90 protein-coding genes, 4 tRNA genes and 1 other RNA gene (2 of these 95 running past the window's edge) are annotated in these 115343 nt (G+C 44.0%); 62 read left to right on the top strand and 33 right to left on the bottom strand.

The window, feature by feature from the left end:
• Window positions 1–44 carry the 5' portion of a sulfate adenylyltransferase subunit CysD gene (gene cysD / locus OE749_RS12945; RefSeq protein ID WP_263712884.1) on the bottom strand. The gene continues 871 nt to the left of window position 1, outside the view, so only the first 44 of its 915 coding nucleotides appear in the window; its start codon is at window positions 42–44; its stop codon lies off the left edge, out of view.
• Between the two features lie 295 nt (window positions 45–339).
• Between cysD and fadI the strand changes: the two genes are divergently transcribed.
• Window positions 340–1650 (top strand): acetyl-CoA C-acyltransferase FadI, encoded by a 1311-nt coding sequence (gene fadI, locus OE749_RS12940; protein ID WP_263712883.1) that lies wholly within the window; start codon window positions 340–342, stop codon window positions 1648–1650.
• 8 nt (window positions 1651–1658) lie between these two features.
• Window positions 1659–3812, top strand: coding sequence for a fatty acid oxidation complex subunit alpha FadJ (fadJ, locus tag OE749_RS12935; RefSeq protein ID WP_263712882.1), 2154 nt, complete (start codon window positions 1659–1661; stop codon window positions 3810–3812).
• Window positions 3813–4384: 572 nt separating this feature from the next.
• Here the strand turns inward: fadJ and OE749_RS12930 are convergent.
• The 3 genes from OE749_RS12930 to OE749_RS12920 all read right to left on the bottom strand — a co-directional run bounded on the left by OE749_RS12930 (window position 4385) and on the right by OE749_RS12920 (window position 12170).
• Entirely contained in the window at window positions 4385–4531 is a 147-nt protein-coding gene (locus OE749_RS12930) for a hypothetical protein (protein WP_263712881.1), read from the bottom strand.
• Between the two features lie 98 nt (window positions 4532–4629).
• The gene (locus OE749_RS12925) at window positions 4630–9123 is read right to left on the bottom strand and encodes an EAL domain-containing protein (protein WP_263712880.1); all 4494 of its coding nucleotides are present in this window, start codon (window positions 9121–9123) and stop codon (window positions 4630–4632) included.
• 278 nt (window positions 9124–9401) lie between these two features.
• Window positions 9402–12170, bottom strand: a complete 2769-nt coding sequence (locus OE749_RS12920; protein ID WP_263712879.1) for an insulinase family protein — start codon at window positions 12168–12170, stop codon at window positions 9402–9404.
• 333 nt (window positions 12171–12503) lie between these two features.
• Between OE749_RS12920 and sixA the strand changes: the two genes are divergently transcribed.
• Window positions 12504–12980: a phosphohistidine phosphatase SixA gene (gene sixA, locus OE749_RS12915; protein WP_263712878.1), complete on the top strand. Its 477-nt coding sequence runs from the start codon at window positions 12504–12506 to the stop codon at window positions 12978–12980.
• Window positions 12981–13167: 187 nt separating this feature from the next.
• The gene (locus OE749_RS12910) at window positions 13168–13377 is read left to right on the top strand and encodes a hypothetical protein (RefSeq protein WP_263712877.1); all 210 of its coding nucleotides are present in this window, start codon (window positions 13168–13170) and stop codon (window positions 13375–13377) included.
• A 5-nt stretch (window positions 13378–13382) separates the two neighbouring features.
• On the opposite strand, the gene OE749_RS12905 is transcribed toward OE749_RS12910, so the two are convergent.
• Window positions 13383–14678 (bottom strand): HlyC/CorC family transporter, encoded by a 1296-nt coding sequence (locus OE749_RS12905; protein ID WP_263712876.1) that lies wholly within the window; start codon window positions 14676–14678, stop codon window positions 13383–13385.
• 79 nt (window positions 14679–14757) lie between these two features.
• A complete protein-coding gene (locus OE749_RS12900) occupies window positions 14758–15546 on the bottom strand; it encodes a cytochrome C assembly family protein (protein WP_263712875.1) in 789 nt (262 codons plus the stop codon).
• 227 nt (window positions 15547–15773) lie between these two features.
• Here OE749_RS12900 and ffh point away from each other — a divergent pair, with 227 nt between their 5' ends.
• From ffh to OE749_RS12840, 12 genes are all read left to right on the top strand, one after another.
• Window positions 15774–17162 (top strand): signal recognition particle protein, encoded by a 1389-nt coding sequence (gene ffh / locus OE749_RS12895; RefSeq protein WP_263712874.1) that lies wholly within the window; start codon window positions 15774–15776, stop codon window positions 17160–17162.
• Between the two features lie 265 nt (window positions 17163–17427).
• Window positions 17428–18645, top strand: a complete 1218-nt coding sequence (locus OE749_RS12890) for a hypothetical protein (protein WP_263712873.1) — start codon at window positions 17428–17430, stop codon at window positions 18643–18645.
• A 10-nt stretch (window positions 18646–18655) separates the two neighbouring features.
• Window positions 18656–19063 carry a phosphate ABC transporter substrate-binding protein gene (locus OE749_RS12885; RefSeq protein ID WP_263712872.1) on the top strand — a complete coding sequence of 136 codons (408 nt, stop codon included), beginning with the start codon at window positions 18656–18658 and terminating at the stop codon, window positions 19061–19063.
• A 180-nt stretch (window positions 19064–19243) separates the two neighbouring features.
• Complete coding sequence (gene rpsP, locus OE749_RS12880; RefSeq protein ID WP_263712871.1) at window positions 19244–19495, top strand: 30S ribosomal protein S16; 252 nt, start codon at window positions 19244–19246, stop codon at window positions 19493–19495.
• 28 nt (window positions 19496–19523) lie between these two features.
• Window positions 19524–20048, top strand: coding sequence for a ribosome maturation factor RimM (rimM, locus tag OE749_RS12875; protein ID WP_263712870.1), 525 nt, complete (start codon window positions 19524–19526; stop codon window positions 20046–20048).
• A gap of 1 nt (window position 20049) precedes the next feature.
• Window positions 20050–20832, top strand: a complete 783-nt coding sequence (gene trmD / locus OE749_RS12870) for a tRNA (guanosine(37)-N1)-methyltransferase TrmD (RefSeq protein ID WP_263712869.1) — start codon at window positions 20050–20052, stop codon at window positions 20830–20832.
• 19 nt (window positions 20833–20851) lie between these two features.
• Entirely contained in the window at window positions 20852–21211 is a 360-nt protein-coding gene (rplS, locus tag OE749_RS12865; protein WP_263712933.1) for a 50S ribosomal protein L19, read from the top strand.
• A gap of 337 nt (window positions 21212–21548) precedes the next feature.
• A complete protein-coding gene (locus OE749_RS12860) occupies window positions 21549–22175 on the top strand; it encodes an OmpA family protein (protein ID WP_263712868.1) in 627 nt (208 codons plus the stop codon).
• Window positions 22176–22291: 116 nt separating this feature from the next.
• Window positions 22292–23101, top strand: coding sequence for a class I SAM-dependent methyltransferase (locus OE749_RS12855; protein ID WP_263712867.1), 810 nt, complete (start codon window positions 22292–22294; stop codon window positions 23099–23101).
• Between the two features lie 25 nt (window positions 23102–23126).
• Window positions 23127–23687, top strand: a complete 561-nt coding sequence (locus OE749_RS12850; RefSeq protein ID WP_263712932.1) for a sugar O-acetyltransferase — start codon at window positions 23127–23129, stop codon at window positions 23685–23687.
• A gap of 214 nt (window positions 23688–23901) precedes the next feature.
• Window positions 23902–25506 carry an AbgT family transporter gene (locus OE749_RS12845; protein ID WP_263712866.1) on the top strand — a complete coding sequence of 535 codons (1605 nt, stop codon included), beginning with the start codon at window positions 23902–23904 and terminating at the stop codon, window positions 25504–25506.
• 76 nt (window positions 25507–25582) lie between these two features.
• Entirely contained in the window at window positions 25583–26194 is a 612-nt protein-coding gene (locus OE749_RS12840; RefSeq protein ID WP_263712865.1) for a DNA-J related domain-containing protein, read from the top strand.
• 194 nt (window positions 26195–26388) lie between these two features.
• Here OE749_RS12840 and OE749_RS12835 read toward each other — a convergent pair whose 3' ends face one another.
• The 4 genes from OE749_RS12835 to OE749_RS12820 form a co-directional block, all read right to left on the bottom strand.
• On the bottom strand, window positions 26389–27825 hold the full coding sequence (locus OE749_RS12835; protein WP_263712864.1) for a hypothetical protein: 1437 nt from the start codon (window positions 27823–27825) through the stop codon (window positions 26389–26391).
• Between the two features lie 490 nt (window positions 27826–28315).
• Window positions 28316–28948: a hypothetical protein gene (locus OE749_RS12830; RefSeq protein WP_263712863.1), complete on the bottom strand. Its 633-nt coding sequence runs from the start codon at window positions 28946–28948 to the stop codon at window positions 28316–28318.
• 79 nt (window positions 28949–29027) lie between these two features.
• Window positions 29028–31205, bottom strand: coding sequence for a KAP family P-loop NTPase fold protein (locus tag OE749_RS12825; RefSeq protein WP_263712862.1), 2178 nt, complete (start codon window positions 31203–31205; stop codon window positions 29028–29030).
• Between the two features lie 209 nt (window positions 31206–31414).
• The gene (locus tag OE749_RS12820; RefSeq protein ID WP_263712861.1) at window positions 31415–33673 is read right to left on the bottom strand and encodes a putative bifunctional diguanylate cyclase/phosphodiesterase; all 2259 of its coding nucleotides are present in this window, start codon (window positions 33671–33673) and stop codon (window positions 31415–31417) included.
• A gap of 261 nt (window positions 33674–33934) precedes the next feature.
• Here OE749_RS12820 and OE749_RS12815 point away from each other — a divergent pair, with 261 nt between their 5' ends.
• A complete protein-coding gene (locus tag OE749_RS12815; RefSeq protein ID WP_263712860.1) occupies window positions 33935–35026 on the top strand; it encodes a 3-deoxy-7-phosphoheptulonate synthase in 1092 nt (363 codons plus the stop codon).
• 13 nt (window positions 35027–35039) lie between these two features.
• Window positions 35040–36170, top strand: coding sequence for a bifunctional chorismate mutase/prephenate dehydrogenase (gene tyrA / locus OE749_RS12810; protein WP_263712859.1), 1131 nt, complete (start codon window positions 35040–35042; stop codon window positions 36168–36170).
• Between the two features lie 133 nt (window positions 36171–36303).
• Here the strand turns inward: tyrA and pheA are convergent, their stop codons facing one another.
• The 3 genes from pheA to yciH form a co-directional block, all read right to left on the bottom strand.
• Entirely contained in the window at window positions 36304–37485 is a 1182-nt protein-coding gene (gene pheA, locus OE749_RS12805) for a prephenate dehydratase (RefSeq protein WP_263712858.1), read from the bottom strand.
• A 251-nt stretch (window positions 37486–37736) separates the two neighbouring features.
• The gene (locus OE749_RS12800) at window positions 37737–38537 is read right to left on the bottom strand and encodes a response regulator (protein WP_263712857.1); all 801 of its coding nucleotides are present in this window, start codon (window positions 38535–38537) and stop codon (window positions 37737–37739) included.
• Between the two features lie 24 nt (window positions 38538–38561).
• Window positions 38562–38882 carry a stress response translation initiation inhibitor YciH gene (yciH, locus tag OE749_RS12795; protein WP_263712856.1) on the bottom strand — a complete coding sequence of 107 codons (321 nt, stop codon included), beginning with the start codon at window positions 38880–38882 and terminating at the stop codon, window positions 38562–38564.
• 301 nt (window positions 38883–39183) lie between these two features.
• On the opposite strand from yciH, the gene OE749_RS12790 reads away from it, so the two are divergent.
• From OE749_RS12790 to OE749_RS12765, 6 genes are all read left to right on the top strand, one after another.
• Complete coding sequence (locus OE749_RS12790; RefSeq protein WP_263712855.1) at window positions 39184–39489, top strand: STAS domain-containing protein; 306 nt, start codon at window positions 39184–39186, stop codon at window positions 39487–39489.
• Window positions 39490–39500: 11 nt separating this feature from the next.
• The gene (locus OE749_RS12785) at window positions 39501–41144 is read left to right on the top strand and encodes an ATP-binding SpoIIE family protein phosphatase (protein ID WP_263712854.1); all 1644 of its coding nucleotides are present in this window, start codon (window positions 39501–39503) and stop codon (window positions 41142–41144) included.
• A 12-nt stretch (window positions 41145–41156) separates the two neighbouring features.
• Window positions 41157–41603, top strand: coding sequence for a GNAT family N-acetyltransferase (locus OE749_RS12780; RefSeq protein ID WP_263712853.1), 447 nt, complete (start codon window positions 41157–41159; stop codon window positions 41601–41603).
• Window positions 41604–41716: 113 nt separating this feature from the next.
• Entirely contained in the window at window positions 41717–42748 is a 1032-nt protein-coding gene (locus tag OE749_RS12775; protein WP_263712852.1) for a Fe(3+) ABC transporter substrate-binding protein, read from the top strand.
• A gap of 145 nt (window positions 42749–42893) precedes the next feature.
• Complete coding sequence (locus OE749_RS12770; RefSeq protein ID WP_263712931.1) at window positions 42894–44474, top strand: ABC transporter permease; 1581 nt, start codon at window positions 42894–42896, stop codon at window positions 44472–44474.
• Between the two features lie 9 nt (window positions 44475–44483).
• Window positions 44484–45527, top strand: coding sequence for an ABC transporter ATP-binding protein (locus OE749_RS12765; protein ID WP_263712851.1), 1044 nt, complete (start codon window positions 44484–44486; stop codon window positions 45525–45527).
• A 69-nt stretch (window positions 45528–45596) separates the two neighbouring features.
• Here the strand turns inward: OE749_RS12765 and OE749_RS12760 are convergent, their stop codons facing one another.
• From OE749_RS12760 to OE749_RS12745, 4 genes are all read right to left on the bottom strand, one after another.
• Window positions 45597–46619, bottom strand: coding sequence for a sterol desaturase family protein (locus OE749_RS12760; RefSeq protein ID WP_263712850.1), 1023 nt, complete (start codon window positions 46617–46619; stop codon window positions 45597–45599).
• A 6-nt stretch (window positions 46620–46625) separates the two neighbouring features.
• Complete coding sequence (locus OE749_RS12755) at window positions 46626–48827, bottom strand: TonB-dependent receptor family protein (protein ID WP_263712849.1); 2202 nt, start codon at window positions 48825–48827, stop codon at window positions 46626–46628.
• Between the two features lie 40 nt (window positions 48828–48867).
• Window positions 48868–50130, bottom strand: a complete 1263-nt coding sequence (locus OE749_RS12750; protein ID WP_263712848.1) for an imelysin family protein — start codon at window positions 50128–50130, stop codon at window positions 48868–48870.
• Between the two features lie 87 nt (window positions 50131–50217).
• Entirely contained in the window at window positions 50218–51957 is a 1740-nt protein-coding gene (locus OE749_RS12745) for a DUF4856 domain-containing protein (RefSeq protein ID WP_263712847.1), read from the bottom strand.
• Window positions 51958–52153: 196 nt separating this feature from the next.
• On the opposite strand from OE749_RS12745, the gene OE749_RS12740 reads away from it, so the two are divergent.
• The 25 genes from OE749_RS12740 (at window position 52154) to OE749_RS12620 (ending at window position 71404) form a co-directional block, all read left to right on the top strand.
• Entirely contained in the window at window positions 52154–53176 is a 1023-nt protein-coding gene (locus OE749_RS12740; protein ID WP_263712846.1) for an NAD(P)/FAD-dependent oxidoreductase, read from the top strand.
• Window positions 53176–53625: a tellurite resistance TerB family protein gene (locus OE749_RS12735; protein ID WP_263712845.1), complete on the top strand. Its 450-nt coding sequence runs from the start codon at window positions 53176–53178 to the stop codon at window positions 53623–53625. The genes OE749_RS12740 and OE749_RS12735 overlap by 1 nt, the downstream gene beginning before the upstream one ends.
• A 425-nt stretch (window positions 53626–54050) precedes the next feature.
• Window positions 54051–54383 carry an EF-hand domain-containing protein gene (locus tag OE749_RS12730; RefSeq protein WP_263712844.1) on the top strand — a complete coding sequence of 111 codons (333 nt, stop codon included), beginning with the start codon at window positions 54051–54053 and terminating at the stop codon, window positions 54381–54383.
• 36 nt (window positions 54384–54419) lie between these two features.
• Window positions 54420–55826 carry a sensor histidine kinase gene (locus tag OE749_RS12725; protein ID WP_263712843.1) on the top strand — a complete coding sequence of 469 codons (1407 nt, stop codon included), beginning with the start codon at window positions 54420–54422 and terminating at the stop codon, window positions 55824–55826.
• Window positions 55823–56413: a hypothetical protein gene (locus OE749_RS12720; protein ID WP_263712842.1), complete on the top strand. Its 591-nt coding sequence runs from the start codon at window positions 55823–55825 to the stop codon at window positions 56411–56413. The genes OE749_RS12725 and OE749_RS12720 overlap by 4 nt, the downstream gene beginning before the upstream one ends.
• Window positions 56410–57771 (top strand): sigma 54-interacting transcriptional regulator, encoded by a 1362-nt coding sequence (locus tag OE749_RS12715; protein WP_263712841.1) that lies wholly within the window; start codon window positions 56410–56412, stop codon window positions 57769–57771. The genes OE749_RS12720 and OE749_RS12715 overlap by 4 nt, the downstream gene beginning before the upstream one ends.
• A 253-nt stretch (window positions 57772–58024) precedes the next feature.
• On the top strand, window positions 58025–59788 hold the full coding sequence (gene aspS, locus OE749_RS12710) for an aspartate--tRNA ligase (RefSeq protein ID WP_263712840.1): 1764 nt from the start codon (window positions 58025–58027) through the stop codon (window positions 59786–59788).
• A gap of 8 nt (window positions 59789–59796) precedes the next feature.
• Window positions 59797–60231 carry a dihydroneopterin triphosphate diphosphatase gene (nudB, locus tag OE749_RS12705; RefSeq protein ID WP_263712839.1) on the top strand — a complete coding sequence of 145 codons (435 nt, stop codon included), beginning with the start codon at window positions 59797–59799 and terminating at the stop codon, window positions 60229–60231.
• Between the two features lie 26 nt (window positions 60232–60257).
• The gene (locus tag OE749_RS12700) at window positions 60258–60995 is read left to right on the top strand and encodes a YebC/PmpR family DNA-binding transcriptional regulator (protein WP_263712838.1); all 738 of its coding nucleotides are present in this window, start codon (window positions 60258–60260) and stop codon (window positions 60993–60995) included.
• A gap of 17 nt (window positions 60996–61012) precedes the next feature.
• Window positions 61013–61534 carry a crossover junction endodeoxyribonuclease RuvC gene (gene ruvC, locus OE749_RS12695; RefSeq protein ID WP_263712837.1) on the top strand — a complete coding sequence of 174 codons (522 nt, stop codon included), beginning with the start codon at window positions 61013–61015 and terminating at the stop codon, window positions 61532–61534.
• A gap of 22 nt (window positions 61535–61556) precedes the next feature.
• Window positions 61557–62177: a Holliday junction branch migration protein RuvA gene (ruvA, locus tag OE749_RS12690; protein ID WP_263712836.1), complete on the top strand. Its 621-nt coding sequence runs from the start codon at window positions 61557–61559 to the stop codon at window positions 62175–62177.
• 66 nt (window positions 62178–62243) lie between these two features.
• Complete coding sequence (gene ruvB, locus OE749_RS12685; protein ID WP_263712835.1) at window positions 62244–63248, top strand: Holliday junction branch migration DNA helicase RuvB; 1005 nt, start codon at window positions 62244–62246, stop codon at window positions 63246–63248.
• A 915-nt stretch (window positions 63249–64163) separates the two neighbouring features.
• Window positions 64164–64577, top strand: coding sequence for a tol-pal system-associated acyl-CoA thioesterase (ybgC, locus tag OE749_RS12680; protein ID WP_263712834.1), 414 nt, complete (start codon window positions 64164–64166; stop codon window positions 64575–64577).
• Window positions 64567–65268, top strand: coding sequence for a protein TolQ (gene tolQ / locus OE749_RS12675; RefSeq protein ID WP_263712833.1), 702 nt, complete (start codon window positions 64567–64569; stop codon window positions 65266–65268). The genes ybgC and tolQ overlap by 11 nt, the downstream gene beginning before the upstream one ends.
• A gap of 9 nt (window positions 65269–65277) precedes the next feature.
• Window positions 65278–65706 (top strand): protein TolR, encoded by a 429-nt coding sequence (tolR, locus tag OE749_RS12670; protein ID WP_263712832.1) that lies wholly within the window; start codon window positions 65278–65280, stop codon window positions 65704–65706.
• Window positions 65707–65775: 69 nt separating this feature from the next.
• On the top strand, window positions 65776–66588 hold the full coding sequence (tolA, locus tag OE749_RS12665) for a cell envelope integrity protein TolA (RefSeq protein ID WP_263712831.1): 813 nt from the start codon (window positions 65776–65778) through the stop codon (window positions 66586–66588).
• Between the two features lie 5 nt (window positions 66589–66593).
• Window positions 66594–67943, top strand: a complete 1350-nt coding sequence (gene tolB, locus OE749_RS12660) for a Tol-Pal system beta propeller repeat protein TolB (protein ID WP_263712830.1) — start codon at window positions 66594–66596, stop codon at window positions 67941–67943.
• A 49-nt stretch (window positions 67944–67992) separates the two neighbouring features.
• The gene (gene pal, locus OE749_RS12655; protein WP_263712829.1) at window positions 67993–68556 is read left to right on the top strand and encodes a peptidoglycan-associated lipoprotein Pal; all 564 of its coding nucleotides are present in this window, start codon (window positions 67993–67995) and stop codon (window positions 68554–68556) included.
• 11 nt (window positions 68557–68567) lie between these two features.
• Window positions 68568–69323: a tol-pal system protein YbgF gene (gene ybgF, locus OE749_RS12650; RefSeq protein ID WP_263712828.1), complete on the top strand. Its 756-nt coding sequence runs from the start codon at window positions 68568–68570 to the stop codon at window positions 69321–69323.
• Between the two features lie 189 nt (window positions 69324–69512).
• Window positions 69513–69588, top strand: a tRNA-Lys gene (locus tag OE749_RS12645).
• Window positions 69589–69612: 24 nt separating this feature from the next.
• Window positions 69613–69688 (top strand) — tRNA-Lys (locus tag OE749_RS12640).
• Between the two features lie 56 nt (window positions 69689–69744).
• Window positions 69745–69820, top strand: a tRNA-Lys gene (locus OE749_RS12635).
• Between the two features lie 120 nt (window positions 69821–69940).
• A complete protein-coding gene (nadA, locus tag OE749_RS12630) occupies window positions 69941–70999 on the top strand; it encodes a quinolinate synthase NadA (RefSeq protein WP_263712827.1) in 1059 nt (352 codons plus the stop codon).
• A gap of 137 nt (window positions 71000–71136) precedes the next feature.
• Window positions 71137–71224 (top strand) — tRNA-Ser (locus OE749_RS12625).
• Window positions 71225–71254: 30 nt separating this feature from the next.
• Window positions 71255–71404, top strand: a non-coding RNA gene (locus tag OE749_RS12620) — RtT sRNA.
• A gap of 601 nt (window positions 71405–72005) precedes the next feature.
• Here OE749_RS12620 and OE749_RS12615 read toward each other — a convergent pair.
• Entirely contained in the window at window positions 72006–72791 is a 786-nt protein-coding gene (locus OE749_RS12615) for a BRO family protein (RefSeq protein WP_263712826.1), read from the bottom strand.
• 634 nt (window positions 72792–73425) lie between these two features.
• Window positions 73426–74784: an exodeoxyribonuclease VII large subunit gene (xseA, locus tag OE749_RS12610; protein ID WP_263712825.1), complete on the bottom strand. Its 1359-nt coding sequence runs from the start codon at window positions 74782–74784 to the stop codon at window positions 73426–73428.
• 111 nt (window positions 74785–74895) lie between these two features.
• Here xseA and guaB point away from each other — a divergent pair, with 111 nt between their 5' ends.
• Entirely contained in the window at window positions 74896–76365 is a 1470-nt protein-coding gene (gene guaB, locus OE749_RS12605) for an IMP dehydrogenase (protein WP_263712824.1), read from the top strand.
• A 96-nt stretch (window positions 76366–76461) separates the two neighbouring features.
• Window positions 76462–78039, top strand: coding sequence for a glutamine-hydrolyzing GMP synthase (gene guaA / locus OE749_RS12600; protein WP_263712823.1), 1578 nt, complete (start codon window positions 76462–76464; stop codon window positions 78037–78039).
• Window positions 78040–78706: 667 nt separating this feature from the next.
• Here guaA and OE749_RS12595 read toward each other — a convergent pair.
• A complete protein-coding gene (locus OE749_RS12595) occupies window positions 78707–78940 on the bottom strand; it encodes a hypothetical protein (RefSeq protein WP_263712822.1) in 234 nt (77 codons plus the stop codon).
• A gap of 304 nt (window positions 78941–79244) precedes the next feature.
• On the opposite strand from OE749_RS12595, the gene tadA reads away from it, so the two are divergent.
• Window positions 79245–79739, top strand: a complete 495-nt coding sequence (gene tadA / locus OE749_RS12590; protein ID WP_263712821.1) for a tRNA adenosine(34) deaminase TadA — start codon at window positions 79245–79247, stop codon at window positions 79737–79739.
• On the opposite strand, the gene OE749_RS12585 is transcribed toward tadA, so the two are convergent.
• The gene (locus OE749_RS12585; protein ID WP_263712820.1) at window positions 79736–79888 is read right to left on the bottom strand and encodes a hypothetical protein; all 153 of its coding nucleotides are present in this window, start codon (window positions 79886–79888) and stop codon (window positions 79736–79738) included. The genes tadA and OE749_RS12585 overlap by 4 nt on opposite strands.
• 368 nt (window positions 79889–80256) lie before the next feature.
• A complete protein-coding gene (gene mltF / locus OE749_RS12580; protein WP_263712819.1) occupies window positions 80257–81690 on the bottom strand; it encodes a membrane-bound lytic murein transglycosylase MltF in 1434 nt (477 codons plus the stop codon).
• Between the two features lie 408 nt (window positions 81691–82098).
• Here mltF and purL point away from each other — a divergent pair, with 408 nt between their 5' ends.
• The 3 genes from purL to OE749_RS12565 all read left to right on the top strand — a co-directional run bounded on the left by purL (window position 82099) and on the right by OE749_RS12565 (window position 88667).
• A complete protein-coding gene (purL, locus tag OE749_RS12575) occupies window positions 82099–85989 on the top strand; it encodes a phosphoribosylformylglycinamidine synthase (RefSeq protein WP_263712930.1) in 3891 nt (1296 codons plus the stop codon).
• A gap of 290 nt (window positions 85990–86279) precedes the next feature.
• Window positions 86280–88175, top strand: a complete 1896-nt coding sequence (locus OE749_RS12570; protein ID WP_263712818.1) for a S8 family peptidase — start codon at window positions 86280–86282, stop codon at window positions 88173–88175.
• Between the two features lie 351 nt (window positions 88176–88526).
• On the top strand, window positions 88527–88667 hold the full coding sequence (locus OE749_RS12565) for a hypothetical protein (RefSeq protein WP_263712817.1): 141 nt from the start codon (window positions 88527–88529) through the stop codon (window positions 88665–88667).
• A gap of 14 nt (window positions 88668–88681) precedes the next feature.
• On the opposite strand, the gene smrA is transcribed toward OE749_RS12565, so the two are convergent.
• Window positions 88682–89278 carry a DNA endonuclease SmrA gene (gene smrA / locus OE749_RS12560; protein WP_263712816.1) on the bottom strand — a complete coding sequence of 199 codons (597 nt, stop codon included), beginning with the start codon at window positions 89276–89278 and terminating at the stop codon, window positions 88682–88684.
• Between the two features lie 320 nt (window positions 89279–89598).
• On the opposite strand from smrA, the gene OE749_RS12555 reads away from it, so the two are divergent.
• The gene (locus OE749_RS12555) at window positions 89599–91380 is read left to right on the top strand and encodes a glycosyltransferase (protein WP_263712815.1); all 1782 of its coding nucleotides are present in this window, start codon (window positions 89599–89601) and stop codon (window positions 91378–91380) included.
• Between the two features lie 70 nt (window positions 91381–91450).
• Here OE749_RS12555 and OE749_RS12550 read toward each other — a convergent pair whose 3' ends face one another.
• Complete coding sequence (locus OE749_RS12550) at window positions 91451–92812, bottom strand: BNR repeat-containing protein (RefSeq protein ID WP_263712814.1); 1362 nt, start codon at window positions 92810–92812, stop codon at window positions 91451–91453.
• Window positions 92813–92983: 171 nt separating this feature from the next.
• Here OE749_RS12550 and OE749_RS12545 point away from each other — a divergent pair, with 171 nt between their 5' ends.
• Window positions 92984–94897, top strand: a complete 1914-nt coding sequence (locus OE749_RS12545; RefSeq protein WP_263712813.1) for a M1 family metallopeptidase — start codon at window positions 92984–92986, stop codon at window positions 94895–94897.
• 128 nt (window positions 94898–95025) lie between these two features.
• Here the strand turns inward: OE749_RS12545 and OE749_RS12540 are convergent, their stop codons facing one another.
• From OE749_RS12540 to OE749_RS12500, 9 genes are all read right to left on the bottom strand, one after another.
• Complete coding sequence (locus OE749_RS12540) at window positions 95026–96618, bottom strand: PilZ domain-containing protein (protein ID WP_263712812.1); 1593 nt, start codon at window positions 96616–96618, stop codon at window positions 95026–95028.
• Window positions 96619–96877: 259 nt separating this feature from the next.
• A complete protein-coding gene (locus OE749_RS12535; RefSeq protein ID WP_263712811.1) occupies window positions 96878–97663 on the bottom strand; it encodes an RMD1 family protein in 786 nt (261 codons plus the stop codon).
• 10 nt (window positions 97664–97673) lie between these two features.
• Complete coding sequence (locus OE749_RS12530; protein WP_263712810.1) at window positions 97674–98798, bottom strand: GNAT family N-acetyltransferase/peptidase C39 family protein; 1125 nt, start codon at window positions 98796–98798, stop codon at window positions 97674–97676.
• Window positions 98798–100258 carry a RimK family protein gene (locus OE749_RS12525; RefSeq protein ID WP_263712809.1) on the bottom strand — a complete coding sequence of 487 codons (1461 nt, stop codon included), beginning with the start codon at window positions 100256–100258 and terminating at the stop codon, window positions 98798–98800. Before OE749_RS12525 ends, OE749_RS12530 begins: the two co-directional genes overlap by 1 nt.
• Window positions 100259–100605: 347 nt before the next feature.
• Window positions 100606–101541: a lipase chaperone family protein gene (locus OE749_RS12520; RefSeq protein ID WP_263712808.1), complete on the bottom strand. Its 936-nt coding sequence runs from the start codon at window positions 101539–101541 to the stop codon at window positions 100606–100608.
• A 4-nt stretch (window positions 101542–101545) separates the two neighbouring features.
• Entirely contained in the window at window positions 101546–102478 is a 933-nt protein-coding gene (locus tag OE749_RS12515; protein WP_263712807.1) for a lipase family alpha/beta hydrolase, read from the bottom strand.
• Between the two features lie 324 nt (window positions 102479–102802).
• Window positions 102803–105679, bottom strand: a complete 2877-nt coding sequence (locus OE749_RS12510; RefSeq protein WP_263712806.1) for a discoidin domain-containing protein — start codon at window positions 105677–105679, stop codon at window positions 102803–102805.
• 23 nt (window positions 105680–105702) lie between these two features.
• A complete protein-coding gene (locus OE749_RS12505) occupies window positions 105703–108744 on the bottom strand; it encodes a TonB-dependent receptor (RefSeq protein ID WP_263712805.1) in 3042 nt (1013 codons plus the stop codon).
• A 435-nt stretch (window positions 108745–109179) separates the two neighbouring features.
• Complete coding sequence (locus OE749_RS12500; RefSeq protein WP_263712804.1) at window positions 109180–109905, bottom strand: helix-turn-helix transcriptional regulator; 726 nt, start codon at window positions 109903–109905, stop codon at window positions 109180–109182.
• A gap of 148 nt (window positions 109906–110053) precedes the next feature.
• On the opposite strand from OE749_RS12500, the gene OE749_RS12495 reads away from it, so the two are divergent.
• The 5 genes in view from OE749_RS12495 to OE749_RS12475 are tightly spaced (at most 26 nt apart) and all read left to right on the top strand, a layout consistent with a single transcriptional unit that may run on beyond the window.
• Window positions 110054–111226 (top strand): Gfo/Idh/MocA family protein, encoded by a 1173-nt coding sequence (locus OE749_RS12495; protein WP_263712803.1) that lies wholly within the window; start codon window positions 110054–110056, stop codon window positions 111224–111226.
• Entirely contained in the window at window positions 111223–112278 is a 1056-nt protein-coding gene (locus OE749_RS12490) for a sugar phosphate isomerase/epimerase family protein (protein WP_263712802.1), read from the top strand. The genes OE749_RS12495 and OE749_RS12490 overlap by 4 nt, the downstream gene beginning before the upstream one ends.
• 12 nt (window positions 112279–112290) lie before the next feature.
• Window positions 112291–113520 (top strand): MFS transporter, encoded by a 1230-nt coding sequence (locus OE749_RS12485; protein ID WP_263712801.1) that lies wholly within the window; start codon window positions 112291–112293, stop codon window positions 113518–113520.
• Window positions 113521–113530: 10 nt separating this feature from the next.
• Window positions 113531–114235 (top strand): 3-keto-disaccharide hydrolase, encoded by a 705-nt coding sequence (locus OE749_RS12480; RefSeq protein ID WP_263712800.1) that lies wholly within the window; start codon window positions 113531–113533, stop codon window positions 114233–114235.
• 26 nt (window positions 114236–114261) lie between these two features.
• On the top strand, window positions 114262–115343 hold the 5' portion of the coding sequence (locus OE749_RS12475; protein ID WP_263712799.1) for a GMC family oxidoreductase. It continues 598 nt past the right edge of the window; 1082 of the gene's 1680 nt are visible here — the first part of the coding sequence; its start codon is at window positions 114262–114264; its stop codon lies off the right edge, out of view.

Here is a 115343-nt window from a genome sequence, read left to right as displayed (position 1 = left end):
TCTAGCTGTTTTAAATGTGTAACTGATGGAATTGTTGCCGACATGACTTTCCTGAAACCCATTGCAAAAATTAACTGTATTTTGGCGCTGACTCTATCATAGAACTGGGATGGTAACGAATTACAAAATCATCTATTTAAAAGCAAAAAGTTGTAATGAGTTAGTTTCAATAACTAAATGGAATGAAAAGAGATAAATTTAACGCTATGAGAATTGAAAACCATGGCGTCATTTGACGAATTATTCACTAAACTTTGAATTTTATATAACAGACGGTACAATCGCTCAATCTCGACAGGTCTGACCACCAAGGTCTTATAATTATTAAAGAGGGCAACTATGTCGGCTAAGCAATCAGTGACAACCCGAAGTGGCGATCGTATCGCTATTGTAGCGGGGCTTCGTACTCCTTTCGCCAAAATGGCAACTCATTTTCATGGCGTTCCTGCCGTCGACCTTGGAAAAATGGTCGTCAATGAAATGCTAACACGCGCCAACCTTGATCCGAAAATGGTTGATCAGTTGGTGTATGGTCAGGTTGTGCAAATGCCTGAAGCACCCAATATTGCGCGTGAAATTGTATTAGGCACGGGCATGAATGTTCATACTGACGCCTATTCTGTTTCTCGTGCATGTGCTACGAGTTTTCAGTCTGCTGTAAATATCGCCGAATCTATGATGGCTGGAAACATCGAAGTCGGTGTTGCTGGAGGTGCAGATTCTACTTCTGTGTCACCGATCGGTGTATCCAAAAACTTAGCAAGAGCGCTTGTTGATTTACAGAAAACAAAAACCCTTGGTCAAAAGTGGGGCGTGATCAAAAAGTTGGGTTTCAAAGACTTGCTACCAGTACCGCCCGCGGTGGCAGAGTACTCAACAGGGTTGTCTATGGGACAAACTGCGGAGCAAATGGCAAAAACTCACCAAATTAGCCGAGAAGAGCAAGATAAACTTGCACATCGTTCACACACGTTAGCGGCGAAGAACTGGGAAGAGGGGCATCTTGCATCAGAAGTAATGACGGCCTATGCAGAGCCATTTAAGGGTGCGTTAGAGCGTGATAATAACGTGCGTTATGATTCAAAACTCGAAGGTTACGCAAAACTACGTCCGGTGTTTGATCGCAAACATGGCTCAGTGACTGCCGCCAATGCAACCCCTTTGACGGATGGTGCGTCAGCGGTATTGATGATGACAGAAAGTAAAGCAAAAGCGATGGGATACACACCATTAGGTTACATTCGTAGCTACGCGTTTGCGGCAATTGATGTATGGGAAGACATGTTGATGGGGCCATCTTATGCGACTCCGATTGCATTAGACCGCGCAGGTATGACATTGAATGACCTAACGCTTATTGAGATGCATGAAGCATTCGCGGCGCAAACATTAGCAAACGTAAAAATGTTTGCCAGTGATAAGTTTGCCCAAGAGAAGCTAAACAGAAGCAAAGCAACGGGTGAAATTGACATGGACAAGTTCAATCAAATGGGTAGCTCTATTGCTTACGGTCACCCATTCGCAGCAACGGGTACGCGTATGATCACGCAAATGCTAAACGACTTAAACCGCAAAGGTGGAGGTACTGGCCTTCTTACTGCATGTGCTGCTGGTGGTTTGGGTGCTGCAATGATCGTTGAGACGGAGTAATGTGAGCTATGACGGAACAAACAATGACAGAAACAACAGAATCTCGTAGTGCTTTTTCTCTTAATGTAAGAGACGACGGTATCGCCATATTAACAATGGATGTGCCAGGCGAGACAATGAACACGCTAAAAATCGAGTTTGCTGAACAGATTGCAGCCATGCTCGATGAAATTGAAGCAAACAAGCAAATTAAAGGTGTTGTACTTGTAAGTGGTAAAGACAGCTCATTCGTTGCAGGTGCTGATATTTCGATGCTAGCAGCGTGTCAGTCGGCAAATGATGCTGAAACTATTGCTAAAGGTGGTCAGGATATTTTTCAGCGCATCGAAGATATGTCGATTCCTTTCGTTGCTGCCATTCATGGGCCTGCCCTAGGCGGCGGGTTGGAACTTGCCCTTGCATGTCATTACCGTGTTTGTACTGATGATGCAAAGACACAGTTGGGTCTTCCAGAAGTACAGCTTGGTTTATTACCTGGTAGTGGTGGTACACAAAGATTGCCTCGTTTAATTGGTATTCAACAGGCGATGAAAATGATGCTAACTGGCGCGCCAGTGCGCCCTAAGCAGGCGAAAAAATACGGCATCGTTGACGAAATGGTGCCAAAGAGCATTTTGCTTGATGTCGCGATTAAACTTGCCAATAAAAAAGCGAGAAAACCATCTGGTCCTAACAGAAACTTGCAAGATAAATTGCTTGAAGGGACTGGCTTTGGTCGTAATATTCTTTTCAAACAAGCGCGAAAGCAAACACTGGCGAAAACGCAGGGCAATTATCCAGCCCCTCTTAAAATTATCGACTGCATAGAAGCAGGCGTAAACAAAGGCTTTAAGCAAGGTCTACAAGTAGAGGCGCGTAACTTTGGACAGCTGGTAATGACGCCAGAGTCTAAGCAACTTCGCAATATCTTCTTCGCCACAACCGAAATGAAAAAGGAAACAGGCGTTGAAGGTGTTGAGCCTGGTAAACTTGAAAAAGTAGGCGTACTAGGTGGCGGCTTGATGGGCGGCGGTATCGCGTTTGTTACGGCAACCAAGGCGGGTTTGCCAGCGAGAATTAAAGATGTACGTCATGAAGGCATCGCAAATGCTATGAAGTACAGCTACGACTTACTGATTAAAAAAGTTAAGCGCCGTTTTATGATGAAGTCCCAGATGCAAAAGCAGATGGCATTGTTGACAGGCTCGCTAGACTATTCGGGTTTTTCTGATGCCGATGTAGTAATTGAAGCGGTATTTGAAGATGTAAAATTGAAGCAGCAAATGGTGGCTGACGTTGAAAGTCACTGTAATGAAGCTACGATCTTTGCGTCAAATACGTCTTCCATTCCGATTCACAAAATTGCTGCAGAAGCACAGCGACCTGAAAATGTTATTGGCCTTCATTATTTCTCACCAGTAGATAAAATGCCTCTCGCTGAAGTGATAGCGCATGAAAAGACCTCAGATAAAACCATTTCTACAACGGTTGAGTTGGCACGCAAGCAGGGTAAAACGCCCATAGTGGTTAAAGACGGTGCCGGTTTTTATGTGAACAGAATTCTAGCGCCTTACATGAATGAAGCTGCCAACGTGCTGCTCGCGGGTGAGCCTATTGAGCATATCGATAAATCTTTAGTCAAGTTTGGCTTCCCTGTTGGCCCTGTCAAATTGCTTGATGAAGTTGGTATTGACGTTGGCACCAAGATTATACCGATTCTTATGGATCAATTTGGTGATCGCTTTAAGTCTGCTGATGCATTCGATAAAGTGTTGGCTGATGATCGTAAGGGCAAAAAGAACAAACGTGGTTTCTATAGCTACGACGGTAAAAAACCGGGCAAAGAAGTGGATGAGAGCATTTATTCACTGCTAAATGTAACGCCCGCCAAAAAGCTGTCATCTGAAGAGCTTGCTGAACGTTGTGTTATGATGATGCTTAATGAAGCGGCTATGTGTTTAGAAGAAGGGGTAATTCGTAGCCCGCGTGATGGTGATATCGGTGCCATTTTTGGCATTGGATTCCCGCCATTCCTAGGTGGTCCATTCCGTTACATGGATACATTGGGTGCTAAACACGTTGTAGCTCGACTAAATCATTATTCGGCGACACTTGGTGACAAGTTTACACCTGCAAAAATCTTGGTTGAAATGTCTGAAAATGATGGAAAATTCTACGGGTAATACCGAGATATAGTACAGGTAGATACTCATGTTAAGCCCAGCGTTTGCTGGGCTTTTTTATTAAGATGATAATTTTTATTGAGGTGAAAATTCATCTAATTGCTGTATTTTTCAGCAAATGTCTATATAATCTCCGCGCTTAATTTTAGTCCCTTATATCGTCTTATTAGACTTCTTAGAGGGAGAGTCAGCGGTGTGGTGTGAGGCCGTCAGAATATGCAAGAATAGTGAGAGTAGTATGTTACTTGTATTTTTATGTATGGCTTGTTGTTCAAGTTTATTCTTCTACATTGAGGCATTTCAGTCAGCAATGCCAGCTAAAAAATGGGCAGTTGCCGGTTTCTTATTTGGGCCGTTTGTTTTTCCTATGTTTACCATTTCTCAGCATATGGCGTTTAGGCGAGCTAGGGGATTTAGGAACGTATATTGGCGAGCATAAAAAAGAGAGCTGGGCTCTCTTTTTCCATGTTCAGCTCTAACTGCAACGGTCGTGCCTTTCTAGGTTTATAATGAGTATAAAGAAAGTTGTTGGTTACGTGCTACAGTCTGAAGATCGTTAATAATTATAAAGACTAAAGATCAACTTTTTTGCTTTGCCTCCAAAGTTCTACTTTGTGACTGTTTTCCGTCAGGTTTTCTTTAATTACATCTGCTTGAACTGTGTTATCTGTCGGTGTTGATGTCGCTATGATTAATGCAACTGCATATGCTTTAAGCATGCTGTGGTTCCTCTATTATTATGACTGCTCTGACGTGTTTCCGTCATCACAGTAGAGGTAGCGAATAGCGTGCCAACTATTTTTGCTTTAGTGAATGATTACCCAACTTTTTCGGATATAAATCTTCCTAGTTGATGGTTTTCTCTCAAGAGCTTTTCAAACTTCGCAGAACTTAATGGTTTACTGTACAGATAACCTTGTAACATCTCGCACTCGTATCGACGGAGTATGGACAACTGCTCTTCGAGTTCCACACCTTCTGCGACTACCTTAAGGCCTAAATTATGGGCGATATTGATAATAGACGCTGCCATATGCTTGTCGACACTTGACGTAGCGATATCGTCAATAAAGGCTTTATCGATTTTTAGCGTGTTGAGAGGAAACTTTTTAAGGTAGGCTAACGAAGAGTACCCCGTTCCGAAGTCATCCAGTGCTAAATGGATACCCCGCTGTCGCAAACGGTCCATCATCATAAGCGCCTGATCGGGATTCTGCATCAACGTACCCTCGGTAATTTCACATTCCAAATGTAAAGGGGATAGATTGACGCTGTGAAGTATTTTTTCGATGCGATCATCTAAATCGGCAAGCTCAAATTGTCTTGCAGAAATGTTTACAGCAACACGTCCTGTAAAGAGGCCTTCTGAAACCCAACGTTTGGTGTCTGCGCAGGCTTTTTGCAACACCTTTTCTCCGATGTCAATTATTTGACCTGTTTCTTCTGCGAGTGGAATGAACTGCGCTGGGCTGACAATGCCTTTCTCTGGGTGTTCAAAGCGAACCAGTGCTTCCATACTGACTAGCCGCCCTGTGGCTATATCAACTTTAGGTTGATAAAACACCGTAAATAGATCTTCTTTTAATCCATTTCGGATAAGGTTTTCAATTTGAAGTTGTCGAACTGCATTTTGATTCATTTCGCCACTGAAAAACTGGTATTTATTTCCGCCTGCATTCTTCGCAAAATACATAGCAGTATCAGCATTTTTTAACAATTCTTGTGGCGTGTTACCATCGCCTGGGTAAAACGCAATACCTAAACTTGCCCCTAAAACAAATTCTTGTTTGTTGATAAGGAAGGGGCGGGCGAGATCATCAAGCACGCGCTGTGCAAGATGTGTAATTTTGTGAACGTCGGTGGTATTGTCAACAAGAATCGAAAATTCATCTCCACCCAGTCGATAACACGTTAACTCATTACCCGTTACACGCTGGAGTCGTTTACCAATTTGCTTGATCAGGATGTCACCGGTTTGGTGTCCAAGAGAATCATTAATCTTTTTAAAGTTATCCATATCTAAACACAGCAGCGCATGTTTGATATTTTTCCTTACTAAATTTGCGTGACTCGCTTGAAAAAAAGAACGGTTCGGCATCTCTGTGAGCGGGTCCGTATTGGCAAGCTTTAACAGTTCTTTTTCTGTGCTCTTACGTGCCGTGATATCTGAAAATACGCCAACAAAATGGCTGATTTTGCCATTCTCACCTTGGATGGCATCAATATTTAATTCCATCTCGTACTTGTCACCGTTTGAGCGTCGGGACTCTACTTCACCATTCCAGTTACCTTTTTGTCTAAGGGATTTTTTTACTTCCTCGGTAAACGCTTCAGGGTATTGGTGAAACGTAAGATAACTGACTAATGCTTGCTCTCGGGTTTCCCCTGTGTGCTTACAATATGCCTGATTAACTGAGATAAACTTAAACTTCTCGTCAGTAATAAACACACCATCAGAGATGGTTTCAATAGAACGCTTAAATAAATTCAGTTGCTCTTCAGCTTGTTTTAAGTGTGAGATATTTTTAAGGGTTCCAGTCATACGTACGGGCTGGTACTGGCTGCCGCGCTCTACGACTTTTCCTCGGTCAAGTAACCAGATCCATTCTCCTTTAAATGTTTTCGCGCGGTAGGTTACCTGAAAGTGGTCAGTATCTTTGTCTAAGTGCTCCTTCAGGGCAGTTTGAATACGAGGTACATCATCTGGGTGAATATTAGTTTGATACGAGGCATTAGTGCGTATTTCATCTTGGGGAAAATCAAGGATTCCCCACGTGTTAGAGCGAAAAACCTGGCCTTTAGAGATATCCCAATCCCATAGTTCATCGCCGCTACTCCATAGGGTGAGCTTCAACCGTTCTTCACTTTCACGAACAGCGCGCTCACTGGCCTGTTTAGCACGATATTGTCTATAAAAATAGATTGTAAGCAGAGATAGTACAACGAAGTAGCAAACGAGTGCACTTGGGTGAAACCACAACGGTGGTGACACGATGATTTTCATTGCTCGGCTGGGGGACCAATCACCACTTTGTGCTTGGCTTTGTACTTCAAATAGATAATCACCAAACATCAAGTTAGTGTAGGTTGCCGAACGTTTGAGTGAGTCAACATATACCCAATGCTCGTCACTTCCATTTAATCGGTATCGATAATTTACTTCTTTCGGAGATATCGAGTTTAATTGCGAAAACGTCAGGGTAAATTGTGAAAAGTTGTGTGGCAGAGTAATAGACTCTGATAACGCAATTGCTTTTTGCAAAGGACTGTCATGTCCAATGTTTTTAACTGGCTTATTAAGTATTTTTAATTCAGTGATTGCAGGAATTGCATGGCGCTGATTTTGTGCTCTCCCAGCTGCGATAAGCTTAGGGTCAATAACATGAATGCCATCAATGCCACCGAACAAAATCGTGCCATCAGATGCGAGCGTTGCTGCTCCCTCGGTGAGTTCGTCATATTGCAACATATGCCTTCTGATATGTGTTTCCACATGCCCAGTTTCTAAATTAACTTCTACGATATCGTTCGAAGCCGCAAGCCAAGCACTGTTGTCTGACGTAATGGCGGTACTGAATAGGCCGTACTCTTCGCTAATGGAAGGAGCAATTCTTTCAACCAAAGAATAGGTTTGTTTATCTAGCTTCATAATGCCATGGTTCATGGTTACTGCTAAATAAAAGTCTTTAAAAGACTCTACTGCCAAGAGGATTGGCTGAGAGTTGTCAATTGAATAGAGAACTTGTCTAACATCTTTTGTATCCAAGTTATATAGAACTAATCCTAATTTGGTGTTCAGCCATAAGTTTCTATTTTCGTCTAGGTATTCAGGGAAGGCAGAAATGAGCCCAGGAATGGACAGTGATATCTTCGACTTTTCCAACGTAGAAGCGTCTATCAAAGATGGCGTGGACATAGGCGGCCCCGCCCATACTTGGTTATCTATTAAAGATGAATCTTGAGAGAGCTCGCCTTCAAATATGTGCTCGTATTGTACTAGTTGATTGTTTTCATGCTTAAAGCCGTAAATGCCATTGCTGGTAGCAAGCCAAACTGTCCCGAATTTATCCAAGTTTATATCGAAAATAGCGTGCTCAAAATCCTCAAGATAGATGCTGTAGTTTGCATTTTTTGAGTTAAAGACAAATAAACCGCTGGTTTGAGTGGCGATCCATATTTCACCATTTGGTGATTCAATAATTCCCCAAACCATTGATAAGCTTTTTTCGCGTCCGTCAACTTTAACGTCTGAAAAATTCTTAATTCTTGCATTAAGAGGGTGGTAGCGATGAAGGCCTGCTGTAGGTGTGCCTAGCCAGATTGCACCTTTGCTATCTTGATAGAAGTTTAGGATATATCTATCTTTAAGTCCCACATAGTAGTCATTCGATTTATCAATAGAGTAGAGTGTTTCATATTCTGGTGTGATAGCACGGATACCGTCGGGTGTACCAAGCCAGATGGTAGAATCTGACAACTGTGTAATGGCTCTGATGGCTTCTGAATATCGATTTTCTATATGTACTGCTAAGTTTCCTGTTTCATCCTTCGTGTACTGGGCCGTGAAGAGTCCTTTTTCAGTAGCAAATAAGTGGCTATCGTTAATGGTTGCAATTTGGAAGAGATGGTCACTAGGGATGCTCACACGCCAAGGGTTATTTCCATCTGCTTTGTAAAGCTGGCGTGTCAGGTTGTCGATGAAGTAAACGCCTTGGCCATTCGTACCTAACCAAATAAAATATTCATCCTGAAATATCACCCTAACATTTTTCGGGTGTGCGGAGCCCTCAATAGGGAAAAGCGAAAATGCATCTTTATCTTCTTCAAGTTGATATAAACCATTTTGGTCTGATACGAGCAGTGTGTTGGTATCAACTTCGTTTACGGCCCATATTTGACTGCCAGCATCTTTGGTTATGCCGTAAGAGGCGATAGGGTAGCGTTTAAAGTGATCTTTTTCAGGAATGTATTGCGCAATTCCATCATAGGTATTCACCCATAACCGTTGCTTACTATCAATATACAGCGCTCTAATAAAGTTGTTGGGTAGGGAGTGAATGTCATCTTTTTTGCGAACGTATTGTTTAAATTCATAACCATCGAATCGGTTGAGACCATTGGTGGTGGCAAACCACATGAAGCCAAGATTATCTTCGATAATATCCGTTACGGTACTTTGGGTTAATCCATCTGCAACTGAATAGTTGTCAAATTGAATATCAGTTACGTCTGGGTAGGCAAACGTAGAATGAAGACATGATAAAAAAACGAAAAAGAAAATGAATATTTGTTGAGATTTAAGGCCTTGCACACAACACCCACTGGCAGTTTCTCTACCTTTTTATATTATCCTTTAAATCCCTAGTAATCATAGGGATACGCGAAAGCCACAATATGCCTAATTTCTTGTCTCTCTACAAGGTTAATTTCGGGAATGCCGGTATCCTGTAATGAAAATTCGAATATTATAGGTGATCACTGGAGAGGATTAAGCAAGCTGCAAGAACGGATTTTTGAGTTACTTGCTGCGATGAAGAGTCGAGCTTGCCTGCCATCAACAGATAAGCTCGACTCAAACCTGAGTACGGTTTATATGATAAAGTGACTCGATAGTTTAAACGCATCGATATTCTCAATACGTGTTCCTTTTACCTCTGAGTTAGGTAGACCTTGCCCTTGAGAGTAGATGACTAATTCGCCAAACATTTCTCGATTTAACATGCTGGATGCAAACCGTGCCAGTTCACTTAGCTCCAAAGATTCAATGGCTTTTATAATTCTGTCATTTTTATCGAAATTAAGGTCATCATTCCCCAACGCCATCCATAAACGTTGGCTTTTCATTGAAAGATTCGCGTCTTTTTCCGATAGCTGCTTGATGACATTATCTTTTAATCGCTGCCAGTAGGGCGCAAACGAATGGATATCGGCCAAGTGGTTCTGAAGGAATTGTTCAATCTCGTCAACCAGACTTGACGCTCCTGCATTGGGAGATTGAATATATAATGTAATGCCTGGATGCTGATTAAACGGCATATAGCCCGTACCCACAAGGTATCCAAGCTGTTTTTCGGTACGCATGTAATTGAAAAATGGAGCCGCGATAATTTGTTCAAGGAGAATAGACATTGCGACACTACTTTCTGTAAATCCTGGTGCTTGAAAGTAAATTACAACGGCTGACTCTTCTTCTTCGCTGGATACTTGGTAAACCAGTCTACTTTGCGCTCTTAGGTCCACCACATCGCGATTCAATTTTAAGCCAATATTGGCAGATGGGTTGCGCTCTCTAAGATCCTGAGTGAATGTTTCTGCTTCTTCATAAGACCAATTTCCATGGAGGAGGGTTTCAAGATACATTTCAGAGAAAAGTATGCTTGGGAAGTTAGACATAGCCCCTCTTGACGTATCTTTGACGGCTTCCAGCATTTGCTTTGAGCCGAAATTGTAACGTTGGAGTAATTCTGACAGATGAGAGAATAAACGGTTAATGGGTTTGTTCAACAACGCATTTTGCAGTGACTGAATCTGTCTTATTTTCACTTTGTCAAAGTAGGTGTCGAGCGCTGTCTCACTGTCAGTTTGGATTCGTTCTAACAGGTTTTTGAAAAGGGTTAACTGATGTTGGCTGAACCCATTAGTATGTATAGAAAATCCCGCTTGATGAGGGTAGATTCTGAAATTTAAACCTGCGATACCTGCATGGTAAAAGTCATCATTAAAATGCTCCATCAAACAGGATATCCACATGCGTTTTTGTGCTGCTGTGTATATCCCTAAGTCAGTAGCCTTGCAATCGAAAGCGAGATAGCAATCCCCTTTAGGTTGATTAAATTTGTTGTCTTGTGCAAACCAAACGTCCATACCATCGCCACGAGAAATTCTGACGGGATTTGCAAAGTCAGATGTTGGAGGGATTAACTTCGTTGACGAAGGAATATAGATGTTTGGCTCTGGAAGTTGAATCTCTGGAATGTCCTTGGGGCGCGAAAATTGCGCTAATTCCTCAGTTGACAGCGGAATCGTCTTGTATGGCGTGTTATACCAATTCGCTATTTTATCCGTTTCTAGTCCCTCATAGATGCGTTTTACACGCATGTTTTCTGGTGTCATAAACGATAAGCAGTATTGAATGGGTTTGATATCAAGCCTATCTAATAAGTAGTCTCTCGCTACAACGTGCTCTTTAGGAGACTCAAATAAGTTGCTTGACCACTGTGTTGCGAGATCGGTTGCCTTTCCCGAATCGCTATAATCAAACGCCAATTGAGACAGTTTCGCTTTCTCTTCCAGTCGCCAAAGCTGAGTTGGAATCTCTTTTGATATGAGTGCAATTGTTGAAAATATGGCTTCGATAATATCATTTTGATGCTTAACGCCCAATTCTGTGAGTTGCATATTGATATTGAAATCTTTGAAATTACTTCCTTGAATTCCTCCGCCAGCACCTAAACTAGTTGCCCAATTTTTAGACTTCAAATAAGCAAGAAGACTATGTTTGCCTTCATCTCCTAACAGATGGCTGAGCACTGAAGATGGCTTACTACGATAATATTTGTCCGTATTCGGTAAAGCGAAGCTAACTATGAGACGCTTTGTTTGCTTGATTGGCTGAATATTAATTTTGATACCCACCTGTGACTCCGTGTACAGGTTAGGTAGTTCGAGCTCTGGCAAAGGTGCAGAGGTTTTTACGTCATTGAAAGCAATTTCAACCTCGGATTTAAGATTTTCTAGTGATAGCCCACTTATCACGCAGAGTTTCATATTATTTGTCACGAAATTTTTCTGGTGAAAGTTAATTAGCTTTTGCTTTAATTCAGTAATGGGAAATTGCCGAAACACCTCAGAGTTGCCCACTGAAAACTTTGAAAATGGATGTTGAGGATTGGAAGTTTCTTTGTGAACTTGGTACAGCCTGCGCAGGTCATCTTTTTGCTTAAGCTTAAACTCAGCGTCGATAGAGTGAATCTCTTTGTCAATCAATGCTTCCTGAAAAAGGGGGTAAAACAACATATCAGAAAATCGCGCCAAACTCTCTCGCAATTCATTGCTCATCACATCAAAGTGAAAGCTCGTGTGCTCTGTCCCAGTCCAGGCATTAATATTTCCACCATGTTGTGAGACAAATTGGTTCAGATTATTTGGCTCATTGAAATTGCGGCTCCCTAAAAACAGCATGTGTTCTAAAAGATGAGCAAGTCCCTGACACTCGACGGGATCGCTGAAGTGACCTGCTGCAATGGTCATCGCGGCAGTCGTTCTTTTACTATTTGGCTCATGCACTAATAGAACGTCTAAGCCATTGTTTAGTTGAAGTAATTTATATGAGTTTTTATCAAATTGGCTGACTAGCAAATGAGTCTACCTTACGCATAAATAGTGATTAAGCACAGCATAACGGTATTTAAATATATCGATAGCTATTTCATTGAATTAAATATAATGGGTGGGCATTATATTTACCTGAAATGTATTGATAATTTAATTATGCTTAAGTTCAATCAAAAATTGAAAGTTATTTAAAAATAGCAAAAACGACTAAGAGAAGACAGATTAAATATAGATAAAAAATAGAATTCATAGAGTATAATTATCATAAATATGTGACTGATAAATAAAGTTCTAGTGGCGTATAACCTATTGGTATAGCAAATTTTTATGAGTTTTCGAAATGGTTAAGGCGATTGTATGTTGATTTTTATCATGCGGCATGGAGAAGCGGAGCCTAATGAGTGGGACGATAAATCCAGAATGCTCACTGCGTTGGGGAGAAAACAATCCAGTCAAAGCGGTATATGGATGAGACAAATGTGCGAAAGTGCAGGGGGAGAAATCGACTTGGCATTGATTAGTCCGTATCAGCGAACCCAACAAACTTTTGAGTGCGTTTCTGCTGAGATTCGTTCTAAAGATAGACTGACATGCGAGGATATCGTTCCTTCAAGTGATCCTAGTGATGCGTTGATTTACTTGGATGCGCTCTATGAAACACAGCCCAACCTACAAAGTGTGTTATTAGTTAGTCATATGCCATTCGTCAGTTATTTTTTGGATTCCATCTGTCGGCATCATTACTCTATGCTGTTTTCGGCAGGTTCTATTGCCGCAGTGCGATATACCCCAGGTAGGGCTGCATCATTAGCTGGGCAGTTTTTGCCAGAATAACAATAGGGTAATTGGGGGATCTCGCGCTATGAGAAAAGATTAGATTCTTTTTGCGCCAGAGAGGTAAAATTTACGTTATGCTTACTGTAAGGTATTTCAATACGATAATTAGGTATTAAAATATTACATAAATTTCACTTCAGTTTTGCGTGCAGTGTACCGATAAGAGAGGCGAGAGGAGGAGGCAATGCCCAGCAAAACGTTACCCGCACATTTGAGACAGGTTTTGCAAGCTCATGTTGATCAGTCGCAATTAAGCGATGATGACGAGCTGCGTGAAATAATGACCAAGCTCTCAACGTTAAATGAGCGTGTCGAAGCGCTTAAGGCGAGTGCGCGCGCTAAAAAAGCTGACCGTATTGCGCAATGCTCGCCATTGTCGAATGAACGCTCTTAATTCATTTAAAGATCTGCTGTGGATTGTGTCGGGGTAACGTAAAACGCAGGCATGACTCGCACGGTTTTAACCATGTTGTCTTTGATTTCAATAATCTCAAGTGGGTATCCAGCTACACGCAAACATACATTGGCTTCGGGAATATATTCAAGTGCTTCCAATATAAGACCATTCAATGTTTTTGGTCCCTCAGTGGGAAATACCCAATCCATTTCTTTATTCAATTCTCTGACATTTGCGCTGCCATCGACTAAGACACTTCCATCGGGTTGAACGTTAGCTTCTTTACTGTGATCAGGCAAAATACTCGTTGTAAAGTCACCAATAATTTCTTCAAGAATATCCTCAAGAGTAACAAGCCCTTGAATGTCACCGTATTCATCAACCACCAGTCCTATGCGCTCTTTCACTGCTTGGAACTTATACATTAAAGTATGAAGTGGCGTAGACTCAGGGGTGAAATAAATTTCTCTTACGGCTCTAAGTAGGCTTGCTTTGGTGAATTGATCTTTTGAAAGTAATCGCAGGGCATCGCGCATGTGCACGAAACCGACTGCATCATCTATCGTGTCACGGTATAACAGTACCCGTGTATGCTGTGCATTTACCAGTTGTCTTTGAATGTCTTTCCAATCATCGTTGATATCGATAGCCACTATATCACTACGGGGCACCATAATATCTTCGGCGGTAACCTGCTCAAGATCGAGAATACTGACCAACATATCTTGGTGTTTTTTAGGTATCATCGTGCCAGCTTCGTGAACGACAGTGCGAAGCTCTTCGCGGCTTAAGTTTTGTCCTTGATCATTAATAGGATTGATACGCAGTACCATTAAAATGCTGTTACATATGCCATTAATTAACCAAACCAAAGGATACAACAGAGTTAAGAGCGGCAATAAGATAAATGAACTAGGGAAAGAAATTTTTTCTGGATATAACGCCGCTAACGTTTTAGGTGTAACTTCAGCAAAAATCAATAAGACAAGCGTTAAACCGAAGTTGGCGACCGCTAACCCCCAGACATCGCCAAATAAGCGAATACAAAGAATGGTAGCAATCGATGCTGCAGCGATATTGACTGCGTTATTACCGATTAGAATGAGGCCTATCAGCCTGTCTTGACGCTGAAGTAGCTTTTGTACTCTCATCGCACCGCGATGCCCTTCATTTTCCAAATGCTTCAAGCGATAGCGGTTAATCGACATCATGCCGGTTTCAGAACTAGAAAAATAAGCGGATACAAGAATAAGTATACCGAGCAGTATAAATAACGTACTCGTAGAAATGGCGTCCAACTAACGGGTTCCTTAAATGTGAGCTATAGAGAATGTAAGGGTATTTTGATTTTCATTCAAGATGCGAGTCAGTAATTTATCAATTTATCAGTACTTCTTTAACGAAGCGGCTTCCGAAATAGGCAATTGTCAAAAATACGGTGCCTACGATGGTGGCTGATATGACGGGGCGACCTCGCCATCCCCATTTTCTATGACCCACCAATACAACACAAAATATTACCCATGCAATAATAGAAAATACAGTTTTGTGCGCCTGTTCCTGCACAAACATGTTATCCAAGAACATAAAACCTGTAATCAATGAAAGGGTTAATAAAAGCGTACCAGTTAACAAGATTTTGAACAAAATAGACTCAACCACCATAAGTGGTGGAAGCGGTGAATCAATGAGCGAAGCTTGCTTGTGTTTCAAGCGATAGTTGATATAAGCGAGTTGAAGAGCATACAAAAATGCAATGGTTAAGCAGCCGTAAGCGAACAGTGCGAGTGTTATGTGGCTAATTAACGCTGGCTTGAGTTCGATATGCATAATATGCGTGTCAGGGATAAACAAGCTGAACAAAATAATCAGCGTTGAGAAGCCAAAAACGACAGGGAGTAAGAATATATTTCTGAAGGCCAGCGACCCTACAGTCATGCTAATTGAAATGAGCCATGCAACCAGTGATGCCACGTTACTTATGCTCATATTTTGACCGGGTTCGAGTAGTATGCTCTGCGACAAAAGAATAAGGTGTGCACTTAACGCTATCGCTGCAAAACCCCATAGCACCGCAAAAGAAGGGCCTTTTTGATGAAACAGCCTCATTCCCATTAATAACGCAGTGATACAGTACATGGTGGCGGCGATTAGGCCGATATACATGGTGTGTCCTTTTTAAGTCTTTCTAGCAATCCCGAGGGGGCAAGATTACATGTTATTCATGTTGTTGCCAATATTATGCGGCAATTATCCGTTTGTGTGGAGGCTTGAATTTGTGACTTCGGGGTGTAAATTTTTATTTGTCTCTTCTTTAGGCGTTTCTTCCCTTTCTTCACTCAGGCGTATTGGTTATAATCCGCGCCAGTTTAAGTTGGAAAAATTGTACGTCTATGTTTGAGAATTTGACTGATCGCTTAGGTAAAACGCTCAGAAATATCAGCGGCAAAGGTCGCCTCACTGAAGAAAATATCAAAGAAACGCTGCGTGAAGTGCGGATGGCGTTGTTAGAGGCCGATGTTGCGCTTCCTGTTGTTAGAGAATTTGTATCGCAGGTTAAGGAAAGAGCGGTAGGAACGGAAGTCTCCAAGAGCTTACAGCCTGGCCAAGTTTTCATTAAGATTGTACAAGGCGAACTTGAAAAAGTAATGGGCGAGGCCAACGAAAGGCTAAACCTTGCTACACAACCACCTGCTGTAATTTTAATGGCCGGTTTGCAAGGCGCAGGTAAAACTACCAGTGTGGGTAAACTGTCTAAGTATCTTGTCGAAAGAGAAAAGAAAAAAGTATTGGTGGTGAGTGCTGACGTATATCGTCCTGCCGCGATTAAACAGTTGGAGACCTTGGCAAATGATGTTGGCGTTGAGTTTTTCCCATCGTCTACACTGCAAAAGCCCGTAGCCATAGCGGAAGCGGCAATCGATCATGCAAAGAAAGGTTTTTTCGACGTCTTGATTATCGATACCGCGGGGCGTTTGCACGTCGATGGCGATATGATGGAAGAGATCAAAACGCTACATAGCTCAGTTAAACCTGTTGAAACCCTCTTCGTGGTTGATGCAATGACAGGTCAAGACGCTGCAAATACAGCAAAAGCGTTTAACGATGCATTGCCTTTAACCGGGGTCATTCTTACCAAGGCTGATGGTGATGCGCGTGGTGGTGCAGCCTTGTCGGTTAGACACATTACGGGCAAGCCGATTAAGTTCCTCGGAATGGGCGAGAAGTTAGATGCATTAGAGCCGTTCCATCCGCAGCGCGTGGCTTCACGAATTCTTGGCATGGGAGATGTGCTAAGTTTAATCGAAGAGGTTGAGCGTAAAGTTGATAAAGACAAAGCCCAAAAGCTTGCCAAGAAAGTACAAAAAGGCAAAGGCTTTGACTTGCAGGATTTCAAAGAACAGCTTGAGCAAATGCGCAATATGGGCGGAATGATGTCGATGCTCGATAAACTGCCTGGCGTGGGCGGAATGAGCGCACAAATTAAAGAGCACGCAAATGATAAGCAGTTTGTACAAATGGAAGCGATCATCAACTCAATGACGCCTGCTGAACGTGCAAAACCCGATATGATTAAAGGTTCACGTAAAAAGCGTATAGCCGCGGGCTCAGGTACTCAGATTCAGGATGTTAACCGCTTACTGAAACAGTTCACGCAAATGCAAAAAATGATGAAGAAAATGTCAGGCGGTGGCATGAAGAAAATGATGCGTAACATGCAGGGCATGATGCCTCCGGGGGGCGGTATGCCAGGCATGGGCGGTATGTTCGGGAAAAAATAAAAGATACATACTTAAAGAGCGCTTAGGCGCTCTTTTTTTGTCTACCACTCATACCGTATTTTAACGCCATTACCTATCTTGATATTCACACTTCGTCGATATGGGTTCATTTTTTTCACTTTAATCCGCATGCACGATGACGGCAAAACTCAAATTTGCTCTTAGGCCTTTAATGTCAAGCGATGAAATATTTTTCACTCTCACTTGCAGTTATGCAGCGTTGTCTATAATTGTCAAAGAATTATACCAATGGAGACAACACTCAATGAGACACGTACACCAAAACAGAACCGCCTTGAGCATTGGCTTGGGTGCTGTTCTTCTTTCGGCCTTCGCGTCGACAGGTGCCTTTGCCAATTCGGATTTACGCCTGTCTGGCTTTGCCAGCCTTGTAGGAGGAACGGTGGTAGATGGCGATGGTTACTGGGCGCGATTACCGGAAGCTGCGGGCCAATACGAATCTGGTTGGGATTTTCAAACTGAATCCCGAGTCGGCCTTCAGGCCAGATATCAGGCGGCAGACAAACTTGCCCTAACGGGGCAAGTCATGATTCGCGGAATCAATGACTTCGAGCCCGAGTTGGAATGGCTGTATGCCAGCTATTACGTGACGCCTGATGCAAATATCAGTGTAGGACGTATGCGTTTACCGGTTTATCATTATTCTGATTTTATGGATGTTGGCATTGCTTATCCGTGGTTGCGAGTGCCGTCGGATGCGTATTCTTTAGCCGTTACAAATTATCATGGCGTTGCATTTAACTATAACTGGGACTGGGATATCGGTACCACCTCGTTTAAGTTGTACGCGGGGCAGCAAGACACCGATCCCAATGATTTAATTACCACCATTGAACAATATAAAACCGAGCAGCTTTATGATGATAGCGGTAAGTTTCGGGGCGTGAGAGGTGTTACTACCACGAAAAAGTATGAAGATATGAAAGGTATTGTGGTAGACACGCAGGTAGATTGGTTCAATCTACGTCTATCATTTTTGGATGGAAAAGAGCGTTTTACGTTTTTTGCTGAAGGCGACTATCCATCAACCCCTTTGTTTGGCGGTACATGGGCGGACACACGGTTTGTAGATGTGTCTATGTCTATAGATAAAGGGGGCTTGTTTGCTATTGCTGAATGGAATGAGTACGACACCATTTATGAATCTTGGTTTACGTCAGTCGCCTACACGATAGGGAAGTGGGTGCCCTATATTTTTTATTCAGAGTTTGAAGGAACGTTAAGATTTATTGCGCCAGGTGGAATTACCGCAGGTTTTGAAGACGGCGTAAATGGTTCTTTAGACGATTCTTATAGTACGGTTGCGATTGGTGTACGTTACAACATTAACCCTAGAACCGCGATTAAAGCCGAGTTTTTAGACTTTAGCGACGATGGGGATGCTGCTGTATTTATAGATGAAGACAGAGATGGAGATACAGACGCTCAGGCGTTCGCGGTGTCTCTGGATATTGCATTTTAAGGGGGAAGTGATGAAAACTATATTGTTTATACTGCTAAGTGTTGTGGCGTTTTCTGCTTTCTCCAAGAACGTCGTTATTATGAATGCATCAAATAGTAACGCTATTTCTGAGGCAGACATTAAAAAGATATTTCTTGGAAAAAAAGGGGCGTTTGATGATGGAAGTAAAGTGCTTCCTGTAACCTACACAGAGGGCGATGCCATTCGCGCAGCATTCAACGATGGTATGCTGGGGAAGTCAGAAACTAAATATGTAGCGTATTGGTCTAAAATGCTTTTCACTGGGGCTGGTGTGCCGCCTCAAGAGGTGGCATCTCAGGATGAAATGCTAGATGTGATCAGCAAGAATCCCTCTACTATCGGCATCATAGAAGAATCAAAAGTGAACGATTCTGTTAAGGTGGTGGCTTCATTTTAATCAACCTACCGAAACCCTAATATATAGGCCTTTTCTAGCTAAAAAGAAAAGGCCTCGAACTTTACTTGCATTTTTCTTGTAAATCCGTACAATACCGCGGCCTTTTATCTTGCATTCATAGCAATGGAAAATAGAAGGTGTTTAAGTTAACAGTAACGCTACAACGAGTTTGAGGCATTTATGGTTACTATTCGTTTACAGCGTGGTGGCGCGAAAAAGCGTCCATTTTATCAAGTAGTGGTTGCAGACAGCCGCCGTGCACGCGACGGTCGTTTCATTGAAAACGTAGGTTTCTTCAACCCAACTGCACAAGGTCAGGCTGAACGTCTTCGTCTTGATCTTGAGCGTGTTGAGCACTGGGTAGGACAAGGCGCTGGCCTGTCTGACCGTGTTGCTAGCTTGGTTAAAGAAGCGAAAAAAGCAGCTGCTTAATTCGCTAAACAGAAATAAAGAGGTATAGATGAGTCACGCGTCTGACACACTGGTAATTGGCAAGATTGGCGCACCATATGGTGTAAAAGGTTGGGTCAAAATTACTAGCTATACCGAAGAATTGAGTGGTATTTTTGACTATTCTCCCTGGGTTCTGGGCGAGAATGGGAAAGAATATAAGGTTGACCACTGGCGACCGCACAATAAAGCGCTAATCGCTAAACTGGTTGGGGTTGATAATCGAGACGAGGCTGAAGCCATTAAAAATCTCGATATAATCATCAAAGCGGAACAGCTACCTCAATTGGAAGGCGATGAGTATTATTGGCGTGACCTAGTCGATATGCAAGTTGTTACTGATAAAGGGTATGACTTGGGTGTTGTGAAGGAGCTATTCGCGACGGGTGCTAACGACGTTATGTTAGTTAAAGCGCGTACGAACGATGCTTTCGGTCAAAAAGAACGCATGATTCCGTACTTGTTCGATGATGTTATCAAGCAAGTAGACATGCAAACTCGCACCATTAAGGTAGATTGGGACCCAGGTTTTTAACATGTCACTCACATCCACACGTTGGTTTGGCGTAGTGAGCTTGTTCCCTGAGATGTTCCAAAGCTTTACTGAACAAGGTGTAACAGGTCGAGCGGTTAAGCAAGGCTTATTAGAGGTAAATACGTTTAATCCACGTGATTTTACCCACGATAAGCACAGAACCGTTGATGATCGCCCTTATGGCGGCGGCCCTGGTATGCTGATGATGGTGCAGCCACTTACAGACGCAATTCACGCAGCGAAAAAGGTTGCGGGAGAAAATACTAAGGTGATCTATTTGTCACCTCAGGGCAAGAAATTAAATCAGCAGGCAGTTAGAGAATTAGCGCAAAACTCGCGTTTAATTTTTGTCGCTGGCCGATACGAGGGTATCGATGAGCGTGTTATCGAGTCCGAAATAGACGAAGAATGGTCTGTCGGTGATTACGTGCTTAGTGGTGGAGAACTACCAGCCATGATTATGATGGATGCGATATCTCGGTTTGTACCGGGCGTATTGGGCCACCATGAGTCTGCTGAACAAGATTCTTTTAATGAAGGATTACTTGATTGCCCACACTACACTCGACCTGAAAATTTGGATGGCCGTGTAGTGCCAGAGGTGTTACTAAGTGGTAATCACGCATTAATTAGGCAGTGGCGTTTAAAACAATCGCTAGGGAGAACCTGGCTTAGACGTCCTGAGTTATTAAACGACCTAGCTCTGACTGAGGAGCAAGTGCGATTGCTTGAGAGTTTCAAGCAAGAGTATGAGCAGCATGCGGATACGCAAGAAGACAGTTAATCTAGGATGAGAGGATATGATGAGTAAAGTCAATCAAGATATCATCAAGAAAATTGAAGAAGCACAGCTGAAAACTGACCTTCCTGAATTTGGTCCAGGTGATACAGTTGTTGTTAAAGTACGCGTTAAAGAAGGCGAAAAAGAGCGTCTTCAGGCATACGAAGGTGTTGTAATCGCTAAGCGTAACCGTGGCCTGCACTCTGCATTCACAGTACGTAAGATTTCTAGCGGCGAAGGTGTAGAGCGTGTATTCCAAACACACAGCCCTGCAATCTCTTCTATTGAAGTTAAGCGCCGTGGTGCTGTACGTCGAGCTAAGCTTTACTATCTACGTGAGCGTTCAGGTAAATCTGCACGTATCAAAGAGAAGCTTAACTAAGAATTTAATTTTTGCGTTAGTGTTAACTTTTTCAAAAAACCCGCCAATTGGCGGGTTTTTTACGTCTTGATATCCGTCTTTATCTCTTTATGACCTTTAAAATCGCGTGAGCGACCCAACAATTACATATTACGTCACTCGCAATGCTTATGAGTATTCACATTCACTCTACTCGAACTGGACGGTGAATGCATACAATGGGTAGCGTAAAGGATATATTCATTTTCTATTCAGTAACTTGGGTTCACAATACTTATTAAAATGATTACACCATTGAGAGCCTGTTAACACTGAGTTTATTTATGTTGTTAACGTTTATTAAGGTTAGGAGAAGGTTATGGTAAGAATGTCAGTTGCAATCTTAGTGGTTGTGTCCTTGTTGTCAGGCTGTGCTAGCACAGCATCTAACCAGCAAAAAGGGGCAGGGATTGGTGCAGTCGTTGGCGCACTTTTAGGTAAAGCAACCGGTGACAATGCGAAAAGCCGATATGTATGGGGAGCCGCAGTTGGGGCATTAGCAGGCGCAGCTATTGGCAACTACATGGACAAACAAGAAGAGGAATTTCGCGAAGAATTAGCGGATACTGGCGTAAATGTTGTCAGAAATGGCGATGAATTATGGCTCCAGATGCCTGGCAATATTACCTTCAATACCGGCAGTGCAGCGATTGATTATTCCTTTCATCCCGTATTAAACGACGTCGCTAAGATTTTGAACAAGTACCCAAAAACGACATTAATTGTTGAAGGGCATACAGACAGTGTAGGAAGTGCGGAATTTAATATGTCATTGTCTCAGAGTCGCGCTCAAAGCATTGCGACTTATCTAATGACGCAAAATGTCGCAAAGCCCCGAGTGACAACTATTGGATATGGTGAACACCAACCGATTTCTAGCAATAATACTGCTGAGGGGCGACAAGCTAATCGTCGTGTTGAATTGAAAATTATTCCTGTTACCTAGACCTTCACCGCCAGTAATAACTGGTACTTTTGGAGAGATCGAATGATCTCTCTTTTTTTTACCTTGATTTTACTGGTAGTATCCGCACGTCGTAGCAACGTGAATCGGAGCAACCTGTGTATTTTCAGCCTTCATGGCGTGTTTTGACTGTTGGAGATGGCGATCTTTCATTTTCCTATTCCCTTAAACAACGATGTCCTTCTTTGCAATTGCAAGCATCGGTTTTAGATTCGGAGTCGGCGCTTTCAGCTAAGTATCAAACCCACTTTGCCCAATCGCTTCAGCGTACTGGCGTACCGGTACATTTTGGTATAGACATTACCGATCCAGCTAGCTGGAAAGGTAAAATTGTTGATGTATTTGATGTAGTCATCTTTCAATTCCCGCTGATACCGCAGTTATTAAAGATAAAAGGCATGGAAGAATACGATAGAGCGGTACAGCACAACTTACAGCATCGGCGCCTGTTGCGATATTTTCTTGTGCACTCGGCGCTTCACTTGCTGTGCGAGAAAGGCGCAAGGTTAAGTTACATCAGTTCTAAAGACGTGAAACCCTATAGCCATTGGGACATAGAAAACGCAATAACACTGAATACAGGCATACGGTATTTGGGTAAAACGCCCTTCGATGCGAGTGACTATTCTGAGTATCAAGTGCGCAATGTTAATCGAGACAATTATGTTGCAGATACTCGTGGGTATACATACGTCTACAGCGATAAAACCCACCACGAAAATGCGTTTAGCTTGATCAAACCTACGCAACGTTCTGGTGACTATTGTCGACTATGTAATAAAGGTCCGTTTGGTGACAAAAAGCAACGAGACGCCCACATTCTTAGCCCGCGACATCAACGTATGCAAACCTTCGACCAAGCGTGGCATAACTATTTAACCACTGTGAGTAAAAAAGAGAAGAGTTAACGTGAGTGTGACTGAAAAAGAGAAAATGCTATCGGAAAATTGGTTTTTCCCGAGCGACAAAACCCTTTTCCAAGATCGCGAAAGGGCAAAGTTACGTTGTGAGGAATACAATCAAATAGCCATACAGTCTCGGAAAAAAAGTCGTGCTTTATTACGAGATTTGTTCGGCTCAATTGAGAGCGCTTGGGTTGAACCTCACTTCTATTGCGATTATGGCTATAACATTCATGTTGGTAAGCAGTTTTATGCCAATCATAACGTAACAATATTAGATGCTGCGAAAGTACTGATTGGTGATCATGTTCTCGTAGGGCCAAATGCTGTGATATCGACGATTGCCCATCCTAAGGATGCGGTGCGTCGACGTAAAGGGTTAGCAATTGCACACCCTATATCAATCGGTGATGATGTTTGGATTGGCGCTGGGGCGACCATACTGGGAGGCGTGAAAATTGGCAAAGGCGCGATTATTGCCGCGGGTGCTGTTGTCACCCGAGATGTGGCCGACTATACAACGGTTGCGGGCGTGCCTGCGATGACTATTTCTTCCAGTTCAGACAACGGGGGAAAGAAATCGGGCGATTAATCATTTTCTCTTGAGGCTAGGTATGGCACACTTTGCATCGAAATTTGATGTGTCTATCTTTGTGGTTGTGTAAACCCGCAAAGCGCATTTTGGGGCGTTTTGCAGTAGATGAGTTAACTTGTCGCTGATTGTGGCTCAATCCGTGCTCTTGACATGAAAACACTGCAAAGATAAACACGTCTTAAATGAATTATAACAATACTAAGGAATATCAATGGAACACGGTTCTACCACGCCGATGGACCCGCCTAATACGTGGGTGACGCGCGCATTAGATAAGGTTGAGAAGATTGGAAACAAACTTCCTGACCCAGCTATTATCTTTTTCTTTTGCTTGATAATCATTTGGGGATTATCAGCTATCTTTTCTAACTTTACGTTTTCTTCAATCGATCCTAGAACTGGCGAAGCCGTGGTGGTGAACAACTTGTTGACGGGAGACTCTCTCGCCGACTTCCTTTCACGTATGGTGACAATATTTACGGGCTTTGCGCCACTGGGGGTTGTGCTTGTCGCGATGCTTGGTGTGGGGGTTGCTGAGCATTCGGGCTTTATTAGTGCCGGATTAAAGCGCATGCTAGACGTAACACCGCAAAAGGTGTTAACTCCAATGATCATATTGATTGCCATCGTTAGCCACACTGCGACAGATGCCGGTTATGTGTTAGTTATTCCGCTTGCTGGTGTGATCTTCCATGCTATGGGACGACATCCATTAGCGGGTATTGCTGCTGCATTTGCTGGCGTGAGTGGTGGATTCTGCGCGAATTTTATTCCTTCTGCCATCGATCCTTTGCTACAAAGCTTCACCCAAAGTGCTGCGCAGATCATCGACCCCGATATTCAAATTAACCCGTTAAACAACTGGTTCTTCAACTCAGCATCAACGTTGCTGATTGTGAGTATTGGTTGGTATATCACAGACAAAATTATCGAACCAAGATTAAAGCATGTTGAACTCGATGGTGATGAATTCAAGGCAAGTGGTACGGATAGTGATGGCACTGAGCAGGCGAAACAGGCTGCAAACCAGTTCAAAGAATTGTCAGATAAAGAGAGTCGGGCATTACGTTTCGCCACACTGACGATGGTTGCGGGAATTGTTGCCCTTATTGCAGTACTTTACCCAGAGACTTCGCCAATGCGAGCGCCTGATGGCCAATTGACTTCGTTCGCTGCTCCAGTGATGCAGTCTATTGTCCCTCTCATTTTCTTATTATTCCTGCTACCAGGTGTTGTTTATGGCTTTATGTCTGGAACCTTTAAAACGTCTAAAGACATGATTGACACAATGACTAAGGCCATGCAGGGCATGAGTTATTACATTGTAATGGCGTTTTTCTGTGCATTGTTTATTGATGCATTTGGTAAATCGAATCTGGGGGCGTTACTCGCGATCGAAGGGGCTCAAGTCTTAAAAGCTCTGGCGTTACCTAGCATGGTGACCATTGTCGGTATTATTTTCCTAACGGCATTCGTTAACTTGTTTGTTGGATCGTCATCTGCCAAATGGGCGTTACTGGGGCCGATTTTCGTTCCAATGTTGATGCAGTTGAATATTTCACCCGATCTAACACAAGCGGCATACCGCTTGGGAGATTCTTCTTCTAATATCATTACTCCGCTTATGCCATACTTCCCGTTAGTGGTGGTGTACTGTCAACGCTACGTGAAGTCGACCGGTATCGGAACATTGTTGTCAATGATGTTACCGTACAGTGTTACTATTTTGCTGTTATGGACGGTATTCTTACTTGCATACTGGGCGCTAGGGATTCCGTTGGGCATTCAAGCCAGTTATGTCTATCCAGCTGGCTAAATGTCAAGAATAAAGCCCACCTGTGTGGGCTTTATTTTTTATAAATGGTTGGTCATGAAATAAGGATCCATATCGTATGTCTGTAAACGAGGTGCTCGAAAGTTTGCATCAAGAACGCCTGCTACTTGAACAAGGTACGACTGAGTTCGCATTGATAAAGCGATTGCAAACCTACCCACATCATTTATTTACGGAAGATTGTTTGCAAGACTCGCTAAGAATGTTTCAAACACATTTTATTTTGTTTCATGCCTTGTATTTGCTTCGAGATACGATGCGAGAAACTGAAAACAAAGATGTCGAGATTTCTGTGCAGCGTATTCAAATTGTCGAACTACCGAGCAGAAAAGGTGAACCGTTAACATCAGACTTAGTTCATGAGGATAAGCTGAGACAATATTATTTAGATATAAGCAACCTTAATGAAACGGGAAAAGAAGACGTTGAACAGTTATTAGATGGATTTTGGAAGGCTATGGGGCATGGGGCGCATTACACAGAAGAAGAAATCCAACATGCTTTCGCACACTTTTCTCTTGATGAAAATACCACGTTCACTGAAGTGAAACGGCGATATCGCTCTATGATGTTGAGTGTTCACCCCGATAAAGGGGGTAACCGCACAGATGCGCAGATGACAGAGGCGGCTTACAGACAGTTGAAAGCGTATTTTAAAGCCAGAGCGTAATAACGTTTCCACTTTGGTTATTCTCTGAATAAGAGAAAGCGTGTTTCTGGGTTACCTGTACTACCCACACTTGAGCTCACACCTTCACTCGATGGTCTTGACTGACAGCATTAGGCAAACAGCAGACGGCCAACGCCGCGCTCTGCGGCAAATTTGGAGCGCAGCGGAAAATTTTTTCCGACAGAAGCACCTTGTTAGCCGAGCATAGTTCCCGGTGCAACTGGTTGCCACCCATCCAAAGGGCCAACATGGGCCTTGATACCATACGCATACTGATCTTGATGATAAGGAGCACCAAGATAAAGAATATATTGGCAATTCTCGTCTAACTTTTTATATGTCTTGTTTCCTGTGCCGCAGCTATACAGTAGAGCAACAGAAATTTCTTGTTTTTTACAAACTCCCTCAACAAGTATATATTCACCATCTTTTTGAGGATCGCTTACGGTTAAATGCCAGCCCTTATCCTTGAGTGGGCGAACTAAGTCACTCATACACTTTTTTGAAAGAATACTAGCTCTCAGGTGCCACCCATCATCAGTTGGAAATTCTGGCACTATTCTTCCATGCTTCTGATACCTTTCTGCCATTATGTTTTGAGAAACAAACTGCATTTCAGTTCTGAATTGTGCCTCCTCAAATAACAGCCTACTATCATCATTTCTATCAGGAAAAAGTGTAGAATTTTTCACATCTTCATTTACCCATCCCTCCAGCCAAGCTAGTGCTATTAAGACCCCTAAGAGGCGATGAAAGTTAGTAGGCTTTTGCCATACAAGGGACAGACCATGAGCAAATAAATGGCGATTTAGACCTGATAAGCCCTTATATTTTGATGTTTTGCTAAAGAAGCTAAATTTGAGCCATCTTCTTATGGTCTCGAACAGATATACACGTTCATCTACAAGTTTCAAATGCTCAATTTTTGTAAATTCTTTTGCTATCCAGCAATGTTCATAGTGTACTAGAGTAGCTTTCGCAACCGCAGCATCAATTACATAATCAACTTTTTCAAGTAGCTTAAGATTCGATTTGGCTTCTGCGCTTAAAAAATCATTGATAGCGCTTTCCACAATAGGGATTAGTGCAGCAATTGCTGCTGTTTTATACCCGCCGTAGAAAGATAGATACGCTTCTCTTATAGTTTTTGTATGTTCTTTTAAGATCAGGCTGCTTGGGAAAAGCTGTTCAATGGCTGTTGCGCAATCAACCATTGTATATATTCCTGTAATATGATGATCAAAATCACCTTCGATTCGCTCTCTAGGAGCACTTAGTAATTTTGTCAAAGAGTCAATTATTGGGTTCGTAACTCTCATCATTACGTAGGGAGGCTCAAACCAGTCTGCTTTTTTCCAAGCTTCTTCTCTGATGTTTAGATAATTCTTTTTCTTATCAATCCCTGAGACTTCATCTGGAAGGCATTTGGGGAATAAAGCTGTACCCTCTGAGGAAACAAGCTTGATAGCAGGAATTTTTACGAAACCACCCGTTTCGACACTTTTTACAGAAACATTGGATAAGCCTTTATGTTTAGCCCATTCTCCTATGGCATTAAGATCTGGTTCCGAATAGCTTTTACTATTTAAGAGTCTAAGCCAAATGCCTCTAAATACTTTTTCATAATCCAAATAGATTCACTCCCACGAGCATTATATTGAGCGCATGCTAGATGATTCTTTCAGCGGCTAACAGTTTAACATATCGCGATTTGCGCGTTTTTCTGCCACCGCATCGCTCACTTTTGTACTTTCATTACTATTACCAAACAAGCTGTCATATTGCTACATAAAGGAAAGCTGGCGATCGGGATTAAATGCTAAAGAGAAAAACGAGCGATTGGGTCGTTTTCCCGAATATGGGAGAGACGCAGTTCATCCAGTTAAATAATTAGCTTCACTTACTAATACCCTCACGAAGTTGCTCACTCGATATTGTCATTTAAATGAAAGGAGCCAACGACCGCTGCACGTACTTTTCCGACCTATACGCTTCTCTTAACGGCACGATTAGACAATGAGCGGACGGTCAACGCCCCAAGCAGGGGCAATTTTTACACTGGCTAAAGTTAGGAGCGAATCGACGGGAGCCAGCTAAAAATTGACCCGTTGACTTGGCTTGTTAGGCATTCGTTCTAATCTCATCCCAGAGTACTTTAGCTACTTCCTCCATTGCACCAATGACTTCAAGCAAATACTCATTCTCGATATTAAGATGTATTCTTGCATATTGTTCAGAGTTTAAGTGCTGGCTTTTAGATACTATTTTCATTTGCTTTTTATGGCTTTCTTGATCTAAATGACCAGCATTATGAGCTATGATATTTCTAATATCGCGTGCATCTATTATTTGACTCCAATCTTTAGTTCCAGTTGGCACAGTGATATTTGCAATTTTTACTAAATACTTCTTTGCTCTTTCAATTCCAGAGCCACTGTACTCTTTTAGGCTGCAACAAAATTCATTCTCAAAATGCAGACTGTTACATAATTGGTTAAGGTAGTCTTCAAATAAAGATACCAACATTAGCAAGTAAGACTGTTTCTGATATTGAGGAAATATTTCATTAAAGTGAGTACTAAGATCAGTACGATATTCATATCTGTCCCAGCAAGATCCTTCATCTGTTTCAATATCAGATTGGGCGTATTTAATTGCTTCTTCATTCCAGTGTCGAGTAGATAATTCTACAAAAGTACGAAACCTCTCCAAATCATACAAAAAATATGGTGAAACTTGTTCGGATTTCTGCATATTACCTTCCGATGCCTAACGCCGCGCTCTGCGGAAATTTAGGAGCGTCAGCGAGTAAATTTTCCGTAGCACCGCCTTGTTAGGCCTTCTCGTCACTCTCATTCTCTGTATCTTCTGATTCACGTATAACGTATTGATGCAACCATACAAATTGCTTCAAGAATAGGAGACCTTTTTCTGCATCATCATCGTACAATCTAGGGAAGTCATCAGAGACTTTCATTGCTTGGGGAAAGTACATTTCGATCGCGCTTAAAACTGTTGAGGCGTCTAGCTCACTAGTTAAGCTGTTATATTGATCCCTTTTAAAATCCGACTTGTGAGAAACCCCGGTCTCCATTCCCCACGCTGTTGGTACATATGAGTCGATTATTCTAATTAGAGACTCTGGATCCTTTAAAATCAATTCATCCACGTAATCATTAACATAGCCTTTCTCAACAAACTTATTCAATGTATAAAATATTGTTGGTATCGATGTAGGCGCTAATAGTGTTATATCTTTTTGGTCTTTAAGCTCATCAGCTATTACTTTTCCCAAGTGTTTCCCAATTTCATCTATGCTTGCTTCAGAAAACACATCTTTTTCAGGTTTGTTCTCATCCTCTCGCTTTAACCATCCAAATATTTCAAGCTTGAACCCAAGTATAGGGGCAGTATCGATGCATTTTTTTGCCAAGTCAGTTCGATCTGGTTTCGGCACATTTTGGATCAGATCGCTAACCAGCATGGCTGCTTGGGAAAAGGGAGTCGTCCAACTGTACAAAACCTCTGGGTTTGAAATTTCATCACTCTTTTGTGTTATCGCTACAGCAAGTGCAATTGAGGCAGTAGCGCTAATTTCGCCCGATTTATGCCTCAATTTTTTAATTAATGTTTCCGATGAAGCGGGGGTTAGAATTTCATTCAGAGGGTTGCTTTCTCTATCAAGTTCCACTCCCCACTTCTCGCTTTCGTCAGACAGCGCTTGGATTGCGTGATCAGATATATCACCTCTCGGAATGGCATAAGTAAAATATCTTGAGTAATAATTTTCAGAGCAAATTCTTTGGCCATTATTCCATTTCTCATACCAATCGGATCCATAGCTCATGTTCCCGTAGACGGATTGAAGTTTAGGAAACATATTTTTTAGCAGTTCAATAAAACCTGCTTTATTGATGTTTTTTCCAACGTCAAGGGCATCATTTACAAGGTTTTTTATATGATCTTTTTCATTATCATTATTCGAGTAATAGCTATCTCGAAAAGTACCTGTAAATAGCGACTTATTTACCCTCAGCACCCCATACAACGAAGGGCAAAAGACCCTTATGCCCTCTAAAAGCATTAAATCTACAGGGTTTACTTCTCCTTGCAAGATAGGCAAAGAGAACATTAATGTATTCCCATATAACTTGGCTTTTCTTGGGGTGGTTAAGCAATCGTCGAATGCAGAGCTAAAGTTACGAACAAACTCTTGAACTTGCTGCTGTGAGAGTGTGATCCCCGCAATATTTATTGCTTCATCCACTCCTTGAAAACAAAATTCTCGAAGTACTTGCTTTTCAACAGCTGGCAAATGTAAGGGAACTTGAATAATTTTTTCTAGAAATGCCTCTCCTGCATTCTCAGCAGTACTAGAGTAGCGGTCTTGCAAGGATGCAGCGACAACATCTTTATCAAATGCCAAGATATATGATGTATATTTAAAATCAGCAGTTAGCTTAACTAGTCTAAACAATGCATGAATTTCTGTTTTTTCTAGCCTATCAACATCGTCTATTAGTATAAGGACTCGCCTCTGAGCTTTTTCCAGCTCATTTTCTATTCTTTTCTTAAGCTCATTTATATCTGGCCCTGAGATGAAAGAACCAAAAGCATCTCCTGCCCCCTTTGCGCCCATAATTGCACCAGCACCAGGAGCCGCCTTTTTAACGAAATCTTTAAGCTTATCACCAGTTTTTATTAATTCTGCATCTAGAGCATCAGCTATATCAAAAAAGAAACCTGTTAGCAGTTCTTCCTCTGCACCAAAGCGCCAAGGGTTGAACTTAATGCATATTACGTTCTCATCAGAATCCAAAGATTTTTCAATAAAGTTGAGCACGGATGTTTTACCATCGCCCCATATACCATAGAGTCCAATAACTATACTGCTTGGATCACTTCGCTTTGATATTACTTGAGCTACCCTTTCGGAAAAGCTCCAGCGAGAAAACCTATCCTGTTCTTGCTCGTGTATAGGTGAATCTGAGGAGTAGTTTTTATCTTCCATATCTTTCCTGAGGCCTAACAGCTTATTACTTAGACTTCATAGTAGCACTCGTTTCCACAGAAAAACCATATCCTGTTTTTTCATGGGAAAGAATACGAAATGTCCGCTACACGTACATTAGAGACTGCCAGAATTGATGCGGCTCTCATAACAGCATTGCCAGATTAAGTAGTAATCAATCCAAGTTACTCGATCTAGGTTACTCGTGTTTAAATATGCTGATGTGAGCGTTCTTCAGCCATAAATGCAATCGCGTTGTCTAGTGTTAATGCTTCGCTTAGCCAAAAGCCTTGTACTTGACGACATCCTCGTTTATTCAACCAATCCACTTGCCCCTTGGTTTCCGTGCCTTCTGCAATCAAATTCATGCCTAGGTTTTCAGCAAGATTAATAATTGCGCTCACAATAGACTGATCGGCTTGATTCGAGAGCAGGTTAGCGATAAAGGAGCGATCGATTTTTAATTTGTCGATAGGCAGTGCTTTCAGGTAGCTCAGGGATGAGTATCCGGTACCAAAGTCATCAATCGATAGCTTTACACCCATTGCTTTCAGCGTACTGAGTTTTTGTGCAACCTCCTGTTTGTCAGACATGAGCATGCCTTCTGTGATTTCTAATTCTAGATAATGGGCTGGATAGGTCGTTGTGTTCAGAACATCATTTAAGGTATCTAAAAAGTCGGGGTGGTGAAATTGGCTCGGTGAAATATTCACTGCAAGTGACAATTCTGGGTTGTGGTGCCTTAATAGCGCTCCTTCTTCACAAGCGCGGTGTAACACCCACGTTCCTAGCTCAATGATACGTCCAGATTTTTCAGCAATAGGAATAAATTCAGCAGGGGAAATCCACTCTCCTTCGAATTGCCAACGCAATAAAGCTTCAAACCCAACAATGTTGCCAGATGTTGTATCCAATTGGGGTTGGTAGAATAAATTCATTGAAGGACTGCCAACTTGTAGTGTTAGAGCCTCAATAATTTTTTGCTGCCGTGAAATTTTTGCCCCTAAGGCTTTATCGAATACTTTAAATGCGCTGTGCTGATTAGACGCAGACGTATCTAATGCAATTCTGGCAACATTGATAACAGCTTCTATAGAGCTAGCGTCATGGGGAAAACACGCAAAGCCAAAATCAAGTTGTGGACGAAATTCAATTAATTCAGGGGCATCCCTAAGGGCAGCGTTAATATGGGAAACTAACGATTCGATAATGGGAACATTGCAGGTTTTATCGATGATAACTGCAAAATCTTTATCTCCGATATGGTAAACATCAGCATCAAAGAGCTGATCTGCGCAGGTATCGTTGATGATATTCGCAATATGCTTAACAACATCTTGTGCTTCAAGAAATCCAGTTCGCTGTAATATTTCCGAGAATGAGCGAACTTCTATCATACCTAATATAAAAGCATCTTGATTTTGCGCGCGGTCTGATAGCTGGGCACGAAATTTACGCTGATTACTCAATCCCGAAGAAGGATGATGGTATGCCTGATACTTGAGTTGGTTTTCAGCTTTTATGCGGTTTGTTTCGTCTGTGAGGTGAATATCCCACTGTTGCTCCTCGTCTGCAAAATGCACATCGCAACGAAGTGAGACATCCCTAATAATGGTATAAAACGACGTGGATTTTTTATTTGATTTCTCAAGCAATACTTGTGAGCTTTGCAGTGAAGAGGCAATGTGATCGATCAACGTTGATGCTGAGACCTGTAGTCGGGACAATAGCTCGCCACAGGCCGGGTTTTTATAGAAGATCTGATCGTCTGTAGTTAAACAAAAAATCGCATTCGGTGTGTTTTCTGTAAAACGAGATAAGCGCTTAGTTCTTGTCATTGAACGAATATAGGCTTTGAGTGCTCTTGCCAATATATATACGACTAACAGAGAGAGTACACTTTGCCCTAAAACGAATAGTCTCACGAGTAAAAGACTGTGCTGTACCTCCGATTTCTGTACTTGAATCTGCTCAAGAAGAAGGGGTAAGGCACCCTCTATCACTTGCCGAGTGTTTGTTGTTTGTTGGACAAATTCCGTTACTTGCGCAGCTCCGTTAGGTATCGAGATGTGCTTTGCCAATTGCATCGCATTTATTCGAATTTTAGTGAGGTAGTCGGTGAGTGGAATAGGACTATGTACATTGGTATCGTGAGATAAATTAGTTGAATGACGGTCGATGACGTCAATCGCATTAAGGAGTGAGGCTATGCGTTGTCGAATCCCAGTAACAGTGTCTCTGCTGTATATCTGTCCCTCATCTAAGCTTGATAAATAAGCTAGCTCCGTATTAATGATATTGAGCTGGATATAAGCCAGTGTCTGAGAGTGCACCAATTCGATACTTTCATTCTCTGCTTTAGATGTTTCAGATACCACAATATAGGAAGTAGCAACGGATAGGATTAATATGAGCAACAGAACCATCGACAATGGCACAGTCAATTTGTGATTCCATGACGATTCCATAATATGCGGGCTCCGACATTCCTTGTTCGATGAGTTTACCCTCAACACTAGCCTATCTTGATTGAGAAAGATAGTTATACACAGGGCGCACGTATAATAAATAATGTGTTTTTAAATGTTTACATATAAATGGCGATTTTTGCCTAATTTTATAAGGTGTGTAAAGTTATCTTTGCTATTGTAATTTGGGGTTTACAATGGGGGTGTGAGCCGTTAGTCTACGCATATTCCACTGTAATTTAAAAGAGAGTTTGATTTCTAATGCTACGCGATCCGTTGAATAACGTACACATCACGTCTGAACATGTTTTGATTACCCCGCAGGCACTTGCTGAAGAGCTACCTGTTGGCGAGCGTGCCCTGAATTTTATCAGTCAAGCACGAAATACAGTCAGTGATATCATTCACAGACGAGATCACCGTCTACTCGTTGTGTGTGGGCCATGTTCTATTCACGACATAGATGCAGCAAAAGAGTATGCCAAGCGTCTCAAAGAGCTACACGAGGCCAGTAAAGATACGTTATACATTGTCATGCGCGTATATTTTGAAAAACCTCGTACTACCGTTGGTTGGAAAGGGTTAATTAACGATCCGCATTTAGATGGCAGCTTTGATATTGAAACTGGGCTTCGCAAAGCGCGTGAACTATTGATTTGGCTAGCTGAATTAGAATTGCCAGTGGCAACTGAAGCCTTGGATCCGATCAGTCCACAGTACCTTGCTGAGTTATTTAGCTGGGCAGCTATCGGTGCCAGAACGTCTGAGTCTCAAACGCACAGAGAAATGGCCAGTGGTTTATCAATGCCTGTGGGGTTTAAAAACGGCACTGATGGCAGCTTGGATATTGCACTGAACGCACTTAAATCCGCTGCTTCTGGTCATGCATTCATGGGCATCAATCAGTTGGGGCAGGTGAGTCTCATTCAAACTCAAGGTAATCCAGACGGGCATATTATTCTGCGCGGTGGCAAAACACCTAATTACGATTCAGTTTGCATTTCTGAATTTGAAACTATTTTAGATGATGTCGGACTCAGTGCAGGGTTGGTAGTCGATTGCAGCCATGCTAACTCAGCGAAAGATTATCGACGTCAACCGTTAGTGGCACAAAATGTTGTTAACCAGATACTTGAAGGTAACCAATCTATTATCGGTATCATGCTTGAAAGCCACTTAAATGCAGGGAATCAAAATGGCGAGGGTAAAGCTCTGGAGCAACTGGATTTCGGTGTATCAATTACCGATGGTTGCATTGATTGGGATACAACAGAGCGCTTACTAGATAGTACGCGAGAAAAGTTGATTACCGTATTACCGATGCGGCAGACTAAACTAGAAGGGAACATCTAGTAGGCCAAGGTTTATGAGTAATACAGATATCGATCTCGCGACGTTGCGGAATCACATTGATGACATTGATAGTCAATTGGTGGAATTGCTCGCTCGTCGTGCTTCTGTTACCCAGAAAGTTGGGGAGCTAAAAAGCAAAACTGGCATGCCCATTTATGCGCCTGACAGAGAGGCCGATTTAATTCGCCGTCGACGGGCACAAGCTGAAGAAAAAGGGGTTCCCCCAGCCTTGGTAGAAGACTTGCTAAGGCGCATAATGCGGGACTCCTATCAAACTCAACATAATGCATACAAGTGTACACATCCTCAAGCGGGTAAAATCGTGATTGTGGGAGGGCATGGTGCATTGGGAAGCGTGTTTGTAGACATGTTTACCCGCAGCGGTTACGAAGTAGCAGTGCTTGAACAAGAAGACTGGCCACACTCAGCATCTATTTTAGAGGGTGCCGGTTTAGTCATCGTGGCGGTTCCGATTAAATATACGGTAGAGGTGATTGAAAAATTATCTGGCTTGCCTGAAAACTGCATACTTGCCGATATCACCAGTACTAAACAAGCACCACTTGATGCGATGTTATCTGCGCATCAAGGTCCGGTAGTTGGATTGCACCCGATGTTTGGGCCTGACGTGCAAAGTTTAGTGAAGCAAGTGGTGGTAGTATGCGATGGCCGCCATTCGGATGCTTATCAATGGCTGATAGAGCAAATGAGGGTTTGGGGCGTGGCACTGCAACACAGTTCTGCAAAAGAGCATGATGATGCGATGGCCTTTATTCAGGTGATGCGTCATTTCAGTAGTTTTGTATATGGCGTACACCTGGCCGGAGAAAACCCGGATCTTCAACAGCTAATTGCATTTAGCTCACCCATTTATCGATTAGAATTGGCAATGGTCGGGCGGCTGTTTGCACAGGATCCACAGCTTTATGCTGATATTATTTATAATAATCCAGACACTTTCGCCCTACTAAAGCGTTTTCGAGATCGCTTTGATAATGCGCTTCATTTGCTTGAATCTGGTAACAAAGGGGAGTTTATTAAACAGTTTTTTGCAGTTGGCAACTGGTTTGGTGATTACGCTAAAGCCTGCTTGGTGAATAGTAAAAAGCTGCTGCTAAAAGCTGATGATGATCGGCACGTGTAGATAGCGTTCAGGTGCTGCGCGCACCTGTGCTTCTAGAGTAGTAATAAATTCACTTCTGTTGCTTTGGCACTCGTGGGCACGTTGTCACTCTTAACGATGCAATAAAACGCCAAGAGTGACAACGAAAAGAGCACTATTTAATGAGGGCGTTAACTGCAGCCACTTTTGTGGGGCTAATTTCTTCACTTGGGTAGCATCCAAGCACTTTGCAATAGCGGGTGGTTGCGCTTAATTCCTCAATGGCCTGTTGCATCGGCCCATCTTCTATGTTGCCTTCTACATCAATATAAAACATTTCTTCCCAAGGGTTGCCATTAATAGGGCGTGATTCCAGTTTGGTCATGTTGATGTCTTTGTCTTTTAAGATGAGCAAAGCGTCTACCAACGCGCCCGGTTTTTGTACCGTCGACATGATGAATGTGGTTTTTGACGGTACTTGAAGTGGCACTTTAACGGGCTTTCTGGCAACCACGATGAAGCGGCTATGGTTTTCCTTTTGATTGGCTAAGTTAGACTTAATCACGTTTAAACCATACAGCGCACCACCGGCTTCACTGCCAATCGCCGCGACTACAGGTGAATTGGCCTCAGCGACAGCGAGCATCGCAGCAGATGTGCTATCGCAGGGTTTAACCTCAACATTTCCTAATTCGGCAAGAAAGTGACTACATTGGGCGAAAACTTGAGGATGCGCATAAAGTACTTTTATTTGTGCGATGTCAGTATCACATGCGGTAAGCATTGCGTGTTTGATGGGATGAGTCAGCTCACCGATGATAGACAAATGGGTATGTTGAAGCTGGTCATATACCTCGTTAATACTGCCCGAACTGGTGTTTTCAATGGGGAGTACGGCATAGTCGGCTTCGTTAGTCTCTACTTTATTAATAATGTCTGCGAAACTTTGGCAGCCTATTTCCATTAATTCGCCAGGCCTACGAGAGAAATATTTTTGTGTCGCCAAATAGCTGTATGAGCCTTTGTCACCCAAAAATGCAACACGATTAAGGGGCAGGGCGCTTTCAGGGTTAGCCCGCTGCGCTAACATGGCTTGCTGGTTAAGCACAGAGTCTTCAATTACGACGTGAAAAAGTTGCGTGACGTAATGAGGATCTAAGCCATGTTGTTGACCTTGTTTAATCAACGACAATAGCAGTTGCTCTTCGCGCTTTTGATCGCGAACCGGAATATGATGCTTAATCTTTGTTTCAGCAACGTGATTCGTTAGGCCTTGTCGTTTGGCTAACAGCGCCAGAACTTGGCTGTCTATCTCTGAAATGGCCTGTCTAATATCGTTTAACGCGTCGGTTACCATTAGGGGTATTTTCCTTCTTCCAAAAAAAAACCTCCCGATTGGGAGGTTCTTGTATGCGTTTCAGGCGCGCACTGTCCTCCCATTATGATGAGATAAAAAACAGAAAAAATGCGCGGAATAAAATAATCATGCCCAAACCTTAAAATGTTTACACGCTGAAGTCAATGGCTCAAGTTATAGATTGGGGGAGTGATCTCTCCCCCCGATACCTGTTTAGTGATACTGAGGCTTTCTCAATTACGTGATGAGTATTATTCGCTGAGCAGCGAGGCTAGCATTTTTCTGACTTCGCTGGCTTCAAACGGTTTGTCACACAAAGCATTGACGCCAGTTTGTTGTATATTGGCCATATGTGGGCTGTCTACCGCTTCAGACGTCACCATAATAATCGGAATATGCGCTGTTTCTGCATTGAATCGGATATATTCTGACAATTCTCTGCCATCCATTTCTGGCATGTTGTAATCTGTCACTACCAAATCAAATTCCTGATCTTTCAGATAGGTCAATGCCATTGCACCGTTTTCCGCTTCAGTGATTTTTTCAAGGCCCATTCCTTCAAGTACGCGGCGAATATGGTTACGTGCTAGTTTACTGTCATCAACCAATAACACGCGTACATCCTGTACGTCGAAAAGCTCTAAATCCAGCTCTTCGGTATTGATTAGATCCAAAGAGGCACGTAGCGCGCGAGACAAATATTCAGGCTTAAACGGCTTTGGGAGAATAGCTGCAACGCCAGCTTGTTTGAATTCTTCTAATTTAGATACGCGATTTTCACTCGACACGAGCATAAAGGGGATAGAGGCCGTTTCCTTATCATTTTTTATGCTTTTGAGTAAATCCAAGCCCGTACCATCTTCAAAGTACATGGCACTGACCACGACATCACTTGAGTGGGACTTGAGCGCACTTTTGGCTTCTGCCACAGTAGAGACTGCGTCTATCTCACCAACACTTTCTTTAATCAGCAAAGACGTAATGATTTTGCGTTGAGTGTCTGAGGGTTCAACCAACAAAATGTGCAAATCGGAAAAAGAAATATGATCCATATTCGAACCTTTATACGTTAAGGGCTAGCCGCCAGCCAATTTGACTGTCATACCGCGTTTTTCTAAAGCGGCTTTGATTTTTTCTCTGTTATCACCTTGGATTTCAATAACGCCTTCCTTGACTGCTCCGCCTGTTCCACATGTTTTTTTCAGCTCGGAACACAATTTTTTTAGCGCGTCAGCTGCCAGTTCAACGCCGTGAACCGTTGTGACCCCTTTTCCCTTTCTACCTTTGGTTTCCCTTTTGATTCGTACTATACCATCACCTTTAGGCGCTTTTGGCTCCGACTTTTGTGGTGTGATACGGCCGCCATCGGTACTGTAAACTAATTGATTGTCATTCATATTGATTACTATTTAATAACTAAAATCAACGATTTAACTGAGCATACTGTTTAGCCTGTGGCGAGTCAAAAAGTGTCGATAATTGGTGTATTATTAACCATCATTCGACTATCCAAAATTCAGCTCACGTCATCTCTTTATTCAAACCCGTGATTTGCAACTTTCAGAGTCATTTATTTCTACTATAGTAGTTTTAGCGTTAAGCTTTGAACTTAGTCGTTTGTTGATAAAAAATTTGCTTAATCAATTGACTATGCCAAAGTAAAGTATAGCTGCAATCTGGTGCATACGAGGAGCGAACATGAGTCTGGAACGTAAGATTTCTAACGATGGCAAGGTGCTAACGATTTTTATGGACGAAAAGTTTGATTTTGGCAAAGTGCAGGATTTCAGAAATGCCTACAGCACAGAAACCGAAGAGATTAATGAAGTCAATATCGACTTATCTCAAACCGAGTATATGGATAGCTCTGCACTTGGTATGTTGCTCAATATGCAGAAAACCCTGTCTGGGCATGTTGAGAAATTCAACATTATTAATTGCCGCCCTCAAGTGGCTAAAATTTTGAAAATTTCGCGATTTGACAAGAAATTTTCCATATCTTAACTGAGTAAATAATGCGCATTCTGGTTGTTGACGACGAGTCTTTGAACCGGTTTCTTCTGGTGCATATGCTGGAAGAAGCAGGCTATAAAGATTGCTACGAAGCGGAGAATGGCCAAGAGGCGCTAAAACTTGCCGAAAAAATAAAGCCAGATTTGGTACTGCTCGATATTGTCATGCCCGATATGAGCGGTTACGACGTCGCGCCTATCTTAAAAAAGAAAGCGGGTGGTATCTATTTGCCCGTCATTTTTATCACCGCATTAGATGATCAAAGCAGCTTAGCAAAGTGTCTTGAAGTTGGCGGCGATGATTTTGCATCGAAGCCCTTTGATAAAGTCATTTTGACCGCAAAAATCCGAGCTCATGGTAGAACTCGTGAGCTCAGTAAGAAAACCTTCGAACAAAAGGAAGAGCTGACTTATTACCGAAATAGTGTTGAGCGAGAACATGCTATTGTGGAGCACATTTTCGCGAATGCCCTAACTATCAATAAAAAAGCGGGGCGTTATTTTGATTATCGACTGGCACCCGCGAGTAGTTTTAACGGGGACTTATTTTTGATTGAGCCAAGTCCTTCGGGTGGCCTGTACTTTTTAATGGGAGATTTTACCGGGCATGGACTAGCCTCGGCAATCGGTGCTTTACCCGTAACGCGTGCTTTTCAAGCTATGGCATCAAAAGGACTGGCGGTGTCTGAAATGGCAGCTACCATCAACCACACGTTATTGTCGCTGCTTCCTGTTGATATGTTTTTTGCCGCTGCAATTGTGGAGGTGGCAAAAAATGGTACGCATATTAATGTGTGGAATGGTGGCATGCCGGACCTTATTCTGATTAACCGTGAAGGTGAAATTCGCAAGCATTTTGAATCTATGCATATGTCTCTTGGAATATTGGATGACGGCGAATTTGACGATGTCGTCGAGCATTTCCAAGCTGAAGAAGGTGATAGACTGCTGGGTTATAGCGATGGGTTAGTTGAGTTAACGAATGCAGAAGAGAAAATGCTAGGCGAAGAAGCATTTTATCGTTGGCTGAAAAATGAACCTGATGTCACTGTCACGTCGTTAAATGAGCGTATTGAAAAGTTTCGAGGTAACGCTGAGCAACTTGATGACATTACTTTAGTGTCTTTTTATTGTAAGCCGCTTGAGTTAGATGTTTCACCTAATCTTACCTCTTTGCCATTTGAGATACATTTTGCGCTTGATGCAGATAAACTGAAAAAACTTGACCCTGTACATGACATAACGATGATGATTGCCAGTCAGATGGGGCTGGATACCCTTCGCTCTGATATTTCTACTGTGCTAAGCGAATTGTTTAACAATGCGCTTGATCATGGTTTGTTGAAGCTAGACAGTGATATGAAGAAAACCACGGATGGATTTTTTGAATATTTTGAGCAGCGTTTGGAACGGTTACAGCAATTGGAGTCTGGTTTTGTTCACATCGACGTTAAGCTGGACCCAGACACCCGCTTACTCACTATAGAAATTTCGGACTCTGGTCAAGGGTTCGACATATCCAAAGTAAATAACGCCACTGACAACGATTGTTTTGGAAGAGGCATCCCACTGATTCGTGAAATTTGTCACGATGTTCACTATTATCCTGGCGGCACACGCGTTAAAGTCGACTTTCTCATTAAATAATAAGGAAAATTTATGCAAATCAGAACAGCTTTGCCGTCTGATCAAGGGGCAATTGTTGCGTTTAATCAGGCAATGGCAGAAGAAACTGAAGGAAAAAGACTTGATGAAAATACGCTGAGTCAAGGCGTCGCGAAGGTACTCAATGATCAGAGTAAAGGGTTTTATTTGGTGGCCGAAGTAGACGGAAATATTGCTGGTAGCCTTATGGTAACTTATGAATGGAGTGACTGGCGTAATGGCACATTTTACTGGATTCAAAGCGTTTATGTTATGCCTGAGTTTCGTCGTAAAGGAATATATAAAGCCTTGTATGAGCAAGTTAAGACATTGGCAGAAGAGAATGCAGACGTCTGCGGATACCGTCTTTACGTTGAAAAAGACAACCTCGTCGCGCAACAGACTTATGTTTCGTTAGGCATGCAAGAGAGTTATTACTTGATGTACGAAGCCAAAAGCTAATGGCGCTTGTCGATGAGATTCTGCGATTTACCCGAAAAATCACACAACGCTATTGAGAATCATTATCAACAAGATTACACTTTAGCGCAATTAAAGCACGCTGGACGCATACAATGTTAAAAAATATCAAGATTTTGAGTGGCCTTAGCGCACTTGCTGTCGCAATGTTATCTACCTCTTTCGTTTCACAGGCTGATGAAGTCAACGTGTATTCAGCGCGCAAAGAAGCGCTGATTAAGCCAGTGTTAGATAAATTTTCAAAAGACACGGGCATTAAAGTAAACCTTGTTACAGGGAAAGCTGACGCCTTAATTAGCCGACTGAACAGCGAAGGACAATTAAGCCCCGCAGACGTACTATTGACCACTGATGTTGGTCGATTGGTAAGAGCGAAAACACAAGGGGTGACGCAAGCTATTGAGTCTGAGGTGCTTGAAGGAGCAATTCCTGCGCATTTTCAAGATGATGATAATCATTGGTTTGCACTTACTGTGCGTGCTAGACCGATTATGTACTCCCCTGAACGCGTCGATCCGAAAGAATTGAGCACGATTGAAGCCCTTACAGATAAAAAATGGAAAGGCCGGATTTGTATTCGCTCTTCGTCAAACATTTACAATCAGTCAATGGTTGCGGCAATGATTGAGCAGCAAGGTGAAGCGAAAGTTGAAGCGTGGGCGAAAGATTTCGTTAAAAACTTTGCTCGCCCACCAAAAGGCGGAGATCGCGATCAAATCAAAGCTGTGGTAGCTGGTCAGTGCGATATCGCGATAGCGAATACCTACTATTTGGGCGGAATGCTTGAAAGTGCTGACAGTAAAGAAAAAGCAATTGCGCAACAAGTTAACGTATTCTGGCCTAACCAAACTGACCGTGGTGCGCACATTAATATTTCTGGCGCTGCCGTTACAGCACATGCACCAAATAAAACGCAAGCAGTAAAATTGATTGAATATCTTGCCAGAAAAGACAGCCAACAGTGGTACGCCAGCACCAATCATGAATATCCAGTGCTTGAAGGCGTTGAGCACAGTGATACACTAAAGGGGTTTGGTCAATTCAAAGCGGAAACCATCCCTCTTTATCGCGTCGGTGAATTAAACGCCGAGGCTGTAAAAGTGATGGATAAAGCTGGCTGGAAGTAACGCTTTAGCCCTTGCATCATCATGGGTGTAAATACACGATGATGCAGCTTTATTTCCGCATCAAAATGGATGTAGTATCACCTTGAATCAACATATTCGCGCCCTGACCGACCCTTGGCAGGGCGCTTTACTTTTGCTGGGCGCAATGTTGTGTACGCCCATTTTTGTGATTTATTTTAGCTGGGGTGCATTCGACACCAGCGTGTGGTCACACCTTGCTGATACAGTGCTGTCAGACTACATCATCAATTCCCTGTTGCTGGCTATTGGGGTGGGCCTCGGTGCACTTGTATTAGGCACAACGACAGCCATGATTATGGCACGTTATAATTTCGTGGGAAGGCGTATACTAAATTGGTTGTTATTGCTTCCTTTAGCCATGCCCGCTTACATTATTGCTTATACCTACACTGGCATTCTGGATTTTATGGGGCCGGTGCAATCTGCCTTACGTGACATAACGGGATGGGGGTATGGTGACTATACCTTCCCTGATATTCGTTCACTTGAAGGCGCAATACTTGTTATGTCGTTGGTGTTATATCCGTATGTGTATATGCTGGCAAAGACGGCATTTAGTGAACAACCGGCGTCTTTATATCAAGCCAGTCAAAGTATGGGTGTGACGAAGTACCAGCACTTTCTAAAGGTAACATTACCGCTAGCCAGACCTGCGTTAATTACTGGCGCTGCACTGGCAATGATGGAAGCGTTCGCTGATTATGGAACGGTTCAATATTTCGGGATAAGCACCTTCACTACGGGCATTTTTCGTACCTGGTTCGGCCTAGGTGATGGTATTGCTGCGGCGCAGCTCTCTTCTGTCTTATGTACATTTGTCTTTGTTACTTTGGTGTTGGAGAAAATGTCCCGCCGAAAAATCCAGTATTTTCATCAAGGACAGAATCATCAAAGCCAAACCAGAAAACAGCTTGGGATGGCAAAAGGCGCAGCTGCGTTTTTTCTGTGTTTATTGCCGCCACTATTTGGGTTTATTTTACCTTCTATTCAGCTAGGATATTGGGCGACGTTAACCTATAAAACTGCCTGGGATGAACAGTTTACTGCCTTGGTACTTAATTCATTGTTTATTGCGCTAGCTGCCGCTGTGGTAGTAGTGACGTTGGCATTATTGTTGACCTATGGTAAACGATTGAAGAAAACCCCTTTACTGTCGGGGAATGTGGGTGTCGTTTCATTAGGGTATGCCATTCCTGGTACTGTTATTGCTGTGGGTATTTTGCTTCCGCTTGGCTGGGCAGATCACGCTATTAACGCCCTTTGGAAGAGCTGGACAGGTGAACTGTTAGGTTTGGTTTTTTCCGGTACTGTGTTTGCGTTGTTATTCGCGTATAGCATTCGTTTTTTAGCGGTTGCCATTCACAATATTGAATCAGGATTAGGACGAATTACGCCCAGCATGGATAATGCTGCGCGCTCCTTAGGTGCCAGCCCCATTAGGGTATTAAAGCAGATTCATATACCTATGCTTCGGGCTAGCGTGCTAAGTGCTGCCTTACTAGTATTTGTTGATGTGCTAAAAGAGCTGCCCGCAACGTTGATTCTGCGGCCGTTTAATTTTAATACGTTGGCGGTGAGAAGCTTTGAATTGGCTTCCGATGAAAGGTTAGTCGATGCGGCGATGCCTGCTCTGGCGATTGTGCTGGTGGGACTGGTTCCCGTCATTTTATTAACGCGCGCGATTGACCGCGCGTCCCAAAGGTAATTTCTTGTCATGTTGACCCTAAACGATATCCAAATCCGTTATGGCAATGTAACCGCAGTAAACTATGTGTCTTTGTCGTTGAAAGAGGGGCAAATTGGCTGTTTACTTGGGCCGTCGGGTTGTGGAAAAACCTCAACGTTACGCGCTATTGCTGGTTTTGAGCATGTGGCATCGGGAAGCATAGAGCTTCGTGGTGCGTTGGTTAGCAGCGCGTCTACGCACATTCCACCCGAAAAACGACACATGTCGGTGGTGTTTCAGGATTTTGCATTATTCCCACATATGAGTATTGCAGACAATATCGCGTTTGGTTTACATACTGTTCCTCAAGAACAACGTCACGCGCGTGTCGATGCCATGCTTGACCTCATCGGGTTGCCAAATATTGGTGAGCGCTATCCGCATGAGTTATCAGGTGGCCAACAACAGCGTGTCGCATTGGCTAGAGCATTAGCGCCAGAGCCAGATTTAATTCTGCTTGATGAACCTTTTTCGAGCTTAGATGCTGACCTAAGAGAAGAGCTCGCGAAAGATATTCGACGTATCTTAAAACATCAAAAAACGTCGGCTTTAATGGTCACCCATGATCAACATGAGGCTTTTGCTATAGCGGATGTTATCGGCGTGATGTGCGACGGCGCATTGCACCAGTGGGATAGCGCCTATGGTTTATACCATCGACCTGTTAGCCGCTTTGTCGCGGATTTTATTGGCAGTGGTGTGTTAATTCCAGGCGTGATTACTGAGCACCATCAAGTGGATTGTTGCTTAGGGCAATTTGCATTATCTGCTCAACATCAGTTTGATAAAGGGGCGCGAGTTGAAGTACTTGTGCGCCCTGATGACATAGAGCATGACGACAAAAGCCCGCAGAAAGCAAGAATTTTAAACCGTATGTTCAGAGGGTCTCACATCATGTACGAATTAGGGGTAGAAGGGAGTCATGTGCCGCTACTGTGTCTAGCACCGAGTCACCACGATCATGAGGTGGGGGAGCAATTCGGGATTAAGACGGACTTGGCTCACGTGGTGATGTTTGCCAGAGCAAGTTAAGTATTATTGAGCAAGAGTCAGTTAAGCCTTCTTAGCTAACTTAGCGCATCAGCAGAAGCCTCGACTACCTCAGTCTATCGTAGGCGCTTTGGGCGTGTTCGATGAATGTAGCGAGGACAACGCATCTTTTTCTGGTTTGGAGCGATACGTGTTAACCAGTGCCTTGAAGGGATCAATATAGCACGCCCATAGTGTTTGATGGTGTGGCTGGTGCTTACCTAATCCAAATCGAATGCGAGTAGCGCTTGATGACAACACTAGCGTGTTAGCTAATCGATCCCAAATCGCCAATGCCGAACCGAGATTACGGTCGAAGTGCTTGGGGTTGTCACTATGGTGGATTTGGTGCTGTGCAGGGCTAATAAACCAGCGCTCAATGATATCTCCCCATGACCAGCGCACATGCGAATGGCGCAGGTTTGCCCCCATGATGTTAAATACAAACACGAAGATGTTAGCCCCCATTACATCCAGCATCGTCAATGATTGTCCGAAGAGGACATAACCAATGCCGACTGCAATTCCTTGTGCTAACGCAAGGCGGCACGCGTATAGGTAGCTCTCAAGGGGATGTGTTCGATAAATGGTGATGGGAGTAAGCACTTTTGCTGAATGATGTACCTTGTGAAATTCCCACAACATTGGCACTTTGTGAAATGCCAAATGTAATAGAAACCGCGTGAGATCATCCAATAAAAATAACAGCAGTGTAAATACACTAATCACTACGAGAGGATGTGAGGTCAGTGGAGCAGGGTGACCGAACAAGGATTCTAGCGCACCACTTACGCCCATTGCTATGGGCACCATAGTCAGTACTATTGGGGCCCATAGCAATGCACGCGTTAATCGATTAACAATAAACAGGCCGTAATCTAACTTGGCAGAATCATGCAGCCAAATTCGTCGATTGAAAAGATAACCGGCAAAACCTGATAAGGTTTTTTGTTTTTTGTGAACAAAATACGCAGGAATAGCAAGTAAACAGGCCGACAGTAAGTACAAACCAAACGTACGTCGATTTGCACTTAAAAGATAATCAGGCAGTGACATCACACTGCTCTGAAGAAATTCTGTCAGGCCTGCTAACATATTGACTTAAAACCGGTATTTATAGCCGACAACAAACTGACGTGGCTTGTTTGGGCGCGCGCCATAGGGGCGACGGCTGACAATGCTCTCGTCATCTAATAAATTATCGGCTTTTGCGTACACTTCACTACGCGCTGATAATTGGTAGTTTGCTGTGAGGTCTAAGGTGGTGTAACTGTCTGTTTCAACCCCTGCCAATGTCGCATCTCTGGCATCACCCGTGAGAGCAGTTTGCGCGGCTTCAGGCATCGCACCAGAATAGCTTAAAATGGCAGATACGAGCCAATTTTGTCCCTCTAATCCGACAGACAAACTTGCCATGTGTTCAGCGAGATAAGGCACTGCATCGCCATTATTCACAAATCCCCATTGCTCAAAGTCAGAATAAAATGTTTGGTTAAATTCTGAATCGGTGTAGGTGTAACTCAAGTGTACAGGCATTGTTAACGAGTCAGAAAGCGTATAGCGCTGACCAGCGCTTACTTCAAGCCCGTATATATCCACTTCACCCGCATTGAACTCCTCATCAGTATCGCAGCCAGCTGAATTAGAGCAACTCTCTTTTAAGTTACTGTAGTCACTGTAAAAGCCGACGATTTCAGCTTGGGTTCCATTATTGGCATAACGATATCCCAATTCATAATTGGTACTTTTTTCTGCCTCTAATGCTGCATCTTGAATGGGACTTGTTGGTACGAATCCTTTATGCACGCCACCGAAGATTCCACTGTTAGCATCGAGACGATAGTAAGCACTGATGCTAGGTAACCAAATACGATACGACTTTCGTTGATAATCTTGCTCAAAACCCGTGGTACGGTTTTGATAGTCGCTATCAATAAACTCACCTCGTACGCCGGCTGTCAATAAGATAGCGCCTAAGTCAACAGTATCCTGAAGGTATACAGAGACTGTCTCGCTTTGCTCAGTATTGGTGGATGTCGGCGTGATACCTTCTCCTGTATTCACTAATTCACTGCTTCGCATGAAAAAACGTTGTTCAGTGTGATTGCGCTGAATCTCATCTTCATGAAACCGCACGCCTGCTTCAAAACGATGGGCTAAATTCATAAGAGTGAATCGGTATTCGCCATCAATTTGAATGCCCTGTGAGTAATATTCTCTGTCGTTGTTGCCCAATACAATGATCTCTTGCAACGTGCTATCTGTAGCGCCAGTGAGCACATTGTAATAGCGATTATAGGCGTCTGAATCTGGTGCGTTTAAAATAGCTTGCAGCGTTGGCGTAGCGCCCAGTGAACTGGCAAATCCGTTTACTTTAAACCATGCACGCTCAAAATCGTTTCGGTATACGCGTGTTGTGAGATTGAATGCATCTGCTTCTAAATGATAGGTGAATAGCGCTTGCGTGTGTTCCCAGTCCATTTTATCTAACTGAGAGGCAGCGTAACGTCGATAAGGTGATTCACGAAAATCGCTGTCTGTTAGTCCCAAATAGGTTTCATCCGATGTTTCTTCGGTGTAGCCGAGTTTGAGCTCCAAGAGATGGTTAACGTTACCTGTAGCAAACTCATGATTAAACTTTGCCATTAAGTCGGTTTTTTCAAACCCAGTGTCCCCACCCGTGTCTAGCGTCTTGAAACCATCAGCAGATAGGTGCAACCCTTCAAATAAAAATCCAGTTTGTCCAATCGTGTTACCATAAAAACTGTGTGCTTTTTGGTAACCGTCTCCGCCTAGTGCAACATCAATTCCGCCCTCACTTGATACGGGAACAGGACGTGTAACCAAGTTTAGCGCCCCAGCTACGGTGTTAGGGCCGTATTTGATTGTTGATGGGCCTTTGGTCACTTCAATTGCTGTCATTCTGCTGGTCATTGGAAAATAATATGCAGCAGGCGCAGAGTAGGGGGCTGGCCCAATCAACACACCGTCTTCCATGATATTGATTTTTTTACTACGTTCTGGTGTGACACCACGAAAGCCAATATTAGGACGCAGACCATAGCCATCTTCCTGACGGATGTTCACACCCGGCACTGTGGCTAGAATGCGTGCAATATCATCATATTCAAATTTTTCTAATTCGGTTTCATCTATGAGTGCAACAGAGCCCGCGATAGAGCTCATGTCATTGCGTGCGCCAAGCACGCTAATACGTTCTAGATTCGCTGAGTCGGGCGTTTGTGCCGTCGCCCCTGTAGTCACTAAACCCGTGATAAGGGTCGCAAGTAACGAATATTTCATAAGGTGTTCACTTTATTCTAAATATGCCATCAATGATTGTTTAGTCGTTGTCACCAGCAGAGGTTGCTGGAAGCTCTAATGACAAACTTTGAATGAAATCGGCTTTCATTTTATCCGTCACGTCTTTCACCTCGCCATGAAGTGTTCTGGCGCTGTCTGGGTTATTCTCAAGAAGGTGTGTCAGTGTGTTTTGCAAACTTTGTGCATATTCAAGTGCCTGCGTAAGATCCGCCGTCATTTGAAGCGCAGTGTCGCTGTCTCCTACATCTACAAGGTAGTCGTCAAAGCCTACCGCATCGCTAGATTCCCCGCCTTTGAATAACAAGTTGAGTGCCTTAATGTTAGCGGTGATATTTTGCAAAGAATGCTGGGCATAGGGTGACTCGACATTCTCTGGGCATACACTCAGACCACAGTCGTTAGCAATAATACCGAGTGGCGCAGCAAGTTTTGCGTCTTTCGTCGCGCTATCTATGTAAAACATGGCATCAGAGATATCGTTTACCGCGGCTTGTGCGTCAGTAAACGCATTGCCTGGTTCACCCGCATTAATAAATATATTTTTGTATCCGCTATTATCGTCGCCTTCCCATGCATTGAGCAGTACTTGCGCTTGAATGGTTAAATCTGCAGCCACTTTTTCTGCATAAGCACAACGTGCTTGCACTTTTTGTTCGTCTGTTCTTGCGTCCCATCCTACCGGTTCTGAGCCAAAAGAGGTGCAAGAATGATCTAGCGTGTCGTTAAACAACAAATATTCAAGTGCATCTAATCCTTTTCGGCTTACCGTGCGTGTGGCGATGTCGTAATCTGCTTGTTCCGATAGCACAACATCTTGGTCTACTGCGCAAGAAGAGGTATTTGGCCATGAGTAAATTTTGTTACGTAAATTGCTATTGTTCTCAAGCAAGGGGCCGATTTGCATCATCTCTGCCATTTGCCAAGTCACCATGGCATCTTGCCACTGTTGTTGTGACTGGGTTTTCCAGCTTGCCGTATCATTGCTACTGGCTCGCTGAGCATCACAATATCCAGATATTGCTGCGCTTAGCGATACGGTGTTATCTGCGAATAATTTATACGTAGGCAAAATAACATTGTTTGCCACACTTTCCAGCAATGCTTTTTGGTTAAATTGCGTGGGAGTGGTAGGGGGAGTCTGTGGTGAACCACCAAATTGTTCACCCTGTTCGCTACTGCTACTTTCACCGCAGCCACTCAACGAGAAAGTCGCAGTTAAAGCAACACTTAGCACCATTGCTTGTTTAATTTTGTTAAGCGAAAACACGAATAACTTCTCCAAAATTTATCCTGCATATAAAAATGCAAAAAGGTCGATTCTTACGAACCAACCTTTATTTCGATCATAATTTAATGTAAAAACAAACGTTTACCAGTTAGCGACATTCTCTTCGTTGAATCCGTATGCCGCTTGAATTAGTGCTCTGGCGTCTTGTAAGTCTTTGATGTAAGCCGTTACTTCTGCGTCACCTGTAAGCACAGGTGCATCTTTCATAAAAGTGTGCAGCTTTTCAAAATCGCCATCGACTTTCATCATCGGAGAGCGACGGTTAAACTGGAAGCCCAGTGCGAAACCTTTCATTTCTGACCAATGTTTTGCAAGATTGCTGTAACTAAATTCATCGGTACCAATTGCGTTCAAATCTGCAATCGAGTCATTGATGTAGTGTACAACCGTCGCGGCAATAGATTTTTCCCACGCCAATAGTGCGGTATCTCTATAGTCTTGCAATTCTGTAAGCTGTGCGACGGTCAGCGCTGTTCCTGCAGTGTCGTTAAGTAATTTACGACCTTGAAGAAAGGCGTTCATTGCTTCTGCCGTGTAATCCGTAGCCACTGTAGCGCCTAGATCACGTTTTGCAGCATTGATTGATTGGCCGAAATTATACTCTGATGTGAAGTCAATCTTGCCATCGCCATTGGTATCGTAATAGCCCTGCCAGTTGTCGCGTCCGCCTTTTTGAGCAAGCTCTTCATCGCTGTAATCTAAATAGTTACGTGCTGCGCCAAAATAGCCGAATCCTTCGTCAAACTGATGTTCAAGCGCAGTGTAAGCCTTGCCTGTTGTCGTGTCTTCGTGATCTGACAACAAACCTTTACCCGCTGTGTCGTCATCTAGATAGTCATCAGCGCCTTGTGAGAATGCCACAGACATCAGCAAGAATTTTTGAATGAGTTGCTTAAGATCGCGACCGTCATCGGTAAGGTAAAGTGTAGTAATATCGTTGCCGAATGGGTCTTGACGTGTTGTACCAGCCAGTTGTGTTTCGGCGTTAGTAGCAAGCATATCAAAGTATTCACGCACTAATTTTTCAGGCGTTGTTGAACCCGTAGCACCCCAACCCATGAAGTCGCCGTTGTTCCAATCTTTGTGCTGCCCTGTTGCGTCATTACCAGCAATTTTGCCCACAAGATTTTTAGAGGAAGAAGATACAGCAGAAAGGGTTGTTTGATCCGCTGCTGGCGTGGTTGTGGTCAAAAGGGCACGTTCAGAGAGTGCTTCATAATCAGTAACATCAAAGTATGAATTTAGCGCATCAAGTACGTCTTGTTTTGACGTAAATGTGCCGTTGCTATCGAACGTGCTTGAGTCGCCCAGTTGCGCGCCAATCAGTGCATTTAAATCGTTAATCAGCAAATGACGTGCAGTTTGACCGCTGTACGATACTGACGACGCTCCTGGATTGATTTTGCTCTCGAATTCATAGAAATCAAGGGTATCTTCGATGGTTAAAGACAAGGTTTTATTAAAAGTGAACGTACCGTCAAATACAGTAATGTCTACATCAACCGTTTGTGTGTTTTCAAAATTGAATGCCGTATTGTCAGCCAGTTTGAGGGTTGTGCCATCGATAACAAAACGCTCATCTGAGGTGGTGAACATATGCCTATCACCAGAATCGCTGTCGGTCACTGTAAGCTCACCGACAACACCGCCTTTAACATTTTCCGTTATCGATATAGAGGATAAGGAAATGTCAGTAGGTGCTGATTTTGACGGTGTAGGGGCTGGGGCTGGTGAAGAGGAGCTACCTCCACCACATGCCGTTAATCCTAAAGTAGCGATAGCTACAGCCAAAGCAATGCGAGAGCGCTTCATTGTTAACATGATATCCTCGTGAGCGGTAAATAAATTTATATCGTTATAATAGTGACGCTACATATTATACAAAACTAAATGAGAATCAAAGTCATTTAACTTCTTGTCTCGCTTTTTCTCGTAAGAATTTTTGTCCTTTTCTATAAATATCTTCGTATCAGGCAAATAGGTGGGACATTAAAGGTGTTAAAGCGGGGATAAAAGCATGCGGATAGGTATTGTAGGGGCTGGGGTAACAGGATGTTTACTCGCAAATAAACTGACAAACAGCGGTGCTGACGTCACAGTACTAGAAAAGTCACGGGGGACCGCTGGCAGAGCGTGTCATAAAAAAACGGAGTGGGGCAGCTTTGATATGGGAGCGCCGGTGATCCCTGCGTACAATGACGCGTTCTTGACCTTTATGGAACGTTGCGTGAGTGATGGGGTGGCAGTCCGTTGGCCAGATAAAGCCTTCACTTACAACGGTGAATTAAACGCCAAAAATGACGATGCAGACGAGGGCAAACAGCCTGTCACTCGTTATGCTTTTCCTCGTGGGGTTAATGATGCTTGCCAACGTTGGTTGCAAGGTAGTGAGTTAAAAACTCAAGCGAAGGTGGCTCACTTCCAAAGACTACCTGAAGGTTGGCTCCTTTGGGACGAGCAAGAAGGCAGTTATGGCTTGTTTGATAGTATTGTGATGACTGCGCCTTGGCCGCAAACGCGTTTATTGCTGGAGGATATTCCTGACGCTGACGAATTCACTGGCAAAACCAGCCAGAACTGGACAAGTTGCTGGTCTGTTGCGATGGAGATAGCTCAACCGATTAATACGCATGCTAAACTTATTCATGTTGAGCAATCAGATATACAAGTGGTGTGCTTGGACACGTCGAAAACACTGAGTCGCTCCCCCAATATTCATCAAACGTGGGTGGTGTATTTTTCCCATGAATTTTCAGATCGCCATCCCCAGATTGATGAGGACGCGCTATTAGCGACTGCAAAGCAGACATTGTGTGATATGTTCGGGGTAAGCGCGTTAAAAGTAACAAGCAGTTATCGACATTATTGGCGGTTTGCCAGACCTGCTCTAGGAGAAGCTCCCATCGGAATTTTTCAGAGCAAATGCAATACTGTTTTCGCAGGTGGAGATTGGAGCTTTGGTGCATCGTTTCAGGCTGCATTTCAGGCCAGTAACTCGCTATTTGAGAGTATCATTGCGCAAACAACAAAGGAGGGCTAATGCTCAAGTCTGTTAAGGAATGGTTTCGTCAGTCTTTGTCATCAGAAGACGGTGGGAATACGTCACACTCTGTCGAACTGTGTACGGCCGTTTTGCTCTATGAAATTATGCGAGCCGATCATCAGTTAACACCAAAAGAAAGAGAAGCATGCACATTACTGATTCGGTCGCATTTTAATTTACCTGAAGACGAAATTGCCACGTTGCTAAAGGCATCGCATGAACAGGCTTCTCAGGCTGTAGATTTAGTGGAGTATACTCGGGTAATTAATCAACATTGCGACATCAAAGAAAAAGAACAAATATTGACGATGTTGTGGCAGATGGCTTTTTCAGATCACAAACTTGATCCCCATGAGGAGCACCTTATTCGTAAGTTAGCTGATTTACTTTACTTACCACACAGCCAGTTTATCAAAACAAAACTGAATGTAGTGTCAGGTCAGTGACCCCTTTTTTTAGTAAATATTTGGCTTTATGTTTATTGGTGTCGCAAAAAAGATACACTATAAGGTGTTGAAATGTAATGTTTTTTTTGTAGTTGGTGGGTGGGTGTATCAATTGGGTAACATCTATCTGTCTGCTTTTGTCATCATTATTTTTAACTTATTGAAATATAAGGAAAATGTAAAACTGGCACGCACTTTGTAAAGAGGCTTTGGCACAGCGTCAGTCAACTGGTTCCTGAGACTGAAGTACCATGGAGGAGTTAGCTGTGAGACAGGAGAATCCGTTTTTTGTCTGGTCGTGGGACAAAGTCTGTTTACAGCGCGGTTCACTTCTTTTTACCGAATTATGGTAATTTTGGGCAAGGATGCCTATATTTTTTGATATACTACACGGAATAAATTTTTACCACGCTGTGGAGGGAATCATGGCATCAAATCGTAATATTTTGCTCGCCACTTCTTTGTTTGTGTACGTATATTCATTATCTGCTTTTGCCATAGAGCATTCGCATTCCTGTAATTTGACTGTCGATGACAATCAAATACAGATACTAGATAAGGACGGCAACAACCAAATTTCTATCGCAGAAGCGGTAGCTAGTGCACCTTTACTCGCTCAATTCCACCGAGTTGATTTGAATAAAGATGGCGTACTGTCTACACATGAATTTTTGCTTTGTGGCGTGCGGGCTTCTAAGCAAAGTACTGCTGAAACAAAGCAGCAAAGTAACAACATTAATGATCTGCCTTCGATATGAAGTCAGTAAACACAAAGATTGTTTAAATGAGGTAGCATGCAATTTGCGTCGTTAAGACAGGTCATCGTCTTTAGTTTTCTTATCGCGCTTGTTCCGCTGGGGATTTTGCTCCTGCAAAGCCGTACGGCATTGAGCAGTATGAGTAAAATCGCTTCTACTGAAGCCGAATATGCCATTGAGCTTACACGTAAGATGAGCGAAGTAGAAACTATGGCATCCAACATTGAGCGTAATGTTCGGCAATTCAATGTTATTCAAAACCCTGAGCTTAAGTCTCTGTTGTCTCAATATTACGCCAGAAGCAAAGGGCTGTTTGCCGGGATATGCAATGAACTTGAAAAGCAGGCGAATTGTCAGGACATGCAAAATCGCCTGAATTGGTTTGAGAATAATCAGATCGTATTAGATGAATTGCTACTTAATGCGCAACTGGCGGCCTTCAGGCAAGCGCTGAGCGCCATTGGAAAAGACGTCGATCGTCATTTAGAAAAGCGTATTCAAGGTCATAAAGTGTTCGTGAGTACGGTTCAACAAACCCAGTTTTGGTCAACTGTGTTGATGGTAGGGCTATCGTTACCTCTTATCTGGTTTGCCACGCGCGTGATACTCTCTCCTGTTGAGAAGATCGAACGAATGATTGGCATGATTGCTAATCAAGCCGAAAAGCTGCCTAAAGTGTCTAAGCGTGGGCCAAAAGAATTAATTGAAGTTGAACATAAGTTGAGCAACTTGTCTGACCGTCTTATTCAGTTAGAAAATTTACGTAAAGCACTGCTTAGGCATGCATCTCATGAGTTGAAAACGCCTTTGGCGAGTATGAAAGAAGGATGTTCGTTACTTTCTGATGAGATAGTGGGTGAGTTAAGTGATTCCCAAAAAGAAGTGGTCACGTTATTAAATGGTGCTGCCGAAAGGCTCAATACGCTGATTGAGCAGCTGCTCGACTACAATATGTTACTCCAGCAGGCTAAACCTGAATATACGCAGGTAGATCCACAGCAACTTATTGATGTGTTCATGGCAGATAATTCCCTTGCTATCAAGCAAAATAGCAACCCTATTGAATTGGATTTAAATGTGCCGTCTATGGTGGTTGATGAAAAGCTATTCAGGCGAATTTTAGACAACCTGCTGTCTAATGCGTTAGCACATGGTGCGAAATCCTCACCTGTGTATATCAAATTGTATGTACATAAAAAACACGTGGTATTAGATGTGGCAAATCGAGGGCGAAAGATTGAGCAGGAAATGCGCCAGTCTGTATTTACGCCTTTCAAACGCGGTGAAGGATATCGCCATGACCGCGTAACGGGATCTGGATTGGGCTTATCCATCGTCGCAGATTGCGCTCGAATGATGCATGGTCATGCTGAAATTGTTGATGTAGATTATGCTGATGTGTGTGTACGAGTCACTTTGCCTCAAAATGGAGAGAGTCAATGAAGTACAAGTTTATTACTTGTGCGCTTGGCCTACTTATTTCAGGATGCGAAATAACTAACGGAAATAATGTAGCCGCAGCGAAAGAAGAAAATCAGTGTGTGTTTATCTCAATGCAAGCCGCCGAACATACTGAAGATGAGATAGATGATGGTTATCGAAGCGAAGTATGTGACTTCGCTTACTGGACACAATTCTGGCTTGATGGGTTCAAACTTGATTGGCAAACAAGGAAAGAAACCTTAATAGGACTAGGTGATTCACCTGAAGAAAAGTTGAAAAAAGTGCTGCTGAGTCAGGCTGCAAATACGCCTTATCAAGACCGTTTACGAGCCGTGAATTGGGCGACTGATTTGCTACCTACGTTATCACCTAAAATGTCAGCGTTCATTGAGCATAATGTGATTGCGGTTAGCCAGCAAATGTTGGAGCTAGAATCTGCTGTGACGGTATTGAGCCGGCTTAACGCCGCTGCAGAGAAGCAAATTGAAGAGCAGGCGGAGCGAATTGCTCAACAGCAAGCCAAAATTGAAAAGTTAATGAAAATAGAGGCGTCTATGGTGCCTCGAGGAGACGGAAGTAATCAATGAGTCTTAATCATAACGTGAATGATGCACGCATTTTACTTGTCGATGACGACGAGAACCTATTGCGCTTAATGACGCTTAGGCTTGAAGGTGAAGGTTATCAAGTAGATAGTGTTAATGGCGGCAAAGATGCCTTAAAAATGCTAAACACCCATTCTTATGCAGCTGTGCTCAGTGACTTGAGAATGCCAGGCATGGATGGCATGACCTTGTACGAAGAAATTGTGGCGTTGCGAAAAGACATTCCCGTTATATTAATGACTGCACATGGCACGATAGAAGACGCGGTGTCTGCTACTCAGCGGGGAGTATTTGGCTTTTTGACTAAGCCTATTTCCCACGATTCATTGCGCGAGTTACTCTCAAATGCGCTGAAACAACGCCAATCAGCAGCAAGAGAAGACTGGTGTGCACATATTATTACACGCTCGGTACAGATGGAGCAGTTACTAGATCAGGCACACCGCGTTGCGCAAAGAGATGTGAGTGTATTGATCTCCGGTGCCAGTGGGACGGGGAAGGAGTTGCTTGCTCGTGCCTTGCATAAGGCGAGTAAGCGTGCTGATAAACCTTTTGTTGCCATTAACTGCGGTGCGTTACCCGAAAATTTACTTGAATCTGAGTTGTTTGGGCATTCAAAGGGGGCATTTACTGGCGCCGTGAATGCGCATGCCGGGCTGTTTCGTGAAGCTGAAGGCGGCACTTTGTTCCTTGATGAAATTGGTGATATGCCGATTCCGTTGCAAGTGAAGTTATTAAGAGCCATTCAAGAACGGCAGATTCGGCCTGTTGGGAGCACTAAACAAGTTCCTATTGATGTCAGAATCATTTCTGCTACCCATAAAGATCTGGCTCAGGAAATGGCCGATAACGCCTTTCGTGAAGATTTGTATTACCGCCTCAATGTTGTCAATTTAAAGTTGCCAACGTTACGAGAGCGTTCGGAAGATATTCCACTATTGGCTCGTTATCTTTTAGAGCAAAGCGCAGAGCGTCATGATGTAGAAGCGAATCGTTTTTCAGACGATGCATTGCAAATGCTAGCGACAGCACCTTGGCCGGGCAATGTCAGGCAGCTGGTTAATGTGGTTGAGCAGTGTGTCGCACTAACGCATACGCCTGTGATCCCTGTACATTTGGTAGAACAGGCACTGTCTGCATCGGAACAAAAATGGCCAACGTTGACTGAGGCCAGAGATGCATTTGAACACAGCTATTTACTGAAGCTGCTTAAGATGACCGAAGGGAATGTGACCCGTGCGGCTGAGTTGGCAGGTCGAAATCGGACAGACATGCACAAGCTCATGAAAAAACACAGTTTGCAATCGGCCGACTTCCGACAAGAAGCGGTCGCTATTTAACCGGCGCGCCAGTTTCTTTTCATATCTCTCGCGGTATTTTTTCGACAATCGCGAGCTGAAAAAGGTCAGCGCGCTTTGTTGGGCCATTATTTGTGCAGCAAAGCGCGACTGACTTTCACCTTTCGCTGATTTTTTGGTCAAACGGGCCGATCACCTACTGTGCATTTAAATCGGTTCGTTTATACTATTCGGCTTATTCATACTTATGTTAACACACATGCGTGTCTGTAAACGCGCAACAGAGGCACAGTTCATGCGAACAGATTATTGCGGCAATATCAACGCATCTCATATCGGACAGGAAGTCACACTTTGTGGCTGGGTAAACAAGCGACGCGACCTTGGTGGGGTTATCTTTTTAGACTTACGCGATCGTGAAGGCATTGTACAAGTCGTTTACGACCCTGATCTAGAAGCGCTTTTTAATGTCGCGAACAGTGTTCGTAACGAGTTTTGTGTTCAGATAAAGGGTTTGGTGCGCGCGCGTCCAGAAGGGCAAATTAATAAAGACATGCGCACGGGTGAAATCGAGATTCTAGGTAAAGACTTAGTGATTCTGAACAAGGCTGCCGTATTGCCGCTTGACTGGAATCAAGAGAATAGCGAAGAGCAACGTTTAAAATACCGTTATTTGGATTTGCGTAGACCGCTCATGTCTGACCGCCTTAAATTCCGTGCCCGTGTTACCAGCGCGGTACGTAACTATCTAGAAAATGACGGTTTCTTGGATATCGAAACGCCAATTCTCACTAAAGCTACCCCTGAAGGCGCGCGTGACTACTTGGTTCCAAGCCGCACGCACAAAGGCCAGTTCTTTGCTTTGCCTCAATCTCCGCAGCTATTCAAGCAGTTGCTAATGATGTCGGGAATGGACCGTTATTATCAAATCGTTAAATGCTTCCGTGATGAAGATTTACGCGCAGATAGACAGCCTGAATTTACTCAAATCGATATTGAAACCACATTTCTCGACGCCGAAGGCGTAATGAATATCACAGAAGGCATGATTCGCGATTTATTCATGAAGATGCTAAATGTAGATTTAGGTGAGTTTCCTCGCATGACTTACGCCGACGCAATGCGCCGTTTCGGTAGCGATAAGCCTGATTTACGTAACCCACTTGAGCTAGTGGATGTTGCAGATATTCTCAAAGACGTAGAATTCAAAGTATTCTCTGGACCTGCAAATGATGAAAAAGGACGCGTAACAGTCATACGTGTGCCGGGTGGAGCGTCGTTGTCGCGTAAACAAATCGACGATTACGGTAAGTTTGTTGGCATTTATGGTGCTAAAGGCCTGGCTTGGCTGAAAGTGAATGATAAATCGGCAGGCATGGACGGCTTACAGTCTCCCATCCTTAAGTTCTTGAATGAAACTGTTGTGAATGAACTGTTAGCGAGAACGCAAGCTGAAACAGGCGACATCATTTTGTTTGGTGCAGACAATGCAACAGTAGTTTCGGAGGCAATGGGCGCTTTACGCTTGAAGTTAGGTGAAGATTTTGATCTTCTAGAGGGAGAGTGGCGTCCGCTTTGGGTGGTCGACTTCCCAATGTTTGAAGAGGTTGACGGCCAACTACACGCTTTGCACCACCCGTTTACTGCGCCAAGAGATATGACCCCAGAAGAGCTTGCAAATGACGCTGCCAACGCTATTTCCAACGCGTATGATATGGTACTAAATGGCGTGGAATTAGGCGGCGGTTCTGTTCGTATTCATGACCAGGCTATGCAAGCTGAGGTGTTCCGCTTATTGGGTATCTCAGATGAAGAAGCCGAAGTGAAATTTGGCTTCCTACTCGAAGCACTAAAATTCGGTGCGCCACCTCATGCTGGATTAGCCTTTGGGCTAGACCGTTTAGTGATGCTAATGACAGGGACGACGTCTATTCGCGATGTCATGGCGTTTCCAAAAACCACCACCGCGGCGTGCCCACTGACTGACGCTCCAGGAGAGGCAAACCCTCAGCAATTAGAAGAGTTGGCGATTCAGTCAACAGTGAAAAACGACGAATAAGTACACACTTGGCGTCATATAAACGTCCTGAGTCTGTGTTGGTTGTGTTATATGACCAACACGGGCGCGTTCTCTTGCTTCAGCGTGAAGATGATCCCACTTTCTGGCAATCTGTAACAGGATCTATGGAAAATGGTGAATTACCAATAGATACCGCGTACAGAGAAGTGGCAGAAGAAACTGGGTTAGACTTAGTCTCACTTAACATCCCAATTATTGACTGCGGCAAAACCAACGAGTATGTCATTAGAAAAGCCTGGATACATCGCTATCCACCAGGAACCACTACCAACATCGAACATGTTTTTCGTGCGCAAATAGACTCAGCCTTCATCTTAACGCTTACTGAGCACTTGGATTTTATTTGGTTGGATAAGCCGACAGCAATACGCAAGGCGTGGTCTGATACAAATAAAAGCGCAATAGCAACCTTCATTCCCTGAATACGGATTACCACTCGGAGAGCACTATGGCCGGACATAGTAAATGGGCGAACATTAAACATCGTAAGGCAGCGCAAGATGCTAAGCGAGGAAAAATTTTTACAAAGTTGATTCGCGAGCTCGTTGTGTCGGCTAGGGAAGGAGGGGACGATCCCACATCTAATCCCAGACTCCGAGCTGCAATTGACAAGGCGCTGTCGAACAATATGAAGCGAGACACCATAGATAATGCGGTTGCGCGTGGTGCGGGGAATCTTGATGGCGACGCTATGGAGAGTATTGTCTATGAAGGATACGGTCCATCAGGCACGGCGATTATGGTAGAAACCTTGACAGACAATCGCAACCGCACAGTCAGTGCGGTCAGACATGCGTTTTCGAAACATGGCGGTAATTTAGGCACGGATGGTTCGGTATCGTACTTGTTTACTAAATTGGGTGTGATTACTTTTGATGATATGGCACTGGAAGAACGTATTATGGACGCTGCGCTCGACGCTGGTGCAGAAGATGTAGTAGTAGAAAATCAAGAGGTAGTGCACGTGTACACACAACCTGATGATTTCGGCAAAATTAAAGACTATTTGGATCAACAAAAGTTAGTCGCTATTCATGCGGAAGTGACAATGGTGCCATCGACTAAAGTGGAACTAGACGGAGACAATGCAGCGTTATTTATGACGCTAATTGATATGTTGGAAGACATTGATGACGTACAGGAAGTGTATTCAAATGCATCAATGTTAGATAATCCTAGTGAATAAGCATCTCGGAGAGTTTGGTGGCAATAATACTCGGCATTGATCCCGGTTCTCGTATTACGGGATACGGCGTAGTTAAACAGGTTGGTGCGAAAATGGAATATGTGGCGAGCGGCTGCATTCGAGTAAAAGGCGAAGAGCTTGCTGGTCGCCTAAACCAAATATTTAATGGTGTGAGTGAAATTATTGCTCAGTATCAACCTCAACTCTTTGCGATTGAGCAAGTATTTATGGCTAAAAATCCCGACTCCGCGCTAAAGTTGGGACAAGCAAGAGGCGCAGCCATTGTTGCTGCAACCTGTGCGCAGTTGCCTGTTGCAGAATATTCTGCGCGGCAGATAAAACAGTCGGTAGTTGGCAAAGGCAGCGCCGATAAAACTCAGGTACAACATATGGTGATGCATTTACTTAAACTTAGTGCATCGCCTCAAGCCGACGCTGCTGATGCGTTGGCAGTTGCTTTATGCCACGGTCACACCCAGCAAAGCTTAATTAGTATGGCAGGTCAAGCACGCAAAGTGGTGCGTGGTAGATTGAGATAAGTTAACAGTAGAGACACACATTATGATTGGCAGAATACGTGGCACACTCATTGAGAAAACGCCCCCTGAAATTGTGATTGAAGCTTCGGGTGTGGGGTATGAAATTCAATTACCCATGACCAGCTTCTATAATTTGCCGACAGTCGGCGAAGAAGCAACCATTTTCACACACTTTATTGTAAGAGAAGATGCACAGTTATTATTTGGTTTTGCAGATAAAGGCGCTCGAGCTCTATTCAGAGAGTTGATTAAAGTGAATGGTGTTGGGCCTAAGTTAGCGTTAACCATTTTATCTGGTATGTCTGCAGAGCAATTTGTTCAATGCGTTAGTCATGATGACGTGTCGGGGCTTGTAAAGTTACCGGGTGTTGGCAAGAAAACTGCCGAACGATTAGTGGTTGAAATGCGCGATAGACTTAAGAAGTTTACCATTTCAGGTACTGAGTCAGATTTACCGATAATGCAAGAACAGGAGCAAGGCTCTACGTTTGTTATGGCAGATGATGCCAGAGAAGAAGCCTTAAGTGCACTGGTGGCGCTCGGCTATAAGCCGCAGCAAGCGAGTAAAATGGTGCAGTCAGTGTTTAAAGATGATATGAGTAGCGAAGCGCTAATTCGAGAATCTTTACGTTCAGTGGCGTAGTTCGCGCTATACATTGGTAAAATTATCCTGTATAAGAATACAGTGTTTGATTAAGTGTAAAATAACATGATAGAAGCAGATCGTATAGTACACGCTGGTGCGAGCAATGAAGATGACGTGATTGATCGTGCCATCCGGCCAAAAATGTTGGAAGATTATAGCGGTCAGGATCATGTTAGAGAGCAAATGGATATTTTTATTCAGGCGGCTCGCAATCGAAATGACGCGCTTGATCATTTGCTTATTTTTGGGCCGCCGGGGCTAGGTAAAACCACGTTGGCCAATATTGTTGCCAACGAAATGGGCGTAAGTATTAAAACAACATCTGGCCCGGTGTTGGAAAAGGCTGGTGATTTGGCCGCGCTACTCACTAACCTTGAAGAAAATGATGTCTTATTTATAGACGAAATACATCGGTTAAGCCCTGTTGTTGAGGAAGTACTATATCCAGCAATGGAAGACTATCAGTTAGATATCATGATAGGAGAAGGGCCAGCGGCCCGTTCAATCAAACTTGATTTACCGCCTTTCACCTTAGTGGGCGCTACGACTCGAGCGGGCTCACTCACATCTCCTTTACGTGATCGATTTGGTATCGTGCAACGGCTGGAATATTACAACGTTCAAGACTTAACCAATATTGTTTCTCGTTCTGCAAAATATTTAAATCTGCACATGGATGAAGACGGAGCCATCGAAGTTGCCAGGCGCGCCAGAGGAACACCTAGAATTGCCAATAGATTATTGCGCCGAGTAAGAGACTATGCAGAAATTAAAGCCAATGGGCAAATTAATGCAGACGTTGCAGCAAGAGCGCTTGATATGCTTGATGTCGATAAGGAAGGGTTCGACTATATGGACAGAAAGCTACTTGTTGCCATTCTAGATAAGTTTATGGGCGGGCCTGTTGGTTTAGATAATCTAGCGGCAGCTATTGGCGAGGAAAAAGACACCATTGAAGATGTGATTGAGCCCTTCTTAATTCAACAGGGTTTTCTGCAAAGAACTCCAAGAGGTCGTATCGCCACGCAACGCGCCTATACACATTTCGGATTTACGCCGCAAGATTAGTGTGCAATGGAGGCGTTGCACTCTATTCTCTCATATGGGGTTAGCAGGTTTTGCTGCGACTTGAGATTGCGTTAATAGAATGACCCACTGGTTGCGACGCTTTGTGTAAAACAACCCATCATCACGAGCAGATTCACTCTTTCAGGCAACAGTAAAGTACAGAGAATGAGATTGCATGTCTAATATCATTCAGAAAAACCAATCTAATGTAGCAAATCGAAGACAAAAAAAAGCCCGCGAAATTCGCGGGCAAAGCAACAAGTGTTGAAGGAAGGAAAAAATTTCCAGGGAACAAATATGTCAACAGGAGAATTGACAACTGCATCTGTCTATCGACTGATTTGATAATCTCGCGCTAGCTCAGAAAACAAGGTGTATTTTACGGATGTAATAAATCTACACAACTGAGAAAAATTGTTTTTTCAGATTACAAAAACTAATGAATAGATGCGTATGATATTCTAGGGAAGTTTTTTACATGACGACTGATGCTTATTAATCCCTTTATAATTAAGGGGTTTTATATATTGATTAAATAATGTTCTATTAATATATGTATTGTGAAAAAAATGTAAACACCTCTTCTAAATTCATGCTGGCTGAATAATGATTCATGCCTAACACTCTTTTTATTGACCTTCTGGTCTGATCTGTTTGCGTGTGCTGAGCTATTAACTCCTTGTATCTCTTTGATTTTTTCCAACTGGACTGTTTAAGTGCAGATTTACTTGGTATTCTCCAACAGTATTCATAGCGTTGACATACTTATTCGTAATTTATGTATCAAATTTTAAGTTGGAAAGAATCTTGCTTAAGAGACTTAAGAGGCTTGAGAGATAACAACGTACGACTTATGGGTTAATGTAAAGACAACATGAATGACTATTTTCATGAGGGTAGAGAGCAAGTATCGAAATGTCCAATGTAGTTAAACATACTATGCCAGTTAGGGTGTATTACGAAGATACGGATGCTGGCGGAATTGTTTATTATGCCAATTACTTGAAGTTTTTAGAACGAGCGCGAACAGAGTGGTTGAGAGAAATGGGCTTTGAACAAGATCAACTATTGGAACAATCTGTTGGTTTTGTCGTCAAACACGTGGAAATGGACAATATTCGCGCTGCACGGTTCAACGAAATCTTGAGTATTCACAGCCAGATAGTAGAATTGAAGCGCGCAAGCGTCGTTTTTTTTCAACAAATAAATAATGCTAACAATCAATGTCTGGTAAAAGCGACAATTAAAGTCGCATGCATCAACTTCAGTATTATGAAGCCATGTAAAATTCCAGATGCAATTTTAGGGGAAATGTCTCGTGTCGTCTGAGTTATCCTTTTTTGACCTGTTTCTTCAGGCAAGCTTTCTTGTTCAACTAGTTATGCTAACACTACTCGCTGTGTCAGTTATTTCTTGGGCTTTTATTTTCCAACGCAGTAAAGCGTTAAAAGATGCAAAAAGTGAAATGAAAAAGTTTGAAGATAAATTCTGGTCAGGTGTTGATCTTAACAAGCTATATCAAGAGCTGTCTGCGCGTTCTTCTGTACAAGGTATGGCAAGTTTGTTTTGTTCGGGTTTCAAAGAGTATGTACGTTTAAGAAAAGCGGGTACAGCATCGTCAGATGCAGTTATGGATGGAACATACAGAGCCATGCGGGTAAGTCTCTCGCGTGAAGTCGACGCACTGGAAAGTCACTTACCGTTTTTGGCTACCGCTGGGTCGATTAGTCCGTATATTGGGTTATTTGGAACAGTTTGGGGGATCATGAACGCATTTATCGCGTTGGGTGAAGTGCAACAAGCCACACTTGCGATGGTTGCTCCTGGCATTGCTGAAGCGCTTATTGCTACGGCAATGGGCTTGTTCGCCGCCATTCCTGCGGTTATCGCTTACAACCGTTTTAGCCATCAAGTTGAACGTCTCGAAAACAGTTATGGCAACTTTATGGAAGAGTTTTCTAGTATTTTGCACCGACAAGCTCACGCACAGCAACGTGTTAGTCAGGAAGCCACTGCGTAAGGAATTGCTATGTTTGTAAGAAAACGCAGACGGCCAGTCTCAGAAATCAATGTGGTACCTTATATTGATGTTATGCTGGTTTTGTTGATTATTTTTATGGTCACTGCGCCGTTGGTAACACAAGGGGTAAAAGTGGATTTGCCCAAGGCTGACGCGCAGCCATTAGCGGAAGAAACTAAACCTCCTATTATTGCATCTGTGAACGCCAGTGGTGAGTATTTCCTCAACGTCGGTGAGTCACAAGATTCACCATTGGATCCTGTAGATTTAGCAACTATTGTTGCAGCACAACTTAAGTTGGAGCCTACCACCCCTGTAGTCGTCAAAGGCGATGGTACAGTGCCATACAACAATGTTGTGCAACTGATGGTGTTATTGCAAAGAGCAGGCGTTCCTTCTGTAGGACTCATGACGGACTCGCCAGAAGAGAAGAAGTAATTTATGGGGAATGTCTCACCCTTTTGGTTGAAATCTGCGTTATTGCACTTATGTATAGTCGGAGTGCTGGTGACCAGTGTTAATTTTCATACGCCCGAGCCAGCCCCAGAATTGGCAATGAATATCATGCCCATTGAAGCGGTAATGATTGAGCAATCGCAAGTTGATGAAATCTTCAAGAAAATTGAAGATGAGAAACGTGCTAAACAACGTGAAGAAAGGCGTAAAGCGGAAGCCGCTGAGCGTAAAAAGCAAGAGGAGCGCGAGCGCAGGCTGCGAGCCGAAAAAGAGAAGCAAAGACAGGCAGAAGCGCGGCGTCAGAAGGCGCAAGCGGCCGCTGAAGCAAAGAAGCGTGAAGCAGAAAAAAGGCAAGCTGAGGCCCGTGAAAAAGAGCGATTGAAGAAAGAAGCTGAAAAGAAAAAGGCAGAGGAAATCGCTCGCAAAGAAAAAGAAAAGAAAGAAAAGGCACGTAAAGAGGCAGAAGAAAAAGCCAAGCGAGAAGCTGAGAAAAAAATGCTGGAAGCGGAGGCTCGCAGAGTTGAAGAACAGTTGCTTCAGGAGCAGCTTCAAGCAGAGCAAGCAATACGCAGTAGGCAGCGACGCCAGCAGGTTTTAACTGAAGTACAGCGATACACCGCATTGATTAGCAATACGATTAAGCAAAAGTGGATTGTTGATGATTCTATGAAAGGCACATCATGCCGGTTGAATATCAAGTTGGCTTCCAATGGTTTAGTGGTGGACGTAAAGGTCTTGAAAGGGAGTGATAGAATATGTCGGGCCTCTGAGAATGCTGTGCTAAGTGCAGTCACGTTGCCTGTACCTAAAGATCCGGAAGTATTTGAAGAGTTTAGAAGTTTTAATTTAACCATGAGTCAGTAAGGTACATGTTAAAAAAGATATTGGTTCTTATGACCGCGTTGGTCAGCATACAAGCGAAAGCGACATTAGAGATTGTAATTACCGAGGGTATCGATACGGCACGGCCAATTGGCGTTGTACCATTTCGTTGGAAAGGCGAAGGTGTGATGCCCGAGCGTCTGACAAACATTGTGTCAGCCGATTTACGAAGAAGTGGAAAGTTTAATCCGCTTGATGCGTCGAGAATGCCTCAGTTTCCAAGCCAAGACTCGGAAGTAGACTATAGCATATGGGCCGAAGCCGGCGTTGAAGCCATTGTGGTGGGGAGCGTCGAAGAGCAAGGCATGGATCGTTATAAAGTCTCTGTTGAAGTCATTGATGTAATTCGTGGGCAGATTACTGGCGGTCGCTCACAGGCGCTGAGCAATGGGCGTTTAGTAAACAGCCAAGATCATGTCTTTGACTCGTGGCAAGCGGTGATTAGTGGTGATGAATTCAGGCAATACGCGCACAGAATCAGCGATATTGTGTATGAACAGCTCACGGGAGAAAAAGGCGCATTTTTGACTCGAATTGCATATGTGATTGTGCGAGACAGAGAAAAATTTGATTTTCCCTATCAGTTAGTGGTTGCGGACTATGATGGCGCTAACGAAACCATTTTATTGCGCTCTAAAGAACCATTGATGTCTCCCTCGTGGTCGCCTGATGGCAAACAGCTTGCGTACGTTAGTTTTGAAAGCAAGAAACCACAAATTTTTATTCAAGACATCTATACTATGAGTCGAACTCGAATAACTGATTTTCCTGGTATAAATGGTGCTCCGGTTTTTTCTCCAGATGGAAAACAACTCGCGATGGTATTGTCGAAAGACGGCAATCCTGAAATTTATATTATGGATTTACGTTCTAAGCAGTTGCGTCGAATTACCAAAAATAGGTCGATTGATACTGAGCCAGGTTGGACACCTGACGGTAAGAGCTTGATTTTTACGTCAGAACGGGGTGGTAAACCTCAACTTTATCGCGTAAATTTAGCTAATAACAAAATTAGGCGTATTACGTTTGATGGCGAAATGAACTTAGGGGGAACGGTAACACCGAATGGAAATCAACTGGTGTTGGTGAATCGCACCCGAGGAAACTATCATATCGCTAAACAAGATTTGGAAAATGGCAATATGCAAGTGCTGACGAAGACATTTTTAGATGAGTCACCTAGCATTGCCCCGAATGGAAGCATGATCATATATAGTACTTTGCATCAGAACGTACAGGTGTTGTCACTTGTCTCGTTGGATGGAAGGTTTAAAGCACGCTTACCTGCTGCCAATGGCCAGGTTAAGTCGCCAAGCTGGTCACCGTTTTTACTGTAAACGCTTGGCACACAGAATTAGAACTTAGATAACTATAAGGATTAAGAGGATGCAACTTAATAAAGTTTTCAAAGGCATGCTGATCGCTTTGCCAGTTGTAACAATGATGGCTTGTTCGTCTAACAATGCGGATGAGATGTCAGAAGCTGAAGCAAACCGTGCTGCACAAGAGCAGGCTGAAATGGAGCGTCAGCGTCGCGAAGCAGAAGCTGCTGCAGTTGCAAATGCAGCCAAGCCAGTTATGTCTGCAACTGAAATGCGCGAGCAAAAACTCCAAGAGCTTCGCAATGAGCAAGTTGTTTACTTCGATTTTGATCGCTCAGCGATCCGTTCTGATGCGTATCCAATTCTAGACAAGCACGCAGACTTCCTAATTAAAAATCCTAACCAAAAGATTGTGATTGAAGGTCACTGTGATGAGCGTGGCACGCCTGAATACAATATCGCTCTGGGTGAGCGCCGTGCAAAATCTGTAGAAACTTACTTGGTTAATGCAGGCGTTAACCCTAGTCAGTTATCTGTTGTATCTTACGGTGAAGAAAAGCCAGCTGTTGTTGGTGGTGGACAATCTGCATTTGCTAAGAACCGCCGTGGTGTTTTAGTTTATCAATAGAATAGAAATATATGATTATTCGCACATTAGCGTGTAGTCTTTTACTTTCTACGGGGGCCGCTGTAATAGCGGCTCCTGCGCCTGTATCAGACGTTAACACGAATAGTATTGATCAGCGTATCGAAACACTTGAGCGCATGGTTAATGCCCGTACAGGGGCACAGCATCGTGTTCAGGAGCAACTTGATACCTTGCAAGATGAAGTAAACGAACTACGAGGCACGTTAGAAAAGCACAACTATCAGCTCGAAAACATACTCCAACGCCAGCGAGAGTTATACCTAGAAATAGATAAACGCATCGCAGCGGTCACAAGTGCCAGTGTACAATCTGCTGTACCATCACAGGGGAATGTCAGTACTGCGAACAGTGTTGCATCATATGCATCGTTAGATGAGTCATCATTGTACGATAAAGCCGTCAATCTGATTTTAAAAGAAAAGAAGTACGATGAAGCGATTCCAGAGTTTCAGCGTTTCTTAAATCAGTACCCTAATTCAAGTTTTGCCCCTAACGCGCATTATTGGCTAGGTCAGCTATTGTTTAATAAACAAGACTGGTCAGGCGCGAGTGAACAATTTCAAGTGCTCATTGCAACGTATCCTGATTCTAATAAACGCGCAGATGCGATTTTTAAATTGGGTGTTGTAGAGCAAAAGCGCGGAAATGTAGCAAGAGCTAAACAGTTATATGAGCAAGTCATGAATGAATACCCTGACTCTGCGTCAAAAAAATTAGCTGAAACGCGTCTAAGAAGTTTGAATTAACAATAGGTTGGGGCGGTAGATTACACATCATTATGTTGCCTTTAGGTTAAATGTGTTGCAAAAGTCAGGCTTTTTGCATGATTTATAGGCAAACAATCGTTAAGTGCAAAAAAAACTTCATATTTGGCTTGCATGCAAAATTTAAATAAGTAATATATGCCGCCGTTGCCGAGGGGTAACAAAGAAAGCGGGTCGTTAGCTCAGTTGGTAGAGCAGTTGACTTTTAATCAATTGGTCGCTGGTTCGAATCCAGCACGACCCACCACTTTCTCATATTGCCTAAATTGATGGGTCGTTAGCTCAGTTGGTAGAGCAGTTGACTTTTAATCAATTGGTCGCTGGTTCGAATCCAGCACGACCCACCATCATCAGGCAATATATGATAGCTTTATTCTCGACAGGTTATCATTTCTAATTGAATGGGTCGTTAGCTCAGTTGGTAGAGCAGTTGACTTTTAATCAATTGGTCGCTGGTTCGAATCCAGCACGACCCACCATTCTTTTAAAATTATTTTCTTCCTTATCTTGCTTTAATTACTTTACGCCAAATTTTTAAATTTCCCGTATTTCATGTATAATGCGCGCCCAATTCAATGAGGTGTATGCTAGAGAGTCTTATGGGTCAGCCAATTCGAGTCGAGCCAATCGATTATCCTTTTCCTGCCAAGCCAAAAACATTGACTGAGCAAGAAAAGCAACATTATGTCAATCAGATCAAAGCGCTGTTAAAGGAGCGTAATGCTGTGCTAGTTGCACATTATTATACCGATCCTGAAATACAAGCGCTTGCCGAAGAAACGGGTGGGTGTATCTCTGATTCTCTTGAAATGGCTCGCTATGGTCGAGACAGTGAAGCGCAAACTCTGATTGTTGCAGGTGTTCGTTTTATGGGGGAAACGGCAAAGATTCTGAGCCCAGAAAAGACGGTGTTAATGCCGACACTTGAAGCCACGTGCTCCCTTGATTTGGGTTGTCCTATAGACGAATTTAGCCAGTTCTGTGATGCGCACCCAGACCATACCGTCGTTGTTTACGCGAATACATCTGCCGCTGTGAAAGCGCGCGCAGATTGGGTTGTGACATCCAGTATTGCGCTTGAAGTCGTAGAGCACTTAGAAGCCGAAGGCAAGCCTATTATTTGGGGGCCAGATCGCCATCTAGGGTCTTATATTGCCAAAGAAACTGGCGCTGACATGTTAATGTGGCAAGGCGAGTGTATCGTTCATGACGAGTTCTCAGCCAAGGCCCTCAAAGATATGAAGCATCTTCATCCTGATGCGGCGGTTCTTGTTCACCCTGAGTCACCGGCCAGTGTCGTAGAAATGGCCGATGCGGTTGGTTCAACGACACAGTTAATCAAAGCCAGTCAAACATTACCAAATGAAAAGTTTATTGTTGCAACTGATCGAGGCATTTTTTACAAGATGCAGCAGTTGGAGCCAAACAAGACCTTTTTAGAAGCGCCAACGGGCGGTAACGGTGCAACGTGTAAAAGTTGTGCTCATTGCCCTTGGATGGCAATGAACGGCCTTGAAGCTATATACAAAGCGTTGACGGATAATACAGGGCATGAAATCTTTGTTGACGCTGACCTTCGTGAAAAAGCGCTGATTCCATTAAATCGTATGTTAGATTTTTCTGCCTCTAACAAATTGGCTGTAAAAGGGAATGCGTAAACATAGCAAGTAAAAACATGGTGCTGAATTGGTGGCAATATAAGCAACCAAGCTGTGGCCAGTGTTTTCTGCTTGATTATCGCGTGCCTTTTCCCTAATATACGCGGCCTGTTTGCAACGCAAACTACCATATTTAAGGTGAGGTGTCCGAGTGGCTGAAGGAGCACGCCTGGAAAGTGTGTATACGGAAACGTATCGAGGGTTCGAATCCCTCCCTCACCGCCACATACATAAAACCCGCAAATGCGGGTTTTTTTGTATGTAGGTATGGGAGATTTTGATGAGAGCCCTAGGGTTCGAGCCGAGGCTGAGTTGGCGTGAGCCAAACTGCCGAGACAACAACGCCACTGGGCGTTGGCCCGCAGGATGAGTCGCGAGCGACGAATAATCCCTCCCTCACCGCCAAATTATCGACAGGCCCCGAATTATCTAGGGGACTCGTCTTAACGACGTTGGCCAACTGCACAAAGGCGATATACCAGCAAAAAACGGCGTCCACTATATAAACGTACGACGGGGAGAGGGGCGTTCGGTTAAGACAAATAGCTCACCGACATATCCCCCTACATTATCACCTTATAGAGCTTGGCTTCCTCGACATCGTGTCCGACTCGAGGGATTGACCTTTGTTCCCCGAGGTTCCCGTCGGGAAATATAATCGTCCGGGCGATAAGTTAAGTTCTTGGTGGTCGCCTTTAGTTAGGAGCTTTGGAGTCGACTCCAAAGCTCCGGCCCACGAGTTCCGTCACACGATAAAGTCCGAGTTTCGTTCCTTGGGGGGCCCGGATAGTGTTAGTGACCGCATATCGGGCCATAGTCCGAAGAACGAAGGGGCCGGTTATGGCGGTGTTACTTTGGTCTCGAGCAAAAGAGATATCGGCCGCATAGAACGAATCGAAATTCAGCGAATTTACAAGGGCGATAACGTGACAGAAGGTGGCCCACGAAATTCGATCTTGATGCTCTTACTGAGAGGCTAACAAGTTGTTAGGAACAAATCATGCCTCTATTTGTTAGCCCTATGTGCAGCAAGTTTTTTAACATTTGAAATAGCCCCGTCAATAACACTGATCGCGAACTTCGCATTAAATCTATTGTTGGATGGGCATTTTATTCGCTTGTAATCCGAGTTAATCGTTATGTTTTCACACCAAGCAACTATCTCTTCGCGCGCCTTTTCATCGAAAGTAATATCAAGTTCATCTAAGCGTTCGCCAACAGTAAGATACTGTGAAGTGTCTTCGCCGTAAGACTCAATTTGTTTTACACGATCGTCGAGTGCGCCGAATTTTGTATTTACTTCATCCTCGAGTTTGTCTTGACGCGTAATGGTATCTGCTAACAATCTCGAGTTTTGCGCCAAAAGCTCCGCCATTTGGGAAAGGGATGAACCTGTATTCTCGGGCGCGGGATAAGTTCCAAACTTCACAATTGAGGGAACAACGTCATGAAAAAGCCATTTCTGGAACTTTCTGGAAGCCTTACTTTTATCGACCGAGATAATTCTGTATAGGCCTGGATGTGTAACGAACAATTCCGTCTCGTTATCATATCTGGCGTTTTCGACCGGGCGCTCAATATATTCATCCTTATCAAGGGTTGATGAAACCGTTCTAATTATCGAAGGGATAGCAGCCTGACGGTTTTGCTCGCCAAGTTCCTCATTTTCCTTTGATAAAGTTTTCACGACGTCTACTAGAGAGACATGGACTATTTCGCCAACTTGAACAGTCCTAATTTTAGATTCGCCACTCTCTCCTTTGTAACTTATGTTAATTAACTCACTACCCACTCAATATCCCTCCGTTTTGGTCTTACGAATCCGCGTGGCCCCAGTTTAGGTCTGGAGCCTTCTTTTTTCGTTGATAGTTTAACACGTTTCATGCATTTAGGTTTTAATTGCTGTTTATTTAGCTTAGTAACCTTCACTGTTACAGGTTTACATTGAGCATTAAGTCATAAATTTAAGAGGAAAAAGGTTTGAGTTTAATCCTCGACTCCATCACGCAAGTTGCGTGATGGAGTAATGGGGAGATTTTGATGAGAACCCTTGGGTTCGAGCCGAGGCTGAGTTGGCGTTAGCCAAAACTGCCGTAGTCAACCAAAGGTGCTCGTGTAGGGGCGGGGTTGTGCCGTCCTTTTGATCCCCGCGCAGCTACCTCGAAGTGAAATGGTATTGACCCAATCGTCAAGCAAATTCCAACAGTGTGAGAAAGGCCTCCATGCCCCTCACACTGTCTCGCCTATGACGATAATTGTGCCTTGCTTACCTGCCGATGGGTTTATTTCACCTAAATCGGGTGAAGGGATCTCTTTGAATTCGCGCTGTGGTAACGTAGTTATCATTATTGAGTTACGGACTATAGTGATAGACCTTTGTTTAAAGGGTGTGCCTGCCCTTCAGATTACGATTTTTTTCATGCAACCTATTTACTTGGCGTTGGGCTTATCGACCTGACTTCTGATGTAATCTCGCCATCTTTAAATTTATGTGTCAGCTTGTCACCTTCTTTGACTTGCGTGACGGTGTTAACAATTTCATCGTCTTTAAATGCGATATTGTAACCTCTCGCCATCGTGGCTAACGGACTGACTGAGTGCATTAATTGGCTGATACCATTCAGCTGTTGGTCAGCGCGGTTAAGCTGAGATAACATGGCATGTTTAATCCGTTCATTCGCTGTACTTAAGCGTTCAATATGTTTAGCGACTTGCCTGTCTGGTGAACGATTAAGTAAACGATGCTCGATAGTGTTAAGTCGACGTCGTTCCTTAGATATGCAGCTATCCAATGCCGACTTCAAACTCAGCGAAATATTGTCCAAACGTTGGGCTTGCTGCATCAATCGTGTGCGAGGGTGTACATGCTGGAGGCGCTGTCCCGCCAGCTTGTGAGTGTGTTTTACTCGTGCGAGCTGATTAAATATGGCTTGATTTAAACGATTATATTGTTTCTGTATTCGATACAGGGTTTCACTTCTATCGCTGCTGACCAATTCTGCCGCTGCGGATGGAGTAGGGGCCCTAATGTCGGCAACGAAATCAGCAATAGTGACATCCGTTTCATGCCCTACCGCGCTAATAATGGGGAGTGTGGCGCTAAAAATTGCGCGTGCTACGCGTTCATCGTTAAAGGCCCATAGATCTTCCATTGAGCCGCCTCCGCGCCCAACGATCAAAATGTCAGTTTCATTTCTTTGATCCGCTTGCTGTATTGCTTGAGCAATGGCATCTGGTGCCGATTCACCTTGTACTAAGGTTGGGTAAACGATGATTTCGATAGCAGGATTACGCCGATTTAGCACCGTAAGCATATCGTGCAGGGCTGCACCAGAAGGCGACGTAATCACGCCAATTTTGGTGGGGTGAGCAGGCAGCAGCTTCTTTAAATGCTGAGAGAAAAGGCCTTCTGCAGATAAGGCCAGTTTGAGTGCTTCGAACTGTTGTTTGAGCAACCCAGTTCCCTCTGGCTCAATGTGCTCCACAATCATTTGATAATCACCGCGTGGTTCATACAGACTAATATTGGCTCTAACTAGCACTTTATCGCCTTCTTTAGGGCGAGTTTGCACGCGCGTGTTGGCATTACGAAACATTGCCCCTTTAACCTGCGCTTTGCTATCTTTCAGGGTGAAGTACCAGTGCCCAGAGGCGGCGGCGACAAAATTTGAGATTTCTCCAGTTAACCAGATTTGCCCTATTTCAGATTCCAGTATTGTACGTGCGAGTTTATTTAACTTACTTACAGTAAAGATATTTCTGGTGGGCGTTGAAGATGTATACAACCTAGACCTCAAATTTTTTTATATTTAGTGGAAGAAGTTAGTTTACCTTAAAAAATAAAACCGCTACAATTGCGCCGCAACTAAAACCACCCACTTTAAAGGTAAAGTTGCATGTTGAGGATAGCTAAAGAAGCTCTTACGTTCGATGATGTGTTGTTGGTGCCTGGCCATTCAACCGTTCTTCCTCACACCGCCAGTCTGAAAACACGACTTACACGCGGTGTTACTCTTAACATCCCTTTGGTTTCTGCTGCAATGGACACTGTTTCAGAAGCAACCCTCGCGATTGCATTGGCGCAAGAAGGCGGAATGGGATTCATTCATAAAAACATGCCAGCTGAAGAACAAGCTAAACACGTTCGTATGGTTAAAAAGTACGAAAGTGGCGTTGTTTCTGATCCTGTCACAGTGGACGCGGGTGCTACCATTGGTGAAGTGAACGCACTATCTCAACAACATGGCTTTTCTGGCTTCCCGGTTGTTGATAATGAAAATAATCTAATTGGTATTGTCACTGGGCGTGACCTGCGCTTTGAGCAGCATTTAGATAAGGCAGTGACCAGTGTGATGACGCCAAAAGAGCGGTTGGTAACCGTTCAAGAAGGGGCGAACTCTGAGCAAGTGCTTGCCTTGATGCACGAGCATCGCGTTGAAAAAATTCTGGTTGTTGATGATGCGTTTAAGCTTAAAGGCTTGATTACCGTTAAAGACTTCAAAAAAGCAGAAAGCAAACCTAACGCATGTAAAGATGAGTTGGGTCGTTTACGCGTTGGTGCAGCCGTAGGTGTTGGGCCAGGTACTGATGAACGCATTGCGCTGCTAGTAAAAGCGGGAGTTGATGTACTATTGATTGACACCTCTCATGGTCACAGTGAAGGCGTTTTGGAGCGCGTACGCGCAACACGTGAAGCCTATCCCGACCTTCAAATCATTGCTGGCAATGTTGCAACGGCAGAAGGTGCGATTGCGTTGGCTGATGCTGGTGTTGATGCGGTTAAGGTGGGAATCGGCCCAGGTTCTATTTGTACAACGCGCATTGTTACGGGATGTGGTGTACCGCAGATTACGGCTATTTCTGATGCTGCTGAAGCGATGAAAGCGCGTGATATTCCCGTAATTGCTGATGGCGGCATTCGTTTTTCTGGCGACATTGCGAAGGCCCTCGTAGCTGGGGCGAGCTCTGTCATGGTGGGCAGCATGTTGGCGGGAACAGAAGAAGCGCCTGGCGAGGTGGAGCTTTACCAAGGCCGCTACTATAAATCTTATCGTGGTATGGGGTCTTTGGGTGCCATGAATCAAAGTAACGGGTCATCTGATCGCTATTTCCAAGACAGTAAAAATGCTGAAAAACTGGTACCTGAAGGTATTGAAGGTCGCGTCGCGTATAAAGGCCCTATTGCCAACATTATACATCAGCAAATGGGCGGGCTTCGTTCTGCGATGGGGTTAACGGGTAGCAGCACTATCGATGAATTGCGCACCAAGCCGCAATTTGTGCGAGTAACAGCTGCGGGCATGGGGGAATCTCACGTTCATGATGTGAGTATTACCAAAGAAGCGCCTAATTACCGCATGGGCTAACAATCAAAAAGGCTGACGTGTGTCAGCCTTTTTACTATCTAATTCAACTGACTGAAAGGTCAGGTTCTTGTTGTTTCGTTTTAACGGGTAGGGTAAATGACCACAAATATTCATGATCAGCGCATCCTTATATTAGATTTTGGCTCGCAATATACGCAGTTAATCGCAAGACGTATTCGTGAAATCGGAGTGTACTGCGAACTCTGGGCGTGGGATGTAACGGAAGCGCAAATTCGTGAGTTCAATCCTCAAGGCATTATTTTATCAGGTGGCCCAGAGTCGGTTCCCGCAGAGGGCTCGCCTCGTGCGCCAGAATATGTATTTAAGGCAGGTGTGCCTGTTTTGGGAATTTGCTACGGCATGCAAACTATGGCGGCGCAACTAGGCGGTGCGGTGCAGGGGTCTGATATTCGTGAATTTGGTTATGCAAAAGTAGAAAAAATTGAAGATAGTCCGCTGTTTGCAAATATAGAAGATCATGTTTCAGATAATGGTAAAGGCCTATTGGATGTGTGGATGAGTCACGGAGATAAAGTGTCTCAGATTCCTGAAGGGTTCAAGACCATTGCGCGTACACCAAGCTGTCCACATGCGGCTATGGAAGATACCAATCGCCGTTTTTACGGGGTGCAGTTCCATCCCGAAGTGACTCACACTCGACAGGGCATGCGCATTTTATCGCATTTTATTGAAGATATTTGTCAGTGTGAAAAATTATGGACGCCCGCGTCAATTATCGACGATGCGGTCGAGCGAATTAAAGCACAAGTGCAAGATGATGAAGTTATTTTGGGGTTATCTGGTGGCGTGGACTCATCAGTGACGGCAATGCTCTTGCATCGTGCTATTGGTGATAAGTTGACGTGTGTGTTTGTCGACAATGGCTTGTTGCGTCTTAATGAAGGCCAACAAGTGATGGACATGTTCGGCGACCACTTTGGGCTGAATATCATCAAAGTCGACGCGGAAGAACGTTTTTTATCCGCGCTTAAGGGCGAGGAAGATCCAGAGAAAAAACGTAAAATTATCGGACACGAGTTTGTTCAGGTATTTGATGAGCAAGCGAGTCAGCGTGTAAACGCAAAATGGCTGGCACAAGGCACAATTTATCCTGACGTAATTGAGTCTGCTGGATCGGCAACAGGTAAAGCGCACGTTATTAAATCTCATCATAACGTAGGCGGATTGCCAGAGGATATGGAGCTTGGTCTGGTGGAGCCATTGCGTGAATTATTTAAGGATGAAGTACGCAAAATTGGCCTTGAACTAGGCTTGCCATACGATATGCTGTATCGCCATCCGTTTCCTGGACCCGGCTTAGGCGTGCGTGTTCTTGGCGAAATCAAGAAAGAGTATTGTGATTTATTGCGCCGTGCAGATGCTATTTTTATAGAAGAGCTACACGCGGCAGATTTATATCATAAAGTAAGCCAAGCCTTTACCGTGTTCTTACCTGTTCGCTCAGTGGGTGTAATGGGAGATGCACGCAAATATGATTGGGTCGTGTCGCTACGCGCGGTGGAAACAATCGACTTTATGACAGCTCATTGGGCACACCTACCTTACGATTTCTTAGGTAATGTTTCTAACCGAATTATCAATGAAGTAGATGGTATCTCACGCGTAGTTTACGACATCTCTGGTAAGCCACCAGCCACAATAGAGTGGGAATAACGTTTCTTGATAAAGCCAGGTTTTACCCTGTCTCTTAAACACCAATCCCTGCTAAGTAATTAGCGGGGATTTTTTTGATTTAAATAAAACCGACCAGATCAGATATTCAAACAGTACTTGGAGCATAGTAAATGCTTGAGAGCACGACTGTCTGGACAGAAAAAAATTTTGGGAAACGAATCTTGGCGACCCACGTTGAACAAATCATTTGGTAAAGTGAGCAGCTGCGGCAGCTAATGTTAAAGTCGGTACTGGCTTTCAAACCACGGTTGAGCAAGCATAGGCGCATAGACTGCGACTTGCTTTACAGGATACCGAACAGCACGGGCTGTGCTTCAATTGTGTCATGACAAAGATGGTTAAAATTGCAAACCCTCTTTGAGGTTTATGAGCTAGTTTAATCTTTTGAGTTGGACTTGCGATCAATAGTTAGGGTTTTATTTGGTTTGCTACTTTAAACACTTCACTACTTTTTCTACCTAATAAAAATACGTGTCTGTAGGTACTCTTATCACAAGTAGAAGCGAGTGATGTTTAACACTCGTATCAAACTGAATCTGTTTCGCTATGATAAAAAGCCAGTTTCATCCAGTCATTTATACATATCCTGTACCGCCCTAGTAAAAGGGCAGTGTCAAAGGCTGTTTGTTGAAATAGTAACGGGGGATTACGCTGCGTTGTCTTTATTCAAATTATCGAACTGGCGTTTTAAATCGTATTTTTCGTCCGTCACAATACGCTCCAGTATTTCCACACGCTCTTTCAGCGCTCTGACTTCTTGGCGCAACGCGTCGTTATCAACGTCAGTTTTCTTATTTAGCTTGCGTTTGCCTCCACCGTTAACCAATTCTACAATTGCCCAACAAACGATGCCGACGATAAAAATGGCGGTTAAATTCATGATTTTCCCTCACAGAGTATAAGAGCCACACTTACTCTAATTTAGCTCAGATTAGATAATATAGATAGGTAATAGCAATATCGCGTCCAAGTTTAAAAAGTTTAATAAAAACAAACAAATAGCTTTATGCTTTAAAAAGACTCGTAGTGTTAGTTAGTGAAAGTGACTAATTAATTGAGCAATTTGACCAACAAGCAGGTGAGTGATCTTTTCGCATGCCTAACATTCTGAGATAATATTTGACTCAACGGTGGAGAAAAGAAACGCTTCGCACCTTTTTTTACTTTTTATAGATGCAGTAAACATGAACCACGAATATTGGATGCGACATGCTTTAACATTAGCTGATAAGGCCGAAGCGCTGGGAGAGATCCCTGTGGGCGCGGTGTTGGTTAGAGATAACCAGGTGATCGGCGAAGGGTGGAATCAGTCTATTCGCCTCAATGATCCATCTGCCCATGCAGAAATGATGGCTATTCGTGCCGCGGGAAAACATATCGAAAATTATCGATTAGTGAATACGACTTTGTATGTCACGCTTGAGCCCTGTCCAATGTGTGCTGGTCTTTTGGTACATAGCAGAATTACCAATTTGGTGTTTGGTGCAAGTGATTTAAAAACTGGGGCAACGGGGAGCGTGATGGATCTCGCTAGACATGATCGATTAAACCATCAGGTGAATGTTATTTCAGGTGTGTTAGGTGAGGAATGCGGTGCTCGCCTGTCAGCCTTTTTTAAGCGAAGAAGGCAAGAAATTAAAGCGATAAAACAAGCCCAAAAAGATAGCAAAGCGAATTAACACGCTTCAGCTATCTCTTCTAGCATAGTAGATTGCTGGAATTGTTTTCTACGCTGGATAACTTTTTGATGAAGGCGCTTTAACATAAGGCGTCTGCGCGTATTACTGCCGAGTTTCGGTCTTGCTGTGTAAGTTCGTCTTTTTCTCATTGGTATTCCTTTATTTAATCTAAATTAAACTCATTACCTCTCTTGTTCGTCATTGTTTCAATGTATCACCCCTAAAGCCTAGGAGCTCAACAACGAAATGTTTGGGCCATGTTTTCACTCACTTGAGTGTCGACATACTTCTTTGCTTCCCACTGTTAGAGTGCACATTTAAATGAGAGTTCCGAACAGGGAGGCAAAAGGAACTTATTTGAGCGCGCTATAAACACTGATAGAAGCAAAGCCTGAGGCCACCAATATAGTGGCATTTTCAGATGAAATAAATATGACAACAGCACTTTTTTGACCATTTGGTGCAAAAAAGTTAACAATTTTGTTTCAAGAGTCGAGCATCAACGCATGCGTGATACCTATTTGGCATCGTTACTGCTAGCAGAGTCTGTCGGTTTCTCTAGGCTCTCGTCTGATTCTGTTGACGCTTCCAAAAGCTCGGGACGCTGCTCATCGAGCCAAACTAAGGTATCATAGTACCGACGAATATTGGCAACGTAGGTGACCGCTTCATTTCCTCTTGCATAGCCATAGCGCGTATTTTTATAAAACTTTTTCTGCCTTAGTAGAGGCAAACGTTTTTTCACATCTACCCACAAGTCAGGATTACCGCCTTGTTTTTGAGTAATGATGCGTGCATCTTCTAAGTGACCCAGGCCAATGTTGTAGGCGGCAAGGGCAAACCAAATTCTATCTGGTTCGGTAATACGTGCAGGAATACGCCGCAGTAAGCTTGAGAAATACTTTGCTCCGCCACGTATACTCTGTTCAGGGTCGAGCCGAGACTTAATGCCAACATCTTTTGCAGTTGCTAGTGTAAGCATCATCATCCCTCTTACACCTGTTGGCGAGCGGGCGAGAGGATCCCAGTGACTTTCCTGATAGCTCATTGCTGCTAGCAATCGCCAATCAACGTCATCAGCATAGGCCTGAAACCAATGTTGATACGCAGGGAGCGTATCTTGTGCTGATTTAATGAACTCTCGGGTATCGACATAATTAAACTGCCTGACATGTCCAAAATATTTGTCTTCAAGTGCAGCAAGTCGACCATCTTCTTGTACAGTGCCGAAATATTCGATTAAAGCGGCAAGCAAAGAGTCGTCAGTTTCTTTGTTTAGCACCCAGGCAATGCCTTGTTCTTGATTCAGGCTAAAGCCTATACTCAATTCGGGGTGACGGCGACGGATAAGCGCTAGAATATTTGAATCAGCAACGGCATAATCCAGCTCTTCCGCCAACACCATTTCTAGCAACTCTTCGGCGTCTTTTTCATCTGTTTCTGTCCAACGTAAGTTGTTAAATTGGGCTTGGTAATCTCGCAAGGTTTCTGCGTGGCTGCTGCCAGAAATGACAAGCAATCCACTTTCAACATCTTCAATTGTTCTAGGGCGAGTATTCCCCTGTTTAAACACTAATTTTTGGCTGACATTCTGATAAGCTGGGCCAAATCGGAATTTGGTCTTTCGCTCGGGTGTCACGCTAATTCCGGCGGCGATGATATCTAGATGCGCGTCTTCCAATTGGGGGAATAACTCATTCAATGTGTAGTATGGGAAGACCTCTAATCGAACACCCAAATAATCTGCAAAACCAGCGGCCAATTCATATTCAAAGCCGGCAGGGCCGGTTGCATCATTATAGTAGGTGGTTAAACCATAATTAGTACCAACCCTCAGTACGCCTTGATTTTTAACGGTTTCAAGGTGACTAGATTGCTCTGAGGGCTTACATGATAAAACTGCCGACAGCACAAGAATCACTAAGCAGAATTTAAAACATGTGGATGGCACGTGATACTTCACCTTCTGTAACGCCTATTTTTGTCTCCTGACAGAGACTGCCGAGATTGCTGACTAACTTTTACAATGGCTACCAAAGCGAAATATGAATGCTCTGAGCCGATGACTATGTATTGTACGTTAATCACACGACGGTTCAAATTAAACTCGATAATTGAAAATAAATGCACTGAGTCTTTGTTCGGGCCATGGTGTGAGCGCGTTAAAATTACCATAGATAACAGCGTGTTACTGGTTTTTGACTTGACTATTTGGTCAGATAAAACTTTGCGGAAACCTGTTTTTTGCTCTTACCAAATGGAATGATTTCCTCTATAATTCGCGCCTCAATTCTTCCCGAAACCGTGAATACGGTGACGTTTGTTGACTGTATTCACCTTAACATTGGTGATGACCGGTATGTTAATCCTTCGTGGTGCGCCAGCGCTGTCAGACTTTCGCATTAATAAGTTACTTGAACGATTTGCTTCTGAATCTCTCCCTGTAAAAGGTATCTATGCAGAATTTGTTCATTTTGCAGATTTACAAGGTGAGATCAATGACACCAAACGTCAAGTATTAGAGCAACTGTTAACTTACGGTCCAAACATTGAATCTCACTCTCCAACGGGTGAGTTGGTTTTGGTCGTGCCCAGACCTGGCACCATCTCTCCGTGGTCGTCAAAAGCGACAGATATAGCACATAACTGTGGGCTTGATAGTGTCAAACGGTTGGAGCGTGGATGTGCTTATTATGTTGAATACAGCACATCTCCTACAGACGCAGAAAAACACAACGTGATTGCGTTATTGCATGACCGAATGATTGAAGCTGTGTTGTTTAGTGCTGATGATGCGAGCGCATTGTTCAATACTGAAGAGCCGAGACCTCTCACCTCTATTGATATTCTGACACAGGGCAAAGAAGCGCTTGAAGACGCCAATGTACGAATGGGGCTAGCCTTAGCAGAAGATGAAATCGCGTACTTGTACGAAAACTTTACACGATTGGGAAGAAATCCAAATGATATTGAGTTGTATATGTTCGCACAGGCCAATTCGGAGCATTGTCGACACAAAATATTTAATGCTGACTGGACAATAGACGGACAAACGCAACCCAAATCATTGTTTAAGATGATTAAAAATACATTCGCGGTAACACCAGAATATGTACACTCAGCATATAAGGACAACGCCGCGGTTATGGAAGGATGGCAAGCTGGGCGCTTCTTTCCTAACCCAACGAATCACCAGTACGAATACCATCAAGAGCAAATTGATATTCTGATGAAAGTGGAGACCCACAATCACCCTACGGCGATATCTCCACATCCCGGCGCTGCAACGGGATCGGGGGGAGAAATCCGAGATGAAGGGGCAACCGGTCGCGGTGCTAAACCCAAAGCAGGTTTGGTGGGCTTTACAGTTTCAAACCTTCGTATTCCGGGGTTTGAACAACCTTGGGAAGAAAATTATGGTAAGCCTGACCGTATTGTGAATGCCTTCAGCATTATGATGGAAGGGCCTCTTGGCGGGGCGGCATTCAATAACGAGTTTGGTCGCCCCAACATTCTTGGTTACTTTCGAACTTACGAGCAACGGGTAAATAGTTTCAATGGTGAGGAAGTCAGAGGCTATCACAAACCTATTATGCTCGCTGGAGGATTGGGAAATATTCGAGCGTCTCATACTCAAAAAGGTGAGATTACCGAACACGCTAAGCTGATTGCGTTGGGTGGCCCAGCGATGAACATTGGTTTGGGTGGCGGCGCAGCCTCGTCCATGACATCGGGGCAATCGAGTGAAGATTTAGACTTTGCGTCAGTACAACGCGACAACCCAGAAATGGAGCGTCGCTGTCAGGAAGTGATCGATAAATGCTGGCAATTGGGAGACGATAACCCCATTCAGTTTATCCACGATGTTGGCGCGGGCGGATTGTCTAACGCGTTTCCTGAGCTGGTCAGCGATGGCGGACGTGGCGGGAACTTTGAACTTCGTAACGTGCCCAATGACGAGCCGGGTATGTCGCCGCTTGAAATTTGGTGTAACGAGTCACAAGAGCGATATGTATTGTCAGTGGCACCTGAAAACCTTGAGCGATTTGCTGCCATTTGTGAGCGAGAGCGTGCACCGTTTGCCGTGGTAGGGGAGGCGACTGCATCGGAACACCTTACCCTTACAGACTCGCACTTTAATGACAAACCTATCGACATGCCACTGGATGTACTTCTAGGTAAGCCCCCAAAAATGCATCGTGATGTAGCGTCTAAAACGGCATCAGGGCAAGCGTTAGCGCTTGATGGTATTGCGCTAGAGGATGCAGCTCAGCGCGTATTGAGATTACCCACAGTTGCGGAGAAGACCTTTTTGATCACAATTGGCGATCGCTCTGTGACGGGGTTGGTTAGCCGCGATCAAATGGTTGGCCCATGGCAGGTGCCTGTCGCCGACGTTGCGGTGACAGCGTCAGCCTTTGATACCTATCATGGTGAGGCAATGTCGATGGGCGAAAGAACGCCAGTGGCATTGTTGAACTACGGCGCGTCGGCTCGACTGGCAGTGGGCGAAGCGTTAACCAACATCGCTGCTGCTGATATTGGTGATTTGAAGCGTATAAAGCTTTCTGCTAACTGGATGGCTGCGGCTGGGCACCCGGGGGAAGATGCCGGACTGTATGAGGCAGTAAAGGCCGTGGGCGAAGAGTTATGCCCAGCGTTAGGATTAACGATTCCTGTGGGCAAAGATTCCATGTCGATGAAAACCCAATGGCAGGAAAATGACCAAGACAAGTCAGTCACCTCACCTCTGTCGTTAGTGATTTCGGCATTTGGTGCTGTAAAAGATATACGTAAAACGTTGACGCCACAGCTTCGGACCGATAAGGGCGACTCATCATTACTCTTAGTGGACCTAGGCGCAGGTAAAAACCGAATGGGCGCGTCATGTCTGGCGCAAGTGTTTAATCAGCTGGGTGATGTCACACCTGATGTGGACTCTGCTGAACAGTTAAAAGCCTTTTTTGAGGCAATTCAAACCTTGGTGAATCAGCGCAAATTACTTGCCTACCATGACCGTTCAGACGGCGGGTTATTTACAACCTTGGTGGAAATGGCATTTGCTGGCAAAACTGGTATTGATGTCGATTTATCTTCATTGACAGGTAGCGACATCGATGTTTTGTTTAATGAAGAACTAGGGGCAGTGATTCAAGTTGCCAATAGCCAGCTAGGTGCCGTGAAAGATGTCTTTACTCAGTATGAATTAGATGCTTGCGTGCATGAAATTGGGCAACTGAATACGACGGATGTGATTCGCGTTACACGCGATGGCAATGAATTGCTTAATCAACCTCGTGTACATTATCGAACGATTTGGGCTGAAACAACCTATAACATGCAAAAACGTCGCGACAACCCAGTTTGCGCGGAACAGGAGCATGAGGCCAAGTTCGACCAACTCGATCCTGGCTTACATGCTCACCTTACTTACGACATCAACGAAGATGTGGCGGCACCGTATATCGCGAAAGGCGCTGCGCCTAAAATGGCGATTTTACGAGAGCAGGGCGTCAATTCTCATGTAGAAATGGCGGCCGCGTTTAATCGAGCAGGTTTTGAAGCGATTGATGTTCATATGAGTGACATTCTATCTGGGCGCGTCACGCTTGAACAATTTAAAGGGCTTGTTGCTTGCGGTGGTTTCTCCTATGGCGATGTTCTTGGCGCGGGTGAAGGTTGGGCAAAATCTATTTTGTTCAATGAGCAAGCCAAAGCGCAATTTTCTGCGTTCTTCTCAAGGCAAGATACGCTGTCTCTTGGGGTTTGTAATGGTTGCCAGATGCTGTCTAATCTGAAGTCACTCATTCCAGGCGCGGATTTATGGCCACACTTTGTCACCAACAAGTCTGAGCGCTTTGAAGCGCGCGTTGCCATGGTAGAGGTGCAGCCTTCTACGTCGTTGTTCTTTGATGATATGGTAGGCTCTCGGATGCCTATCGCGGTTTCTCATGGCGAAGGGCATGCAGAATTTAGCGCAAATGGCGGTCAACGCATTGTTGCAGCGAATCAAGTTGCGCTTAGGTATGTCGATAATTACGGTAAAGCGACAGAGCGTTATCCAGCCAACCCTAACGGTTCACCGATGGGAATTACCGGATTAACGACAGAAGATGGCCGCGTCACAATTATGATGCCGCATCCCGAGCGGGTTTTCAGAGCGGTATCTAATTCATGGCGAGAAGATAGCTGGCAAGAAGACAGCCCTTGGATGCGTATGTTTAGAAACGCGAGAAAGCACTTTGGTTAATAGGTAATGCATCAGAAGTAAGAATGTAAGTTGTAAAAGCCACTGATATTTTAAAGTGGCTTTTTTGTTTTATCATATTTTCATTTAGCGGATGACCTGCGTATTTTATGTTTACATGAGTGATTTCTGCCTCTCTCTTTGTAAAAACATGAGGTCCTATTTATTTCTGTTATAGCGATTAATTAATTACTTTTATCGGTTGATAAATTAACCAATTTGTAATTTACATTGGTAAAAAAATTCCTTAGTCTAATTTTGAGCATTTTGCTCACGCATACAAAGGAATAAACATGAAAAATGCATTAGTAAGGAAACGTAGCGCGTTATTTGGCACGTTGTTTTCAACTTGCTTAGGTTTAGCAACCAGTGTTACGTTTAATGTCACCGCACAGGAAATAGAGTCTGATACTCTTGAGCCTTTGTCTCCACGAATAGTGAATCAACAAGACACCAATTACCCGGTACTACCATTGGAAGACATTGATGGCATCGTAATAAAGTTTATTGAGGGAAGTGGTGTCAGAATCAAACACAATGGCCGATTAGTCCCTAATCAGTCTAAAAAACTCAAAAATGCCCTGCCGACAGCGATGGGATCTTGGGATGTTGCCCAAACCTATCTTGATCAGCTTGAATTAGATTTTAAATTGAATAAATTGAGAAAATTATCACCGTTATTTTCTTTAGATGAAGGGCTTATTGAAGACTTAAAAATTAAAGGTCAGAAGAAAAAAGGGCGTGAGCTGGCAGATTTGAACTTGTATTTTCACGTCGATGTGCCTAAGCATATGACGCAAACCCAGCTTGCAGATTTGCTTCAATCATTAAATAAAAACCCCTTAGTTGAAGTGGCTTACGCGAACCCGAAGCCTGAACCAGCTTCACTCCCCATTGATTATGATTGTCCGATTCTTACTGGATGTGAAGATCCTCCGGGCGGCGGCGGTGGTGGCGGTACAACCACTCCTACTCCAGATTATCAAGGCCGTCAGGGATATTTGCTCCCTGCGAGTCAAGGAGGTATCGATGCGATGTTTTCGTGGACACAATCAGGCGGAACGGGAAGTGGCATTAAAGTAGTTGATATTGAAAGCGGTTTTAATTTTAATCATGAAGACATAAAACCTGCTTTCTACTTTGATGGCACCAATGGTGCAGATAGAGATCATGGCACGGCTGTTGTGGGTGTGGTTGGAGCAAAGCGCGATAATCAGGGCGTAACAGGTATCAGTTACAACGCTCAAGTAGGTGCGCAGGCGCCAGGTGGCTCATTTAGTAGCCGCATTCTTGATGCTGGAAATACCGTGGGAAATGGTGGTGTCGTTATTATCGAGGCGCATCAGCAATCTGGGATTCATACTGTATGCAGCTGTAATGAACCTCAGTGTGGGTTTGTGGCGATGGAAAACTGGCAGGCGAACTTTGATGCGATAGCAACTATTGTCGCTAACGGCGTAACAGTGATTGAAGCGGGTGGAAATGGCAGTGTAAGCCTTGATGATCCGCATTTTGCCGGCCGTTTTAATCGCAATGTACGCGATTCTGGCGCTATTTTAGTGGGGGCTAGCACTTCTACCACTCGCACGCCAATGTGTTGGTCTAATACTGGCTCTCGAATAGATATGCACGGGTGGGGTGAAAATGTAACCACGACAGGTTATGGCGATTTATTCGATGAAGGCACAAACAGGCTGTATACGTCGCGCTTTGCGGGTACGTCAAGTGCATCACCGATTGTTGCTGGTGCAGCAATTAACGTTCAAGGCTATGCACGCTCAGCTCTGTCTAGAACCATTGAACCACACACTATGCGCGAACTACTCGTGAGTACTGGAACCCCACAAACTGGAAATGGGGGAAATATCGGTCCTTTACCTGATATTCGTGGTGCAATAGAAGAGCTTAATGATCAGCTCTTGCCTCCGACATTGAGTGTGGATTCTTTTGCATGTTACGGCCAAAACACCCTTACATGGAATGGAGTACCGGGTGCAACGAGTTACAAAGTGTATGTGAGCACTTATTCAAGCACACCACCTAGTGGGCCAACGTATACCGTAACAAATACCTATAAATACGTAAATGTTTCGCAGACCTCGTATGCGTGGGTGAAGGCGTGCAATGGTTCTGAATGCAGTGATTATTCAAATCGCGTATCAGTAAGACGATTGAGCGCGTGTTTTTAATTTGAGTAAATACACGTCACCGTTTAATAACAGGTGATATACGGATTTACATCAAAATTAAGTGTCAGACTTTCTAACTTAAATTACGCGAGTCTGACACTTATAATTCCCAATAAGCCCCTATATTTCTATTTATCATAGTTAATTCTAGTATGTTCACTAGAAGCATTTATCGATCATATCTATGCGCAATGTGAATTATAAAACTTGTCACTGACTATAAAGTGTGTTTATTATTTAAGCGTTTAGAATAAATCAATAACCAATCTCACGGAGTAATATAGCCAAATATTCATTGTGAATTGGACTAAATTATAAAAACAAAACAATAAATAATAATAAGAGTCGTTTATGAATCGCTCAACGAAAGGATTTGGATTAGCAGGTGTGCTGCTCACCGTCATTTTTTTAGTGGTTGCTGCTGTGATGAGTTCTCCTGCCAGTGCATTGACCAGTCAAGGTAAACAAGTCACGGTTACTCAATCACCATAAATGTGAGATGTTTTTCACTTTTTACGATGCAACTCGCGATTTGCCAGCTTTTGGTCGGCATTCTTTCTAAGAAGCACATATACTGCTGACAGTCCACCGTGTGGTTTAAGCGCACTGTGAAAAGCCAGCACCTCGGGCATTTGCGGCAACCATTGATTCACGTAGCTTTTTAAAAAGGCTGGAAATGGCTTGGTATTTTTACCTAGCCCATGTTGAATTAATAACGTTCGAATACCTTTTTTATGATTTTCTGTCACGGTGTCAAACACTGCATCTCGTGCCTCTTCAAAGCGCATGCCTTGGAGATTTAGGGTAGAGTCCATAGCGTATTGTCCGAGTCTTAGCTTTTTATATACACCGTCTTGCACTCCCTCTTTTTTGTACCCAATAAAATCTAATGGGTCGACTGGGGTCACTTTTTCAATGCTTAGATAATTGGCTTCGCCTCTGCTCGCTTTTAGAAGCGCTTCTCGCTTAAGTTGTTGAGCGAGAGTTTGTTGATGTTGCCCTTGCATTCTGGTTGTGTATTTATCGTTTTTATCTTTTAACGGCGTAACGTCTTTCATGGCATCTAAAAATGTCGTATCGGTGTTTGCGTCTTTAAACTTCATATTCGCCTCCAGTATCACGCTGTCGCGGATTTATACCCATACCGAATCAAGATTTCAACTATGTTCCACGGCGAAGAATGTATGCTGGTGGGCAAGGTATATCTGCTCGACATGATGTAAACGGCAAAGTCATGCCGATTCTATCTACATAAACTACGTTTACGTCGTGATTAAAGATTAGTTTTTCTACTCGTCTTAGCTAAAAATTTAGTTTTATTTCAGTGATATACCTATCGAAAATATATTTTTAGTACAAAAAATGAACAGGGTGGCGTGTGGATTGCGATAGTTGCTTACTTATTACACACAAGACCAGAGCAATGATCAGGGATATCGTAGAAGAATTTAAGTATTGGGAGGCTCGCGCAGGTCATGATGTACGCGCACTGCAAAATGTTGAACGTGAACTGGAGCAAACAGCGGATTCCGGAATGTCAAAGTCGGTAGCATTCTTAATGTTTCGTAATGGCTTTCGAGTCAGGCATGCAGAGCATATGCAAATTCGTCGTCCTAAGGTGCTGCTTGGCGCAATTTGTCACAATGTTTATCCGAATTTCCAAAGCATTCCATTGCTAGCATTTTGTGATTTGGTTTCGTTATCGGACGCGAAAAATCAGCAAGGGCTAGACGAGCGTATTTTCTTCGATGTATTCAGAGATGATTTTAACGACATTGTGAGCCGTTTGCCTAAAGGGTTTACGCCAGATTACTATTTTGATCCGCAAGCTTGTGGTGTATCTGTGCCGCCAGCTGGAATAGAGGAATCGCCTTTTCCAACCGTTGCTGGAATATGCCATACCTTTCGCGCAGTGAATACCGATATGATTGCGCGGCTATATGATGTCGTGTTACCCGTATCTAAGCCTTTCAGTGCGTTATTTTCTAAGAGTCATCCAGATAAGCTCGTACTTGACGTGCCATTTGGTGCCAATTGGGGGTCGTTTCATTACACTATTAAAAATGACGGGGTAGAACGAGATATTGATGTACTCATTAATTTTACCGACGTTGTCAGGCCTGAATATGGCGAATATCGGCGGCAAGCGATTGAGTTAGCTAAGGCTTTCAAACTGAAATACGGTCACCGATTTACTATTCACTTTGCACAAAAATGCAATAAGCAAGACTACGAAAAAACCATTGTTTGCAGTAAAGTGGTGTTAAACGTGTGTGGATTTAATGGTCCGTATAACTACCGTACCTGTGAAGCCATGAATGCAGGAGCAGTACTTCTTCAAATGGATGTAAAATTTGATGTGGAGCCTCAAAAAATGGAGGACTACTTCAACGAGGGGGAAGATTATATTGCATTCAATCCAGACAATTTTGAAACCACATTATTAGAGATATTGGAAAATCCAGAAAGGCGTCATGCGATTAGCCAATCTGCCATGGCAAAAATGGAAACGATGTACAGTTGTGTGGCGATTCATCAAACTATTCTGAATGCTATTCACGCTGAAGGTCCAGAGCGATTAGTTGCAAGACGTGCGCGTGGATTTGAGCAATTTCAAAATTGGATGCGGGTACTCGCTACATCGCCAGCACATCATTTATACAAACATCAACTGTTCGGCATGTTAGCCTGCGGTAGTTCGTCGTTCGAAGATCCCGATACCATTCGCTATGGAATAATGGGGGTGACCGCCCTAGAACGCGCAATGGGAAGACAAGGCGCAGGGTTTATCGCTCATGGTGCGTTGCGCCAGTCTTTTTCGAATGGCTATATCAATGCGATTGAATATTTAGATGCCATGTTTAGTGAGGAAGAAAGAACATTGGCTGACACATGGTTTGTGGCATGTACGCGCGCGCAGTGCGGGCTGCCAAGCACAGATGATTTGATGACAGTCAAATCAGCGTTGGAAGCGGCAATACGCGATCAGTCTTTACTTATCTCTGCTGACTCACTGTGTTTGTTAGATTTTCTTACGCCCGTCGAAGAAAGTGATACTGCCAGAAAACAAATTTTAGATATCCCGTATTTATTGGCGGCGGGAGATCAAGAGGCGCAAAATCAGATTGTAATGGAATACATGTTGTGGTGGACGGATTACTTCATCGCTAAAGCGTTGGACCTACAAAGCGAGTTGTCAGCGTAATATGATGTTGCAAAGATATCTTCATTAGTATAATTGAGGGAGGCGAGTATCGCGCTCCCTTCTGTGTAGCTTAGTGCATGGTGTGCACTGTCGAGCCACCGTAATAGTGGAGTTGCGACGGAATGGTGTTATCAGTTGGGTGTCCGCTAGCCCAGAACATAGAGAAGTCACTTGCGCTGTTAGGCGTTTTCTTATACACGTCTCGTAAGAAGTTGTGGTGCTGCATGTGATCGTAGGTGACCTGTATACCCGACATGACATTACCCCAAAAACGATAAATATTGCCGCCAGCTCTATCTCGCATTGAATAACCAGCTTCGTAGCCAGTCGCAAATACATGGCCAGTGAGTGAGTCAATCATCGCAGAGGAATAATTATGGTTTTCTTCAAAGCGTCCATGAACCACGTCAGCTGAACCAACTGTGGTAATCGACAGTCTGCCGTCTCGGTGAACGATGACTTTTATCAATGAACGACGGTGAGTGAAATTGGTAGGATCCGCGGTTTTTGAAACAGTAAAGAGAACAACTGCTTCGCCATTTTGATTAATTTTAATGTCTTTTAAATACGTGAAATACCCCGTATTGCGATAGCCATCTCGCAGTGCAGCGCGCGAATCAAATTGTTCCAGTGGTAGCGGAAGTGCATCACCAAAGCGATTCTTCCATGTTCTTCCACCATCAAATGATTCCATAAAATAGACATTGGTTCGATAGTCAGGGTGGTTATTAACATGCGAGTTGTAGGCCATAACAATGCGGTCGCCGTCGGTATATGAAATGGCGTAGTGTCCACCTTTTACCATTTTAGTGGTGGTATTGTTTTGCGTAATGTAGAGTTCGCGGCCGTTTGTGTACTGGGTGTGCAAGAGCACTTTACCATTAGTCTCGGTTAACCAAGGTTGAGGATAAGCAAAGAGGGCAGGGTAAGGGGTTGATGTCACTTGATCAAACACGCTAATGCTACCCTGATAGCGGCTTTTGTAGACTAAACCCGGACGGCTTGTGTTTCTGCCACTCACGTACACCCAAATGTACCCATCTTTGTCAATGAGAATTGACGCGTTGTCGTGTTGATCAAGCACATTCGGCTTTACAGTAACAAGTGTAGGATTCGAACAGAGGCGTTTGTTTGAATGATTGTAGCAACCCACGTAAATGGCCATTTGACTTGGCTTTGCAGGGTCTAAACCGCCATAAGTAAAGAACGTTTTGTTATGCTTGTCAGAGTATATGGCGAGAGGCCGATGCTTCGTGGTGGCGGTGCCCATAGCGCCTGAATATTTTGGGACTTTGTCTTCTCCAAAGTACTGAGGCAATTCATACCAAAGACCTTGATAAGTCGCCGCCAGTGATAAGGTGGGAAGCAGGAGTGTCGCTGAAAATGCGATTTTTCCAATCACTTTTCCAATTTTGTTAACCAATGTATCCATGTATTTTTCCTTGTTAATAGGTGTGCGTAAACCGGCACAACGCTATGGTAGCAAAAGTTACCGTGATGATGGTGGATTATTCCATTTCTACACGGCTTTTCGCATTAGGTTCAGTAACATGGCGTATTGTGGTAGGTTACTACTTTGAGAATAATAACATCAGAGAAAAACATGAACTTTTCCCCTGTATCAAATCGTGTCGTACGTGGGTGGATGCTGTCTGTTGCTGCAACTGGCCTTTTAAGCGCTTGTTCGCAGCCAGCGCCCGACATGCAGTCGCAGCCCACTGAAGAAAGTAGCGTCACGTCTACCATTCAAACGGGCGTTGATTATCACTCGTACGCAAATCCCTCTGAAATTGCTGTTAAGCATATTGATTTAGATCTCACTGCCAACTTTGACAAGCGCATATTAGAAGGTTCAGCCACGCTGACGGTTGAACGAATGGCACCTGAAGCGTCTACATTGATGTTGGATACGCGAGATTTATCAATTGAATCAGTCACGTTTAATGGTGAACCTGTAGACTTTTCATTGGCAAAGGCCGACCCGAATTTAGGAAGTGCCTTGTCTATTTCGCTTCCTGCCAGCGCGAATAAAGTGACGGTGAATTACCATACATCACCTGACGCATCTGGCGTGCAATGGTTGACGCCAGCACAAACGGCGGGCAAACAGCACCCGTTTTTGTTTACTCAGGCTCAGGCCCTGCATGCGCGGAGCTTTATTCCTCTGCAAGACTCGCCGAAAGTGCGTGTGACATATAATGCACGAATTCAAACACCAGAAGCCTTGCTGGCTGTTATGAGTGCATCAAACGACCCAGACACCGCACGCGATGGTGATTACCACTTTACTATGCCGCAACCGATTCCGTCTTACCTGATTGCGCTAGCTATTGGAGATTTAGCCTTCAAACCGATGGGTGAACGCACGGGGGTATATGCTGAGCCTGCGTTGTTAGATGCGGCAGCCAAAGAGTTTGAAGACACTGAAGAGATGTTGGAAGTGACAGAGGCGTCATTCGGTGAATACCAATGGGACAGATACGATCTACTTATTTTACCGCCTTCATTCCCATTTGGAGGCATGGAAAACCCGCGTTTAAGCTTCATCACACCTACCGTAATTGCTGGCGACAAAAGCTTGGTTGCACTCATTGCCCACGAGCTTGCACACAGCTGGTCGGGCAATACTGTCACCAATGCGACATGGCGTGATTTGTGGCTAAACGAAGGGTTTACGACGTATTTGACCTACCGAATCATGGAAATGATTTACGGCACTGATCGTTACAACATGGAAGCGGTGTTGGGCTACCAAGATTTGCAAGCTGATATTTCATCACTAGATAAGAACGATCAGATTCTCGCGATAGACTTAAGAGGCCGTGATGCTGATGATGTGTTCTCTAATATTCCCTATGAAAAAGGGGCGCTATTTTTACGTGAAATAGAGCACAAAATCGGGCGCGACAACTTTGATGCGTTTTTACTGCAATACTTTCAGGATTTTGCGTTTAAAAGTATCACCACCGACGAGTTTATAACTTACCTAGATAAAACCTTGTTAGCGCAATATCCTGACAAACTGTCTAAAGACAGAATACATACATGGATATTTGAGCCTGGTATTCCTGAAAATACAACTGTTCCCTCGTCAGATGCGTTCAGTAAAATCGATACTATTCGTAGCCAATGGTTGGCGGGCGAGGTTGCTGCAAATGATATCAATACAGCAGAGTGGACGGTACATGAGTGGTTGTACTTCTTAAATAACTTGCCTGAAAAACTGTCGAACACGCAGCTTTCTGAATTAGACAATGCATTTCAATTAACCCAAAGTCGCAATAACGAGATTGCACATAGCTGGTTGATGGTAAGCGTAAAGAATACGTATGAACCCGCCTATGCGCGACTGCATGATTATTTGGTAAGTATTGGCCGCAACAAGTTGGTTAAGCCGTTGTATCGAGCGTTGTCGAAAACGCCAGAAGGGAAAACAATGGCGCAAAAAGCCTTCGCTGAAGCCAAGGCGGGCTATCACCCACTTACGGTAAAAGCGAACGAAGGGTTTGTGAAGTAATTATTCCTTAATAACGCCCAGTATAAATTGTTGCAAAGGCGGCATGCTAAGCCGCCTTTTTGTTGCCTGAAGTATTTGCATGCGTATGTTGAAAGCCATTGTATATTCAAAGCCGATGCTTGCTTAGGTTAGATACTGACAATAAATTTATCTAAGCCTTTCTCGTTTAACCAATTAAGAAATGCTTCATGCTTCTTTTCATTCTCATGGTTAAGCCCAGACTTATAATGAGGGTGGAATACCCCTTTGCGCTTCTGCCATATAAGCTTACTGGTGAGGTCTGATTCGGCAAGCTGCAATTGAACATCACTTTTATCTTCTACATGAATGGCTATGTCTACACAGCAACCTGAACTGGAAAAGTTAAGGAGTTTTCCTGTATAGGTTTCTCCCCCTACTGTGACCGATACATCAAGTGGATGTCCGAATAAAGACAGTCGCTCATCGGCACGTTGGATCTGATTTTTATAACGAATAGCCGCTCGGTAACCTCGATAGAAAAAGACGAGATTAGTGAGTATTAGCGTAATCGCAAAATAAATAGACAGAGACTGTTGGTAATACAGTGGCTCATGCTTTGACGATAACGAGGTCATGAACAAAACAAACAGCGCGCAAGCGATACTAATTAGTGTCATGAGCAACCAATTTATGCTGCGCCGACTCACTATCCAAGCCAGTTTATCGTGGCTATGAAAATGACTCGCGCCATAACTTAAAGACACTACCGTAGTCACGAAGTACAGTAGGGGCACGGTGACATGAAATGCATTTATGTGGTTCGGAAATACTAAATAACTCGCTTGATGACCAATAAGCTGAGTGACGGCAAAAAACAAGATGGCAATGACTGCGGCACCAGCAATGAGTAACATTGGTAATGTGTCTACGGTTCTGTGAATTTTAAAATAAATTTTTGCCGTGAGAAAACCGACTGTCATGCCAATAGCAATGTTAATAGACCAGAACGTCACCCAAGCCTCATAGAGGCGCGTTGGATTAACCGCTATTTGGCCCGCCGTGAGCGGCAGTTGAGCAACATGAATGGCGAAAATCGCACTGGTAGTCACTAACGTAATACAGACCCACACAATAGCTTGGAAACTAAAGCTGATACTCAAACCATACTTTTTAGGAATTTTTACCCCAATGCGCTTCAGATGTGTAAATAACGTTCTTTTATCTGGTGAGATCTTAGTGAGTTTTGCCAGAACCGCTTTTAGCAGATTACCTATCACCAGATAGGTTTCTCGTTCTCGTACCATAACGTCTTGTTGAGTCGTATTGATTAGCTCCATCGTATATTGTTCAGCGGTATGTAGCTCGGGCAAATGGCTAAGTGGCCCGTATTGCTTACACGTTATAATTTGCGCCATGAGTTGTTTGATATGTGCGTGTGATGGTGGAATATTGTATCCATCAAGCTCCGCTGTCTGGGTTGTACTTAAGTGCTTGAGGGTGAGTGCCGAGGCAAAGTTAGTAGAGATACTGTGTTCTAGTTCGTAGTATTCTTCTTTTCCACCAAACATGTTGGTTAACAGCTCTAAAAATTGCCCTTCATTGTGTTGCCAGCGTTTACTGTCTTTGATGACATAGAGCATTAGCGTAATGATAATCGATCGTTCTATAGCGGAACTATTTTCAGACAGTGCGCTCAACGCAGCGTCGTTTGCGCCAACGTTGAGTTGTGCGCTTGTCGCGAGGTTAAATAGGTTCAGCACTATGTCACTGTAATACCCAGCTAACAATACCAAAGGGGCAAATAAACTGAAGTACAATATTGAGCAACGAGATTTGTGAATGATTAATCTCTCTTTCGGATCATAAAGCCTTTCGCAGTAGGCCGTGACTTGACCTCTGCAAAAGGCATATAAAACCAAAAGACAAAATATTAAATAAATAAAAATCGCCATATTAAATCACCTGCAGAGTAATCTATTACTTAGGTGATGTTAAATGGATAAAACTCTCACCTAATGGTTAGTGGCCAAAGTAAACCGCAATGTCTACCGCGATCAAGATAATAATTATCCACTCCAAAAAAGCAGAATGTTTATGATTTTGCTCCGCTGCTAGCATTTCTAATAGAGAGTGAATGGTGTCTAATTTTAAATTCAAAAGCTCTATTCTTGGCTTTAAATCTAAATATTTGGCAACTGCCAAATAGTGAGCTTCTTGATCTGGGTATTCCCAAAAAAACTCAGGTGTATCTAAAAGATTAAAGTGCAGAACAATATCGTTTGTGGTTTGGAATAACATGCCTCTGAGTTTCGCAAGCTTTTTACGATTCAGTGGAATATTTCCCGTTTTCGCTAGGGTATCTGATAAATACGCATTATCTAAAATGACTTTCTCCGCCACACTTTCAAATTGCTCAAGCTTACATGACTGAGCGATAGCATGACTTACGGCCAACAATGTTAGCGTTTTTCGATTAGGCAAAGAGACCTCGTCACCACTAATAGATACCGGCTTGTCTTCATGGACGTCAAATGCGAGTTTTTCCCAACGTAGAGATTCCTCAGGAATAAGCGTTGCAGGCAAAATTTCTTCGAGTATCTGATCGCGTTTTTGATCACTTAATCCCCAGCAAACAAAAACGCCGTAATCGAAAACAAAGCAATCACCGTTAGGTACGCTGATATAGAGCGCATCTCGATAGCGTTTTTCGAAAAATTGGTTGCCTAATTGCTTACTGACTTTTTCCAACGAAATGTTGCGCCCGATTAGGACAAATTCAACATCATGCGCTTTTGCGTTAGCCATATTTATTTTCTCATTGTAAAGACAACAACACCGCTGTACGAAGTTTGGTTTTGCCATAGCTCGACAGCTTATAAAAATCATCCAGTGCGATAGGAATATGTTGGCAATCCAGCGGAGCGGAATGCAAATCGTCCACGCAAGGGTCGTGAATATACAAACAGGTATCATCTATAGCGGTGACAGCTATCCAGTGGGGCACTTTGTGTCCGTCTAGTTGGTAGGTGCTGATCATCGTGAGTACCGCTTTGCCAGAGGATAGCGCTGCTTTTAAATGTTCGAGCGTGAATTCTTCATTTTTTATCGTTATGCCCTCGGCGGTTGCTTGTTCTTCAAAATGAAGTTCAACATGCTCAATGATTTCTTTCTTATGTGTGCTGCGTACGCCGCCAGTAAACAAAGGTAAAGCCTGATTAATAAACACTTCACTTTTATAACCGCGTTTATGCGCAGCCAAAGCGAGCCCAATAGGGTGACAACCACCGTGTCCTGCCATCATGAAAATGGTGGTTGCTTCTCGCCACAAATCTAATTCCAAGCGCTGCGACAACACAAATTGTTTGTCTAATTTACCCAACGCCATCATTAATGAAGAAGGGCCGCAGGTAAATTCTGTGGTTTGTTGATACCACGGATAGGGGGATAATTTGCGCGCAACAAATTGTTGTCGAATGTCTTTTTGCATTCGCAGAGCGTTGCTATTGTCTTCATAATAATGGGTGTAAGTGCCAAATACTTTATACCCCATTGATTTATACAAAGAGATTGCGGCTTCGTTATTTTCAGCCACTTCTAAGCGCATAAATAATTTGTCAAAAGATAATGTGGTTTGTTCTAACGCCTCGATAAGCTGTTTGCCCAATCCTAAACCGCGTGCATCAGGGCTTACGGCGATAGAGTAAAGGCGCGCTAAACGCGTGCCTTTACGCATGATCACCAACCCATAACCCAGCAATGAACCGTTAGATTCAGCCACTAAAAAGACCCTATGCTGCGCTTTTAGCCAGTATGAGAACTGACGCTTACTCAGACGATCAGTGGCAAAACAGGTTTGCTCAAGTTGAGTGAGTGCATTGATATCGGACTTTTGCACATCACGAATATCAACCTTCGTATTTGCTACCGCTGGCAACGCCATTAACGTCCCCTCGCTTCGAGTCGATTAGCAAATTCCTGCATGATTTGCATATAAAGCTCTTTACCTAAATATTGATCCTCTACGCCTTGCTCAATGCTTGGGTTGTCGTTGACTTCAATTACGTACACCTGATCTTGCAATTGCTTTAGATCGACCCCGTACAATCCTTTTCCAATAAATTTGGCGGCTTTTAATGCGGCTTCTAATACTTTTGACGGTACTTCAAACGTAGGTAACGTTTCGAAATCACCCGAAGTATCTTTCGTCTTGGCACCATGATTGTAAATCTGCCAATGCCCTCTCGCCATATGGTAACGGCAAGCATAAAGGGCGCGTCCGTTTAATACGCCAATTCGCCAATCGTAATCGGTATACAAGTATTCCTGAACCAACACGAGTGCAGATTCAGCTAACAGAATAGCCAATTTGTCTGTCAGTTCTTGTTCCGTTTTCACTTTAAATACACCAAGTGAAAATGCGCTTTCTGGTAGCTTCAATACCATAGGAAAGCCAAAATCAGCCACCAAACTTGCTAGTGTCTCAGGCGTTGAATCCGAGACAAAGTGTGTGCGTGGCGCAGGGATACCGTTATACGTAAACGCGTCATGTAAAAATACTTTGTTGCAACAGCGCAAAATCGAGGCTGCATCATCGATGACCACTAAGCCTTCCTGCTCTGCCTTTCTGGCCAGATTGTAGGTGTGATGCTTAATCGAGGTTGTTTCGCGAATGAACAGAGCATCATACCGACTTAACATGCCAATCTCTGCTGCGGTCACCAGCTCCGCATGAATACCGTTAGTGGCAGCGGCAGAAACAAAACGTTGTAACGCTTTTTTATCACTTGGAGGCGTTGGTTCATCTGGGTTTACTAAAATCGCCATTTCCCAGCGCTGTGTTTTTTTGCGGCTATGGCTTCGCCACACCTGTTGAGTAAAGTGTTGTAACTGCTCAAAAAAGGCGTGTTGCTGCGCGTCATCCAGCTGGTGCATACTCAATGTATCGATGGTGGCAACGGCTCTGCTATTGTCTACTTCGACACTGATCGCCAAAAGTGGCGCGGCAAACCGTTCAAATACATAGCGAGCAACCTTTGCCATAGGCGATTGATAAACGTGTCCAAAAAACACTAAACACTGATGTTTGCCTTCAGCCAATGACTTCGACACAGTCTCTGGTAATGGGATCTGAATGCCCAAAGACTGTTGATTGTCATCGTATACCCCTAAGTCGTTGATGGTGCTGACGCTCGGCAATACACGATGCTGACGTGCTTCCGCCAACAACGAGCAATAGTATCCCTGACTCAAATATTTATCTGTGTCGCATAGGTTAATCACTCGCGTTTTAGGCTCAGACAGTTTCGGATACTCAGACAAATACTGTTGAAAACTGATCACCTTAGCATTGAGTGTTGGAAGCTGTTGAGCGTTGTCGGTTACCACAAGCGTCTTGGGCACGATGATTCCTTAATATTTTGGATAACTTATTAAAAAATATAGGCGCTTTTCGCCTAATGTGTACCTTCAGAATGAATTTGACACGGGTTTTTATACAATCTGAAGAGCGTTAAAATTCACGCGCTTTGTACCATGAATAAATGTGTATTGATGTATTTTTGACCATGATATTTTTTCATCGTGATCAGAAAAACTTTACGTCGATAAGTGTTGGGTAGTCTTAGCGTATATGTAGGGGTTATCAATTTAGAATGAAGGGGCGATAGCGCCTCTGTTTGGGCGCAATTTTCGCACTCGATATCATGGCCTTGAGTGGGGGATTGAAGCGATCTTTAGAAAAATGGTGGTTAAGGTGTTTCCGATGTGAGCGACGGGTAAGCAAGATAAACATGCAGGCGCTTTTGTTCATTAAGCGTAAAATGATTGTCGAGATAAATTTGTTTTTCAGAATCAGAAGCCTCGCTTAATTCCGCAGCGAACAATCGCTTCACCTCTTCTACACGGGCAAGCCAATTTTCCTTACGTTGCCTTGAGGCTTGGAGTCGTGTTGCCACTTCATCGCCGAATTCCGCTGCCAGCGCATTATAATTATTGGGTTGCTGGGTTAGCGTAATGGCTTTTTGTAACTCAAAACTGGGGGTAAAATGCCGCTTGTGTTCTTCTGGCATCGTTTCAAAATGCGCCTCAAGAAGGGTTTGTCTGGCGGCTTCGCTTAACGTCTTATCCTGCATCAGTTGCATACGTTGAAGTGCAAGTGAGTCTCGGGTATGTTCTTCTGTAAACAGCGCATGGCGCTCAATTTCTGAAAAGTATTCGTCTTGTAATCGACTGACATCTATCAGGCGTTGCTGGGCTTCAATAGCGGTATGTACCATGCCAGAATCTATTGCTGCGAGAGCCAGTTTGTAGTCGAGGTAGCGAATGAGTATTTCTGTTAGCTCTGGACAATGGGGAAGGGGAGAACAGTAGGTGTCAAATTTTGACCACATTATATCTTCACCTTGCTCGTAAAAACTGTGATAGTAATCCAGTAGGTGTCGAGTTTGATGGTTTAGCCAGTTTCCGTCAGCAACATGTTGTTCGCCATCAACCGAGACGTGAAGTGGGCGAACAGCTTGAGCAGGTATTGCCAGCGAAGTGGTATCTGTGTCAGTCATGCTGGATACGCTTCTCTGACTTTTTGGGCCGTCTGCTGCGCGGCTATTGCGTAAGTTATCATTAAAATAAAATGAGGCTGAAATGGCCGCAAGGGCGGCCACCAGGCAAATAGCAAATGCCTTCATTGGATTATAAACCTAGGTTTTTAAGGCGATTAGCTTGTTGTCTGAACACGGTAAGCGGATCCGTCTCAAATAAGTGATGAATACCAAAGGTGTGGTTTACCTCATCAATGTGGTTCATTTTGTAATTGTCTTTAATCACGTAACCTAGACGGCTTGAACAGCTGGACACTAACCCGTCGTTGGTCTCACCAATCACGAGACTGGTAGCCGTAAGCGCTGCGTCGGTAGGATCAAACATGTTGGTAAACGCTTTACCGCCACTCCAAGAAAAGTAATAAACACCATTGTCTGCAATCATGTTGGCGTTGCCGCAATATTGTGAAGGCACGCCTTCTGGATATTTAGCGTTGAATGCTAACGTGCCTTCGGTGGTCAACGTTTCAAGGCTTTCAAGCGAATTCTGAGGGTTACCTGCGTTACCTGAAACAAAGTCTATTATTGTCGCAAGGGCGTTGAATACACCTTCAGCAATCGCCTCGCTGAAAGAACCATCGGGTACTTTATTTCGAACCAGATCCGCGACAGGGCTTCCCCAGTTAACACCACCAATGCTCGTCACTGATGCCACCAAATCTGGACGTACTGAAGCAACATAGCGCGCAGTTTGTGCGCCTTGGCTGTGGCCAAATAAATGCACTTTTTCAGCACCAGTCAGATCAATTATATGCTCAACTTGAAGCAATAATTGTTCGCCTCTGAACTCAGAACTGTTCGCTGCCGAAACTTGTGTTGTGTATACCTTTGCTCCGTCTTTTCCTAACGCATGGGGTACGCCAAAAAAGTAATCTACGCCTAATGCAGAGTCAAAACCAAACAGGCCATGTACCAAGACGATGGGGTATTTCGTTTTCGTATAATCTGAGGCTTGGGATTGGAGTGAAAATAGCGACAGGGAGAACAAAAGCGGGAACAACAACAGCGTTTTAGTCAGTTTCATAAGTGTGTCCTTGTTTACGTTGTATTAACAAATTCGAAACAAATGGTATTCGTGAGGTCTAACCAGGTAAAATATTTGCCGTTTATGCTGAGTATTGATGATATGTATGTTTTTTTGATTAAGTCACATATATAAATCAAACTAATGGTTTGTTGATGGGGCGTTTTCTCTAGGTTTTATCGGATGAGCGGCGAAAAATGGGATAAACGTGCGAAAGGCGGTGGATTAAGCAATAGAAGATATCTATAGTTGGTAAAGCCGCCGATGGCGTTAACGCCTTCAGCGGCAAGAAGATTAGCTGAGCAAAATGTTAAACATATGTTGTTATTTGTTTAACCCAATCAGTTCAATTTCTCCTATTTGCACTAAATCTGCATTGGTTTTGCTAATTGATACGCGATAACTGGTGTATGCGAAGCCATTGGTAAAGCTGAAGACTCTGCGTTCAAAACGGTCATTCCAACTTTCTCCAACCCAATTGGCGATGGGTTCCCAAGTTTGCCCGCCGTCATTTGAGCCGAGTAGACTAAAATCTTCGGGATCGCGCTCGGGTGCATCGTTTGCGCTGGTGATAGCAAGCGTATCAATCACGGTTGGTTCAGCTAAATCAACCTGAATCCAGCTCGGGTCTGCTTCACTGGGTGCGCCTTGCCAATCGTTATGATCAAGCCATTTTGTTTCTGGGTTGTTATCAAATGCTTGTGCGGCGCTTTCATTATCACTGATGCTAAAGCGCGCTGTATAGCTACTGCCAGTTTTGTCTGAATGATCAATACTTTCATATTGTGGGCCTATTAATCCCACCTCTGCAATTTGCATCAGTCCATCATTGCCTGCATTTTTACTGACAGCTAAGCGATATGTGGCATAAGCGAGTGTATTGTTAATTGCCCAACTTTGCTGTTCAAAGCGCTCATTGAAGCTTTCACCGGTCCAACTGGCCAGCGTTGTCCAAGAGGTTCCGCCGTCGTTACTGCCCAGCAAGCTGAAGTTTTCAGGGTCCCTTGCGGGTGCATCATTGGCAGAGGTGATGGTCAGTGTATTGACGGTTTTTGCTTCTGGTAAATCAACCTGAATCCACGCAGGATCTGAATCAGAGGGCGCACCTTGCCAGTCGTTATGATCCAGCCATTTGGTATCTGAATTACTATCAAATGCTTGTGCGGCGCTTTCTGAATCACTAATACTGAAACGCGCAGTGTAGCTTGCCCCACTGGAAAGAGCGTGATTTTCCCCAGCCACTTCAGGGCCGATAAGTTCAATCTCACCGATTTGCATGAGGTCTGCATTCCCTTGGTTTTTAGACACTTCTAGGCGGTAAGAGGTGTAAGCCAATTGATTACTGACAGGCCAGCTTTTGCGTGAAAGTCTATCGTCAAACGATTCTCCCACCCAGTCTCCGATGGAGGTCCATGTGGTGCCATTGTCGTTAGATGCCAACAAGCTGAAGTTTTCTGGATCCCGCTCAGGCGCGTCATTTGCGCTCGTGATTGCCAGTGTATCTACTGCCACAGGTTGAGCAAAGTCGACTTGTAGCCACGCAGGGTTTGCGTCGCTGGGCGCGCCTTGCCAGTCGTTATGATCTAACCATTTCGTGTCTGGATTACCGTCAAAGACTTTGTCTTGATTTTCTGCATCACTAATACTGTACCGTGCAGTGGATGTATAAGACGTGGTGTCGGTGTGCCTTTTCCCAACAAATACAGGGCCTAATAGCTGAATGTCTGCAATTTGCATTAGGTCGGTGTTGCCTTGGTTTTTCGTAATATTTATACGGTAGGTTTGGTATGCAAGCTGATTGGCAAAGGTAAAAGCTTGGCGCTCAAATCGTTCATTAAATGCAATGCCTGTAATTTTAGCGAGTTCTACCCAACTTTCTCCATTATTACTCGCCTGCACGGTCACATTCTCTGGATCACGCTCAGGCGAGTCGTTGGCGCTGGTGATAAGCAGTGTGTTTGCGGCCTGGGGTTCATTGAAGGTAATTTGCACCCAAGACGGATCAGCTTCTGACGGTGCGCCTTTGTAGTCATTATGATCTAACCACTTGGTGTTAACGTCTCCATCAAATACTTTTGAGGCATTTTCAGCGTCGCTGATGCTGTTTCTAGCTTCAACTGTTGCAGTGGCTACATTCTCTTGAGAAGTGACTTCTGTGAGCGGCCCACTTGTTCCCGTACTCTCTTCCAATGAAAGTGAGAGGTCGATGATGTCTGCTGCCGTCATCCCAAGTTGAGACAAAGCAGGATGATTCTCAATGGCCGCCAGTGTGCCTTCACGCAGCGTTTTTAGTGCATCTTTGTCATCGTTGAGGGCATTGAGTATGTGTTGTTGCGTATCTTGAATATGCTCAGACAGGGTTTTCCCCTCTGGAAACGCGGCGAGGCTGGCGTTAATGAGCGATAATTTAATGATGTTTTCGCCTAATAATACGTCATGACAGACAAGCTCAGACACAGGGTCGCCGCTTTCATCGGTGCTTTGCGTTTCGTTGCACTGCTCTGACGTAACGAACTTTTCATACGACTGCGCATCAACTACTGCTTCGTCAAAAAGGTTAACGCTGTTAGTTTGCCATCCGAATACACGGAGCAGCAGTGATGATGCATCTTGTTGTGCGATTTCCAGCAGTGCCGAAGAGCTGACATTTTGACCATTATCTATTGCGCGTTGAATGAGCGTAGTGGCAAGTGTTGTGAGCGCATTTAATTGCACGGTTGCGTTAGTGCTGCCACCAGCGCTGTTATTGTAATCAACGGCAACATGACTCAATGTGGTTAACGATAAATTACCTACTTGTGCTGCACTCAGTGATTCACCTATGGTTCTATCGCCACATTGCGCTGCATCGCAAACCACCACTGTATTGTCGTTTGCCTCAGCGGTGAGGGCTATTATCGAATTGATGCCAAATCCCGGCTCGCTTTGTAACGCTATGCTAAAGCTGCCGTCATTTAGGGTCTCTCCACCAGATGCAATCGTCAGCGTACTGTTATTGAGTGTGCTGATGTTAAGCGAAGCTGCATATACAGGCCCTTTAACAACAGAGCCCGTAATGGTGGCATGGGTTGATTCAGGCTGAAACGGTACATCGGTTGGCGTAGGATCATTTCCACCGCCGCCACAGGCAGCGAGAAAGCCAGTTAACAGCATCGCTGGTATTCTGACTAATGAAGGGTGAGTTATGGTTTGATTGTTCATTGTTTATCTCCATATAAGTCAGGTTAGAAGCGATACGTTACGCCAGCGTATATTCGGCGTCCTGTATAGTTGCTGCTGCGTAGGCGAGCATCGGTATCATCTCCATATTGCGAGAAGGACTCTTCTTTTGTGAGGTTAATAACAGAGGCACTAAAGATCAGAGACTCAGTGATGTTGTATGAGGCATTGACGTCTATCTGCTCATAAGGCAGACCGTAAACAGTTAAGCCGTCATGCAAAGATAAGCTGCGTTTGCCTCTACGGTTGTAAGAGGCGCGAACGCTGAATAAATCATTTTCATAATACGCAGACAGGTTAAATTGATTGTCTGCACTGCCAATGAGCGCCGATTCGCCTACTTTTGTTCCGTCGATACTGACATCTGCTTGATTGGTGTCGTTAATGGTATAGTTTGCGTTGAATCCATAGCCGCTCTCGAAGTTGTGTTGAACATAAAGTTCGATACCACGAGAGGTGGCGTCCGAGCCATTGGCGACAGAGTTAAACGGACTAACGGTGATATTGCCAGCAGGCACAATAGTGTCACCTGTCGATGGATTTGTGTAGCCTTCGGTAGGACGTACAGAGGTGATAATTAACGGTACGATAAAGTTATCAACTTCTTTATTAAATAACGCGATGCCCATACCGGATCCCTCACCGTAATAGTACTCAAGAGACAGGTCCGTTTGAATTGATTCATAGGGCTCCAAGGCTTTGTTGCCGCCACTGCCAGACCAGCCTACATCTACGGGATTAAAGCGAATGGTTGCACGGTCTTCTGCGTACTCTTCAGACACATAGGTTAAGCTTTCTTGCCCGCCCAAATCTCCTAGGCCGGGACGAGACATGGTTTTTGCCGCTGATGCCCGTAAAATCAGGTTGTCAGAGATGTCCCATGCAAAGTTGAAACTGGGTAGCCATTGTTTGTTTACAACGTCACGCTCTATTAGGGTTTCAAAGTCGAGAGCACGCTGATCGCCAGAGGTAGTCGATACGTTAACATCTTGCGTTTGAGCATAAACTTCATCGTCAATATCATCCAGTAATAGCACGATGCGGTCAGTTGAGGCGACGGTCGTTGTGGTCTCTACATATCGCACACCAATGTTGCCGCGCATATCACCGTATTCATAGTCAGCTTGGAGATAAGCGGCTTGGATTTCTTCACTTATATCGTAGGCCAACTCAAGCTGTCTTCTTGTGTATTCTTGATAATTGTCAGTCACAATATCGCGATATTTGTCCCAATTAATGGTGGGCATGACATTAATATTGAAGCCACCAGTGATGTTTTGCTCACCTTGGTCGTTCAATACATCAGCAAAATTTGGCATTCCGCCAATCCACTGGTACATGTAATCTTCCATTGGACCATCTTTTGGATCAAGCTGACCTGATGCGATTAATTCAACGCCTTCCGGAGTGAGAAAGAAGGTATTATTTACCTCTCTGTGTAACTCACTTTCACGGTATTTCGCGCCCACTCGAATTTGAGAAATGGGCCCCCAGTTCACACTGTAATCTACGTCAATCTGAGCGTAATCTTCTTCAATATCACTAATAGCAAAGCTAGAGTAGGTTGAGCCTGGATCGGGGTCGCCGCCAATACCTGCTTGGAGGTTTTCCAGCAAAAGTGGATCTGCGTATAACGAAACCTGATTATCAAGTCGCCAACCCGCGTAGTTAGCAGCGTTTCGCAACATGCCATTTTCACTGCGACTAGCTGGTTCTCCACTTTTATAGGCAGCATTCCAGGATTCTGACGGGCCACCCTCTGCTTTGGTATGGCCTACATTCACGCGCAAGCTGTAATCATCCGCGACATATTCCATTTCTAAATCGAAGGTATCAGAGGTGTCTTTTTCACGCACATAGCCGCCTGATATCCATGGGAATTCTAAATTTCCCTCTGTGCCACTTGCCCCTGTGGTGTAATCAATGCCAGTCACAATAGTGCCGGAGTCGTCGGTCATCACGTTGTTGACGAAGTCTGGGCTATTTTTCCATTCCGGCATGGAAAAGCGAGAGTTAGTATGATCTTGACTGAGTGAGAAATGGAAGTAGTTGAATGTAAAGGTTAAATCATCGAGCGGTGCATACTGAATTGTCGCTTGCGTTCCTTCACGAATACGTTCTTCTTTAAAGACTTGCGCACCAACCACTTGTGGAAGCCAGACTCCATCGTAAACATTGCCATTGGCATCTTTCAACGCGCCGAAGCGACGTGTGCTATCCGGAATGATATTGCCATTTACATCAAAGGCTGGGGCAACGCCTAAGTCAGGATCGCTGTCTGCGTCTGTCGCAAATCGAATCCCGCCACCATCAGCTGCATCCCCTGTTAGTGAGCGGTTTGTGCGTTCCTGTCGGGTATAGCCAACCAAAAAGCCAATGTCTTCATCATCATTTTTCCAAGAATATACGCCACTAAAACTGGGCTCATAGTCTTCGGTAACATCAGCATAGGTGTATTCAACATTTACGCTACCTGAGTTTGCGTCTAGGTTAAATGGCTTACGACTGTGCACAATAATAGAGCCGCCCACACCGCCTTCGTCTAATCGTGCTTCTGATGACTTAAAGACTTCAACCCGCTCCACCATGGTGGAGGGCAATAAAGCGAAATTAAACGAACGCGACGGGGCGCCGGGGGAGGAAGCGATGTAGTTACCATTAAGTTGAGTAAACGTAAGTCCCTCTGATAAGCCACGGATAGACACTTGGCTGCCTTCACCGCCACTTCGGGTAATGACAATGCCGGGTACTCGCTGGAGAGAATCCGCTACGTTTTTGTCGGGGAATTTGCCAATGTCTTCTGCGGTGATGGCATCAACAATCGCATTTGACATACGCTTGATGGCCAGGTTTTCAGCCATACTCGCTCGAATACCTCTAACCTCAATGGTTTCAACCAGTTCATCATCATTGGCTTGTTCAGCCTCCTGCGTATACGCAGGTAGTGTTGTTGTGCTGAGCGCGGCCAATAACGCGAGGCTAATCCGACTCCGTGCAAAGTTGAACGTGCGGCACAGGTGTTTTGATTTTATCGTAGAGCTCGCCATTCCATTCTCCCATCCTGATATCAGGGTTACTTTCTTATTTTTGTTAAGCAATCGTTTGCTGCTTAATGGTCGTCTCTGTTTCTCTCAATCAGTACTCGCATGATGAACGTGAGTGAGGGATTTCGCCGCTCTTTGCCACCAAGCGAATCAGATGCGGCGTTAACAGATTGTTAAAAATCATAAGGCTGGTTAACCTTTGAGCGATAACAGAAATTCGGTCACCTATACAACAAAATCGGCGTTGAATGAATTTTAATAGGGAGGCTTTTAAACACGCTTAACGTTGTGTAACTACACATGAAATCGTGCAAATTATTGATAATTATAGGTAATATATTCATTTATTGTTCTCCGACATACAACTGACATACTTCTGTAATGGAGTATTTCCCACAATGCTTATTATGATGCGATATGGGTAACATGCAGGGTGGATTAATTATCCACGTGTTTTCTCAGGGTTGAGGGCTTTTCACCAAAGAGCAATTGAAATTGTTTACTGAAATAACTCGGGTCAGAAAAGCCACATTGATAGGCGACTTCTCCGATGGGTAAACGGGTTTCTACCAGCAGTTTGCGGGCATTTTCTAAACGGGTTTCATTAATAAATTGATTCGGGGTTTTGGCAAGGTGTTTTTTAAAACGTCGCTCTAATGCACTAATAGATAGATGCGCCAGTTCTGCCAATTGCTCTACTGATATATTGTCGCTGAAGTGTTGGCGAATGAACTTAACTGGCGCCTCGATGGCATGCACGTGAGATAGGGCTTTCGAGGTTTTTTCCAAGTGCCGTGTAATCCCGTAGGTGCCTATTACGTCATTGTCATCGTTAGTGAGTACACGTTTAGAGGTTGAAAACCAACCCAATTCACCAGATGTTGTGTAATTCAACTCAAGTCTGTCGCTCACTTGTTGTCCATTTAAGACACGTTTATCGTCGTTAACGAACTGATGGGCAAGATGCTTGGGGGAAAAGTCATAATCGGTTTTTAATCTGACTTGATCGAGGTGCTTGAAGCCCTGATGGTGCACAAATTCCTCATTTCCGTAGATGATCCTGCTCTCCCTGTCTTTTACCCAAAATAAAATATCAGGCAAAAGGTCGAACGCCGCAATAATACGCTTTACGCCTGACTGATTTAGCATCTCATGCACGTCCATTTGTCGATCTCACTTTTTGTTTACGAATGTTTTACATTTAATAAACGCCGAATTTGTCGTATTGTCAACCGATTTTCTATTAAAGCAAAAAAGGGCGGCTTGATATGCTTTTTAACGAATTTGTTACATCTGATTGAAAGGTTGATCTATGACCGATAGTTCGAAGCGAAAAATTCGAATGGGAATGGTAGGGGGCGGCGAGGGTGCATTTATCGGCGCAGTGCATCGCATGGCGGCTCGCCTTGATGGCGACATCGAACTTGTTTGTGGTGCGTTTAGTGGCGATGCAGATAAAAGTCGACAGTTTGGTGAATCCTTGAATCTCGCCCCTTCTCGCTGCTATGGCTCATATGAAGCCATGATGCGAGAGGAAGCTGCATTACCAGCCTCTGAAAAAATGGATTTTGTTGCAGTGGTTACGCCGAATCACTTACATTTTCCTGTAGCCAAATTGGCACTTGAGCAGGGTTTTCACGTGATGTCTGACAAACCTGCCACATTTTCTTATCAAGAGGCCTTACAGCTTAAAAAGACGGTGGATGATACCCAACGCTTATATGGTTTAACTCACGTCTACACCGCATACCCGATGATTCGAGAAGCGCAAGCTAAAGTTCAAAATGGCGAATTAGGTGCCATCAGAAAAATGGTTGTGGAGTACAGCCAAGGGTGGCTGGCCTCAAAAGAGGCAGAAGACGGCAAACAGGCCAAGTGGCGTTTAGATCCCAGCAAGGCAGGTGTGAGTTGCTGCATGGGAGATATCGGCGTTCATGCAGCTAACTTAGTTGAATTTGTGTCTGGGTTGCAGATTACTGCCATTTGCGCCGATTTAACATCGGTCGTACCGGGACGTAGGCTTGATGATGATGGAACCGTGTTGTTGCAGTTTGATAACGGAAGTAAAGGTGTTTTGCTGGCCAGTCAGATTGCCACTGGAGAAGAAAACAACTTGCACCTTCGAATATATGGCGATAAAGCGAGCATCGAGTGGCGGCAGATGTCACCCAATACGTTAATTCTTCGCGATTTGCATGGTCATGCTCAACATATTCGCAGTGGTGTCGGTGCACTGCACCCACAAACACATAGTGCAATGCGTTTGCCCGCCGGACATCCAGAAGGATACTTAGAAGCGTTTGGTAATTTATACGCAGCCTTTGCGCACGCGATTCATGAATACAATAGCACAGACAAAGCGGCTAGGCAGTTTGTGCCTGGGATTAATGAAGCGCTGCGAGGTATGGCGTTTATAGAGCAAGTGGTTGAGGCATCTAATCAACACGTTAAATGGTGTGAATTAAAACAAGGAAGAACGGTATGAAACAAATCAAAGGACCCGCAATTTTTCTTGCGCAATTTCTATCGGACGAGTCGCCGTTCAATACTCTTGAGGGAATGTGTAAGTGGGTGTCTGACATGGGATATAAAGGCATTCAGATTCCCACTTGGGATAGCCGCGTATTCGATCTGGACACTGCCGCAAAAAGCCAGCGTTATTGTGAGGACATTAACGGGTTAGTGCGTAGTTATGGTTTAGAAATCACCGAATTGTCTACCCATCTTCAAGGTCAACTTTTGGTTGTTAACCCAGCGTATGATCGGATGTTTGATGGTTTTGCCCCAGCTAACCTTCGAGGGAATCCAGCACAGCGCGCGCAATGGGCAGCTGAACAATTACGCAATGCAGCTACAGCGAGTCGGTATTTGGGATTAACTAGCCATGCTACCTTCTCTGGTGCGCTGCTATGGCACACCATGTATCCTTGGCCACAGCGGCCTCAAGGGTTGGTGGAGCAGGGCTTTGCAGCATTGGCTGAGCGCTGGTTACCCATTCTTAATGCTTTCGATGATGCGGGTGTCGATGTTTGCTTTGAATTACACCCAGGAGAAGATCTGCATGACGGTGTGACGTTCGAGCGCTTTTTAGAACATTGTGATCATCATCCTCGTGCGAACATTCTTTATGATCCCAGTCATTTCGTACTTCAACAGCTGGACTACCTCAGTTTTATTGATATCTATCATTCGCGTATTAAAGCATTTCACGTAAAGGATGCTGAGTTTACTCCGTCGGGGCGTTCTGGTGTGTACGGTGGCTACCAAAACTGGATTGATCGTCCTGGTAGGTTTCGTTCCCTCGGTGATGGACAGGTAGATTTTTCTAAAATTTTCAGTAAGTTAACACAGTATGGCTTTGATGGATGGGCGGTGTTGGAGTGGGAGTGTTGTATTAAACATCCAGAAGATGGTGCCCGAGAAGGAGCGACATTTATTCGTAATCACTTAATACGTCCGACAGATAAAGCCTTTGATGATTTTGCTCGTGTAGAGCCTGATATCGCTTTAAACAATCATGTGCTGGGCCTGAAGTAGGAGAAAACAAACATGCATGACTATCGTTCACAGTTGTTCAGGTTAAGTTGCGTCGCCCTTACGGTAACGTCTATGACCTTTGCTATTCGTGCGGGGATACTCGGACAGCTTGGTTTAGAATTTGGATTGACCGACACGGAATTAGGCTGGATAAATGCGATGGCATTTTTAGGTTTTCCTGTTGCCACCATGTTTGGCGGAGCCATATACAACGCCATCGGCGCTCGCAAGCTGCTCGTGCTTGCTTTCCTTTGTCACTTTTTAGGCTTAACCCTTACTGTCACAGCTGACGGATTTTGGGGATTACTCATTTCAACCTTTCTCATCGGGTTTGCGAATGGGTCTGTGGAAGCCGGGTGTAACCCGCTTATCGCTGAACTTTACCCTCAAAAGAAAACCACAATGCTTAACCGGTTTCATGTGTGGTTCCCTGGCGGCATCGTCATTGGCGCGATTGCGTCTAATGTGATGACGTCTTGGGGATTGTCATGGCAATGGCAGGTGTCGATTATTTTGCTACCTAATCTTTTGTATGGTGCGATGATGCTGAAAGCGTACTTCCCTGACACCCATGGTTTTGAACACTCTACGATAAGCAACCTAAAACATTTGATTTCGCCTGTGTATTTGTTTTTGGTGCTGTGTATGACATTCACCGCGACAGCTGAATTAGGCACGCAGCAATGGATTGAGCGTATTTTGGGGGCAAGTGGTGCATCGCCGATGCTCATTCTTGCACTTATGGCAGGTTTGATGGCGATTGGTCGTTACTTTGCTGGACCTATCGTGAAAACCTTGAATCCTGCGGGGGTATTGCTGGCGTCTGCTGTTTTGTCTACTGCGGGCATCTATATGTTGTCTCAAGTTAGCGGGGGGGCTGTTTACTTTGCGGTTATTCTGTTTGCGTTGGGGGTGACTTATTTCTGGCCCACCATGCTGGGGTGCGCTGCAGAATATACGCCGAAAACAGGTGCAATGGGAATGTCATTGCTTGGTGGCGCCGGTATGTTCGCAGTCAGTATGTGGAACCCTATTATCGGTAGCTGGATAGACACGGCTCGCGTCAATGCGCAGGCCAGTAACGCCTCTGACACTCAGGTCGGGATTGACGTTGCCCAAGCCGTGTTGTCTAACCTGCTATTTTTTCCTGCCGTACTGATTGTGGCATTTATCGGATTTTATTTTTATGTGGCGAAATGCCACGCCAGTGCAGCTCATGCGCCTTCATCTATATCGAATTAAGGAGATAACAATGAGAAAAACACTACTTGGTTTCGGTTTTGGCACGGTATTGACATTGGCATGTCAAACCAGTTTAGCAGCAACAACGGATAATGCGTTATCGAGTGAAGAGAAATCACAAGGGTGGGAGCTGTTGTTCGATGGGCATTCTCTCGATAAGTGGCGAAATTACAAAGGCCAAACGGTTAGCCCCAAATGGGTTATTGATGATGGTGCCATGCATTTATCGACCAAAGGCGGCGGTGATGTTATCTCTCGCGACACCTACGACAACTTTGACTTGAAGTTAGAGTGGAAAGTATCAAAAGCTGGTAACAGCGGCATTTTTATTCTCGCAGATGAAAAAGGTGGTGCCGTTTACTCTCACGCACCTGAGATACAAATATTGGATAATGAGCGCCACAGCGACAATAAAATCGACTCTCATTTATCAGGGTCGCTATACGATATGGTGGCATCACCAGCACGTTCCCACAAGCCCGCTGGCGAATGGAATCAGGTAAGAATTCAATTATTGGATAAGCATTTACAAGTGTGGCAAAACGGTATTCAAACCACCAGCATTGTGATTGGCAGCACCACGTGGAATAAGCTGGTGGATGCGAGCAAATTCGCGACTTGGAAAGGGTTTGGTGAAAACCATTCTGGCTATATTGGCCTTCAAGATCATGGCGATCCGGTGTGGTTTAGAAATATCAAAATTCGTTCGCTTTAGCGGCTGTGACATTAGGAGTAGATAAGATGACAACACACACTCATGAAGTATTAGTGGTGGGCTCTGGCGCAGGTGGTGCGATGGCGGCCTACACGCTAGCAAACGAAGGACACAAGGTGTTGATGCTCGAAGCTGGGCGAAATTATGATCCTAAAACCGAAACCCCTATGTTCAAACGAAATTCTGACGCGCCATTAATGGGGGCGGGGAACAAAGATAAAAACTTTGGGTTTTATGACGCAACAGTCGATGGAGGCTGGCAAGTACCCGGTGAACCCTATACGCAAGGCAGTGGTTCGGAGTGGATGTGGTGGCGTGCGCGCATGCTGGGTGGGCGTACTAACCATTGGGGGCGCTATTCACTGCGCTTCAGTCAACACGACTTTAAAGGTAAAACACGTGACGGATTGGGCGCAGATTGGCCGATAGATTATGAAGATTTGGCACCTTGGTATGATAAAACAGAAGACATTGTTGGTGTATGTGGCACAAATACTGGATTAGATGACATGCCTCCCTCAGCGGAGGGCGTGCTGATGCCGCCTCCCAAACCTCGTGTGCCAGAGTTGCTGGTTGCTGCGGCTGCAAAAAAGCTGGGTATTCCAGCAGTGCCTATGCACCGTGCAGTGTTAACTCGCCCTAAAGATGATAGAGCGGCATGTTTTTATGCAACGCCTTGTGGTCATGGCTGCTCAATTGGGGCGGCCTTTCAAACTACCACATCCCTTATTCCACTTGCGAAAAAAACAGGCAACCTTGATGTGATCACCGATGCGATGGTGAAACAGGTAAATGTAGATGAACGCGGCAAAGTCACAGGCGTTACCTACGTTGATAAAAACACCAGTGCCGAAAAGTCACTGACTGCAAAAGTAGTCATTCTGGCTGCTAGTGCCTGTGAGTCTGCGCGTATTATGTTGAATTCGAAAAGTAAAGCGCATCCAAAGGGCGTCGCGAATTCCAGTGGACAAATTGGACGCAATTTAATGGATTCCACGGGGGCATATTTGGGAGCGCTTATCCCGACATTAAAAAATCGTCCTCGATACAATGAAGATGGTCATACCGCCAACCATTTGTTTATTCCTTGGTGGGGCCACAAGCAGCA

Origin of the sequence: Fluctibacter corallii, from assembly GCF_025751585.1 — a bacterium.
GTDB classification, from domain to species: domain Bacteria; phylum Pseudomonadota; class Gammaproteobacteria; order Enterobacterales; family Alteromonadaceae; genus Fluctibacter_A; species Fluctibacter_A corallii.
Note: the sequence above shows the minus strand (reverse complement) of the source record. Positions and strands in the feature narration are given on the sequence as shown.

Coding starts and splice junctions, on each gene's coding strand:
- fadI (WP_263712883.1), top strand. CDS start 340: ATGTCGGCTAAGCAATCAGTGACAACCCGAAGTGGCGATCGTATCGCT.
- fadJ (WP_263712882.1), top strand. CDS start 1,659: ATGACGGAACAAACAATGACAGAAACAACAGAATCTCGTAGTGCTTTT.
- OE749_RS12930 (WP_263712881.1), bottom strand. CDS start 4,531: ATGCTTAAAGCATATGCAGTTGCATTAATCATAGCGACATCAACACCG.
- sixA (WP_263712878.1), top strand. CDS start 12,504: ATGTTGATTTTTATCATGCGGCATGGAGAAGCGGAGCCTAATGAGTGG.
- OE749_RS12910 (WP_263712877.1), top strand. CDS start 13,168: ATGCCCAGCAAAACGTTACCCGCACATTTGAGACAGGTTTTGCAAGCT.
- OE749_RS12900 (WP_263712875.1), bottom strand. CDS start 15,546: ATGTATATCGGCCTAATCGCCGCCACCATGTACTGTATCACTGCGTTA.
- ffh (WP_263712874.1), top strand. CDS start 15,774: ATGTTTGAGAATTTGACTGATCGCTTAGGTAAAACGCTCAGAAATATC.
- OE749_RS12890 (WP_263712873.1), top strand. CDS start 17,428: ATGAGACACGTACACCAAAACAGAACCGCCTTGAGCATTGGCTTGGGT.
- OE749_RS12885 (WP_263712872.1), top strand. CDS start 18,656: ATGAAAACTATATTGTTTATACTGCTAAGTGTTGTGGCGTTTTCTGCT.
- rpsP (WP_263712871.1), top strand. CDS start 19,244: ATGGTTACTATTCGTTTACAGCGTGGTGGCGCGAAAAAGCGTCCATTT.
- rimM (WP_263712870.1), top strand. CDS start 19,524: ATGAGTCACGCGTCTGACACACTGGTAATTGGCAAGATTGGCGCACCA.
- trmD (WP_263712869.1), top strand. CDS start 20,050: ATGTCACTCACATCCACACGTTGGTTTGGCGTAGTGAGCTTGTTCCCT.
- rplS (WP_263712933.1), top strand. CDS start 20,852: ATGAGTAAAGTCAATCAAGATATCATCAAGAAAATTGAAGAAGCACAG.
- OE749_RS12860 (WP_263712868.1), top strand. CDS start 21,549: ATGGTAAGAATGTCAGTTGCAATCTTAGTGGTTGTGTCCTTGTTGTCA.
- OE749_RS12850 (WP_263712932.1), top strand. CDS start 23,127: ATGCTATCGGAAAATTGGTTTTTCCCGAGCGACAAAACCCTTTTCCAA.
- OE749_RS12845 (WP_263712866.1), top strand. CDS start 23,902: ATGGAACACGGTTCTACCACGCCGATGGACCCGCCTAATACGTGGGTG.
- OE749_RS12840 (WP_263712865.1), top strand. CDS start 25,583: ATGTCTGTAAACGAGGTGCTCGAAAGTTTGCATCAAGAACGCCTGCTA.
- OE749_RS12830 (WP_263712863.1), bottom strand. CDS start 28,948: ATGCAGAAATCCGAACAAGTTTCACCATATTTTTTGTATGATTTGGAG.
- OE749_RS12825 (WP_263712862.1), bottom strand. CDS start 31,205: ATGGAAGATAAAAACTACTCCTCAGATTCACCTATACACGAGCAAGAA.
- OE749_RS12820 (WP_263712861.1), bottom strand. CDS start 33,673: ATGGAATCGTCATGGAATCACAAATTGACTGTGCCATTGTCGATGGTT.
- OE749_RS12815 (WP_263712860.1), top strand. CDS start 33,935: ATGCTACGCGATCCGTTGAATAACGTACACATCACGTCTGAACATGTT.
- tyrA (WP_263712859.1), top strand. CDS start 35,040: ATGAGTAATACAGATATCGATCTCGCGACGTTGCGGAATCACATTGAT.
- pheA (WP_263712858.1), bottom strand. CDS start 37,485: ATGGTAACCGACGCGTTAAACGATATTAGACAGGCCATTTCAGAGATA.
- OE749_RS12800 (WP_263712857.1), bottom strand. CDS start 38,537: ATGGATCATATTTCTTTTTCCGATTTGCACATTTTGTTGGTTGAACCC.
- yciH (WP_263712856.1), bottom strand. CDS start 38,882: ATGAATGACAATCAATTAGTTTACAGTACCGATGGCGGCCGTATCACA.
- OE749_RS12790 (WP_263712855.1), top strand. CDS start 39,184: ATGAGTCTGGAACGTAAGATTTCTAACGATGGCAAGGTGCTAACGATT.
- OE749_RS12785 (WP_263712854.1), top strand. CDS start 39,501: ATGCGCATTCTGGTTGTTGACGACGAGTCTTTGAACCGGTTTCTTCTG.
- OE749_RS12780 (WP_263712853.1), top strand. CDS start 41,157: ATGCAAATCAGAACAGCTTTGCCGTCTGATCAAGGGGCAATTGTTGCG.
- OE749_RS12775 (WP_263712852.1), top strand. CDS start 41,717: ATGTTAAAAAATATCAAGATTTTGAGTGGCCTTAGCGCACTTGCTGTC.
- OE749_RS12770 (WP_263712931.1), top strand. CDS start 42,894: ATGTTGTGTACGCCCATTTTTGTGATTTATTTTAGCTGGGGTGCATTC.
- OE749_RS12765 (WP_263712851.1), top strand. CDS start 44,484: ATGTTGACCCTAAACGATATCCAAATCCGTTATGGCAATGTAACCGCA.
- OE749_RS12760 (WP_263712850.1), bottom strand. CDS start 46,619: ATGTTAGCAGGCCTGACAGAATTTCTTCAGAGCAGTGTGATGTCACTG.
- OE749_RS12755 (WP_263712849.1), bottom strand. CDS start 48,827: ATGAAATATTCGTTACTTGCGACCCTTATCACGGGTTTAGTGACTACA.
- OE749_RS12745 (WP_263712847.1), bottom strand. CDS start 51,957: ATGTTAACAATGAAGCGCTCTCGCATTGCTTTGGCTGTAGCTATCGCT.
- OE749_RS12740 (WP_263712846.1), top strand. CDS start 52,154: ATGCGGATAGGTATTGTAGGGGCTGGGGTAACAGGATGTTTACTCGCA.
- OE749_RS12735 (WP_263712845.1), top strand. CDS start 53,176: ATGCTCAAGTCTGTTAAGGAATGGTTTCGTCAGTCTTTGTCATCAGAA.
- OE749_RS12730 (WP_263712844.1), top strand. CDS start 54,051: ATGGCATCAAATCGTAATATTTTGCTCGCCACTTCTTTGTTTGTGTAC.
- OE749_RS12725 (WP_263712843.1), top strand. CDS start 54,420: ATGCAATTTGCGTCGTTAAGACAGGTCATCGTCTTTAGTTTTCTTATC.
- OE749_RS12720 (WP_263712842.1), top strand. CDS start 55,823: ATGAAGTACAAGTTTATTACTTGTGCGCTTGGCCTACTTATTTCAGGA.
- OE749_RS12715 (WP_263712841.1), top strand. CDS start 56,410: ATGAGTCTTAATCATAACGTGAATGATGCACGCATTTTACTTGTCGAT.
- aspS (WP_263712840.1), top strand. CDS start 58,025: ATGCGAACAGATTATTGCGGCAATATCAACGCATCTCATATCGGACAG.
- OE749_RS12700 (WP_263712838.1), top strand. CDS start 60,258: ATGGCCGGACATAGTAAATGGGCGAACATTAAACATCGTAAGGCAGCG.
- ruvA (WP_263712836.1), top strand. CDS start 61,557: ATGATTGGCAGAATACGTGGCACACTCATTGAGAAAACGCCCCCTGAA.
- ruvB (WP_263712835.1), top strand. CDS start 62,244: ATGATAGAAGCAGATCGTATAGTACACGCTGGTGCGAGCAATGAAGAT.
- ybgC (WP_263712834.1), top strand. CDS start 64,164: ATGTCCAATGTAGTTAAACATACTATGCCAGTTAGGGTGTATTACGAA.
- tolR (WP_263712832.1), top strand. CDS start 65,278: ATGTTTGTAAGAAAACGCAGACGGCCAGTCTCAGAAATCAATGTGGTA.
- tolB (WP_263712830.1), top strand. CDS start 66,594: ATGTTAAAAAAGATATTGGTTCTTATGACCGCGTTGGTCAGCATACAA.
- pal (WP_263712829.1), top strand. CDS start 67,993: ATGCAACTTAATAAAGTTTTCAAAGGCATGCTGATCGCTTTGCCAGTT.
- ybgF (WP_263712828.1), top strand. CDS start 68,568: ATGATTATTCGCACATTAGCGTGTAGTCTTTTACTTTCTACGGGGGCC.
- nadA (WP_263712827.1), top strand. CDS start 69,941: ATGGGTCAGCCAATTCGAGTCGAGCCAATCGATTATCCTTTTCCTGCC.
- guaB (WP_263712824.1), top strand. CDS start 74,896: ATGTTGAGGATAGCTAAAGAAGCTCTTACGTTCGATGATGTGTTGTTG.
- guaA (WP_263712823.1), top strand. CDS start 76,462: ATGACCACAAATATTCATGATCAGCGCATCCTTATATTAGATTTTGGC.
- OE749_RS12595 (WP_263712822.1), bottom strand. CDS start 78,940: ATGAATTTAACCGCCATTTTTATCGTCGGCATCGTTTGTTGGGCAATT.
- tadA (WP_263712821.1), top strand. CDS start 79,245: ATGAACCACGAATATTGGATGCGACATGCTTTAACATTAGCTGATAAG.
- OE749_RS12585 (WP_263712820.1), bottom strand. CDS start 79,888: ATGAGAAAAAGACGAACTTACACAGCAAGACCGAAACTCGGCAGTAAT.
- purL (WP_263712930.1), top strand. CDS start 82,099: ATGTTAATCCTTCGTGGTGCGCCAGCGCTGTCAGACTTTCGCATTAAT.
- OE749_RS12570 (WP_263712818.1), top strand. CDS start 86,280: ATGAAAAATGCATTAGTAAGGAAACGTAGCGCGTTATTTGGCACGTTG.
- OE749_RS12565 (WP_263712817.1), top strand. CDS start 88,527: ATGAATCGCTCAACGAAAGGATTTGGATTAGCAGGTGTGCTGCTCACC.
- smrA (WP_263712816.1), bottom strand. CDS start 89,278: ATGAAGTTTAAAGACGCAAACACCGATACGACATTTTTAGATGCCATG.
- OE749_RS12555 (WP_263712815.1), top strand. CDS start 89,599: ATGATCAGGGATATCGTAGAAGAATTTAAGTATTGGGAGGCTCGCGCA.
- OE749_RS12550 (WP_263712814.1), bottom strand. CDS start 92,812: ATGGATACATTGGTTAACAAAATTGGAAAAGTGATTGGAAAAATCGCA.
- OE749_RS12545 (WP_263712813.1), top strand. CDS start 92,984: ATGAACTTTTCCCCTGTATCAAATCGTGTCGTACGTGGGTGGATGCTG.
- OE749_RS12535 (WP_263712811.1), bottom strand. CDS start 97,663: ATGGCTAACGCAAAAGCGCATGATGTTGAATTTGTCCTAATCGGGCGC.
- OE749_RS12530 (WP_263712810.1), bottom strand. CDS start 98,798: ATGGCGTTGCCAGCGGTAGCAAATACGAAGGTTGATATTCGTGATGTG.
- OE749_RS12520 (WP_263712808.1), bottom strand. CDS start 101,541: ATGAAGGCATTTGCTATTTGCCTGGTGGCCGCCCTTGCGGCCATTTCA.
- OE749_RS12515 (WP_263712807.1), bottom strand. CDS start 102,478: ATGAAACTGACTAAAACGCTGTTGTTGTTCCCGCTTTTGTTCTCCCTG.
- OE749_RS12510 (WP_263712806.1), bottom strand. CDS start 105,679: ATGAACAATCAAACCATAACTCACCCTTCATTAGTCAGAATACCAGCG.
- OE749_RS12505 (WP_263712805.1), bottom strand. CDS start 108,744: ATGGCGAGCTCTACGATAAAATCAAAACACCTGTGCCGCACGTTCAAC.
- OE749_RS12500 (WP_263712804.1), bottom strand. CDS start 109,905: ATGGACGTGCATGAGATGCTAAATCAGTCAGGCGTAAAGCGTATTATT.
- OE749_RS12495 (WP_263712803.1), top strand. CDS start 110,054: ATGACCGATAGTTCGAAGCGAAAAATTCGAATGGGAATGGTAGGGGGC.
- OE749_RS12490 (WP_263712802.1), top strand. CDS start 111,223: ATGAAACAAATCAAAGGACCCGCAATTTTTCTTGCGCAATTTCTATCG.
- OE749_RS12485 (WP_263712801.1), top strand. CDS start 112,291: ATGCATGACTATCGTTCACAGTTGTTCAGGTTAAGTTGCGTCGCCCTT.
- OE749_RS12480 (WP_263712800.1), top strand. CDS start 113,531: ATGAGAAAAACACTACTTGGTTTCGGTTTTGGCACGGTATTGACATTG.